The sequence below is a fragment of the Micromonospora sp. WMMD975 genome (assembly GCF_029581215.1).
Lineage (GTDB): Bacteria > Actinomycetota > Actinomycetes > Mycobacteriales > Micromonosporaceae > Micromonospora.
Map to the genome: position 1 here is coordinate 5,331,379 of NZ_CP120739.1, position 113,352 is coordinate 5,444,730.

104 protein-coding genes, 3 tRNA genes, 3 rRNA genes and 1 other RNA gene (2 of these 111 cut by a window edge) are annotated in these 113,352 nt (G+C 71.8%); 56 read left to right on the top strand and 55 right to left on the bottom strand.

The genetic code is table 11. The features are described 5' to 3' along the window. The 3 genes in view from mycP to O7613_RS23675 are tightly spaced (at most 52 nt apart) and all read left to right on the top strand, a layout consistent with a single transcriptional unit that may run on beyond the window. Positions 1-579 carry the 3' end of a type VII secretion-associated serine protease mycosin gene (gene mycP, locus O7613_RS23665; protein WP_282294602.1) on the top strand. It extends 714 nt beyond the left edge of the window, so only the last 579 of its 1,293 coding nucleotides appear in the window; its start codon lies off the left edge, out of view; its stop codon occupies positions 577-579. A 52-nt stretch (positions 580-631) separates the two neighbouring features. Continuing rightward, positions 632-1,423, top strand: coding sequence for a phosphatase PAP2 family protein (locus O7613_RS23670; protein ID WP_282290053.1), 792 nt, complete (start codon positions 632-634; stop codon positions 1,421-1,423). 30 nt (positions 1,424-1,453) lie between these two features. Further along, the gene (locus O7613_RS23675; protein ID WP_282290055.1) at positions 1,454-2,179 is read left to right on the top strand and encodes a phosphatase PAP2 family protein; all 726 of its coding nucleotides are present in this window, start codon (positions 1,454-1,456) and stop codon (positions 2,177-2,179) included. A 34-nt stretch (positions 2,180-2,213) separates the two neighbouring features. Here O7613_RS23675 and O7613_RS23680 read toward each other — a convergent pair whose 3' ends face one another. From O7613_RS23680 to O7613_RS23705, 6 genes are all read right to left on the bottom strand, one after another. Continuing rightward, entirely contained in the window at positions 2,214-3,392 is a 1,179-nt protein-coding gene (locus tag O7613_RS23680) for a MarP family serine protease (protein WP_281586269.1), read from the bottom strand. 76 nt (positions 3,393-3,468) lie between these two features. Further along, complete coding sequence (locus O7613_RS23685; protein WP_281586268.1) at positions 3,469-4,161, bottom strand: CoA pyrophosphatase; 693 nt, start codon at positions 4,159-4,161, stop codon at positions 3,469-3,471. After that, positions 4,158-4,766 (bottom strand): TlpA disulfide reductase family protein, encoded by a 609-nt coding sequence (locus tag O7613_RS23690; RefSeq protein ID WP_282290058.1) that lies wholly within the window; start codon positions 4,764-4,766, stop codon positions 4,158-4,160. The genes O7613_RS23685 and O7613_RS23690 overlap by 4 nt, the downstream gene beginning before the upstream one ends. Then, positions 4,763-5,542 (bottom strand): endonuclease III, encoded by a 780-nt coding sequence (gene nth, locus O7613_RS23695; RefSeq protein ID WP_282290060.1) that lies wholly within the window; start codon positions 5,540-5,542, stop codon positions 4,763-4,765. The genes O7613_RS23690 and nth overlap by 4 nt, the downstream gene beginning before the upstream one ends. A gap of 59 nt (positions 5,543-5,601) precedes the next feature. Beyond that, a complete protein-coding gene (locus O7613_RS23700; protein WP_282294603.1) occupies positions 5,602-6,699 on the bottom strand; it encodes a CapA family protein in 1,098 nt (365 codons plus the stop codon). A gap of 202 nt (positions 6,700-6,901) precedes the next feature. Continuing rightward, the gene (locus O7613_RS23705) at positions 6,902-7,585 is read right to left on the bottom strand and encodes an adenosylcobinamide amidohydrolase (protein ID WP_281590024.1); all 684 of its coding nucleotides are present in this window, start codon (positions 7,583-7,585) and stop codon (positions 6,902-6,904) included. Between the two features lie 172 nt (positions 7,586-7,757). Here O7613_RS23705 and O7613_RS23710 point away from each other — a divergent pair, with 172 nt between their 5' ends. From O7613_RS23710 to O7613_RS23735, 6 genes are all read left to right on the top strand, one after another. Then, positions 7,758-8,435 (top strand): Crp/Fnr family transcriptional regulator, encoded by a 678-nt coding sequence (locus tag O7613_RS23710; protein WP_007073398.1) that lies wholly within the window; start codon positions 7,758-7,760, stop codon positions 8,433-8,435. 155 nt (positions 8,436-8,590) lie between these two features. Next, positions 8,591-9,052: a hypothetical protein gene (locus O7613_RS23715; RefSeq protein ID WP_282290062.1), complete on the top strand. Its 462-nt coding sequence runs from the start codon at positions 8,591-8,593 to the stop codon at positions 9,050-9,052. 2 nt (positions 9,053-9,054) lie between these two features. Next, entirely contained in the window at positions 9,055-9,549 is a 495-nt protein-coding gene (locus O7613_RS23720) for a hypothetical protein (RefSeq protein ID WP_282290064.1), read from the top strand. After that, entirely contained in the window at positions 9,546-10,403 is an 858-nt protein-coding gene (locus O7613_RS23725; protein ID WP_282290066.1) for a class I SAM-dependent methyltransferase, read from the top strand. Before O7613_RS23720 ends, O7613_RS23725 begins: the two co-directional genes overlap by 4 nt. A 2-nt stretch (positions 10,404-10,405) precedes the next feature. After that, positions 10,406-11,473 (top strand): radical SAM protein, encoded by a 1,068-nt coding sequence (locus O7613_RS23730; protein ID WP_282290068.1) that lies wholly within the window; start codon positions 10,406-10,408, stop codon positions 11,471-11,473. 4 nt (positions 11,474-11,477) lie between these two features. After that, complete coding sequence (locus O7613_RS23735; protein WP_282290070.1) at positions 11,478-12,248, top strand: class I SAM-dependent methyltransferase; 771 nt, start codon at positions 11,478-11,480, stop codon at positions 12,246-12,248. 10 nt (positions 12,249-12,258) lie between these two features. Here the strand turns inward: O7613_RS23735 and O7613_RS23740 are convergent, their stop codons facing one another. Then, complete coding sequence (locus tag O7613_RS23740; protein ID WP_282290072.1) at positions 12,259-14,298, bottom strand: aminotransferase class I/II-fold pyridoxal phosphate-dependent enzyme; 2,040 nt, start codon at positions 14,296-14,298, stop codon at positions 12,259-12,261. A 122-nt stretch (positions 14,299-14,420) separates the two neighbouring features. On the opposite strand from O7613_RS23740, the gene O7613_RS23745 reads away from it, so the two are divergent. The 8 genes from O7613_RS23745 to O7613_RS23780 all read left to right on the top strand — a co-directional run bounded on the left by O7613_RS23745 (position 14,421) and on the right by O7613_RS23780 (position 24,295). Next, positions 14,421-15,047, top strand: coding sequence for a TetR/AcrR family transcriptional regulator (locus tag O7613_RS23745; RefSeq protein WP_281586247.1), 627 nt, complete (start codon positions 14,421-14,423; stop codon positions 15,045-15,047). Between the two features lie 37 nt (positions 15,048-15,084). After that, the gene (locus O7613_RS23750) at positions 15,085-15,879 is read left to right on the top strand and encodes a TIGR03084 family metal-binding protein (protein ID WP_281586246.1); all 795 of its coding nucleotides are present in this window, start codon (positions 15,085-15,087) and stop codon (positions 15,877-15,879) included. After that, the gene (locus tag O7613_RS23755; protein ID WP_282290074.1) at positions 15,876-17,552 is read left to right on the top strand and encodes an acyclic terpene utilization AtuA family protein; all 1,677 of its coding nucleotides are present in this window, start codon (positions 15,876-15,878) and stop codon (positions 17,550-17,552) included. The genes O7613_RS23750 and O7613_RS23755 overlap by 4 nt, the downstream gene beginning before the upstream one ends. Then, a complete protein-coding gene (locus tag O7613_RS23760; protein ID WP_282290075.1) occupies positions 17,549-18,718 on the top strand; it encodes an acyl-CoA dehydrogenase family protein in 1,170 nt (389 codons plus the stop codon). Before O7613_RS23755 ends, O7613_RS23760 begins: the two co-directional genes overlap by 4 nt. After that, positions 18,715-20,316: a carboxyl transferase domain-containing protein gene (locus O7613_RS23765; protein WP_282290076.1), complete on the top strand. Its 1,602-nt coding sequence runs from the start codon at positions 18,715-18,717 to the stop codon at positions 20,314-20,316. The genes O7613_RS23760 and O7613_RS23765 overlap by 4 nt, the downstream gene beginning before the upstream one ends. 68 nt (positions 20,317-20,384) lie before the next feature. Continuing rightward, positions 20,385-22,397 (top strand): biotin carboxylase N-terminal domain-containing protein, encoded by a 2,013-nt coding sequence (locus O7613_RS23770; RefSeq protein WP_282290077.1) that lies wholly within the window; start codon positions 20,385-20,387, stop codon positions 22,395-22,397. Further along, on the top strand, positions 22,394-23,557 hold the full coding sequence (locus tag O7613_RS23775) for an acyl-CoA dehydrogenase (protein WP_282290078.1): 1,164 nt from the start codon (positions 22,394-22,396) through the stop codon (positions 23,555-23,557). Before O7613_RS23770 ends, O7613_RS23775 begins: the two co-directional genes overlap by 4 nt. A gap of 51 nt (positions 23,558-23,608) precedes the next feature. Continuing rightward, on the top strand, positions 23,609-24,295 hold the full coding sequence (locus tag O7613_RS23780) for a hypothetical protein (protein WP_282290080.1): 687 nt from the start codon (positions 23,609-23,611) through the stop codon (positions 24,293-24,295). A 501-nt stretch (positions 24,296-24,796) separates the two neighbouring features. Here O7613_RS23780 and O7613_RS23785 read toward each other — a convergent pair. Continuing rightward, complete coding sequence (locus tag O7613_RS23785; RefSeq protein WP_282290082.1) at positions 24,797-24,982, bottom strand: DUF397 domain-containing protein; 186 nt, start codon at positions 24,980-24,982, stop codon at positions 24,797-24,799. Then, the gene (locus tag O7613_RS23790) at positions 24,979-25,833 is read right to left on the bottom strand and encodes a helix-turn-helix transcriptional regulator (RefSeq protein ID WP_282290083.1); all 855 of its coding nucleotides are present in this window, start codon (positions 25,831-25,833) and stop codon (positions 24,979-24,981) included. Before O7613_RS23790 ends, O7613_RS23785 begins: the two co-directional genes overlap by 4 nt. A 228-nt stretch (positions 25,834-26,061) precedes the next feature. Between O7613_RS23790 and O7613_RS23795 the strand changes: the two genes are divergently transcribed. Beyond that, a complete protein-coding gene (locus O7613_RS23795; protein ID WP_282290084.1) occupies positions 26,062-26,232 on the top strand; it encodes a hypothetical protein in 171 nt (56 codons plus the stop codon). Positions 26,233-26,234: 2 nt separating this feature from the next. After that, entirely contained in the window at positions 26,235-26,543 is a 309-nt protein-coding gene (locus tag O7613_RS23800; protein ID WP_282290085.1) for a hypothetical protein, read from the top strand. Between the two features lie 59 nt (positions 26,544-26,602). Here the strand turns inward: O7613_RS23800 and O7613_RS23805 are convergent, their stop codons facing one another. Both O7613_RS23805 and O7613_RS23810 read right to left on the bottom strand, forming a co-directional pair. Further along, positions 26,603-27,835 carry a GH25 family lysozyme gene (locus O7613_RS23805; protein ID WP_282290086.1) on the bottom strand — a complete coding sequence of 411 codons (1,233 nt, stop codon included), beginning with the start codon at positions 27,833-27,835 and terminating at the stop codon, positions 26,603-26,605. A gap of 105 nt (positions 27,836-27,940) precedes the next feature. Continuing rightward, complete coding sequence (locus O7613_RS23810; RefSeq protein ID WP_282290087.1) at positions 27,941-29,683, bottom strand: alpha/beta fold hydrolase; 1,743 nt, start codon at positions 29,681-29,683, stop codon at positions 27,941-27,943. Positions 29,684-29,918: 235 nt separating this feature from the next. Between O7613_RS23810 and O7613_RS23815 the strand changes: the two genes are divergently transcribed. Then, positions 29,919-30,323 carry a hypothetical protein gene (locus O7613_RS23815; protein WP_281586221.1) on the top strand — a complete coding sequence of 135 codons (405 nt, stop codon included), beginning with the start codon at positions 29,919-29,921 and terminating at the stop codon, positions 30,321-30,323. Here O7613_RS23815 and O7613_RS23820 read toward each other — a convergent pair. The 7 genes from O7613_RS23820 to O7613_RS23850 all read right to left on the bottom strand — a co-directional run bounded on the left by O7613_RS23820 (position 30,310) and on the right by O7613_RS23850 (position 37,963). Then, positions 30,310-31,773: a serine/threonine-protein kinase gene (locus O7613_RS23820; protein ID WP_282290092.1), complete on the bottom strand. Its 1,464-nt coding sequence runs from the start codon at positions 31,771-31,773 to the stop codon at positions 30,310-30,312. The two genes, O7613_RS23815 and O7613_RS23820, sit on opposite strands and share 14 nt — an antisense overlap. A 30-nt stretch (positions 31,774-31,803) precedes the next feature. Continuing rightward, positions 31,804-32,262 carry a hypothetical protein gene (locus tag O7613_RS23825; RefSeq protein ID WP_281586217.1) on the bottom strand — a complete coding sequence of 153 codons (459 nt, stop codon included), beginning with the start codon at positions 32,260-32,262 and terminating at the stop codon, positions 31,804-31,806. A 100-nt stretch (positions 32,263-32,362) separates the two neighbouring features. Next, complete coding sequence (locus O7613_RS23830) at positions 32,363-35,941, bottom strand: adenylate/guanylate cyclase domain-containing protein (protein WP_282290093.1); 3,579 nt, start codon at positions 35,939-35,941, stop codon at positions 32,363-32,365. Next, positions 35,938-36,723 carry an MBL fold metallo-hydrolase gene (locus O7613_RS23835; protein WP_282290094.1) on the bottom strand — a complete coding sequence of 262 codons (786 nt, stop codon included), beginning with the start codon at positions 36,721-36,723 and terminating at the stop codon, positions 35,938-35,940. The genes O7613_RS23830 and O7613_RS23835 overlap by 4 nt, the downstream gene beginning before the upstream one ends. Before the next feature lie 110 nt (positions 36,724-36,833). Beyond that, positions 36,834-37,295 carry a RidA family protein gene (locus tag O7613_RS23840; protein WP_281586211.1) on the bottom strand — a complete coding sequence of 154 codons (462 nt, stop codon included), beginning with the start codon at positions 37,293-37,295 and terminating at the stop codon, positions 36,834-36,836. A 3-nt stretch (positions 37,296-37,298) separates the two neighbouring features. Then, the gene (locus O7613_RS23845; RefSeq protein WP_013289021.1) at positions 37,299-37,454 is read right to left on the bottom strand and encodes a DUF4177 domain-containing protein; all 156 of its coding nucleotides are present in this window, start codon (positions 37,452-37,454) and stop codon (positions 37,299-37,301) included. A 62-nt stretch (positions 37,455-37,516) separates the two neighbouring features. Next, positions 37,517-37,963 carry a hypothetical protein gene (locus O7613_RS23850; protein WP_281590022.1) on the bottom strand — a complete coding sequence of 149 codons (447 nt, stop codon included), beginning with the start codon at positions 37,961-37,963 and terminating at the stop codon, positions 37,517-37,519. Positions 37,964-38,296: 333 nt separating this feature from the next. Here O7613_RS23850 and O7613_RS23855 point away from each other — a divergent pair, with 333 nt between their 5' ends. From O7613_RS23855 to O7613_RS23865, 3 genes are read left to right on the top strand one after another with little or no spacing between them, the layout of a single operon-like run. Further along, complete coding sequence (locus O7613_RS23855; protein WP_281586210.1) at positions 38,297-38,896, top strand: hypothetical protein; 600 nt, start codon at positions 38,297-38,299, stop codon at positions 38,894-38,896. A 26-nt stretch (positions 38,897-38,922) separates the two neighbouring features. After that, the gene (locus O7613_RS23860; RefSeq protein WP_281586208.1) at positions 38,923-39,897 is read left to right on the top strand and encodes an ArsA-related P-loop ATPase; all 975 of its coding nucleotides are present in this window, start codon (positions 38,923-38,925) and stop codon (positions 39,895-39,897) included. Between the two features lie 54 nt (positions 39,898-39,951). Next, complete coding sequence (locus O7613_RS23865; RefSeq protein WP_281586206.1) at positions 39,952-41,103, top strand: ArsA-related P-loop ATPase; 1,152 nt, start codon at positions 39,952-39,954, stop codon at positions 41,101-41,103. Positions 41,104-41,128: 25 nt separating this feature from the next. Here O7613_RS23865 and O7613_RS23870 read toward each other — a convergent pair whose 3' ends face one another. Beyond that, complete coding sequence (locus O7613_RS23870) at positions 41,129-41,449, bottom strand: WhiB family transcriptional regulator (RefSeq protein WP_281586205.1); 321 nt, start codon at positions 41,447-41,449, stop codon at positions 41,129-41,131. 401 nt (positions 41,450-41,850) lie between these two features. Here O7613_RS23870 and O7613_RS23875 point away from each other — a divergent pair, with 401 nt between their 5' ends. Beyond that, positions 41,851-44,277 (top strand): transglycosylase domain-containing protein, encoded by a 2,427-nt coding sequence (locus tag O7613_RS23875; protein ID WP_282290098.1) that lies wholly within the window; start codon positions 41,851-41,853, stop codon positions 44,275-44,277. Between the two features lie 68 nt (positions 44,278-44,345). Here the strand turns inward: O7613_RS23875 and O7613_RS23880 are convergent, their stop codons facing one another. Next, positions 44,346-44,801: a GatB/YqeY domain-containing protein gene (locus tag O7613_RS23880; RefSeq protein ID WP_281586201.1), complete on the bottom strand. Its 456-nt coding sequence runs from the start codon at positions 44,799-44,801 to the stop codon at positions 44,346-44,348. A 25-nt stretch (positions 44,802-44,826) separates the two neighbouring features. On the opposite strand from O7613_RS23880, the gene O7613_RS23885 reads away from it, so the two are divergent. The 4 genes from O7613_RS23885 to O7613_RS23900 all read left to right on the top strand — a co-directional run bounded on the left by O7613_RS23885 (position 44,827) and on the right by O7613_RS23900 (position 48,101). Beyond that, the gene (locus tag O7613_RS23885; RefSeq protein ID WP_281586199.1) at positions 44,827-45,720 is read left to right on the top strand and encodes a metallophosphoesterase; all 894 of its coding nucleotides are present in this window, start codon (positions 44,827-44,829) and stop codon (positions 45,718-45,720) included. Positions 45,721-45,795: 75 nt separating this feature from the next. Continuing rightward, positions 45,796-45,872 (top strand) — tRNA-Pro (locus O7613_RS23890). A gap of 181 nt (positions 45,873-46,053) precedes the next feature. Then, positions 46,054-46,722: a DUF3800 domain-containing protein gene (locus O7613_RS23895; RefSeq protein WP_281586197.1), complete on the top strand. Its 669-nt coding sequence runs from the start codon at positions 46,054-46,056 to the stop codon at positions 46,720-46,722. A gap of 275 nt (positions 46,723-46,997) precedes the next feature. Then, the gene (locus tag O7613_RS23900; RefSeq protein WP_281590020.1) at positions 46,998-48,101 is read left to right on the top strand and encodes an ionic transporter y4hA; all 1,104 of its coding nucleotides are present in this window, start codon (positions 46,998-47,000) and stop codon (positions 48,099-48,101) included. 27 nt (positions 48,102-48,128) lie between these two features. Here O7613_RS23900 and O7613_RS23905 read toward each other — a convergent pair whose 3' ends face one another. The 3 genes from O7613_RS23905 to O7613_RS23915 all read right to left on the bottom strand — a co-directional run bounded on the left by O7613_RS23905 (position 48,129) and on the right by O7613_RS23915 (position 51,657). Beyond that, positions 48,129-48,602, bottom strand: coding sequence for a hypothetical protein (locus tag O7613_RS23905; RefSeq protein WP_282290101.1), 474 nt, complete (start codon positions 48,600-48,602; stop codon positions 48,129-48,131). A gap of 178 nt (positions 48,603-48,780) precedes the next feature. Then, positions 48,781-50,523, bottom strand: a complete 1,743-nt coding sequence (locus O7613_RS23910; protein ID WP_281586193.1) for a bifunctional metallophosphatase/5'-nucleotidase — start codon at positions 50,521-50,523, stop codon at positions 48,781-48,783. A gap of 312 nt (positions 50,524-50,835) precedes the next feature. Beyond that, a complete protein-coding gene (locus tag O7613_RS23915; RefSeq protein WP_282290102.1) occupies positions 50,836-51,657 on the bottom strand; it encodes a histone deacetylase in 822 nt (273 codons plus the stop codon). Positions 51,658-51,797: 140 nt separating this feature from the next. On the opposite strand from O7613_RS23915, the gene O7613_RS23920 reads away from it, so the two are divergent. After that, entirely contained in the window at positions 51,798-53,255 is a 1,458-nt protein-coding gene (locus tag O7613_RS23920; protein WP_282290103.1) for a sensor domain-containing diguanylate cyclase, read from the top strand. A 12-nt stretch (positions 53,256-53,267) separates the two neighbouring features. Here O7613_RS23920 and O7613_RS23925 read toward each other — a convergent pair whose 3' ends face one another. Both O7613_RS23925 and O7613_RS23930 read right to left on the bottom strand, forming a co-directional pair. Beyond that, entirely contained in the window at positions 53,268-54,326 is a 1,059-nt protein-coding gene (locus tag O7613_RS23925) for an aspartate-semialdehyde dehydrogenase (protein ID WP_281586186.1), read from the bottom strand. Positions 54,327-54,331: 5 nt separating this feature from the next. After that, positions 54,332-55,597, bottom strand: coding sequence for an aspartate kinase (locus tag O7613_RS23930; RefSeq protein WP_281586184.1), 1,266 nt, complete (start codon positions 55,595-55,597; stop codon positions 54,332-54,334). Between the two features lie 239 nt (positions 55,598-55,836). Between O7613_RS23930 and O7613_RS23935 the strand changes: the two genes are divergently transcribed. The 3 genes from O7613_RS23935 to leuA all read left to right on the top strand — a co-directional run bounded on the left by O7613_RS23935 (position 55,837) and on the right by leuA (position 59,241). Beyond that, entirely contained in the window at positions 55,837-56,604 is a 768-nt protein-coding gene (locus tag O7613_RS23935) for a hypothetical protein (protein WP_282290105.1), read from the top strand. Positions 56,605-56,688: 84 nt separating this feature from the next. Then, on the top strand, positions 56,689-57,219 hold the full coding sequence (locus tag O7613_RS23940; RefSeq protein ID WP_282290107.1) for a nitroreductase family protein: 531 nt from the start codon (positions 56,689-56,691) through the stop codon (positions 57,217-57,219). A gap of 279 nt (positions 57,220-57,498) precedes the next feature. Then, positions 57,499-59,241: a 2-isopropylmalate synthase gene (leuA, locus tag O7613_RS23945; protein WP_282290109.1), complete on the top strand. Its 1,743-nt coding sequence runs from the start codon at positions 57,499-57,501 to the stop codon at positions 59,239-59,241. A gap of 136 nt (positions 59,242-59,377) precedes the next feature. Here leuA and O7613_RS23950 read toward each other — a convergent pair whose 3' ends face one another. Continuing rightward, the gene (locus O7613_RS23950) at positions 59,378-60,793 is read right to left on the bottom strand and encodes an MFS transporter (protein ID WP_281590019.1); all 1,416 of its coding nucleotides are present in this window, start codon (positions 60,791-60,793) and stop codon (positions 59,378-59,380) included. 111 nt (positions 60,794-60,904) lie between these two features. Here O7613_RS23950 and O7613_RS23955 point away from each other — a divergent pair, with 111 nt between their 5' ends. Further along, a complete protein-coding gene (locus tag O7613_RS23955; protein ID WP_281590017.1) occupies positions 60,905-61,564 on the top strand; it encodes an HNH endonuclease family protein in 660 nt (219 codons plus the stop codon). After that, on the top strand, positions 61,546-62,016 hold the full coding sequence (locus tag O7613_RS23960; RefSeq protein WP_282290110.1) for a hypothetical protein: 471 nt from the start codon (positions 61,546-61,548) through the stop codon (positions 62,014-62,016). The genes O7613_RS23955 and O7613_RS23960 overlap by 19 nt, the downstream gene beginning before the upstream one ends. Positions 62,017-62,065: 49 nt before the next feature. Here the strand turns inward: O7613_RS23960 and O7613_RS23965 are convergent, their stop codons facing one another. The 9 genes from O7613_RS23965 to ffs form a co-directional block, all read right to left on the bottom strand. After that, complete coding sequence (locus O7613_RS23965) at positions 62,066-63,163, bottom strand: oligopeptide/dipeptide ABC transporter ATP-binding protein (RefSeq protein ID WP_282290111.1); 1,098 nt, start codon at positions 63,161-63,163, stop codon at positions 62,066-62,068. Next, positions 63,160-64,146, bottom strand: coding sequence for an ABC transporter ATP-binding protein (locus tag O7613_RS23970; protein ID WP_282290112.1), 987 nt, complete (start codon positions 64,144-64,146; stop codon positions 63,160-63,162). The genes O7613_RS23965 and O7613_RS23970 overlap by 4 nt, the downstream gene beginning before the upstream one ends. A 43-nt stretch (positions 64,147-64,189) precedes the next feature. Continuing rightward, positions 64,190-65,131, bottom strand: a complete 942-nt coding sequence (locus O7613_RS23975) for an ABC transporter permease (RefSeq protein WP_348775422.1) — start codon at positions 65,129-65,131, stop codon at positions 64,190-64,192. A 95-nt stretch (positions 65,132-65,226) separates the two neighbouring features. Beyond that, entirely contained in the window at positions 65,227-66,234 is a 1,008-nt protein-coding gene (locus tag O7613_RS23980; protein ID WP_282290114.1) for an ABC transporter permease, read from the bottom strand. 103 nt (positions 66,235-66,337) lie between these two features. Beyond that, positions 66,338-68,008 carry an ABC transporter substrate-binding protein gene (locus O7613_RS23985; RefSeq protein ID WP_281586167.1) on the bottom strand — a complete coding sequence of 557 codons (1,671 nt, stop codon included), beginning with the start codon at positions 68,006-68,008 and terminating at the stop codon, positions 66,338-66,340. Positions 68,009-68,192: 184 nt separating this feature from the next. Beyond that, a complete protein-coding gene (gene recR / locus O7613_RS23990; RefSeq protein ID WP_013289050.1) occupies positions 68,193-68,786 on the bottom strand; it encodes a recombination mediator RecR in 594 nt (197 codons plus the stop codon). A gap of 8 nt (positions 68,787-68,794) precedes the next feature. Beyond that, positions 68,795-69,103, bottom strand: coding sequence for a YbaB/EbfC family nucleoid-associated protein (locus tag O7613_RS23995; RefSeq protein ID WP_281590015.1), 309 nt, complete (start codon positions 69,101-69,103; stop codon positions 68,795-68,797). Positions 69,104-69,228: 125 nt separating this feature from the next. After that, positions 69,229-72,009, bottom strand: coding sequence for a DNA polymerase III subunit gamma and tau (locus tag O7613_RS24000; protein ID WP_282290115.1), 2,781 nt, complete (start codon positions 72,007-72,009; stop codon positions 69,229-69,231). Positions 72,010-72,181: 172 nt separating this feature from the next. Continuing rightward, an RNA gene (gene ffs / locus O7613_RS24005) (signal recognition particle sRNA small type) lies at positions 72,182-72,271 on the bottom strand. Positions 72,272-72,352: 81 nt separating this feature from the next. On the opposite strand from ffs, the gene O7613_RS24010 reads away from it, so the two are divergent. The 6 genes from O7613_RS24010 to O7613_RS24035 all read left to right on the top strand — a co-directional run bounded on the left by O7613_RS24010 (position 72,353) and on the right by O7613_RS24035 (position 77,632). Continuing rightward, positions 72,353-72,437, top strand: a tRNA-Ser gene (locus tag O7613_RS24010). Positions 72,438-72,664: 227 nt separating this feature from the next. After that, positions 72,665-73,513, top strand: coding sequence for a hypothetical protein (locus O7613_RS24015; protein WP_282290116.1), 849 nt, complete (start codon positions 72,665-72,667; stop codon positions 73,511-73,513). A gap of 347 nt (positions 73,514-73,860) precedes the next feature. Beyond that, positions 73,861-75,645, top strand: a complete 1,785-nt coding sequence (locus tag O7613_RS24020) for a glycosyl hydrolase (protein ID WP_282290117.1) — start codon at positions 73,861-73,863, stop codon at positions 75,643-75,645. A gap of 368 nt (positions 75,646-76,013) precedes the next feature. Beyond that, on the top strand, positions 76,014-76,709 hold the full coding sequence (locus tag O7613_RS24025) for a hypothetical protein (RefSeq protein ID WP_282290118.1): 696 nt from the start codon (positions 76,014-76,016) through the stop codon (positions 76,707-76,709). Positions 76,710-76,771: 62 nt separating this feature from the next. Next, a complete protein-coding gene (locus tag O7613_RS24030; RefSeq protein ID WP_282290119.1) occupies positions 76,772-77,095 on the top strand; it encodes a hypothetical protein in 324 nt (107 codons plus the stop codon). A 21-nt stretch (positions 77,096-77,116) separates the two neighbouring features. After that, a complete protein-coding gene (locus tag O7613_RS24035; RefSeq protein ID WP_282290120.1) occupies positions 77,117-77,632 on the top strand; it encodes an NUDIX hydrolase in 516 nt (171 codons plus the stop codon). A 2-nt stretch (positions 77,633-77,634) separates the two neighbouring features. On the opposite strand, the gene O7613_RS24040 is transcribed toward O7613_RS24035, so the two are convergent. From O7613_RS24040 to O7613_RS24055, 4 genes are read right to left on the bottom strand one after another with little or no spacing between them, the layout of a single operon-like run. Then, positions 77,635-78,279, bottom strand: coding sequence for a response regulator transcription factor (locus tag O7613_RS24040; RefSeq protein ID WP_282290122.1), 645 nt, complete (start codon positions 78,277-78,279; stop codon positions 77,635-77,637). A gap of 11 nt (positions 78,280-78,290) precedes the next feature. Beyond that, positions 78,291-79,616, bottom strand: a complete 1,326-nt coding sequence (locus O7613_RS24045) for a sensor histidine kinase (RefSeq protein WP_282290124.1) — start codon at positions 79,614-79,616, stop codon at positions 78,291-78,293. A gap of 17 nt (positions 79,617-79,633) precedes the next feature. Continuing rightward, positions 79,634-80,404 carry an ABC transporter permease subunit gene (locus tag O7613_RS24050; protein WP_282290125.1) on the bottom strand — a complete coding sequence of 257 codons (771 nt, stop codon included), beginning with the start codon at positions 80,402-80,404 and terminating at the stop codon, positions 79,634-79,636. Next, positions 80,401-81,126, bottom strand: a complete 726-nt coding sequence (locus O7613_RS24055) for an ATP-binding cassette domain-containing protein (protein ID WP_282290126.1) — start codon at positions 81,124-81,126, stop codon at positions 80,401-80,403. Before O7613_RS24055 ends, O7613_RS24050 begins: the two co-directional genes overlap by 4 nt. Before the next feature lie 129 nt (positions 81,127-81,255). On the opposite strand from O7613_RS24055, the gene O7613_RS24060 reads away from it, so the two are divergent. After that, complete coding sequence (locus O7613_RS24060) at positions 81,256-81,870, top strand: hypothetical protein (protein ID WP_282290127.1); 615 nt, start codon at positions 81,256-81,258, stop codon at positions 81,868-81,870. Then, positions 81,867-82,397, top strand: coding sequence for a hypothetical protein (locus tag O7613_RS24065; protein ID WP_282290128.1), 531 nt, complete (start codon positions 81,867-81,869; stop codon positions 82,395-82,397). The genes O7613_RS24060 and O7613_RS24065 overlap by 4 nt, the downstream gene beginning before the upstream one ends. A 37-nt stretch (positions 82,398-82,434) precedes the next feature. On the opposite strand, the gene O7613_RS24070 is transcribed toward O7613_RS24065, so the two are convergent. Next, a tRNA-Ser gene (locus O7613_RS24070) sits at positions 82,435-82,524 on the bottom strand. A 75-nt stretch (positions 82,525-82,599) separates the two neighbouring features. Here O7613_RS24070 and deoD point away from each other — a divergent pair. Then, entirely contained in the window at positions 82,600-83,307 is a 708-nt protein-coding gene (gene deoD / locus O7613_RS24075; RefSeq protein ID WP_281586150.1) for a purine-nucleoside phosphorylase, read from the top strand. Positions 83,308-83,411: 104 nt separating this feature from the next. On the opposite strand, the gene O7613_RS24080 is transcribed toward deoD, so the two are convergent. The 3 genes from O7613_RS24080 to O7613_RS24090 form a co-directional block, all read right to left on the bottom strand. Next, complete coding sequence (locus O7613_RS24080; protein ID WP_348775423.1) at positions 83,412-83,942, bottom strand: nucleoside deaminase; 531 nt, start codon at positions 83,940-83,942, stop codon at positions 83,412-83,414. 67 nt (positions 83,943-84,009) lie between these two features. Next, positions 84,010-84,537: a tRNA adenosine deaminase-associated protein gene (locus tag O7613_RS24085; RefSeq protein WP_282285347.1), complete on the bottom strand. Its 528-nt coding sequence runs from the start codon at positions 84,535-84,537 to the stop codon at positions 84,010-84,012. 364 nt (positions 84,538-84,901) lie between these two features. Further along, positions 84,902-85,252: a hypothetical protein gene (locus tag O7613_RS24090; protein WP_282294605.1), complete on the bottom strand. Its 351-nt coding sequence runs from the start codon at positions 85,250-85,252 to the stop codon at positions 84,902-84,904. Between the two features lie 153 nt (positions 85,253-85,405). Between O7613_RS24090 and O7613_RS24095 the strand changes: the two genes are divergently transcribed. Both O7613_RS24095 and O7613_RS24100 read left to right on the top strand, forming a co-directional pair. Continuing rightward, the gene (locus O7613_RS24095; RefSeq protein WP_282290130.1) at positions 85,406-86,149 is read left to right on the top strand and encodes a M23 family metallopeptidase; all 744 of its coding nucleotides are present in this window, start codon (positions 85,406-85,408) and stop codon (positions 86,147-86,149) included. A gap of 57 nt (positions 86,150-86,206) precedes the next feature. Then, positions 86,207-87,277 carry a PHP domain-containing protein gene (locus tag O7613_RS24100; RefSeq protein ID WP_281586144.1) on the top strand — a complete coding sequence of 357 codons (1,071 nt, stop codon included), beginning with the start codon at positions 86,207-86,209 and terminating at the stop codon, positions 87,275-87,277. Between the two features lie 4 nt (positions 87,278-87,281). On the opposite strand, the gene O7613_RS24105 is transcribed toward O7613_RS24100, so the two are convergent. Beyond that, complete coding sequence (locus O7613_RS24105; RefSeq protein ID WP_282290131.1) at positions 87,282-88,289, bottom strand: DMT family transporter; 1,008 nt, start codon at positions 88,287-88,289, stop codon at positions 87,282-87,284. Between the two features lie 117 nt (positions 88,290-88,406). Here O7613_RS24105 and O7613_RS24110 point away from each other — a divergent pair, with 117 nt between their 5' ends. Both O7613_RS24110 and O7613_RS24115 read left to right on the top strand, forming a co-directional pair. After that, positions 88,407-89,003 (top strand): Uma2 family endonuclease, encoded by a 597-nt coding sequence (locus tag O7613_RS24110; RefSeq protein WP_282290132.1) that lies wholly within the window; start codon positions 88,407-88,409, stop codon positions 89,001-89,003. 51 nt (positions 89,004-89,054) lie between these two features. Further along, a complete protein-coding gene (locus tag O7613_RS24115) occupies positions 89,055-90,725 on the top strand; it encodes a DUF885 domain-containing protein (RefSeq protein ID WP_282290133.1) in 1,671 nt (556 codons plus the stop codon). 63 nt (positions 90,726-90,788) lie between these two features. On the opposite strand, the gene O7613_RS24120 is transcribed toward O7613_RS24115, so the two are convergent. The 3 genes from O7613_RS24120 to nudC form a co-directional block, all read right to left on the bottom strand. After that, positions 90,789-92,315 carry a DUF6114 domain-containing protein gene (locus O7613_RS24120; protein WP_282290135.1) on the bottom strand — a complete coding sequence of 509 codons (1,527 nt, stop codon included), beginning with the start codon at positions 92,313-92,315 and terminating at the stop codon, positions 90,789-90,791. 80 nt (positions 92,316-92,395) lie between these two features. Beyond that, the gene (locus O7613_RS24125) at positions 92,396-92,995 is read right to left on the bottom strand and encodes a DUF6230 family protein (protein WP_281586136.1); all 600 of its coding nucleotides are present in this window, start codon (positions 92,993-92,995) and stop codon (positions 92,396-92,398) included. A 390-nt stretch (positions 92,996-93,385) separates the two neighbouring features. Further along, positions 93,386-94,291, bottom strand: a complete 906-nt coding sequence (nudC, locus tag O7613_RS24130; RefSeq protein WP_282290136.1) for an NAD(+) diphosphatase — start codon at positions 94,289-94,291, stop codon at positions 93,386-93,388. A 186-nt stretch (positions 94,292-94,477) separates the two neighbouring features. Here nudC and O7613_RS24135 point away from each other — a divergent pair, with 186 nt between their 5' ends. Continuing rightward, on the top strand, positions 94,478-96,292 hold the full coding sequence (locus O7613_RS24135; RefSeq protein ID WP_281586132.1) for a VanW family protein: 1,815 nt from the start codon (positions 94,478-94,480) through the stop codon (positions 96,290-96,292). Between the two features lie 69 nt (positions 96,293-96,361). Here O7613_RS24135 and O7613_RS24140 read toward each other — a convergent pair whose 3' ends face one another. The 5 genes from O7613_RS24140 to O7613_RS24160 all read right to left on the bottom strand — a co-directional run bounded on the left by O7613_RS24140 (position 96,362) and on the right by O7613_RS24160 (position 103,281). Next, entirely contained in the window at positions 96,362-96,988 is a 627-nt protein-coding gene (locus O7613_RS24140; protein WP_281586130.1) for an NADPH-dependent F420 reductase, read from the bottom strand. A 201-nt stretch (positions 96,989-97,189) separates the two neighbouring features. Further along, a 5S ribosomal RNA gene (gene rrf / locus O7613_RS24145) occupies positions 97,190-97,306 on the bottom strand. A 75-nt stretch (positions 97,307-97,381) separates the two neighbouring features. After that, positions 97,382-100,491, bottom strand: a 23S ribosomal RNA gene (locus O7613_RS24150). 380 nt (positions 100,492-100,871) lie between these two features. Beyond that, positions 100,872-102,386: ribosomal RNA gene (locus tag O7613_RS24155) — 16S ribosomal RNA — on the bottom strand. Together the 16S, 23S and 5S rRNA genes form the textbook arrangement of a ribosomal RNA operon. A gap of 637 nt (positions 102,387-103,023) precedes the next feature. After that, the gene (locus O7613_RS24160; protein WP_281586129.1) at positions 103,024-103,281 is read right to left on the bottom strand and encodes a hypothetical protein; all 258 of its coding nucleotides are present in this window, start codon (positions 103,279-103,281) and stop codon (positions 103,024-103,026) included. Positions 103,282-103,386: 105 nt separating this feature from the next. Between O7613_RS24160 and O7613_RS24165 the strand changes: the two genes are divergently transcribed. From O7613_RS24165 to argS, 3 genes are all read left to right on the top strand, one after another. Next, complete coding sequence (locus O7613_RS24165) at positions 103,387-103,830, top strand: PRC-barrel domain-containing protein (protein ID WP_282290139.1); 444 nt, start codon at positions 103,387-103,389, stop codon at positions 103,828-103,830. 281 nt (positions 103,831-104,111) lie between these two features. Next, complete coding sequence (gene trpS / locus O7613_RS24170) at positions 104,112-105,170, top strand: tryptophan--tRNA ligase (protein WP_281586125.1); 1,059 nt, start codon at positions 104,112-104,114, stop codon at positions 105,168-105,170. Between the two features lie 279 nt (positions 105,171-105,449). Continuing rightward, positions 105,450-107,168, top strand: coding sequence for an arginine--tRNA ligase (gene argS / locus O7613_RS24175; RefSeq protein ID WP_282290141.1), 1,719 nt, complete (start codon positions 105,450-105,452; stop codon positions 107,166-107,168). Positions 107,169-107,187: 19 nt separating this feature from the next. Here the strand turns inward: argS and O7613_RS24180 are convergent, their stop codons facing one another. Further along, positions 107,188-107,553, bottom strand: coding sequence for a VOC family protein (locus tag O7613_RS24180; protein ID WP_281586121.1), 366 nt, complete (start codon positions 107,551-107,553; stop codon positions 107,188-107,190). 116 nt (positions 107,554-107,669) lie between these two features. Here O7613_RS24180 and O7613_RS24185 point away from each other — a divergent pair, with 116 nt between their 5' ends. Continuing rightward, positions 107,670-108,191 (top strand): alpha/beta hydrolase, encoded by a 522-nt coding sequence (locus O7613_RS24185; protein ID WP_281586120.1) that lies wholly within the window; start codon positions 107,670-107,672, stop codon positions 108,189-108,191. Here O7613_RS24185 and O7613_RS24190 read toward each other — a convergent pair. After that, positions 108,178-108,459: a hypothetical protein gene (locus tag O7613_RS24190; protein WP_281586118.1), complete on the bottom strand. Its 282-nt coding sequence runs from the start codon at positions 108,457-108,459 to the stop codon at positions 108,178-108,180. The genes O7613_RS24185 and O7613_RS24190 overlap by 14 nt on opposite strands. Positions 108,460-108,744: 285 nt before the next feature. Here O7613_RS24190 and O7613_RS24195 point away from each other — a divergent pair, with 285 nt between their 5' ends. From O7613_RS24195 to O7613_RS24210, 4 genes are read left to right on the top strand one after another with little or no spacing between them, the layout of a single operon-like run. Then, positions 108,745-109,164: a TOBE domain-containing protein gene (locus tag O7613_RS24195; protein ID WP_281586116.1), complete on the top strand. Its 420-nt coding sequence runs from the start codon at positions 108,745-108,747 to the stop codon at positions 109,162-109,164. Beyond that, positions 109,161-109,961: a molybdate ABC transporter substrate-binding protein gene (modA, locus tag O7613_RS24200; protein WP_282290145.1), complete on the top strand. Its 801-nt coding sequence runs from the start codon at positions 109,161-109,163 to the stop codon at positions 109,959-109,961. Before O7613_RS24195 ends, modA begins: the two co-directional genes overlap by 4 nt. 5 nt (positions 109,962-109,966) lie before the next feature. Then, positions 109,967-110,818: an ABC transporter permease gene (locus tag O7613_RS24205; protein WP_282290147.1), complete on the top strand. Its 852-nt coding sequence runs from the start codon at positions 109,967-109,969 to the stop codon at positions 110,816-110,818. Then, positions 110,815-111,873, top strand: a complete 1,059-nt coding sequence (locus O7613_RS24210) for an ABC transporter ATP-binding protein (RefSeq protein WP_282290149.1) — start codon at positions 110,815-110,817, stop codon at positions 111,871-111,873. The genes O7613_RS24205 and O7613_RS24210 overlap by 4 nt, the downstream gene beginning before the upstream one ends. A gap of 174 nt (positions 111,874-112,047) precedes the next feature. Here the strand turns inward: O7613_RS24210 and O7613_RS24215 are convergent, their stop codons facing one another. Further along, positions 112,048-113,352, bottom strand: the 3' portion of a protein-coding gene (locus O7613_RS24215; RefSeq protein ID WP_281586110.1) for a non-reducing end alpha-L-arabinofuranosidase family hydrolase. It continues 228 nt past the right edge of the window; only the last 1,305 of its 1,533 coding nucleotides appear in the window; its start codon lies beyond the right edge, outside the window; it ends in the stop codon at positions 112,048-112,050.

Sequence of the window (113,352 nt, forward strand, 5' to 3'; positions counted from 1 at the left end):
CGCAACAGCGAGCACCTCTGGTCCGGCGCGATCACCGGCCGCGAGACCATCCTCAGCGCACCGGCCACCGCTCTCTACGGCGCCCGCTCGCGGGGTGGCTACTGGCGGGTGCAGGGGACGAGCTTCGCCGCGCCGCTTGTCGCCGCCACGGCCGCCCTGGTCCGCGCGCGGTATCCACGGATGTCGGCCGGCGACGTGGTCAACCGGCTGATCGGCACCGCCCGGGATCTCGGCCCGACCGGCCGGGACGACCGGTTCGGCTACGGCATGGTCGACCCGGTGGCGGCGCTCACCGCCGATGTGGCGGCGGTGGGGCACAACCCGCTCGACGACAACGCTTCGCCGGGTGTGGTGGGCTTCGGGCCCGCGCCGGGTTCGGACCCGGACACCCGGGCCGCGGCGGCGGGGCAGGGCGGCGACCCGTTCGGCCGCTCGCAGCCGGCGGGGTGGGCGGCCCGCCCGGCGGGGCAGGCCGACCGTTCCACGCCGGAGCGGCTGTGGTCCGGGCTGGCCCTGTTCGTCGCGCTTGTCACCGGCACCGCGTTGATGGTGCGCCGGTTCCGGCGGGCCCGTCGCTGACCGGCGACCACCACCGGTCTGACCACGCCCCGAGCGGGGTAGTGACCATCCCATGAACAGCTCCGGCTCGACGTTCACCCGCGACCGGTCCTGGCGGAGCCGCCGCCTCGACCCCGACCGGTCGCTGGGTCTCCGGCTCACCCTGGCCGCCGTCGCGGTGATCCTGGTGCTGGTGCCGTTCGCCCTGCTGGCGTTGCTGGTGCTCGGCGCCTGGCCGCCGCTGCTCCGGCTGGACGCGGCGGTCACCGACGCGTTCCACGGCTACGCGGTGGGCCATCCGGCCTGGGTGCGGGCGATGACCGTGTGGACGCACGTCTTCGGGCCCGGCCCGCTGCGGGTGGCCGCCGCGGTGGTGGTGATCTGGCTGCTGCGACGCGGGGTACGCCGGCTGGCGGTCTGGGTGGTGGCCACGATGGTGGCCGGTGGCCTGCTCGGTGCGCTGCTCAAACTGCTCGTCGGCCGGGACCGGCCGGATCTGTTGGAGCCGGTGGCCCGGGCCGCCGGCTACTCCTTCCCGTCCGGGCACGCGCTGACCGCGGCGCTGGCCGCCGGGGTGCTGCTGCTGGTCTTCCTGCCGTTCGCCCGCGGCGGGGCCGGACGGGTCGCGTTGTGGACCGCGGCGGCGCTGCTCACGGTCGTGACCGGGCTGAGCCGGATCGCGTTGGGCGTGCACTGGACCAGCGACGTGGTGGGCGGGTGGGTGCTCGGGGCGGCCGTGGTGGCCGCCACCGCGGCCGGTTTCACCACCTGGCGGTCCGGCGCCGGGCACCGACCGGCCCGGCCGCTCCGCGAGGGGGTGGAACCCGAGGTGGCCGACCCGGGGCCGGCGGACAGCCGGGCGTAGCGAGAGGTCCGTCGGGGTAAAGGGCGGCTCATGTCCGATGTCGCGGTCCAGATCGCCCGGCGCGTCCTGCTGCCGGTGGCCCTGCTCTTCGCCGCCATGGTGGGCCTGGGCCTGCTGGTCACCCGGGTGCTCACGCACACCTGGCCGTTCACCGTGGAGGACGCGGTCAACCGGGAGTTCGCGGGCGACCGGACTCCGGGGTGGAACGACGTCTCGCTCGTCTTCAGCACGTTGGCCAGCACCCAGATGATCGTCGTGGTGACCGTGCTGGCCGCGTTGGTGCTGCGGTTGGTGCTGCACCGCTGGCGGGAGCCGATCTTCCTGTGCGCGGCGGTGATCGCGCAGGCGCTGATCTTCTTCTTCACCACCATGGTCATCGACCGGAACCGGCCGACCGTGGCGCACATGGACTCCTCCCCGCCGACGTCCAGCTTCCCCTCCGGGCACACCTCGGCGGCGACCGCGCTCTACGTCGGCCTCGCGCTGCTGCTGGCGCTGCGGGCGCGCAGCACGCCGGCCAAGGTCACCTGGTGGACGCTGTTGGTGCTGGTCCCGGTCGGCGTGGCGCTCACCCGGATGTACCGGGGCATGCACCATCCGAGTGACGTGGTGGCCTCGTTCGTCAACGGCGGCACCTGCGTGGCGATCATGGCGCGGACGGTGCTCGACCGCACGCTCACCTGGGGGCGGGCGAAGGTGTCGCCGATCCGTCCGGGCGGCGACGTGACGCCGGCGGGCGCCCCGGCGGGCGGCTGACCGCCGCGCCGGCCGGCGTCAGATGCAGTCGGCCTCAGGTGCAGTCGCCGGTGGCCACTCCCCGGGTACGCTCCGCGCCCGCCAGCGCCACCGACCGTGCCTCGGCCGCGGTCACCGCGAAGCCGGTGTTCGGGTCGTCCGCGGCCGCCGCGAAGATCACCCCGAGCACCAGCCCGTTCGAGGAGACGAGCGGGCCGCCGGAGTTGCCGCTGCGCACCAGCGCCCGGATCGTGTAGATCTCCCGCGTCACGTCGCCGGAGGAGTAGATGTCCGGCCCGGTGATCCGGTCGACGTCGCGGACCCGGGCCGGCCGGGCGTCGTACGGGCCGTCGAGGGGGAAGCCGAGCACGATCGCGTCCGCCCCGCTGCCGGCGGCCCCGGCGGCGAAACGCAGCGACGGTCCGGGCAGCCCGGGCACGTAGAGCACGGCCAGGTCCCGCGCCGGGTCGTAGACCACCACCTCGCCGTCGTAGCGCTCCCCGCGCAGCTCCACCGCCACCGATCGGGTGCCGGCCACCACGTGCGCGTTCGTCATCACCCGGTCGTCGGCGTAGACGAAGCCGGAGCCCTCGATCCGGCGGGAGCAGCTCGGCGCGGAGCCGAGCACCTTCACCACGGACCGCTTGCTGTTCGCGACCACCTGCGAGCCGGCGAGCGCCGGGTCTGGCGGGGAGACCTGCCGGGCGTTGGTGCTGCCCAGGCCGTTGAACACGTCGGGGAAGCCGTTGGTGTCGACGGTGTCCCGCAACGCCGTGGAGAGCTCCTGGGCGCGGTCGGGCAGCACCCGGTCCACCACGGTGAGCAGCGCGCTGTCCTTGACCGAGGCGGCCAGCCAGGGCACCGACGAGGAGCCCAGCGGCACCGCGACCAGCCAGGCCACGAGCATGACTGCGATGACCGAGATGAACGCGCCGCCGACGTCGTCGACCTTCTTCCCGGTCGGTCCGGTGATGGCGGCGCGCAGGTTGGAGCCGAGCCAACCGGCGAGCGCCTGCCCCAGCACGGCGAGCCCGAAGATCGCCACCAGGGAGATCAGCACCCGGGTGCCGCTGGCCGCGAACTGCCTGGCGATCAGCGGGCCGACCTGGAGACCTATCAACGCGCCCAGGAAGAACCCGGAGAACGACAGGGCACCGATGACGAAGCCCTGACGGTATCCGCTGATCGCGAACACGAGCATGAGCAGCAGCAGTACGAGATCCACGGCGGACACGCCCCCAGGGTACGGGCACCGGGCTCGCAGCCGGCTCAGCGCTCGCTGAACGTGACCTGAGGATGCGTGCGAGTGATCAGCGCACCCGGCTCTCGTCGGCCGCGTCGGTGCCGGCCGAGGGGGCCGGCGTGGCGCCGACCGGCGGCAGCTCCACCACCCGGGAGCGCGGCCAGGGCCGGGCCCAGCCGCCCATCTCCAGCAGCCGGTCGATCACTCCGGCGGTGAAGCCCCAGACCAGCATGCCGCGCGCCGAGAAGGCCGGGCCGGTCCAGCCGCTGGGATGGCGTACCCGCATCCGGTTGTCCGGGTCGACAAGCTCGGCCACGGGCAGCCGGGCGACGTGCGCCACCTCGGCCGGCTCGCGCGGGTGCACCGGGTGCGGGTCGTGCCACCAGGCGAGCACCGGGGTGACCACGAAGTCACTCACCGGGATCCAGAGGCGGGGCAGCTCGGCCAGCACGGTGACGCTTGCCGGGTCGAGGTCGACCTCCTCGTTCGCCTCGCGCAGCGCGGTGGCCCGGGCGTCGGCGTCCTCCGGGTCGGCCGCCCCGCCGGGGAAGGCCGGCTGGCCGGCGTGGTTGCGCAGGGTCGCGGCGCGCTGGAGGACGAGCACGTCCGGCCCGGCGCCGGGTTCCTCGCCGAGCAGCACCAGCACGGCGCTCTCCCGGCCGCCGGTCTCCGGCGTGGTGAGCCGGGTGAAGTCCTCCGCCCGCGCGGTGCCGAGCCGGCCCAGCAGCGGGTCGAACCATCCGGGCGGCCGTCGGGTCATACGGTCACCCCGAGGTGGGTACGGACGAGCGTGGCGAGGCGGGCGTCGTCGAGCGCGCCGGTCCCCTCGATGTGCCGGATCCGGCCGTCGGCGCCGACGAGCACGGTCAGCGGGAACGCGCTGCGTTCGAGCGCGCGTTCGAACGCGTCGCCCTGGTCGACGAGCATCGGGAAGCCGACGCCGAAGTCCTCACCGATGGACTGCGCGCCGCCGCGGCTGTCCCGGCTGTTCACGCCGATGACCTGGAACCGGCCGTCGGCCCGCTCGCTGAGCCGCTGGAACGCGGGCAGTTCCTTGCGGCACGGCGGGCACCAGGACGCCCAGACGTTGAGCACGGCCGGGCCCTTCACCTCGCGCAGCCGCACCGGCGCCCCGCCGGTGAAGCAGTTGAGCGTCAGGTCGGGCAGCGGATCACCGGCCTTGCCGGGCGGCGACGGCGTGGCCGAGGCCGGCGCCACGGTCAGCGGGGCGCAGTCGGCGAACGGCGACGGGCGTTCCGCCTGGGTGGCCGGTGCCGGCCCGGCCGGCTCGTCGGCCGTGGCGGTGCAGCCCGCTACCGCCAGCAGCAGCGGGGCGAGCAGAGGAGCGAGCCGGCGGTGCGTCACGGCACGTCCGCCACGGTCGCCTGCGGCGGCACCAGGTCGGGGTCGAGCCCGACGGCCGCCGCGAGGTCTCGCGCGCGGGGGCCCTTCAACAGCTTGGCCGCGGCGGCCGGCTCGGTCGGCCCGGTGCCGTACGCGGGGCAGAGCTTCGCCAGCGTGCACGCGCCGCAGGCCGGCTTGCGGGCATGGCAGACCCGGCGGCCGTGGAAGATGATCCGGTGCGACAGCATGGTCCAGTCGCGCCTGGGGAAGATCGCGCCGATCGCGTGCTCGATCTTGACCGGGTCGGTCTCAATGGTCAGCTCCCACCGCTGCACCAGCCGTTGAAAGTGGGTGTCGACGGTGATGCCGGGGACGTCGAAGGCGTTGCCGAGGATGACATTCGCGGTCTTGCGCCCGATGCCCGGCAGGGTGACCAGGTCGGTCAGCTTGCCGGGCACCTCGCCGTCGTACCGCTCGCAGAGCGCGCGGCCCAGGTTGATCAGTGAGCTGGTCTTGTTGCGGTAGAACCCGGTGGGCCGGATCAGCTCCTCCAGCTCCGCGCGGTCCGCCCCGGCGTAGTCGGCGGCGGTGCGGTAGCGGGCGAACAACTTCGGCGTGACCTCGTTGACCTTCTTGTCGGTGCACTGGGCGGACAGGATCGTGGCGACCGCCAGCTCCAGCGCGTTGGCGTGGTCGAGTTCACAGTGCGCGTCGGGGTGGGTCTCGGTCAGCACCCGGCCGATGCGGCGGGCGCGACGCGTACGGCCGAGGTCGGTCTCGGGGGAGCGCGTGGTCACGCCGGCCAGCCTACGTCGCGGGGCCGACGAGCCGGCGCGCCGACGCGGTCCGCGTGCGCTCAGCCACCCGCCGGGGCGCTGATCTTGCCGGCCGCGTCGAGCTTCGCGCCGGTCCTGCCGAAGTCCGTCCCGGTCAGCTCGCGCACCAGCCCGAGACCACGGTCCTGCCGGTCGACGGACGGACGGCCCACGCCGTTCATCACGGTCGAGGTGAACGTGCCGCCGACGAACCGCCCCTCGGCGGTGAGCGACACCTTGAGCACGCCGCCCCAGCCGAGCCGGCCGGCGCTGTTCAACGACTTCCCGCCGCCGGCGAAGTTGCCCAGGCTGTAGGCGATCAGCTTGCCCTGGTAGAACTCCATGCCGCGCAGCACGTGCGGGCCGTGCCCGATCACCAGGTCCGCGCCGGCGTCGATGACGGCACGGGAGAAGCGCACCGGGTCGCCCCGGTTCTCCCCGACGTACGTCTCGGTGCCCGGCTTCACCCTGGTCTTGTCGGCGCCCTCGGCGCCCATGTGCACCTGCACCACCACGAGCTGGGCCTGCTCCTTGGCCATCTCGATGACCTGCTTGGCGGCGTCGAGGTCGACCAGGCTGTTCGACCAGGGGTACGACGAGAAGCCGACCACTGCCACCTTGATGCCCTTGACCTCGACGACGGTGATCTCGCCGGGCGCCCCGGTGTGCTTGAGCCCGTGCGCCTCAAGCGCCGACTGGGTGTTCTCGTAGCCCTGCTGCCCGTAGTCGTTGCCGTGGTTGTTGGCCTGGTTGAGCAGCTGGAACCCGGCCGTGCGCAGGTGCGCCGCGTAGCCGGGCGGTGCCCGGAACTGGTAGCAGTTCTTCGGGTTCGGGCCGCACTTGCCGGCACCGGTGTCCTCGGTGAGCGGCTCCTCCAGGTTGCCCATCACCAGGTCACCCTTGAGCGCGGACTTCACGTCGTCGAAGAAGCCCTTGCCGCCGTTGGGGGGAAGCCGGTCCGGCGCGTTCCCCATGATCACGTCGCCGGTCGCGGTGAGTGAGATCGACGGCTCCTTCGACTCGCCGGCCGCCGGCTGGTCGCCCGTGGCGGGCCCGGCCGAGCCGGTCGACCCCCCGCCCTGCCCGTTCTGCCAGAGCGGGTCGTCGCCGCCGGAGTCCGAGCAGCCGGCGGCGAGCAGGACCGCGAAGAGGGCGCCGAGCGCGGCGAGCCGCGCGCCGAGGACGGACCGGCGCGCGGCGGGGTCGACGCGGCGCGGGCCCGGACCGGCGGGGCGACGGGCACGGGACACAGAAGGGGTGGGAGCGTACATCGTCGGCGACGCTACCGTGCCGGGAACGCCGCGACGAGGGCCGAATGGCCGGAGTAGTCGCCCGCGCACGTCAGCCTGCCCGCCGGTCGGACCACGGCACCACCGTGCCGGCGCCGCCGTCGCGCACCGCGGCGTGCACGGCGCGGGCCAGCGGTGCGCCCCACGCCGAGCGCGGGCCGCCGTACGGGGCCGGCTCGCCGTCGGCCGGGCAGAGCACGGTCACCGCGTCGGTGGCGGTCCCGGTGGCCGGCAGCCCCAGCTCCCAGATCGCCTGCGCCTTCGCCTCGGTGGCCGTGGCCACCGCGTTGACCAGGGCCGCGTCCCCGAGCCGGGCCGGCACGTACACGACGATGTTGACCGTGCCGACGCGCCGGGCCGTCGCGGCGGCCGGGTCCGTCACGGCGGCGGGGGCGGGCGCGGCGGCCCACACCGGGGCGCCCAGGCCGACCGTCGCCCAGACCCGGACACCACCGTCCGCCCGGCGCACCACCTCGCTCACGTCCACGCCGGTCAGCAGCCCGACCCCGGGTCCGTCCAGGTCGAGATCGCGGGCCAGCCCGGCCAGGTGGGCGGCGGGGTCGTCCCGGTCGTACGACATCGGCACGGTCGCGTTCACCACCCACCCCCGGACGCCGATCCCCCCGCCCAGCGGGGCGGAGCCGACCGCGAGCAACGGCGTGGCGGCCCGCCAGACCAACAGCGGAATGTCCCACCCGGCCTCCGACCGGCTGGTAAGGATCGGCTCACCCAGCACGCCGGTCACCCTACGATCACAGGTGGGCAGGGGTGGCGCCGGCCCGACCAGGGAGCGAGATCCAGGGGTGCACCTCCGATTCCTGCTCACGTGCGCCTAGACTGGCGGCGCGCGAGGGATCAGCGGACGGCGGACCCGGCCGACGGACGGCACGCGCAGGCGGAGGTGCGCGATGGACGAGGTACTGGCCCGCAGCGGGATCTTCCAGGGCGTTGACCCGGAGGCTGCCGAGGCGCTCGCCAAGGAGATGGAGACGATCGAGGTCCGCAAGGGCGAGGTCGTCTTCAACGAGGGCGAGCCCGGAGACAGTCTCTACATCCTCCTGTCCGGCAAGATCAAGGTCGGTCGCCGCGCGGCGGACGGCCGGCAGAACCTGATCGCCGTGATGGGCCCGTCGGACATGGTCGGCGAGCTGTCGCTGTTCGACCCCGGCCCGCGGACGGCGACCGCCACCGCGGTCACCGACACCCGGCTGGTCCGGCTGCGCAAGCAGGCCCTGCGGCCGTGGCTCAACAACCGCCCGGAGATCGCCGAGCAGCTGCTCCGGGTGCTGGCCCGCAGGCTGCGCCGGACCAACGACTCACTCGCCGACCTGATCTTCACCGACGTGCCGGGCCGGGTCGCCAAGAACCTGCTCCAGATGGCCGGCCGGTTCGGCACCCGCGACGGCGGCGTGCTGCGGGTGACCCACGACCTCACCCAGGAGGAGATCGCCCAGCTCGTCGGCGCCTCCCGGGAGACCGTCAACAAGGCGCTCGCCGACTTCGCCTCACGCGGCTGGCTGCGACTGGACGGCAAGAGCATCATCATCCTCGACCCGGAGCGCCTGGCCCGCCGCGCGCGGGTCTGACCCTCCCGGCCCCGATTCGCTCCGGCCCGGTCCGCCCCGCGCGGCCCGGGCCGGTCCCGACCTCCTCGCCTCCTTCGGTCCCCGGGACGGCTGCCGACGACCGTCCACCCTGGACCGGGCCGCCCCGATCCGCGACTCTGCGATAGCGTGGCGTGATGGGCCGGCGTTACCGGATACTCCTCGTCTCCAGCAGCGGCGGCGTCCTGCTGGACCTGCTCGCACTGCGCCCCTGGTGGGAGCGGCACGACCCGGCCTGGGTGGCGGTCCGCGCCCCCGACACCGAGGTCGCGCTGGCCGGGCAGCGGGTGCACTGGCAGCCCGAGCTGTCGACGCGCACCCGGCTCCGGGTGGTGCCGGCGACCTGGCGGGCCCTGCGTCTGCTGCGCCGGGAGCGACCCGACGTGGTGGTGTCGGCCGGCACCGGAGTGGCGGTGGGAGTCTTCCTCGCCGCCCGCCTGCTCCGGGTGCCGTCGCTGTGGCTGGAGACGTTCAACATGACCGGGCCCGCCGGGGCCGCCGCCCGGCTCTGTTCCCGGCTCGCCGCCGCGGTGCTGGTCCAGCGGCCCGCCCTGCTGGCCTCCCGGCCCCGCGCGGTGCTCATCGGTGAGCTCTACTGAGCATGGCCCGCGTCCTGGTCACCGTCGGCATGGGTCCGTGGCCGTTCGACCGCCTGGTCGCCGCCGTCGCGCCGCTCTGCGCCGCGCACGACGTGTTCGTTCAGACCGGCACCTCGACCGTGACACCGCCGTGCCCGCACGAGGCGTTCCTGCCCCTGGACGACCTGCGGGAGCGGCTGGCCGCCGCCGACGTGGTGATCACCCACGCGGGCAACACCGTCCGCCTGGTCCAGCGCCTCGGCCGGGTGCCGGTCGCGGTGGCCCGGGAGGCCGCACGGGGCGAGATGGGCAACGACCACCAGGTCTCCTACCTGCGCGCGGAGGAGCGCACGGGTCGGGTGGTCGCGGTGTGGGACGTGACCGACCTGCCGGCCGTGGTGGCCGGGCACCCGGAGCGGCAGCGGCTGTTGCTCGCCGAACGGCCGCTGCCCGACGCGGTCGACGACGAACGGCTTGTCGCCACGCTCGACGCGCTCTGCGCCCGGCTGGTCCGATGAGCCGGGCCGACGAGCGCCGAACCGGGCCGACGAGCCGGGCCGACGAGGCGACCCGGCAGCCGTTCGCCACCCATCCGCTGCGCCGGTACGCGTTCGCCTGGGCGGCGCTCGCCGGTCGCACCGGCCGGCACCTCGACCTGGGCTGCGGTCCCGGTGACTTCCTCGGCACGCTGCACGAGCACGGCACGGTGAGCTGCGAGGGCGCCGACCCGCACCCGGGCTACCTCGCCGGGCTGGCCGCCCGCCACCCGGGCCTGCCACTGCACCGGCTCCGGGTCGGCGGGCCGTTGCCGTTCCCCGACTGTCGCTTCGACTCGGTGAGCATGCTCGACGTGCTGGAGCACGTGCCGGACGAGGCCGCGCTGCTCGCCGAGACGCACCGGGTGCTCGCCCCCGGCGGGCTGCTGGTGCTGACCGTGCCGCGCCGGCACGTCTTCAGCTTCCTCGACCCGGACAATGCGAAGTTCGACTTCCCCCGGCTGCACCGCCGGATCTACTCGTGGCGGTTCGGGGCGCAGGTGTGGCACAGCCGGTTCGCCGACCTCTCCGACGACCTGCGCGGCGACATGTCGGTCGGCCGGGACCGGCACACCAACTACCGCACCGGGGAGCTGCTCGACCTGCTGCGCGCGGCGGGCTTCGCGCCGACCACGGTCACCGGGGCGAACCTGTTCTGGCGGTGGTTGCAGATCCCGGCGCTGCTCACCGGCGGGTCGCTGCGCCGGCTGTTGGAGCGCGGCATCCACCTCGACGGCCGGCTGTTCCGCTCGGCCAACCTCTTCGTCGTCGCCCGGAAACGCCCGGAGACGCCCGTGCGCGAGACCGACACCGACACCGACCGGAGGTGCCCGTGAGCATGGCCGACACCGCACGGCTGGCCTGGTTCTTCGGCCGGCTCGCGGTCAAGGAACGGGTCGCCCCCCGGCTGCACGTACGGCCGCTCGTCGCCGAGCTGTTCCTCACCGACAACTGCAACCTGCGCTGCACGAGCTGCGGCTGCTGGACCACGAACACCAAGGGCGAGTTGTCGACCGAGGAGTGGCGGGACGTCCTGCGGCAACTCGTCGCGCTACGCATCCACAAGGTCAACTTCACCGGCGGCGAGCCGTTGATCCGGCCGGACGCGCTGGCCCTGATGGCGTACGCCCGCGAGGTGGGCGTACGCCACCTGCACCTGAACACCAACGGCATCCGGCTCACCCCGCCCGTCCTCGCCGAGGTGCTCGCCGCGGGCGTACGCAGCTTCAACGTCTCCGTCGACGGGCCGACGGCGTTGGTGCACGACCGGATCCGGGGCCGGCTCGGCGCGTTCGAGACGACCACCCGCCACCTGCGCAACCTGATCGCGGAGCGCGACCGGCTCGGCCTGAAGGTGCGGATGAACTTCACCGTGATGCGGGACAATGTGGACAGCCTGCCCGGCATCGCGGCGCTGGCCCAGGAGCTGGGCGTGACGCTCTATCTCAACCTGGTCACCGACCGGACGTTCCTGTTCCGCACCGACGCGGTCACCGGGCAGACCGACGTGGCCGGCGACCGGCTCGACGCGGCGCTGGCCGAGCTGGAGGCGATGGCCCGGGCCGACCGGCGGTGGCTGCCGCGCTACTCGGAGCTGCGCTACCTGCGCGGGCACTTCGACGACCTGGTGCAACGTGACCTGCCGTGCGCCGAGTCGCAGCTCAAGCTGATGGTGCACTCCCGGGGTGAGATCGGCGGCTGCTGGGCGCACGACCCGACCGCCTCGGTCCGGCAGCGGCCGATCGCCGAGATCGTCGACGCCCCGGAATACCGCGCCGAGCACGCGCGGCTGTTCCGCAAGGAGTGCGTCGGCTGCGGCAGCAACTACAGCCTCAACCTGCGCTGGCGACCCGGCACCTATCTGGCCGACCGGCAGTGGCGGCGCGGGCGGCGCAGCCTTGTCTGAGCCGATGCGCCCGAGCCAGCCGCTGTACGACGCGCTGGCCCCCGGCTACGAGGAGCACTTCGCGGTGCCGCACCGGCGCGCCTACGACGACCTGGCGTGGGAGCGGGTGCGGGCGCTGCTGCCGCCGGACGCGCCGGTGGTGGACGTCGGCTGCGGGGTGGGCCGCTGGGCTCGGCGGCTGCTCGACCTGGGCCACCCGGTGACAGGTGTGGAGCAGGCGCCGGGGATGATCGCCGAGCTGCGCCGGCGGCCGCCCGGTCCCGGTTTCACCCTGGTCGAGGGCTCGATGACGGACGTGACGCTGCCCGCCACGGCCGGTGCGGTGCTGGCCATGGGTTCCCTCCAGTACACCGCCGATCCCGAGCGGGCGGTCCGGCACCTGGCCGGTTGGCTGCGCCCGGGCGGGGTGCTTGCCGTGCTCGTCGACTCGCTCGTCGGCCTGGTGCTGGAGCTGATCGGCGCGGGCCGGGACGACGAGGTGGTGGACCGGTTGGCCCGGCGTCGGGGCGTGTGGCGGGCCGGCGGGCACGCCGCCGACCTGCACCTGCTGGACCGCGCCCGGCTGGAGGCCGCGTTCGCCGCCGCCGGCCTGGTCGAGGTCCGCAGCGCCGGGTTGCTGGTGAGCGCCGGGCCGCTGGGTCGCGCGGGGCTGGCCGCGCGACTCGCCGCCGACCCGGAGGCGCTGCTGGCGCTGGAGCGCCGGCTCGGCGACGACCCGGTCCTCGCCGACGCCGGCAAGCAACTGCTGGTGACCGGCCGCCGCGCCCCGGTCTGAGGCGCGGGCGTCAGTCCAGGCAGCGGCGCAGCGCGGCGACGACCCGTTCGGCCTGCTCCACGGTGAGTTCCGAGGACATGGGCAGGGCCAGCGCCTCGGCGTCCAGCCGGTCGGTCACCGGCAGTGGTTCGCCGCCGCCGAGCGGGCCCCGGTGGATGGCCGCGAAGTAGGGCTTGGTCTGCACGCCGAGGGCGGCCAGCTCCGCCGCCACCAGGTCCCGCTCGGCGACCCGGGCCACCCAGTGCACCCAGCAGTGCCGGTCCCCGGGGCGGACCTGCTGGAACTCCACCGGCAGGGCGCGCGCGGCGTCCGCGTACACCTCGGCCACCTCGACCCGTCGGCGGACCAGCGTGTCCAGTTCCGCAAGCTGGTCGACCGCGACGACGGCGTGCAACTCGTTCATCAGCTCCGAGCGGGTCCAGCCGGCGGGCGCGGCGAGCACCGCCTCGGCGGCGTCGGCGGGCAGCACCAGGGCGCCGCCGGCCCCACCGGCCGAGACCACCTTGGCGAAACTCATCGAGTACGAGTGGGCGAGCGCCTGCTGCGCCACCGGGCGTCCCTGGTGCAGGCTGCCGAGGGCGGCGGCGGAGTCGGCAAGCAGCGCCACCCCGGCCGCGTCGCAGACCGCACGCAGGGCCGGGTAGTCGCACGGGTTGCCGAAGGTGTCGACGCCGAGCACCACCCGTACGCCGCCGCGCCCGATCGCGGTGGCGACGGCCGCCGGATCGAGCGTCCAGGTCGCGGCGTCCACGTCGGCGAAGCGCAGCGCGTACCCGAGTTGGACCAGGATCTCCGCGGTCGCGGGAAAGGTGTACGACGGCAGCACCGCCACGTCGCCGGGGCGGGCCGGGCCGACGGTGGCGGCCACCATGATCCGCAACGCGGCGGTGCCGGACGCGGTGACAAGGACCCGGTGGTCGTCGTCGAGTTCCAGTTCCTTGCCCAGTCGTTCGGTCAGCTCGCGCGTCCACCGGTTGCCGTGCTTGACCTCGCCGCTGGCGAGCGCCTCCTGCTGGCGGGCGGCCACCAGCTCGGGGTTGGCCGGCGGGGGCGGCACGACCACCGGCAGCGGCGGCCGGAACAGCGGGGTCCGGTCGGCGTCCACCTCGGCGACCAGCGCCGCCAGGTGCGGGCGGAGCGGACCGATCCGGTGGCCGGCGGCGGCCAGCCTGTCGGTGACCACCAGCCCGGAGCTGTCCGGCGTGGAGCGGGGTACGGTCCGCAGCGGCGACGACGAGCCGCACAGGTCCCGGATCCAGGTGGCGAGGTCGGTGAGGGGCACCGGCTCCCCGCCGACGTTCCAGACGCCGGGGCCGATCCCGTCGAGCAGCATCCGGGCGAGCGCGCCGGCGGGCAGGAAGCTGCGGACGGCGTCCGCGGTGACCGGCAGCGGCAACCCCTGGCGGGCCCGGCGGACCAGCCGGGTGGCGACCCGGTGCTGTCCCGCGCCGACCACGTTCGCGAGCCGGAGCACGGTCAGCCGATCGGGGTCGACCGCGCCGGCGACGAGCCGTTCCTGGGCGAGCTTCGCCATCGCGTACGTCCAGCGGCCGGTGGGATCGGCGTCGGCCATGGCGCGGGCCAGCGGGGCGGACCGCCAGGGTGGGCAGGGTGTCCGGGCCAGCTCGCGAGCCCGCGCGCACCAGTCGTCGATCTCCTCGACGGTCCACGGCAGCTCGGGCGCGGTGTCCTCGGTCAGTGGCCCGGCCACCGCGCCGTACACCTCGACGGACGAGGTCAGCACCACCCGCCGGCCGGCGAGGCGGGGCAGCAGCCGGGCGGTGCTGACGGCGTTGTCGAGCGGCAGCGTCCAGGGCCGGCGGGGACGCGGCTCGCTGGCGCCGAGCAGCACCACGACGATGCCGGGCGGCAGCTCGGGCGGGTCGTCGGTGAGCAGGTCCACCGGGATCCAGTCGAGGCCGGCGGCGGTGTGCGCCTCGGCCGGCGGATGGCGGTCCACGGTGGTGACCCGCGCCCCGGCGGCCAGCAATGCCTCGGCGGTGGCGGTGCCGAGGAATCCGGAGCCGCCGACCAGCACGAATTGATCCATGTCTCGTGCCCTCCCCGTGAACGGAGCACAGTATCGCCGAATCCGGCCGCCGGAGGTGTCGGATGTCGGCCCGAGAAAAAGTCAGTCTTGACTGTTTGTTTCCGGGACGGGAGGCTGTCCCCGTGCCCGCCGCACCGACCCGCGTCCCGCAGCAGGAACGCAGCCGCGCCACCCAGGCCCGGCTGCTGGAGGCGACCGTCGAATGCCTGGTGGAGCACGGCTGGTCCGGCACCACCACCACCGTGGTGGCCGCCCGCGCCGGTGTCTCCCGGGGCGCGCAGCTCCACCACTACCCCACCAGGGCCGCGCTCGTCACCGCCGCCGTCGGCCACCTCGCCGAGCGCCGGGCGGTCGAGCTGCGCACCGAGGCGGACGCGCTGCCGCCCGGCCCGCAACGACTGGACCGGGTGATCGACCTTCTCGGCGCGGCCTTCACCGGGCCGCTCTTCGTCGCCGCCCTCGAACTCTGGGTCGCCGCCCGCACCGACGCCGAGCTGCGCGGCGCGCTCGTCCCGCTGGAGGCCACGGTGGGCCGGGAGATGCACAGACTCACCGTCGAGCTGCTCGACGTCGACGAACGCCGCCCCGGCGTCCGCGAGGCGGTGCAGGCCACCCTCGACCTGCTTCGCGGGCTGGGCGTGGCAAACCTGCTCAACGACGACTCGACCCGCCGCGCGGCGCTGCTGCACACCTGGAAACGCCAGCTCGCCACGCTCCTCACCCCCGACACCGACGACGGGCCGCACTGATTCGACGCCCCTGACCGGCCCACCCTGCGGAGGCCCCATGGTCGACCTGACCGCACTGCTCGCGGATCTCGCCGCCGAGTCCGACCAGCTCGACGCTCTCGTCAGCGGGTTACCCCCGGAGGGCTGGACCCGATCCACCCCCGCAGCGGGCTGGACCGTCGCGCACCAGATCGCGCACCTGGCCTGGACCGACCACGTGGCCCACCTGGCCGCCACCGACGAGTCGGCGTTCTTCGCCTCGGTCACCGCCGCGCCGGACCTGTCCCGCCTGGTCGAGGACGGCGCCGAGGCGTTCCTCGCTCCGCCTGACGCGCTGCTGACCCGCTGGCGGGACGGCCGGTCCGCGCTCGCGGCGGCCCTGGCCGCCGCCCCGGCCGGCGAGAAGCTGCCCTGGTACGGGACCCGGATGTCGCCCACCTCGATGGCCACCGCCCGGCTCATGGAGACCTGGGCGCACGGCGAGGACGTCGCCGACGCGCTCGGCGTCACCCGCACCCCGACCGCCCGGCTGCGGCACATCGCGTACCTCGGCTTCCGTACCCTCGGGCACGGCTTCGCCGCGCACGGCCGCGCGGTGCCGGCGGACCCGGTCCGGGTCGAGCTGGCCGCGCCCGCCGGCGACGAGGTCTGGGCGTTCGGGCCGGCGGACGCCGCCGACCGGGTGACCGGGCCGGCGCTCGACTTCTGCCTGCTGGTGACGCAGCGGCGGCACCGCGCCGACCTGGCCCTGGTCGCGACCGGTCCGGTCGCCGACGAGTGGCTGGACGTGGCCCAGGCGTTCGCCGGGCCGCCCGGCGACAAGCGGCAGCCGGCGAGCGGGGCGCACCTATGAGCGCGCTGCGGGTCGGCAACGCCTCCGGCTTCTACGGCGACCGGTTCGCCGCCTGGCGGGAGATGCTCGACGGCGGTGAGTTGGACGTGCTGACCGGCGACTACCTGGCCGAGTTGACCATGCTGATCCTCGGCCGGGACCGGATGCGTGACCCGTCGCTCGGCTACGCGAAGACGTTCCTGCGGCAACTGGAGGGCGTGCTCGGCACCGCGCTGGAGCGCGGGGTCACCCTTGTCACGAACGCCGGCGGCCTCAACCCGGGCGGCCTGGCCGACGCGGTCCGGTCGCTCGCCGCGCGGCTCGGCCTCGACGTGCGGGTCGGGTACGTGGAGGGCGACGCGCTCCCCCGACCGGACGCGCTCACCGCGAACGCGTACCTGGGCGCGTTCGGGATCGCGGCCTGCCTCGACGCGGGCGCGGACGTGGTGGTCACCGGGCGGGTCACCGACGCCTCCCTGACGATGGGGCCGGCGATCGCCCGCTTCGGCTGGACCCGCGACGACCTCGACGCGCTGGCCGGGGCGACAGTCGCCGGGCACCTGATCGAGTGTGGGGCGCAGGTCACCGGCGGCAACTTCAGCTTCTTCACCGAGCTGCCGGACGGCGGGCACCGGCCCGGCTTCCCGATCGCCGAGCTGCACCCGGACGGGTCGTCGGTGCTCACCAAACACCCGGGCACCGGTGGCGCGGTCACCGTCGAGACGGTCACCGCCCAACTGCTGTACGAGGTGGGCGGGCCGGACTATCTCGGGCCGGACGTGGTGACCCGGCTGGACACGGTGCGCCTGGAGCAGGAGGGGCCGGACCGGGTCCGGGTCTCCGGGGTGCGCGGCACGCCGCCGCCGGACACGCTGAAGGTGGGCGTCAACAACCTGGGCGGCTTCCGCAACTCGATGACGTTCGTGCTGTGCGGGCTGGACATCCCGGCCAAGGCGGCCCTGGTCCGGGGCCAGATGGAGGAGGCGGTCGGCGTCGACGGGCTGGAGTTCACGCTGGCCCGCACCGACCACCCGGACGCCGCCGACACCGAGGCGGCGAGCGCGCTGCTGCACGTACACCTGCGGGACGGCGACCGGGCGCGGGCCGGGCGGGCGTTCTCGACCGCCGCGGTGGAGTTGGCGCTCGCCTCCTACCCGGGCTGCACGTTGACCACGCTGCCCGGCGACGCGACGCCGTACGGCGTGTTCACCGCCGACACCGTCGCGCAGGACGCGATGGAGCACGTGGCGGTGCTCCCGTCCGGCGAGCGCGTCCCGATCCCGCCGCCGCCCACGACGAAACGATTGGCGGGGCCCCCGCCTCTACCGAATGCGTTAAGCGGGGCCCCCGCCTTACACCTCAGCCGGCGCGGAGCGTTGGGGGAGGTGGTGGGAGCGCGCTCGGGCGACAAGGGTGGGGACGCCAACCTCGGCGTGTGGGCCCGGACGGACGCCACCTGGGACTGGCTGCGCGGCTGGCTCACCGTCGAGCGGCTGGCGGACCTGCTGCCGGAGACGGCGACGCTTGCCGTGGAGCGGTACGAGCTGCCGAACCTGCGCGCGGTCAACTTCGTGATCCGGGGACTGCTGGGGCCGGGCGTGGCCGCGTCCACCCGGTTCGACCCGCAGGCCAAGGCGCTGGGCGAGCTGCTCCGCGCCCGGGTGGTCGACCTGCCGGCGGAGGTGCCGGCATGACCCTCGTGGACACCCCCGAACGACGCCAGCTCCGCGAGCTGACCCGCGCCTTCGTCACCCGGGAGGTGCTGCCCCACCTGGCCGGCTGGGAGCGGGCCGGCGAGGTGCCCCGGTCGTTGCACGAGACCGCCGCGAAGATCGGGCTGCTCGGCGTCGGCTTCCCCGAGTCGGTCGGCGGCAGCGGGGGCGACCTGCTCGACTCGATCGTCGTCACCGAGGAGATCATCCGCTCGGGCGGCTCGTCCGGGCTGGTCGCGGCGCTGTTCACGCACGGCATCGCGCTGCCGCACATCGTCGCCGCCTGCGGCGACACGGCCGGCTCGGGCGCCGGCGGTCCGCAGCACCTCATCGACACCTACGTACGGCCGACGCTGGCCGGCACCATGATCGGCTCGCTGGCGATCACCGAACCGGACGGCGGCTCGGACGTGGCGGCGATCCGCACCTGCGCGGTACGCGACGGCGACCACTACGTGGTGAACGGGTCGAAGACCTACATCACCAGCGGCGTCCGGGCGGACTTCGTGACCACCGCGGTCTGCACCGACTTCCCCGGGTCGGGCTCGCTGAGCCTGCTGGTGATCGACAAGGGCACGCCCGGGTTCACCGTGGGCCGTCGGCTGGAGAAGCTGGGCTGGCACTGCTCGGACACCGCCGAGCTGTCCTTCGTCGACGTCCGGGTGCCGGTGACGAACCGGGTCGGGCCAGAGGACACCGCCTTCCTCGCCATCATGCAGCAGTTCGCCACCGAGCGGCTCTCGCTCGCCACGCAGGCGTACGCGACCGCGCAGCGCTGCGTCGACCTGGCGGTGCGGTGGTGCCGGGACCGCTCCACGTTCGGCCGCCCGCTCGCCGGCCGGCAGCTCGTCCGACACCGGCTGGCCGAGATGCACACCCGCGCCGAGGCGGCCCGGGCGTACGTGCACGAGGTCGCGGAGCGCGTCGCCGCGGGGCAGCCGGTGGTGACCGAGGTGGCGATGGCGAAGAACGTGGCGGTGGCCGCCTGCGACCACGTGGTCGACGCCGCGCTGCAACTGCACGGCGGGTTCGGCTACCTGCGCGACGCCGAGGTGGAACGGCACTACCGGGACGCCCGGATCCTCGGCATCGGCGGCGGCACCACCGAGATCATGAACGAGATCATCGCGAAGGGCATGGGCCTGTGACCGTTCTCCAGAGCACGATCGACCCGTCGGCGCCGGCGTTCGCGGCCAACCGGGAGGCGCTGCGGGAACGCCTCGCCGAACTGGAGGCGGCGCTCGACCAGGCGCGGGCCGGCGGCGGCGAGAAGTACGTGACCCGGCACCACAAGCGCGGCAAGCTGCTCCCCCGGGAACGAATCGAGTTGCTGCTCGACCCGGACAGCCCGTTCCTGGAGCTGTCGCCGGTGGCCGCGTACGGCACCGACTTCCCGGTGGGCGCCAGCACCGTGACCGGCATCGGCGTGGTCGAGGGCGTGGAGTGCCTGATCGTGGCGAACGACCCGACGGTACGCGGCGGCGCGGTCAACCCGTGGTCGCTGGCGAAGACCCGGCGGGCGGGTGAGATCGCGCTCGCGAACCGGCTGCCGATGGTGAACCTGGTCGAGTCGGCCGGCGCGGACCTGCCCAGCCAGGCGGAGATCTTCATTCCCGGCGGGCGGGTGTTCCGCGACCTGACCCGGCTCTCCAAGGCGAAGATCCCCACGGTGAGCGTGGTCTTCGGCAACGCCACTGCCGGCGGCGCGTACGTGCCCGGCATGTCGGACTTCACCATCATGATCCGGGACCGGTCGCAGGTCTACCTGGCCGGACCACCGCTGGTGAAGATGGCCACCGGCGAGGTCACCGACGACGAGTCACTCGGCGGCGCGGCGATGCACGCCAGCACGTCCGGCCTGGCCGACTTCCTCGCCGAGGACGAACGGGACGGGATCCGGCTGGCCCGCCAGTGCGTACGCCGGCTCAACTGGCGCAAGCACGGCCCGCCGCCGCGCACCTTGTCCCCGCTGCCACCCCGGTACGACCCGGAGGAGCTGCTCGGCCTCGCCAGCGCCGACCTGAAGGTGCCGTTCGACCCGCGCGAGGTGCTGGCCCGGGTGCTCGACGACAGCGCGTTCGACGAGTTCAAGCCCGGCTACGGCACCGCGCTGGTGACCGGTTGGGGCGAGCTGCACGGCTGGCCGGTCGGCGTGCTGGCGAACGCCCGGGGCGTGTTGTTCAGCGAGGAGGCGCAGAAGGCGACCCAGTTCATCCAGCTCGCCAACGCGGCCGACACTCCGCTCGTCTTCCTCCAGAACACCACCGGCTACATGGTCGGCACCGAGTACGAGCAGCGCGGCATCATCAAGCACGGCGCGCTGATGATCAACGCGGTGTCGAACTCGACGGTACCGCACCTGACCGTCAACCTGGGCGCCTCCTACGGCGCCGGCAACTACGGCATGTGCGGTCGGGCGTACGAGCCGAGGTTCCTGTTCACCTGGCCGAACGCGAAGTCGGCGGTGATGGGGCCGGCGCAGTTGGCCGGCGTGCTGTCGATCGTCGCCCGGCAGGCAGCCGCCGCCCGGGGCCGCGACTACGACGAGGACTCCGACGCGGCCATGCGGATGATGGTCGAGCAGCAGATCGAGTCGCAGTCCGGGGCGTTGTTCCTCTCCGGCCGGCTCTACGACGACGGGGTGATCGACCCCCGCGACACCCGTACCGTCCTCGGGCTCTGCCTGTCGGCGATCCACAACGGACCGGTGAGGGGCGCCGACGGCTTCGGCGTCTTCCGGATGTGACCTGTGAGCGCGAGGAACGCAGCGAAGCGGAGTCCCGCAGTCGCGAACGAAAGGCAGGCTCAGCGCGAATGATCACGAAGCTTCTCGTGGCGAACCGGGGGGAGATCGCCCGCCGGGTCTTCGCCACCTGCCGGGCGCTCGGCGTGGCGACCGTGGCCGTGCACTCCGACGCGGACGCCGACGCGCCGTTCGTCGCCGAGGCCGACCAGGCGGTCCGGCTCCCGGGGAACACGCCGGCCGAGACGTACCTGCGGATTGACCTGATCCTGGACGCGGCCCGGCGGGCCGGCGCGGACGCGGTCCACCCCGGCTACGGCTTCCTCGCCGAGAACGCCGAGTTCGCCGCCGCGGTGACCGACGCCGGCCTGACGTGGGTGGGTCCGCCGGCCAAGGCGATCGCCGCGATGGGCGACAAGATGGCCGCCAAGGCGCTGCTCGCCGACGCGGGCGTGCCGATGCTGCCCACCTGGACCGACCCCGACCAGGTCACCGACTTCCCGGTGCTGGTCAAGGCCACCGCGGGCGGTGGCGGCCGGGGCATGCGGATCGTCCGCGACGCCGCCGGGCTGGCCGAGGCCGTCGCGGGCGCGCGCCGCGAGGCGGCGTCGGCGTTCGGCGACGGCACGGTCTTCATCGAGCGGTACGTCGAACGCGGCCGGCACGTCGAGGTGCAGATATTCGGCGACACCCACGGCACGGTGATGGCGCTCGGGGTACGCGACTGCTCGATCCAGCGCCGGCACCAGAAGATCGTCGAGGAGGCGCCGGGGGTGCTGCCCGACGGGGTGCGCGCGCGCCTGCACGAGGCGGCGGTGGCGGCCGGGCGGGCGGTCGACTACGTGGGCGCGGGGACTGTGGAGTTCCTGCTCGCGCCGGACGGGCAGGTGCACTTCCTGGAGATGAACACCCGCCTCCAGGTGGAACACCCGGTCACCGAGCTGACCACCGGGCTGGACCTGGTCCGGCTGCAACTGCTCGTGGCCGAGGGCGAGCCGCTGCCGGTCCCGGCCACGCCGCCCGCCGAGGGGCACGCGATCGAGGTGCGGCTCTGCGCCGAGGAACCGGCCGAGGGCTTCCGCCCGGCGACCGGCACGCTGCACCGGTTCGCGATCCCCGGGGTGGCCGCCGAGTTCGGGCCGGCGCGCGGGCTGCGCCTGGACTCGGGCGTGGTGGACGGCTCGACGGTGAGCGTGCACTACGACTCGATGCTCGCGAAGCTTGTCGCCTGGGCGCCCACCCGTGCCGAGGCGGCCCGCGCCCTGGCCGGCGCGCTGGCCCGGGCCGAGTTGCACGGCGTGGCCACCAACCGGGATCTGCTGGTGCGCGTGCTGCGCAGCCCGGAGTTCACCGCCGCCGACGTGGACACCGGCTTCCTGGACCGGCACCCCGAGGTCTTCGCCCCGCTGCTGCCGCCGGACCAGCTTCCGGTGGCCGCGCTGGCGGCGGCGCTGGCGGGCGCGGCAGCGCGCCGGGCCGCCGCACCGGTGCTGGCGGGCCTGCCGTCCGGCTGGCGCAACGTCCCCGCCCTCCCCCAGCTCACCCGCTTCACCACCATCGAGATCAGCTACCGCCTCACCCGCACCGGCGCCCTCGCCGAGTGGGAAAGGCGGGGGCCCCTTTTAACGGATTCGGTAGAGGAAGGGGCCCCTATTAACACCGGAGCCGGCGAGCCGCAGGCGCGGGTGGGGCTGGTGAGCGCCGCGCCGGACCGGGTGGTGCTCGACGTCGACGGGGTGCGGCGCGCGTTCCGCGTACACCGGGTGGGTTCGTCGGTCTTCGTGGACGGCCCGGACGGGGCGACGAGCCTCACCGAGCTGCCGCGGCTGCCCCCGCCCACCGCGGCGCTGGCGGCCGGGTCACTGCTCGCGCCGCTGCCCGGCGCGGTGACCCGGGTGCACGTCGAGGTCGGCCAGCGGGTCGCCGCCGGTGACCTGCTGCTGACGCTGGAAGCGATGAAGCTCGAACATCAGGTGCTCGCCCCGGCCGCCGGCATCGTGGCGGAGCTGCCGGTGCCGCCCGGCGGCCAGGTGGAGACGGGCACCGTGCTGGCCGTGGTCGACCCCGAGGAGGACCCGCAGTGAACTTCGACCTCACCGACGAGCAGGACCAGCTCCGCGACGCCGTCCGGGCGCTGGGCCGCAGGTACGGCCACTCCTACTTCGTGTCGAAAGCCAAGGCCGGGGAACACACCACCGAGCTGTGGCACGAGGCCGGCCGGCTCGGCTACCTCGGCGTCAACATCCCCACCGAGTACGGCGGTGGCGGCGGCGGCATCACCGAGCTGGCGCTTGTCTGCGAGGAACTGGCCGCGGCGGGCTGCCCGCTGCTGCTGCTCGTGGTCTCCCCCGCCATCGCCGCCACGGTGATCCACAAGCATGGTACGGAGGAGCAGCGCAAACGGCACCTGCCCGGCCTCGCCGACGGCTCCCAGAAGATCGTCTTCGCGATCACCGAACCGGACGCCGGCTCGAACTTCCACCGGCTCGGCACGGTGGCCCGCCGCGACGGCGACGACTGGCTGCTCACCGGCCGCAAGGTCTACATCTCCGGCGTGGACGAGGCCGATCACGTGCTGGTGGTGGCCCGGACCGAAGACTCCGCCACCGGAAAGCTCAAGCCGGCGTTGTTCATCGTGCCGACCGACGCTCCGGGGCTGGAGAAGTCGAAGCTGGACATGGAGATCCTGTCCCCGGAGAACCAGTTCCTGCTCTACCTGGACGACGTCCGGCTGCCCGCCGACGCGCTCGTCGGCGAGTCGCTCGACGCCGGCCTGCCGGCGCTGTTCGCCGGCCTCAACCCGGAACGCATCACGGTGGCCGCGATGGGCGCCGGCACCGGCCGCTACGCCATCGAGAAGGCGTCCGACTACACCGCCACCCGCAAGGTCTGGGGCGGCCGGTCGATCGGCTCCCACCAGGGCGTCGCGCACCCGCTCGCGCACGCGGCCGTGCAGGTCGAGCTGGCCCGCCTGATGATCCACAAGGCGGCCACGCTCTACGACGCCGGCCGCGACCTGGAGGCCGGCGTCGCCGGCAACATGGCCAAGTACGCGGCCGGCGAGGCCGCCGCGCTCGCCGTGGACACCGCCGTCCAGGCGCTCGGCGGGGCCGGCATGACCACGGAGTACGGGGTGGCGACGCTGCTCGGCGCGGTGCGGGCCGGCCGGATCGCCCCGGTGAGCCGCGAGATGATCCTCAACTTCGTCGCCCAGCACGTCCTCGGCCAGGACAAGTCCTACTGACCGGCGATTATCCGGTCGACGCCCGTCGCGAGAGGTGGGGAGACTGTCGGGGTGTGGGCGGATCCGGTGGAGCGGGCGGGTGAGCGGCTGTACGCCGTGTTCGCCGGGCACCCGATGCCGTCCGATATGGCAGCGTGCGAGCACTGCGTGGACCCGGCGGACGTCGACCGGTTCCGGCGTACGCCGCTGCGCGCGCTGACGCCGGACCAACTCGGCAGCTACCTGTCCAACCCGGGCACCTGGGGTGACGGGAGCGAGCTGCCGCACCTGGCGCCCCGGCTGCTGACCGCCTACGCCGCCGGCGAGATGGTCGACCACTCCTGGCCGGACACGCTGGCCCGCCGGATCGCCCGACACTGGGCGGGCTGGACGCCGGCCGAGCGGGACGCGGTCGGGGACTTCTTCCGCGCCTGGTGGCGGTGGACGCTGACGTCTTGGCCGTCCACGTACCCGGCGGTGGACCTGCTGAACGCGGTGGCCGAGCTGAGGTTGGACCTCGGCCCGTACCTGGCGGACTTCGCGGAGCTGACGGGCGAGGCGCCCCTCCGCCACCTCGCGGACACCGTGCGATGGTCGGCGCCGGAGGAGCCGGCGAGGGGCGAGATGGAGCGTTGGTGGGCCTCGGACACCCCGACGGACCTGCTGTGGGCAGCCGCGGTGGCCCACGCGGGAACCCGCCTCGGCGACGAGTTGGTCGAGGCAGCCGACTTGGCCGACCTGCTCCGCAAGACGCGCTGACCCGGCGCGGGCTCGACGCAGCGCAGGCTCGGCGCGGGCTCGACGCAGCGCGGGCTCGGCGCGGGCTCGACGCAGCGCGGGCTCGGCGCGGGCTCGACGCAGCGCGGGCTCGGCGCGGGCTCGACGCAGCGCGGGCTCGGCGCGGGCTCGACGCAGCGCGGGCTCGGCGCGGGCTCGACGCAGCGCGGGCTCGGCGCGGGCTCGACGCAGCGCGGGCTCGGCGCGGGCTCGGCGCAGCGCGGGCTCGGCGCGGGCTCGGCGCGGGCTCGGCGCAGCGCGGGCTCGGCGCAGCGCGGGCTCGGCGCGGGCTCGGCGCAGCGCGGGCTCGGCGCGGGCTCGGCGCAGCGCGGGCTCGGCGCGGGCTCGGCGCGGGCTCGGCGCGGGCTCGGCGCGGGCTCGGCGCGGGCTCGGCGCGGGCTCGGCGCGGGCTCGGCGCAGATCTTGGAAGCAAACGGCCCTCAGAGGGGCACTCCGCTTCCAAGATCTGCGCGTGAGGACGCTTCAGGCGTCGAAGGTGCCCGATTTGAGGCCCTGGACGAAGCCGGTCCACCTGCGGGACGTGAAGGACAGCGTCGGGCCCTGGCGGTCCTTGCTGTCGCGGACCATGACGACCTGGGGCGGGGTGGCAACCTCGACGCAGTTTCCCTCGTTGCTGCGCGTGCTCTTCTTCCAGATGAGGCTGGTCATGCGTGGTCCTCCGCGATCGATGCGATGAGTTTGCGGGATTGCGCTTCGGTAAGCGCCAGCTTCTCCATGGCGGCCCACGCCTCCCCGTAGGTGGCTACCTCGCCTGGCTTGTCGAGATAGAGCGCGCCGGTCAGGCTGTCGGAGTAGACAAGTGACGGCTCTGTTCCGCCCTCGAAGTCGAGGATGGTGAATGTACCGCTGGTCATGTGGCCTCGGTGCAGGCCGGCAACCAAGGGGATCAGCCGGAGCGCGATATTGGGCTGCCTGCCGACAGTGACCAGACGTTGGAGCTGTTCCCGATCCACGTCTCGCCGTAGGACCGCCTCGTCGAGCAGCACGTCGAACTGGGGCGCACGCGGCGCGACTCGGGTCAGCAGCGCCTGACGACCGAGGCGCAGAGCCACGCGGCGTTCGATCTCTCCCTGACCCATGTCCGGTCGGGCTGTTTCCAGGACCCGGGTGGCGTATGACTCGGTCTGCAACAGGCCGGGGACGAGTTGCGCCTCGTAGGTGCGGAGGCGAGCGGCGGCGGCTTCCAGCCCGACGTACAGCTCGAACCACTCGGGGATGGCGTCACCGTAGGAGTGCCACCAGCCGCGCCCTTTCGTCTCCTTGGCGAGGCCCATCAGCGCCTCGGTCAGCTCCGGTGACGCTCGGTAAATTTTGCACATCGCCTCCACGTCGAGCGAGCGCATCGACGTCGCGCCGGTCTCGATGCGCCAGATCTTCGGCGTGGACCACTCAAGCGCGTCGGCTGCCGCCTTGACCGTCATGCGCGCTTCCTCGCGGAGCTTCCGCAGGTACCGGCCGAGTTGTCGCCTGGGGACGGTCGATCCGGCATCCGTCGTCATTGATCATTCCTCCTCCGCGACTACATACCGGGCGAAAGCTCCGCTCGATATGTAACACCTGTCGGCCACGCTGAGCAATCGAATACGTCGATGTGAAATGCGCTCAGCCGTTTCATCCAAGATGTAATATTGCACATCTCACCCGGTGAGCGAACGATGACCCTGGGTGTGGTGGTCGGATGACCGTGCGTGGCCCGGCCACCGCGCCCCTCACCTGAGGAGGGGCGGATGACCAGGCACGTCAGCTACGCGGAATACGTGCTCGCGCTGGCCGAGGAGCTGACGCGCAAGCACCGTCCGGTGTGGTCGCTACGCCGGGCCAGGCGGATGTGCTCGTGCGGTTCGCCGCTGCCCTGCCGGGTCAAGCAGCGCGTCCTGGTCAACCGGGGACACTGGTGACCGTGCGCGGTCCGGCGCCGCCGACCTCGGCCGGCGTGCGGGCCGGTGACCTGCTCCACGTGACGCGCGCCGCCAGCCCGCAGTTCGTCCGGCCGATCGTCTTTCGGCTGATTCGCGAACTCGACTGGACCACCTACGACGGATGGGTCTGGTTGGACGGCTACCAGGTCGACGAGCGCGGCGACGCGACCGCCCGCCGCTCCATCTTCGTCCGCAGAGCCGCACTCCGCCCCGCGACGAGTCGCTCCCTCCAGATCTTGGTACCGATCCGCCCCGCCGGGGGCGCAGTCGTACCAAGATCGCGGGCGTAGCCGGAAACCGCGCCGCTCCGCCACCCGGGACGCGGGCGGCGGAGCGGCGGTGTCGAGGCTCAGGCGATGGGGAGCTTGTCGAACTTCTCCCACGCGCCGATGGTGGTGCGGTTGGCGATCAGCGGCTTGTTGCCCGCGCTGTCCGCCGACACGTACCCGCCGTTGACCGTCGCCCGCAGGCTGATCGTGCCGTCCGCGTTGTCGCGGATGGTGAACGTCTCCCACGCGCCGACGGTGGCGCGGTTGGCGATCAGCGGCTTGTTGCCCGCGCTGTCCGCCGACACGTACTTACCGTTCACCCGGGCGCGCAGCGCGACCAGGCCACCTCCGGCGTCGACGAGGTCGAACTGCTCCCACGCGCCCACACTGTCGCGGTTGGCGATCAGCGGCTTGTTGCCGGCGCTGTCCGCCGACACGATCTTGTTGTTGGCCCGGGCGCGGAACGCCACCGGAGCGGCGGCCACCGGCGCTCCGGTGAGCTGGGTGAGCGTCGGGTAGTCCCCGTTGAACACGTTCTGGCTGTAGTTGCCCGGCTTGCTGGCGTCACCGGGGGCGTACTGCCAGATGGTCTCCGTCGTCCAGCCGGCCGGCAGCGCCGGCCGGGTGGCGGTGTAGCCGGCGATGTCCAGCGGGTGGTTGCCGAAGGAGGCGTCGTTGCCGGTGCACGGGTTCCAGTAGTTGGCGTTCGTGTAGATCATCACCGGCCGACCGAAGCGGGCCTGGAGCTGGTCGGTGAAGGCGCGGAGCCAGGCCGACGTCTCGGCGGGGGTCAGGCCGTAGCAGGTGGGCGCGCCGTCCCAGTACGGCCACTCCACGTCGACCATCGGCACGAGCGTCTGGGCGTCCTTGGCGAACCGCGCGTTGTCGGCGAAGAAGTTGGCCTCGACAATCGGGTTGCGACCGTCCGGCCGGGTGAAGTGGTAGGCGCCGACGAGCAGCCCGGCGGCCTTCGCGGCAGCGTAGTCCTCGGCGAAGTAGGGGTTGAGGTAGGTCTCCCCCTCGGTCGCCTTGACGTAGGCGAACTTGTAGCCCTGGGCCGCCAGCGCCGGCCAGTCGATCGGGCCGAGGTTGTGGTCGTGACTGGCGACGTCCACACCCTGGATGGTGTATCCGGCCGGGACGGCGGCTTTCGCCGAGACGGAGCTGACCCGCGCGCCCGGCTTGACGCCGGCGTGTGCCCGGCCGTCTCCGTCGGGGGTGGCGCCGGCCGCACCGGCGGGCGCGGTGGCGCCCAGCGCCGCGCCGAGCACCAGCCCGGCGGCGGCCAACGTCGAGATCCATCGTCGTGACATGGGGCCTGACTCTAATCCGCGCAGTGGTCGCGCGTTGCCCCGTGATCGACGTCGTGGGCCCGGGGTACGACGGGTGCCCGATCACCCGTCGTACCCCGGGGGTCCTCAGCGGACGGTGAGCGTGCCCGCCGCGGGCCGTGGACCGGCCACCGGCGGCAGCCGCTTCGGCTCGCCGCGGCCGGGCAGTCCAGCGCGGGCCAGCTCGCTCTTGGACGCGTACACCCGCTTCGCCGTCGAAATGTCCGCGAACGGCTGGGTGTCACCGACGCAGACCGTGCCCTCGTCCGGCAACGCACCGCTGAGCAGGTACGCGTCGATCCGGCTGGTCACGCACGCCGAGGTGCCGTACGCGGTGTGCCCCCAACTGTCGCTGCTGAGCAGCCGGCTGTTCGGCAGCAGCGCGGCCGAGCCGACCGCGCCCTGGTAGTTGGTCGCCGGGTCCCAGTAGTCGCCGACCACGAGCAGCGGGGCGGCGGTGGTGCGGTTGAACGGGCCGGTCCAGGCGTCCTCGTCGCGTACCGTCCAGGTGTCGCGGGCGCACGGCGAGGTGGTCCAGGCCCAGGCCCGCCCGAAGTACGGCGCGCGCTGGTCCTCCCGGGCCGCCAGCGCCGGCCAGGCGTCCGCGCTCTTCGGGTGGTACGCGTCGGTGCAGGCCACGGTCAGGAACGTCTCCTGCGCGTTGTCGTACGGGAAGTCGTACCCCGGCGCGGCGCGGGCGGCGAGCGCCCGGCGGGCGGTCGCGCCGGCGGCCCTCGACGCGCCCGGGGCGGTCGCGGCCAGCAGCTCGGCCGTCAGCTCGACGATGTCTTCCCAGCCGTACGGGTAGTAGAGCGCGTTGAGCGTGGCGCCGATGAAGTCGGCGTAGCTGATGGTGTACGAGCCGACCACCAGCGGCTTGACGCGCAGCCGCTTCGCCACCGTGTCGAACGCGGCGGCGGGGTGGTTGCCAAGCGCGCATCCTCCGGAGCGGGCCACCTGGGAGCACCGGAGCAGGATCTCGTTCAACGCCCGGTAGGCGCCGTCGGCGCTGCGCAGCCGGGTCTCCTGCATCTGGTTGCGGGCCTGCCCCCGGCCGACCCAGGCGTTCGGGTCGAGCACGCCGTCGACGGCGATCGTCCGGAACCGGTCCGGGAACATGTTGGCGTAGTACTGGCCCAGCGCGGTGCCGTAGCTGAAGCCCAGGTAGCTGAGCTTCCGGTCGCCGACCGCCCGGCGCAGCACCTCCATGTCGCGGGCCACCTCGGCGGTGGAGGCCGCGCCGGTCAGCGGTCTGCCGGTGGTCGAGCATCCGCGGCCGACCCGTTTCGAGGCGGCGACGTACGCCTTCTCCTCGGCCTTCGTCCAGGGGAAGGGGACGTTCAACCCGGCGTACGCTCGGGTCTGGTCCTTCACCGATCGAAAGCACCTGATGTTCTCACTGGCCGCCGCGCCGCGCGGGTCGACGCCGACGACGTCGAAGCGGTCGAGCAGGTCGTCGCCGAGGTAGTAGGGCGCGGCGAGCGCGAAGTCGGTGCCGGACACGCCCGGGCCGCCCGGGTTGACGAAGAGGCTGCCGATCCGGTGCTGCTGGTCGCGGGCCCGGACCCGGAGCAACGCGACCTCGGTGGTGGCGCCCTTCGGGTGGTCGTAGTCAAGCGGCAGCCGGACGCTGGCGCACTGGGCGTAGTCGTAGCAGGCGTACCAGTCGAGCCGGGGCGTCGGGACGCGGTCCACCCGGCGCGCCTCGGCCGCGCTGGTGCGGTCGTACGGCGGCGGCTGCGGGGTGGCCGCGGCGGGCGCGACGGCCGATCCGGCGAGGACGATTCCGGCGATCCCGGTGGCGGCGAGGGACCGGACTGCACGTGGCATCTGGTTGCCTTCCGATGGGGGACAGTTCCGTCGAGGCGCTCCCGACTGGTCACTCTGGGGAGCGACAAATACCCACTGTGTGCCCGACGCGTCGGCCGACGCGGCAAAAGGCCACGTCATGTAACGACTTTGTCTCGATCGACACCTTTCGGGATCCGATATGGAGCAGCCCGGTGACGGGAAGACGTCTCGGGCCAGCGGTTGACAGGTCGACCCGCTGGGCCATGCTTGTCGGGTGAGTTCGTACCGGAAGTCCGATGCGCGGGTGAAGGCCGTCATCGCGTCCCTGGCGACGGTGGCGGCGCTGGCGACGCTCGTGGTGTGGCGACCACCGGGCATCCTGTCGGTCGTCCTGGCCCTGACCTGCGTCGTGCTCGGCATGATCGCCGGGGTGACGATCACCACGGTCCGGCAGTCCGGCGGCGCGGGCGAGCCCCCGCCGGCCGAGACGTGGCCGCGCCCCGACCCCGGACACGGGTACGGAGTGGACGCCGACACGCTTGAGGCGATCGACCCGCGCGCGGTGCGGAACCTGCGGACCCCGGCCGCCCATCCGGTCGACGCGGACACGCTGGAGACGCTCGACCCGAGGTCGGTGCGGCAGCAGCAGCGCGCCGGGAACGGGCTCAGCGACCGGTGAGGGTGGGGCCGGCGAGCGCGTTCACGCCCTGCCCGGCCAGGCAGCGATAGGTCCGGTCGGGTTCGGTGTCGGGGGGAGGCAGCACTTCCAGGTGCCACCCACTCGCGCGCTCGACGCCGCTGACCAGCCGGAACGTGCCGACGTTGCACACCTTGCGGACGGCCGGGTCGGCGGCGACCGCCCGGTACGCCGCCCCGGCGAGCCCGACGGGCAGGTCACCGGCGGCGTAGGTCTCCCAGGTGTGCTGGCCGTCGCACGGCACCCGGCTCGCCTCGGCCCGGTCGCGGCGCAACCGCACCGGGCCGTAGCACTCCAATTCGGGCGCGCAGCGTGCGCCGGCCGGAAGTCGAACGGCGGCGGACGCGCATCCGGGCGACGGAGCCGCCTCGGCCACGCCTGTGGTCGCCGGTGTCGGCGACACCGCCCGCGGTGGGCCGCCGGCCAGCCAGGCGCCCGCGCCGGCCGAGGCGGCGAGCGCGAGCACCCCGGCCCCGCCGAGGAACCAGCGCTTCGGCCAGCGCCGGCTCCGCGTCGGCATGGTCGGGTGGTCGTCCTCGACGGGCGGTCGCGGGCTCGGCCCGCCGGGACGGCCGTACGGGCCGCCGCCGTGCACGCCGCCGCCCGGGTCGAGCGGAAGCGCGGCGAGCATGCCGCGAAGCTCGACGGCGGAGGGGCGCTCACCCGGATCGTTCGACATGCCCAGGCGGAGCACGTCGATCAGTTCGTCGGGCACCCCGGGCAGGCCGGGGATCGGTTGCTGGAACATCTCCAGCACGGTGACCAGGCTCGGGTTGCGCTCGGACTGCCAGCGCGGCGGGCGTCCGTGCATCACCGCGTAGAGCGTGGCGCAGAGCGCGTAGACGTCGACGGCCGGGCTGGGCGGGCTGTGGCTGAACATCTCCGGCGGCGCGTAAGCCGGGGTGAGCACCTCGAGCGTGACCGAGGCGTCGCGCACCTCGGCGAGCACCGCCAGGCCGAAGTCGGCGAGCACCGCCGAGTTGAACTCGGAGTGCAGGATGTTCGCCGGTTTGACGTCGCGGTGCAGGACGCCTGCCGCGTGCGAGTGGGCCAGCGCGTCGGCGATCTTCACGCCGAGGTCGCGGGTCTCCAGCGGGCCCATCGGCGAGGTGCGCATCCGCTCCGCGTACGAGCCGTCGCACAGTTCCATGATCAGGTAGGGGTGCTGGTCGACGGTGACCCCGACGTCGAAGAGGTCGACCACGTGCGGGTGCGACGACATCCGGCCGGCCGCGCGGGCCTCCCGCAGGAAGCGGGCCTGGTCGCGCTCGCTGTCGAGCGTCCGGTTCTCGACCTTGACGGCGACCTCACGCCCGACCGAGATCTGGGTGGCCCGGTAGACGGTGGCGTAACCACCGCGGGCAAACACCTCCAGATCGGTCAGGCCGGGCACGATGGGCAGCCGCAGGGCGCCGGGCGGGGTCTCGGTCACGGCTCGAAAATACCCAACGGTCCCGGTCGGTCAGCGCGCCGCGTCGGAGGCCGGCGCCGGGACGGACCCGGCCGACCCGGTCGGTCGCACCGATCGACGGGCGTCCCACCACAGGCCGGCGGCGGTGGCGAGCGCGCCCAGCCCCTCCCACGCGGCCACCCCGAAGAACCGGCCCGGCGCCACGTCGGCGAGCACCGCGATGGTGAACACGGTGAACGTGACAAGTCGGAACCAGACCGTGAAGCGGTAGAACGGCCGCCACTCGGTGGCGACCGCGAGCAGGTAGTAGACGCCCATGTTGAACGAGGCCATCGAGGACGCGGTGAGGAACGTCCCGGTGTAGTCGCCCGGGCCACGTTCGGCCGGCACCTCGAAGCCGAGCAGGCGTAGCTGCGTCTCCGGCCAGATCAGACCCAGCGCGCCGAGGAGCAGCGCGAGGAGCCCGAACACCGCGATCGTCCAGCCGGCGCCGGAGCGCGGCAGCCTCATCGTTCCTCCCCCAGCGGCGATCGCGCACGCGCACCGCCGCCCCAAACTAACCGGCCGCACCGACAAGCACATCCCCGGAACCGGCAGAACCACGATGCGGTCAGGCGGCAGCGAGGCGGGCCCGCAACGCGTCGGCCGCGGCCCGCTCACTGCGCTGCTCGGTGGCGTACGCCAGGCGCACCGCCTCCTCGGCGCTGGCCCTCGCCTCCACCGCACGCCCGTCGGCCGCCAGCGCCTCGGCCAGCACCATCCGCGCCACCACCTGACTGCGGACGTCCTCGGCCGGGGCGGCGATGGCCCGCCGCGCCCAGTCCAGCGCCTGTTCCCGCTGGCCGTGGGCGAGCAGCGCGCTCGCGTACCGGGCCATCGTCTGCCGCCGGGAGAACAGCAACGACGGCGCGTTCGCCGCCCCGGTGGCCACCGGGGCGAGCAGCCCCACCGCGGTACCCGGGTCACCGGCCGCGACCCGGGCCATGGCGAGCAGCACCCGCGGCGCGACCTGGGCCGGCGCCTGCGGATTGTGCGGCTCCACGCTGGTCAGCACCGACCGGGCCTCCCGTTCGGCGGTCTCGCAGTCACCCATGTCCAGCGCGACGAAACCGCGCAGCGTGCCGGCCATCCCGGTGAGCAGCGGGTGGGTCGTCCGGTCGGCGTACCCGAGCGCGTCGCCGAACAGGTCGGCGGCGTGCTCCGGCTCGCCCAGCCCGCGCGCCACCACGCCGCGCACCACGAGCGCGAAGCCCTGCCCCCAGTCGTCCCCCACCGCCGCGAACTCCCGGTACGCGCGCCGCGCCGCCCGGTCCGCCTCGGCCAGGTCGCCCAGCTCAGCCGTGGCATACGCCTCGACCGCCCGCAGCGTGCCCACCGCCCACGCCTCGCCGACCCGCTCCCCGAACGGCAGGAAGACGTTCGCCAGGCGGTACGCCTCCCGCAGCCGGCCGGCGAGCAGCCGGGCGAATGCGGTGGTGCCACGCAGCCAGGCTCGCCCGTACGGGTCCTTCAGCTCGGCGAAGAGCCGGGCGGCCCGGCCGAGCACCGCGTCGGTGCCGGCGAAGTCACCCCGGGTGGTGGTCACCCAGGCCAGGTTCTGCAACGACCAGGCCTGGCCGCGCGGGTCCTTCGCGGCGAGGCTGACCTGGTAGGAGGCGGCCAGCCGGCTGCTCGCCTGTCCCAGCCGGCCGGCGACGAAGTCGGCCATGCCGAGCCGGCGCATCGCCGAGGCCCGCAGGGTCGGCAGGCCGGCGTCGGTGGCCACCTGCAACGCCTCGGTGTAGCTGCGGTCGGCCCGCTCGACGTCGCCCAGGGTCTGCTGCGCCTGACCGGCAAGCAGCAGCGCGGCGGCCCGGGTGGCCGCTTCCCCGGCGTTCGCGGCGATCTTCTCGGCCGAGGCGAGCGCGTCGGCCGGGCGGCCGATCTGGAGCAGTGCCCGGGCGTGCACCACCCGCTCCGCCGGAGGCAGTCCGCCCCGGGCCAGCTCGGCGGCGCGCTCCGCGTACTCGACGGCGAGCGCCGGCTCCCCGACGCGCAGCGACCGGCGGGCGGCCCGGCCCAGCGCGGCCACGCCCAGGCCGGCGACCGCCCGGGCCGGCGCGTCCGGGCGGAGCTTGACCGCGTCGGCGAGCGCGTTCGCCCGCTCGACGTGCGCGGCGACGAAGTCGTCCCGGGCCGCCTCGGTGAACCCGCCCGCGGGGACGCCGGCCGGGTCCGTGCTCTCCGGCGCGGCCCAGCGGGCCAGTGCGGCGTGCCGCTCGGCCAGCTCGGCCTTGCTCACCCCGGCGTACGCGGCCTCACGCATCAGCGGCGTGGCGAACGCGAAGCCGGTGCGCGTCCGGTGCAGCATCCGGCGTTGCAGCAACTCCTCGACGGCCCGGTCCCACTCGACCTCGGCCACCGCGGCGGGACGCCCGTCCCGCCCGGCCCGTTGTTCCCGCAGCGCCTCGAGCGCGCCGGCGACGGCGGTGTCGCCGACCACCGCGGCGTCGCGCAGCACCGAGCGGGCGTCCGGCGGCAGCGCGTCGATGCGGGCGGCGAGGACGGCGGCCAGGTCCCGGGAGAGCAGCCGGCTGCCGAGCGAGCCGGGTGCCAGCCGCCAGGCCACGTCCGTGCCGCGCCCCGCGCCCGCGGTCAGCGCACCGCGCTCCATCAGCAGGGTGACCAGTTCGGCCAGGTAGAACGGGTTGCCCTGGGCGGTGGCGAGGAGCCGGTCCGCGTCGGCCTGCGGCAGCCGGCCGCCGCCCAGATAGCTGGTGAGCAGCCGGGCCGCGTCCGCGCCGCGCAACGGCGGCAGCGCGTGCACCTCGGCGTCCGCGAGCCGGGTCAGCACGCCTGCGGTCCGCACCAGCTCGGGGCGGCCGAGCAGCAGCGCCAGCACCGGCCCGGCCAGCCGGTTGAGGGCAAGCGCGAGCGCCTTGACCGTCTCGGCGGTGGCGTCGTGCAGGTCGTCCACCACGATCATCATGGGCGCCTCGCCGGCGAGCGCGTTGAGCAGGTCGGCGACCGCGTTCGGCACCGCCTCGGCGTCCGTCGGCGGCGCGGCGGCGTTCCACTCGACGCTGTCCGCGGCGGGCGGGAGCTCGGCGTACCCGAGCAGGGCCAGAAGCTGGTCCACGGCGATCTGCGGCGGGTCGCCGGGGAGCCGGGCGAGACGCTGGCCGAGCCGGCGCAGCCGTTCCTCGACGGCCGCCCGGGTGACCGCGGTCGCCGGGTCGCCGGGCAGGCCGACCGCGGCGCGGACCAGGTCGGCCAGGGGCGCCAGCCGGCGTCGCTCGCCGAACGCGGCGCAGCGGACCGAGAGCACCCGGGCGCCGGTGTGCGCCGCGTACCGGCCGGCGCCGACGTCGTAGCCGGCGGCGAGGCGCTCCACCTCGGCGGCGAACCGGGACTTGCCGATGCCCGCCTCGGCGGTCATCAGCAGCACCCGAGGCTCCCCCCGGTCGATCACCTCGGCGAGCCGGCCGGCGACCCGGCCGATCTCGGTCTCCCGGCCCACGTAGGGCGCCTCGTCGCCGAGACCGGACCGGGTGCCCGGGGCGTCCAGCAGGCCCAGCAGCTCGTACGCCTCGACCGGCTCGCGTTTGCCCTTGAGCCGCAGCGGGCGCAGCGCCCGCCAGGAGGCGACGTGCCGGGTCGCGGCGGAGGTGCGCGCGCCGGCGTAGATCGCGCCGACCGCGGCGGCGTCGGCGAGGCGCGCGGCGGTGTTCACCGTGTCGCCGATGACCGTGTATTCGATCGCGGCCTGGATGCCGGCGATGACGTTCCCGGTGTTGAGCCCGACCCGCAGGCCCAGCGGCGCGCCGCCGCCCCGCTCGTCGTCGAGCACCCGGCGAACGGCCCGCTGCATGGACAGCGCCGCCCGCACCGCCCGTTCGGCGTCGTCCTCGTGCGCGACGGGCGCGCCGAAGACCGCCATGATCCCGTCGCCGGTCAGCTTGTCGACGTGCCCACCGAACGTCTTGACCGCACCGGCGAGGGCGGCCAGCACCCGGTCGGTGACCGCCCCGACCCGCTCCGGGTCGAGGTCCTCCGACCAGGAGGTGAACTCGGAGAGGTCGCCGAAGAGGACGGTGACCACCCGGCGCTCGGCGGCCGGCAGCGTGGCGGCGGCCGGCAGCGCCGCGCCGCAGTTGTGACAGAACTTCGCGCCGGGCACGGCGACGGTCCCGCACACCGGGCAGGTCACGGCTGCTCCACCCCGAGGTGTTCGAGCTGGGCGCGGACCGACCACTCGGCGGCCCACCACAGCGACCGGTCCACGTCGGCGTAGACCACGGCGACCACCTCGGCGGCGGTGGTCGCGCCGGCGGCCACGGCGGCGCGCACCTGGTCGAGCCGGGCCCGCCGGTGGGCCAGGTAGGACTCGGCCACCGCACCGCAGTCGGCGAGCGCCGGGCCGTGCCCCGGCAGCGCCGGAATCCCCCGGTACGCCGAGAGCAGTTCCAGGCTCGACAGGTAGTCGCCGAGGTGCCCGTCCGGGTGGGCGACCACGGTGGTGCCCCGGCCGAGGATGGTGTCGCCGGTCAGCACCGCCGGCTGGTCGTCGTGCTCGACCAGGAGGCAGATCGAGTCGGCGGTGTGCCCGGGGGCGGGTAGCAGCCGGATGCCGAGACCCGAGTCGGGCAGGGTGGCGGCCGTCAGTGGCGCACCACCGATGGTGTGCGCCGGGTCGGCGGCGAGCACCGGCACGCCACCGAGCAGCTCGCTCAACCGGGGCGCGCCCTCGGTGTGGTCCGGGTGCCCGTGTGTGATCAGCACGAGCCCGACCGGGCCGTGCGCCGCGATCGCGGCCAGGTGCCCCTCGTCGGCCGGGCCGGGATCGACCACCACGGCCGGCGCGTCGAGGGTGGGCCGCAGCACCCAGGTGTTCGTCCCGTCGAGGGTCATCGGCCCGGGGTTGGGTGCGCGGAGCAACGTCACCCATGCCGGCAACCCGTCCGCCAGCGCCCCCGTCACACGCCCACCCATGGCAGCGATCGTACGACCCCGCCGGCCACACTCCGCGATCTTGCAGGTCCGGCCCCCGGGTTTGTCCTCGTCTGAGGCTTTGCGCCCGGGGGCGGACCCGCAGGATCGCGTTACCCGACCTCGACGATCAGCTCCACCTCGACGGGGGCGTCGAGCGGCAGCTCGGCCACGCCGACGGCGCTGCGGGCGTGCCGCCCGGCCTCACCGAAGACCGCGCCGAGCAGGTCCGACGCGCCATTGATCACCCCGGGCTGGCCGGTGAAACCGGACGCGCTGGCCACGAAGCCGGTCAGCTTCACGACCTTGACCACGTTCTCCAACCCGACAAGCGCGTCGACCGCGGCGAGCCCGTTCAGCGCGCACCGCTGCGCCAGGTCCTTGGCCTGCTCGGCGGAGACGCCGTTGCCGACCTTGCCGGTGGCGAGCAACCTGCCGTCGGCCATCGGGAGCTGACCGGAGACGTAGACGTGCCGGCCGGACTGGACGGCCGGCACGTAGCTGGCCACCGGCGGCACCACCTCGGGCAGTTCGAGGCCGAGTTCGGCGAGCTTGGCGTGGGGTCCGTTGCTCATCGGCTAACCCTTCGGGCGCTTCAGGTACGCGACGAGCTGCTCCGGGTTCGGGCCGGGCACCACGGAGACCAGCTCCCAGCCGTCCTCACCCCAGTTGTCGAGGATCTGCTTGGTCGCGTGGACCAGCAGCGGGACCGTGGCGTATTCCCACTTCTGCATCGGCGGAAGGCTCCCTTGCCTGACGTGGACTTCGGTCAGGCACAGCCTACGGTCCGGCGGCCTCAGCCCGTCGCGGGACGCTGCTCCGGCGCGGGCGGCTCGCCGCAGGGCCCCTCGTGCTCGTAACGCTGCGGGCAGCGGCTGCGGTCGACCAGCAGCAGGTCGCAGAAGACGCGGTGCCTGTTGTTCTGGTCGTCCGCCGTGGAGACGGTGGTCTCGCCGGCGTCCAACTCGGCGAGAAAGCCCAACGAGGTGGCCACGATGCTGGCGAGCGCGGTGGCCGACGCCAGGTCGGGCACCCGCACCGGCAGGTGGATGACGTAGCCGGGCTCCTCCTCGTCCCGGCCTCGGACGGTGGGCCGGACCAGTGTCCGGACCGTCTCCGCCGCGGGACGGTACGAGCGCTCGTTGAACGGTGTGCCCGCGCCGGGACCGTCGGCGCCGCCGGGCCGCGCGGCCCGGTCGCCGGGGGGAAACTGTGCTCGGGGAACGTTCTCCGCGTCGCGCATGCGCTGCCTCCGGGCGTCATACCTGCTCACCAACACCACCGTGCGGCTCGGCCTCCCCCGGTCCGGTCACCGCTCCGCGACGAACGTAGGGCGCGCCCACCCGCTTCGACAACGGGACGCGCACGCCTGATCACATAAAGTCACATATGCGACACAAGGCTGGTCCGAAACGCGACGGCGATTTCCCATCCGGCAACCACACACGCGGGGCTGGCAAGCGGGCCGCCGACCGCTACCCTTCCGGACTGGGCGGTCGCGGTCGCTCGCCCATCACCTCGACCCGTGCCCGTCGCCTGGGGCGGCGACGGGCGCGCCGCAACCCGGGGGAGTCCGATGACCCAACCGCCCGCCGGTGGTGCCACCGGCATGCCCGGCGACCCGATCCCGCAGCCGGTGTCCGCCGGCGCCACCCCGCCGGCCGGTCCCGGCCAGCCGGCGCACGCAGCCACACCACCGGGCCACCCGCCGTACCCACCCGGGGCCCGTCCGCCCAGGCGCCGGTCCCTGCTGGTCGTCTCGATCGTGCTGGTCGCGGCGGTTCTGCTCTGCGGCGGCGGCGGCACGGCCGCGTTCCTCGCCCTCCGCAACGGCGAGGACGGCCGGGGCGCGGAGGAGCCGCAGGTCGCGGTGGACGGCTTCCTCAAGGCCGTCTACCAGGAACAGGACGCCGAGAAGGCGGCCACGTTCGTCTGCTCCGCGGCCCGCGACGACGACCGGATCGCCGCCAAGGTCGCCGAGGTGCAGAAGTACGCCGGGCAATACCAGAACCCCCGGTTCCGCTGGACCAATCCGACCGTCGACAACCAGACCGGGGACCGCGCCACGGTCTCCACCCGGGTCACCATGACCACCGCCGACGAGAAGGTCGCCGACCAGGAGTTGCGCTTCACCGTGGTGCGGAGGACGGGTTGGTGGGTCTGCGAGGTCGCCTGATCCCGCCGGCTGGTTAGGCTCGACGGGTGGCAGCGAGTGAGCAGCCGGCCGAGTCCGCCGGCAGATGGCCCGGCCGCCTGCACGTGGTGACCGGCAAGGGTGGCACGGGCAAGACAAGCGTGGCCGCCGCGCTGGCCCTCGGGCTGGCCACCGGGGGCCGGCGCACCCTGCTGGTCGAGGTCGAGGGGCGACAGGGCATCGCCCAGCTCTTCGACACCGACCCGCTGCCCTACGAGGAGCGGCACCTCACCGACGCCCCCGGCGGCGGTGAGGTGCGGGCCCTGGCGGTCGACGCCGAGGAGGCCCTCCTCGAATACCTGGACATGTTCTACAAGCTCGGCGCGGCCGGCCGGGCGTTGCGCAAGCTCGGTGCGATCGACTTCGCCACCACGATCGCCCCGGGCCTGCGGGACGTGCTGCTCACCGGCAAGGTCAAGGAGGCCACCACCCGCACCAGCGGGTCACGCCGGGCGTACGACGCGGTGGTGCTGGACGCGCCGCCGACCGGGCGGATCGGCCGTTTCCTCAACGTCACGGCGGAGACCGCCCGGCTCGCCAAGGTCGGCCCGATCAAGACCCAGAGCGAGGGCGTCTCCGCGTTGCTCCGTTCGCCGATGACCTCGGTGCACGTGGTGACGCTGCTGGAGGAGATGCCGGTCCAGGAGACGCTCGACGCGGTGGCCGACCTGACCCAGTTGGGCTTTCCGGTCGGCCGGGTGATCGTGAACGCGGTCCGCCCGCCGGTCCCGGCCGGTCGCACGGTCACCGCGGCGGAGCTGAGGCGGGGGTTGGCCGCCGCCGGCCTGCCCACCGACGCGCGGACCGTGGCGGGCCTCGCCGAGGAGGCCCGCGACCAGCGGGTACGCCGCGACCTGGAGGACTCGCTGCGGGGCGACCTGGTGGAGTTGGAGCTGCCTCTGACCGAGCTGCCGCTGCTGCCCGACGGGGTCGACCGGGCGGGGCTGGAGACGCTGGCCGAGGCGCTCGTCCGGGCGGATTGACTCACACCTGCGGCCGGCACGGAGCAGAGAGCCCCTCGGGACCGATACGCTCGATTGGTGCCTTCCGAAGACGCGGCGCCTCCGCTGGACGTCGACCAGATCCTCGCCGACCCGGGCGTGCGGATCGTGGTCTGCTGCGGGGCGGGCGGTGTGGGCAAGACGACCACCGCCGCGGCGCTCGCGCTGCGGGCGGCCGAGCGGCACGGCCGGCGCACCGTGGTGCTCACCATCGACCCGGCCCGCCGGCTCGCGCAGTCGCTCGGCCTGACCGAGCTGGACAACACGCCGCGCCAGGTCAAGGGCATCGACGTCGAGGACAGCGGCGGTGAGCTGCACGCCATGATGCTCGACATGAAGCGCACGTTCGACGACGTGGTGCTCCAGCACACCGACCCGGCGAAGGCGGCGGAGATCTTCGCCAACCCCTTCTACCAGGCGATGAGTTCCACCTTCGCCGGCACGCAGGAATACATGGCGATGGAGAAGCTGGGCCAGTTGCACGCCCGCGGTGAGTGGGACCTGATCGTGGTGGACACCCCGCCGTCCCGCTCCGCGCTCGACTTCCTCGACGCGCCGGCCCGGCTGTCCCGGTTCCTCGACGGCCGGATGCTCCGGCTGCTGCTGGCTCCGGCGCGCAGTGGCGGGCGGAGCATGTTCAGCCTGGTCACGGCGAGCTTCGGGATGTTCTCGAAGGTGGTGCAGAAGGTGCTCGGCGCCCAACTGCTCACCGACCTGTCCGGCTTCGTCGCCGCGCTCGACTCGATGTTCGGCGGGTTCCGGCAGCGGGCCGAGCAGACGTACCGGATCCTTCAGGCTGGCGAGACCGCATTCCTGCTGGTCGCGGCGCCGGAGCCGGACGCGGTCCGGGAGGCCGCCTACTTCGCCGGCCGGCTGCGCGACGAGCGGATGCCGCTGGCCGGGCTCGTGCTCAACCGGGTGCACCGGCCCGCGGCGGCGGGGCTGTCCGCGGAGCGGAGCCTGGCCGCCGCGGATCGGCTGGCGGCCTCCGGCGGCCACGAGGCCGCCGCCGAGGTGCTGCGCGCGCACGCCGCATTGGCCCAGCAGGCGGTACGCGAGCAGCGGGTGGCGGCCCGGTTCACCGAGGCGTTCCCGGCGGTGCCGGCGGTGTCGGTGACGGCGCAGCCCGCCGACGTGCACGACGTCGACGGGCTGCGGACGATCGGCGAGGCGATCAGCCGGCAGTGAACGGGGCCGGCGGGCCGCCCGACGGTCAGGTGGCGGTGGTGACGAGGATCTTGTCCTTGCCGGACTTGTCCTTGGCGTTCTTCTTCATGGCCGCCTCGAACATCTTGCGCCAGCTGGTCACCTGCGGGTGCCGGCGCAACAGCGCACGGCGTTCGCGTTCGGTCATGCCACCCCACACCCCGAACTCGATCCGGTTGTCGAGCGCGTCGGCCAGGCACTCGTACCGAACTGGGCAGCTCCGGCAGATCCTCTTCGCCACGTTCTGTTCGGCGCCCTGTACGAACAACGCGTCCGGGTCCCCGTTCTGACACGCCGCCAGCGACGGCCAGTCAGTGATCATGCCCATCTGTACACGTCCCCCCTTGCAGTACCTACCGACTTCGTGCGAGCAGCCCCCGAACTTCCCCCCGGTCGTCCGGCCGACCTCCCCAGGGCGGCACGGACGACGTGTGACTGCGATCGCCGTCACCATCATGCTGTGTAGTCGCCTGATTACGCAACGTTGTCGGCTAAATCCATCATTCCGGACACTCCCGGCTTCCCGGGCCTTCGCCGCCGACTACCCGTCCCCGGTACGGAGAAACGCCGCCCCGCCCCCGAGATCGGCGACGACTTCCGGCGGATCTCACGCAACCCCGGACCAGGGCTCGTGCGTTTAGCACAACGAGGCCGGCGCGGGATGGAAATGGGGAAAGTTCCCCGTGCGCCGGCCGATCCCTGCTCGCGTACCCTGTCGAGGTGACCTGGATGCGGAAACGTGACCACAATGTCTTTACCAACGCCGCATCGCTGCTGATCTGTGGCCTGCTGGCCGGCGTGGTGGTCGCCGCGGCGGCCTTCCCTGCGGTGGCGATGTCCGGCCTTGCCGCAAAGGCGGGCGCCGAGACGTTCGGCGCGCTGCCCAAGGAGCTGACGGTGGCCCGCGCTCCGCAGATCACCTATCTGCTTGCCTCCGATCGCAAGACGCCGCTGGCGACCATGTACGACGAGAACCGCAAGGACGTCAAGCTCAAGGACGTCTCGCCGATCATGCAGAAGGCCCTCATCGCGGCGGAGGACCACGAGTTCTACAAGCACAACGGCGTCGACCTCAACGGCGTGGCCCGGGCGTTCGTCAACAACCAGTCCTCCGGCTCCTCCCAGCAGGGCGCCTCGACGCTCACCATGCAGTACGTCCGGCTGGCCATCTCCTACTCGGCCACCCACCCGGCCGACGTGGTCGCCGCAACCGAGGACACCAGCGCCCGCAAGCTGCGTGAGATGAGCCTCGCGCTCCAGGTCGACAAGGAGCTGTCCAAGGACGAGATCCTGGAGCGCTACCTGAACATCGCCGCGTTCGGCAACGGCGCGTACGGCATCTACGCCGCCAGCCAGGTCTACTTCGGCAAGCCGCCGAGCAAGCTCGACATCCAGGAGTCGGCGATGCTCGCCGGCATGGTGAAGGCGCCGACCGCGTTCGACCCGACCACCAAGGCCGGCTACCCGGAGGCGGTCGGCCGGCGCGACTACGTCATCCAGAACATGGTGCAGATCGGCGCGATCACCCAGGCGGAGGCGGACGCCGCCAAGAAGATCAAGCTGGTGGTGAAGGACAAGCGCACCCCGAACGGCTGCGTGCAGACCAGCACCAACTCCTGGGGCTTCTTCTGCGACTTCTTCTACCGCTGGTGGCTCGGGCAGGAGACGTTCGGCAGCACCACGTACGACCGTGAGCGGCGGCTGAAGAGCGGCGGCTACACCATCGTCACGAGCATGGACGTGCAGGCGCAGAAGGCCGCCGACAAGGCCGTCCGCAACCACCTGAGCGAGAGCAGCAAGGCGGCCCGGATGGTGGCCGTGATCGAGCCCGGCACCGGCCGGGTCCGGGCCGTGGCGACGAACCGCAAGTTCAAGATCGACGACCCGAAGCACCCGCAGAACAAGCTCGCCAGTGAGCCGAAGAAGGCCAAGAAGAAGATCCGGGGCAACTACCCGAACACGGTGAACCCGTTGATCACCGGCGGCCCCGGCATCTCCGGCTACCAGGCCGGCTCCACCTTCAAGATCTTCACGCTGGTGGCCGCGCTGGAGAAGGGCTACCCGCTCAGCTACCCGATCGACGCCCAGCCGGTCTTCAAGTCGGACTACCCGGTCAAGTTCAACTCACCGGCCGCCTGCCCGGGCACCAGCAAGTACTGCCCGAAGAACGCCAACCCCGCGATGGCCGGCATGCACAACATGTGGAGCGGCTTCAGCTTCTCGGTCAACACCTTCTTCATCGACCTCCAGCAGCGCGTCGGCGCCGAGAACGTGGTCAAGGCGGCGCAGAAGCTCGGCATCACGTTCCGCTCGTCGGACGACGCCGCGCTCGCGGCCAACCCGCACCAGTGGGGCGCGTTCAGCCTCGGCGTCTCGCAGACCACCCCGCTGGAACTCGCCAACGCCTACGCCACGCTCGCCGCCGACGGCAAATACTGCGAGCCGATCCCGGTGCAGGAGATCCGCGGGCCGGACGGCGACAAGCTCGACATCGCCAACCCGCACTGCGAGCAGCGGGTCAGCACCGAGGTGGCCCGCGCGGCGGTCGACGCCGCCCGCTGCCCGGTCGGTGACCACTCCTCCACCTCCAAGTGCGGCCCCTCCGCCACCGCCGGCAACGTCCGCGGCATCGTCAAGGCGCCGGTGGCCGGCAAGTCCGGCACCACCGACGGCGACAAGACCTCCGCCCTGGTCGCCATGACCAAGCAGTACGCGGTGGCCGGCATCATGGCCGACCCGGACTGGGCGCAGACCAACCAGAAAATGGGCCATGACGTGAAGGACGGCATCAACCCGGCCGTCTACGAGACGCTGCGCGACGCCATGAAGGGCAAGGAGCGGAAGAACTTCACCCCGCCGAGCGGCAAGATCGTCATGGGTGACCAGCGCTCGATCCCGGGCGTGAAGTGCGAGTCGGTCGACACCGCCAAGTCACGGATCAAGGGCGCCGGCTTCGAGCCGGTGGTCTCCAGCAACCGGGTGCCGTCGGAGTGCCCGGCGGGCAGCGCGGCCGGCACCAGCCCGGACGGGCGCACCATCAAGGGCGGCGTGGTCCTGATCGAGGTCAGCTCCGGCCAGGGCGCGCCGAAACCGGGCAACTCCGGCGGGCCGGACACGCCACCGAACCAAAACAACGGGCGGCCTGGACGCCGCTGACCGGGAAGCGACGACGACGGGCGGGCACCCCAGCGGGTGCCCGCCCGTTCCGTCCGTTCAGACGAACCTCAGAGGCCGAGCTGCCGGCGTACCTCGGCGGCCACCCGGCCCCCCTCGGCCCGGCCCGCCACCGCGGCCTGGGCCGCCTTCATGGCCGGGCCCATCTGCGCCTTGCCGGTGAAGCCGCCCGCGGCGAGCGCCCCCGAGACCAGCTCGGCCAGCTCGTCGTCGGGAAGCTGCTTCGGCAGGTAGCGCTCCAGCACCGCGCCCTCCGCGGTCTCCTTGCCGGCCTGCTCGGCGCGCCCGGCGTCGGCGAAGGCGGTGGCCGCCTCGCGCCGCTTCTTCGCCTCCTTGGTCAGCACCGCGAGCACCTCGTCGTCGCTGAGCTCGCGCTTCTCCCGGCCGGCGACCTCGGCGTTGCCGACGGCCGCGAGGGCCATCCGCAGCGTGGAGGTGGTCAGCTCGTCGCGGGCCTTGAGGGCGGCGCGCATGTCGGTAGTGAGACGGTCCTTCAGCGTGCTCATGGACGGTCAAACTACCCTGAACACCATGCGAAAGCGCACACTATTCCGGCTCGCGGCCGGAACCGCCGCCGTCGGCGCGGCCACCCTGGCGTACGCGTCGCTCGTCGAGCGCAACCTGTTCACCCTCCGCCGGTACGACGTGCCGGTGCTCCCGACCGACGCCGAGCCGCTGCGGGTGCTCCACCTGTCGGACCTGCACATGATGCCCAACCAGCGGCGCAAGCAGGACTGGGTGGCCTCGCTGGCGGCCCTCGACCCCGACCTGGTGGTGGTCACCGGCGACAACATGGCCGACCCGGAGGCGGTGCCCGGCGTGCTGCGTGCCCTCCAGCCACTGCTCGACCTACCAGGCGCGTTCGTGTTCGGCTCCAACGACTACACCGGCCCGGTCGTGAAGAACCCGTTCGCCTACTTCCTGCCCGACCGCGGGTACACCGAGGGTGTCCCGCTGCCGTACGAGGAACTGCGCGGCATCCTCACCGGCGCGGGTTGGGCGGACCTGAACAACGCCCGCACCACGCTGAAGGCCGGCGGGCGGGAGATCGAGCTGGTCGGTGTGGACGACCCGCACATCGAGCGCGACGACTACGACGCGGTGGCCGGGCAGGTGAGCGACCCCGGCGCGCTGTCGATCGCCCTGACCCACTCGCCGGAGCCGGCCGTACTGGACCGGATGACCGCCGACGGCTTCGGGCTGCTGCTCGCCGGGCACACCCACGGCGGGCAGGTCTGCGTGCCCGGGTACGGCGCGCTGGTGACCAACTGCGGACTGCCCCGGTCGATGGCGCGCGGCCTGCACCGCTGGCCCGGCTCGGATTCCTGGCTGCACGTCTCCGCCGGGCTGGGCACCCACCCGACGGCCCCGATCCGCTTCGCCTGCCCACCGGAGGCGAGCATCCTGACCCTGATCCCCCGCTGACCCCGCTCCACGGCAGGGCGGGGGGTACTGAATTTGATCCCGGGAGCGGGTGGGCTACTATTTGTCGGCACGCCTCGGGGTGTGGCGCAGCTTGGTAGCGCGCTTCGTTCGGGACGAAGAGGTCGTCGGTTCGAATCCGGCCACCCCGACCAGAGGTAGAACGGGTCGAGGCCCCTCCACGGAGGGGCCTCGACCCGTTTGCGGGTCCCACCGATGCTCCCGATGCAGCGAGAAGGCAGCAGCACTCGGGCGCCTCGGCGTGGATGAACGCACCGTGACGAGCCAGATACTACGATGACGGCTCCCCCCCTCGTCTCACCCTCGGAGTGGCATGTGGCCCGCCGTTTCCTCTTCTCGGATGAGAGTGGCGACCTGTCCTTCACGAAGGGGCCGAACATCTCGAAGTACTTCGCGGTCGGAACCCTGGTCATCGACGAGGCAGAGCTACGGAAGCTTCGGGCGACGCTGGCGGCCCTCCGCGACGAGTTGGCATTCCGGAACCATGGCCTCGACTCCTACTTCCATGCCACGAAGGACTCTCACGACGTCCGGGCGGCCGTCTTTGCCGCACTGTCATCGATCGACTTCCAGTTCGACGTGACGCTGCTTGAAAAGTCGAAGGCACAGCCACACCTCCATCGAACCGACGCGGTCTTTTACCAGTACGCGTGGTACTACCATCTCAAGTGGCTCGCACCGAGACTCTTCGCCCAGGACGACGAGGCGCTGATCGTGGCGGCCGAACTCGGCACCAAGAAGACGCGCAAGGCCTTCCGTGGGGCGATCGAGGATGTGCTCACCCAATGTGTGAGCTACCGGGTCAAACGCAGCCTGGCCTTCTGGCCGTGCTCAAGCGACTTTGCCCTGCAAGCTGCGGACTACTGCACCTGGGCAGTGACCCGCAGGCGAGAGCGAGGCGACGAGACCTACCTTGAGATGATCCGCCCGAAGGTCCGCTACGAATACGATCTCTGGGCGTCGGGCAGGACGCACTACTACTAGCCCGACAGCACGAACCCCCGCCCAACTAGGCTCTCGCCAGAGCCCAGGGGCTCTTTCGTCGAACGGGGTCGCGCAGGTTCATCCTAACTCGCAGCCTCACTTGGCAGAAGGGCAACGCGCTCCGCACCCAAGCACTCTCGCACAGTAACGACTGAACGCCCTGTTCGGGCCCTCCACGTAGGGCCTTGACTCGAAGGCGATTGAGGGCCGCCGGTCGGTGCGCCCGGCTGTGGGCGGTCGTTCGCTCCGCCTGGCATGGTTGACGCATGCCAGCCATGATCCGATCCCGCCTGACCGATTGGACCACCGTCGCACCCGTGGTCGCGGTGCTCCTGCTCGTGTTCACCTGGGGTCGGGAACTGCCCGGCGTACTGATCTTCGTGGTCGCCGGCCTGCTCGCGGTCGCCGTCCTGGCGGCCGTCCACCACGCGGAGGTGGTGGCGCACAAGGTGGGTGAGCCGTACGGCTCGCTGGTGCTGGCGGTCGCGGTCACCGTGATCGAGGTCGGTCTGATCGTCACCCTGATGATCAGCGGCGGGGACAAGACGCAGGCGCTGGCCCGGGACACCGTCTTCGCCGCCGTGATGATCACCTGCAACGGCATCCTCGGCCTGTCCCTGCTGCTCGGCGCGCTACGCCGGCAGGTGGCGGTGTTCAACCCGGAGGGCACCGGCGGCGCGTTGGCCACCGTGGCCACCCTCGCCACGCTCAGCATGGTGGTGCCGACGTTCACCACCAGCCGGCCCGGTCCGGAGTTCTCCCCGGCCCAGCTCGCCTTCGCGGCGGTCGCGTCGCTCGCGCTCTACCTGCTGTTCGTGATGGTGCAGACCGGCCGGCACCGGGACTACTTCCTCCCGGTCACCCAGGAGGGCAGCATCCTGCCCGAGGATCGGGACGGCGACGGGCACGCCGAGCCGCCGTCCACGCGTACCGCCCTGGTCAGCCTGGGTTTGCTGGTCGTGGCGCTGGTCGCGGTGGTCGGCGACGCGAAGACCGTCTCCCCGGCGATCGAGACCGCCGTCCAGGCGGCGAACCTGCCGCAGGCGTTCGTCGGCGTGGTCATCGCCCTGCTGGTGCTGGCACCGGAGACGCTTGCCGCCGCCCGGGCGGCCCGGCGGGACCGGGTGCAGATCAGCCTCAACCTCGCTCTCGGCTCGGCGATGGCGAGCATCGGCCTGACCATTCCGGCGATCGCCATCGCCTCGATCTGGCTGGACGGCCCGCTGCTGCTGGGCCTGGGCGGCACCCAGATGACGCTGCTGGCGCTGACCGCGGTGACCGCCGTGCTCACCGTGGTGCCCGGACGGGCCACCGTGCTCCAGGGCGGCGTGCACCTGGTGCTGCTGGCCGCGTTCGTCTTCCTCGCCGCCAGCCCGTGATCGGACGCCGCCGGCCCGGACGCATGCTCAGTCGTGCAGCTCGGTGCGGGCTACCTCGGTGAACGCCGCGGTCAGGTAGTCGGCGAGCGGGCACCCGGTGACCGCCAGCAGGTCGGCGACGAGAAGCGGGGCGTGCCGGGCGACGGCCCCCGGGTCGGGTGGGTTCTCGTCGTCGCCCGGGTCGTAGACGCCGAGCGCGCCGGCCAGCAGCACCAGCAGGACGTGCGGGTCGACCTCGGGCCACCACGCCGCGCTCGACCGGACGCAGCGCTCCAGCACCTGGCGAACGTCGTCGCCGTCCAGCCCGTCCGGATGCCCCTCCTCCAGCAGCAGCCGGACCACGCCGCCGAGCACCAGCCCGGCCCGGTCGGCGGCGGCGAGTCGTTCCACGGCCGGCTGGTACGCCTCGGCGTCGCGCGCCCGGGCCGCGTCAACCGCATCACTGGCGGTCACAGCGATCTCGCGGGCGGGAGCGGGCAGATGACGCCAGGTCACACTCACCACCCCAGCATCCCAAACCAGCCACACCCACCCCTCCCCACCCCGCTCGTCGATCAAGGAGTTTGCGTCACCGTGAGGCACGTGCTCCGACGCGAACCCCTTGATCAACGCACCGAAGGTGGGTGGCGGACGGCAGCGGGCCCCGGAGCACAGCTCCGGGGCCCGTCGGTGGTGCGGGTCAGGCGGCGGGGACCTCCGCGGTGGTCTGGATCCGGTCCAGCGCCGGCGCGGACACCGGCGACTTCTCGGTCAGGTACGCGGTGAGGGCGTCCAGGTCGATCTGGCCGGTGACCGCGTTGGTGCCGCCGGTCAGGACGCTGAAGCCGTCGCCACCACCGGAGAGGAAGTTGTTCACCGTGATCCGGTACGTGGCGGTGTCGGTCACCGGGGTGCCGTTGATGGTGAGGCTGCCCCGGACCACGCGGGTGCCGGCGCACGGCGTGCCGGCCGGCGCGGTGGTGCCGTCGACGTCGACGACGTAGTGCACGCTGGACGACGCGTAGAGCACCCGGGCCACGGTGAACTGCTGCTCCAGCATGCAGTAGAGCTGCGCCCCGGTCAGGTCCAGCGTCACCAGGTTGTTGGCGAACGGCTGGACGGTGAACGCCTCGGCGTAGGTGACCGGGCCGGCGTCGATGTCGGCGCGTACGCCGCCGGGGTTCATGAACGCGGCGACGGCGTTCTGCTCGTTGTCGGTGGCGGCGAGTTGTGAGTCGGCGATGAGGTTGCCCAGCGGCGACTCACCGGTCTGGTAGGTCGGCTGGCCGTTGGCGTCGACCCCGGTCTGGTACAGGTTCTCCTGGGTCTTGGTGATCGCCTCGCTGGTCTCGCCGACCACCCGGTCGGCCACCGGGCCGAGCGCGGTCTTGTACCTGTTGATCAGCTCGGTCGAGGCCGGGTCCTTGGCCACGTCGCGGGTGACCACGACGTTGTTCGCCGACGCGCTGATGACGTCCCGGGTACGCGGGTCGATCTTCAGGTTGATGTCGGTGACGAGGCGGCCGAACGAGCTGGCGCTGGTGACCAGCTTGCCGTTGATGTTGCAGTTGTACGCGGCGTGGGTGTGCCCGCTGACGATCACGTCGATGGCCGGGTCCATCCGGTTGGCGATGTCGACGATCGGCCCGCTGAACCCGGTGCAGTCGTTGATGCCGCCGCCGTTCTGCACGCCGCCCTCGTGCAGCAGCACCACGATGCTCTTGACGCCGAGCAGTCGCAGGATCTTGGCGTACTTGTTGGCGGTGTCGGCCTCGTCGGTGAAGCGCAGTCCGGCGACGCCCTGCTGGCTGACGATGTTCGGGGTGCCCTCCAGGGTCATCCCGATGAAGCCGATCGGCACACCCTTGACGATCTTGATGCCGAACGGCTGCATCAGCGGCAGGCCGGTGGAGGTCTTGAACGCGTTCGCCGAGAGGTACTTGAACTTGGCGCCCTTGAACGGGGTGCCGTCGGCGCAGCCGTCCACCGGGTGGCAACCGCCGCGCTGCATCCGCAGCAGTTCGGTGGCGCCCTCGTCGAACTCGTGGTTGCCGACGCTTGCGAACTCGAGCCCGGCGAGGTTCATCTCCTCGATGGTGGGCTCGTCGTGGAAGGCGGCGGAGAGCAGCGGCGAGGCGCCGATCAGGTCGCCCGCGGCGACCGTGACCGTGCCCTTGCCCTGCTTCTTGGCCGCCGCGCGCATGGCCTTGAGGTGGCTGGCCAGGTATTCCACGCCACCGGCGGTCTGCCCGTCGATGGTGCCGCTGGACCCGGTCGGTGGCTCCAGGTTGCCGTGCAGGTCGTTGATGGCGAGCAGTTGGACGTCGACCGGCTTCGAGTGGGCCTCGGCCTGGTCGGGGTGAACGGCGACCGCGGTGAACGCGGTCGCGGTGAGTGCGGCCAGGCCGACGGCGGCCCGGCGGCGCATCCCGGGGACGGACATGGAACTCCTCGTGAGATACCGGCGCGTGGTGGCCGGACGATGGTTCGCCCGGCGGCCCTGATCCGTGCCGTGACAGGGGTCGATCGCGGACGGCGGCGATCGGGGGAACGCCGCCCCGCCCGGGGTAGCTTCTCATCCACCGGGCCGCAGGTCGACCTGGTGGCATGCGGAATCCTGGATGGGCCGGACGACAGGTGCCGGTCTGCCCGACGAGTCCGACATGACGGTCGGGTGAATTGCCGTGGGACGAGGGCGCGCGGCCCGGAACCGGAGGACGCCGGCTCCCAGGGACCAGGGAGCCGGCGTCGACGCTCATGTCACGCGGAAAACCTTGCCCTGGCAACCTTCCTCCCCGGAATAACTCCCGCCGGGCCATCCATCGCGAACCGAACGGCCGATCACACCCGACGGTCCGGCACCCACGGCGGTCTGTCCGAACTCGACCGTGCCGCCGGAGGGTCGGTCGGAGATCTGGGAGGCGACAAGCGTGCGGAGCGCCGCCCGGGTCCACCGCCCGGCGACGCCCGGCCGACCCGTCAGGTAGTCGACGATCCCCGCGACGTCCCAGCCGTGCGCCTCCCGCAACCCGCGCGCCAGCATGCCGAGATAGACCGGGGCCGGTCGAGTCCAGGGCACCTCCACCGCCCGGTGGCCGGTGGTGAAGGTGAGCATCGGCAGGCCGTCGCGTTCGCCGACCCGCAGCAACGTCTCGTACCGTCCCGGACCGAGCGTGGCCCGGCCGGTTTCGACGGCCGCGAGGATCCGCGCCAGGTCCGCGCCGGGCGGCCGGTACATCTCCTGGGCGGCGATGTCGGCGAACTGCTCGACCGTCACGAGGTAGCCGCGGACCGCCGCGCCGCCCGGCAGCTCCGGGTCGTAGAATGCCATGCCGCCGGTCCAGGCCCGGGACTCGCCGGCGAAGTAGACCCCGCCGGGGATCACCGCCGGCACCGTCCGCCGGGGCGGCCGGCAGTCCCGACAACCCGGGTACGTGCGCAGCCCGCCCGGCGGCTGCCCGCCACGCAGATACCAGTCGAGCCGTGCCGCGTGCAGGTTCGACCCGTACGCGACATACCAGAGCAGCGGCACGTTCAGGCGCGCCCGGCCGGGTGGCTGACGCGGACCGCTGAGCATCAGTGCCTCCTCGGACCCGGGATCTCCACCGTACCCACAGGCCGTCCACAGGCTGTGGATAGCACATGTGTACGAAGGTCGACGACACCCGGAGATGAGTACATTTGATCGCGACCATCCCCCCTCCCAGCAGGAACGACGTGGATCACGAGCGAGTCCTCCGCGACGTCACGGCGCGCCTCCCCACGGCGTCGACCGTGCCCGAGGCGTGCCAGTGGACCGTGGCCGCGCTCGCCCGGCACACCCCGGCGACCGCCACCGTCCTGCTCCGCGTCCACGACCGTCTCCGATGCGTCGCCGCCACCGGCGCCTGGCAGGTCTTCTCGCACGTGCCGGCCACGACCGACGGCACGGCGCCGGCGCGGCACCGGCCCGAACCGTCGGTGGTGCGGCGGGTCTACACCTCCGGCGAGACCGCCGCCGTTCCCGACGTCGCCGCCGATCCCGACTACCTCCCGGTCCGCCCGGACGTCACCGCTGAACTCTGCGTGCCGGTACGCGACCCGGCCGGCGCCCCGATCGGCGTGCTCGACCTCCAGTGGAGCGGACCGGTCACGCTCGCGCCGTGGCAGGCGACCGCCGAACGGCTGGCAGACCGGCTCGGCGCCCGGATCGCGGCGCTCGGCGGGCCACCCGCCGAGAGCCGCAGCGAGAAGCTGCTCCGGCACGCCGCCGCGTTCACCGCCGCCCCGACCGACTGGGACCTGATGGCCGCCGCGATCGCCGCGGCGCGGGACGTGTCCGCGCTCTCCGCCGCCGTGCTGGTGCTCACCGGCCGCCACGGACCCCGGCTGGGCGCGGCCACCGACACCCCGGGCGAGCTGGAGACCCGGATCCGGGCCGAGTTGGCCGAGGCGGGCCCGGCCGCGTTGGAGAAGATGATCGAGCGCGCGCACCGGTACGGCTCGGCGTACACGCTCGGCGAGGCGGGGCACCCGCCGACCGAGGAATACCTGCCGCTGACCCGGGCCGGCGCGTACACACTCGTGGCGGTGCCGGTCGGCGCGCCGTCCGCCGGTGGGGTGCTGCTGGTCGCCGACGAACGGTCGCTACGGCCGGACCCGACCACGGTCAACCTGATCGAGCTGCTGGCCGGGCAGGCGTGGACCTGCCTCGACCGGCTGCGTACCCTGGCGCGACTACGCGAGCAGGCCAGCTCCGACCCGCTCACCGGGCTCCGGCACACCGGGCCGTTCGGGCGGCGGATCGCCAGCGCCACGCCGGGGCGTACCGCCCTGCTGGCGATCGACGTGGACGGGTTCAAGGACGTCAACGACACGTACGGCCACCAGGCCGGCGACCGCCTGCTGGTGGGGCTGGCCCGGGCGCTTGAGGGCGCGCTGCGGCAGGGCGACGAGCTGTACCGGACCGGCGGCGACGAGTTCGTCGCGGTGATCGAGGTGAGCCATCCGCAGGAGGCGGTCGGGATCGCCGAGCGGCTCACCGACGCGGCCCGACGCACCGGCCGGACGATAAGCGTCGGCGTCGCGCTGCCCCGCCAGGGCGAATCCCCCGAGCGCACCCTCCACCGAGCCGACCAGGCCCTGTACGCGGTGAAGCGCCACGGCCGGGACGGCGTCCACCTCTCCGCCGCCTAAGGGGTGGTCGGGCTAGCGGGTCAGGTCCTTGGCCAGGAGTTCGGCTATCTGGGCGGTGTTCAGGGCGGCGCCCTTGCGGAGGTTGTCACCTGTGACGAAGAGGTCCAGGGCGCGGGGGTCGTCCACCGCGCGGCGGATCCGGCCGACCCAGGACGGGTCGGTGCCGACCGCGTCGATCGGCATCGGAAACTCACCGGCGGCGGGGTCGTCGACCAGGATCACCCCCGGTGCGTTACGCAGCGCCTGGCGGGCGCCCTCGGCGTCCACCTCGGTGGCGAAGACCGCGTGCACGGCGACCGAGTGGCCGGTCACCACCGGCACCCGTACGCAGGTGGCGGAGACCTTCAGGTCGGGCAGGCCGAGGATCTTGCGCGACTCGTTGCGCAGCTTCAGCTCCTCGGTGGACCAGCCGCCGTCGCCGAGCGAGCCCGTCCAGGGCACCACGTTGAGCGCCAGCGGGGCCGGGAACGGGCCCAGCTCGTCGCCGACCGCCTGGCGCACGTCGCCGGCCCGGGAGCCGAGCCCGCGGTCCCCGGCGACCTTGCCGAGTTGCAGGTGCAGCGCGTCCGCCCCGGCCTGTCCCGCCCCGGAGGCCGCCTGGTAGGAGGCGAGGACCAGCTCGCGCAGGCCGTACTCCCGGTGCAGCGGAGCAATTGCCACGATCATCGCCAGGGTGGTGCAGTTGGCGTTGGCGACGATGCCCCGGGGCCGGTCGCGTACCTGCTCGGGGTTGATCTCGGGAACCACGAGCGGCACGTCCCGCTCCATCCGGAACGCGCCCGAGTTGTCCACCACCACCGCGCCACGGGCCACCGCGACCGGCGCCCACTCGGCCGAGACGTCGTCGGGCACGTCGAACATCGCCACGTCGACACCGTCGAACGCCTCGGCGGTGAGGGCCCGCACGGTCAGTTCCTCACCCCGGCACGGCACCCGCCGGCCGGCCGAGCGCTCGGAGGCGAGCAGCCGGATCTCGCCCCACACGTTGCGCCGGGACGAGAGGATCTGACACATCACCGTGCCGACGGCACCTGTCGCCCCGACCACGGCGAGGGTGGGCAGCGACGCCATCGGCGTTACCGCCCGGTGCCGGCGTAGACGACGGCTTCGGTGTCACCACCCAGCTCGAAGGCGTCGTGGATGGCCTTGACCGCCTTGTCCAGGTCGGTGTCCCGGCAGACCACGGAGACCCGGATCTCCGAGGTGGAGATCATTTCGATGTTCACGCCGGCGGTGCCGAGGGCGGCGAAGAAGCCGGCGGCGACGCCCGGGTGCGAACGCATGCCGGCGCCGATCAGCGAGACCTTGCCGACGTGGTCGTCGTAGAGCAGGCCCTTGAACTTGACCGGCTCCTGGATCTTGCTGAGCGCGGCCATCGCGGTCGGACCGTCCGCCTTGGGCAGCGTGAACGAGATGTCGGTGCGGCCGGTGCCCTCGGTGGACACGTTCTGCACAATCATGTCGATGTTGATCTCGGCACCGGCCACGGTGTCGAAGATCCGCGCGGCGGCGCCCGGCTCGTCGGGCACCCCGACGATGGTGATCTTCGCTTCGCTGCGGTCGTGGGCGACGCCGGTGATCAGTGCCTGTTCCACAGGAAGGTCCTCCATCGATCCGGTGACCATCGTGCCGGTGTTGGTCGAGTATGACGAACGGACGTGGATCGGCAACCCCGCGCGTCGGGCGTACTCCACGCTGCGCAGGTGCAGCACCTTCGCGCCGCAGGCGGCCAGCTCCAGCGTCTCCTCGTAGGTGATCCGCTCGATGTGCCGGGCGTTCGGCACGATCCGCGGGTCGGCGGTGAAGATGCCGTCCACGTCGGTGTAGATCTCGCAGACGTCCGCGTGGAGCGCGGCGGCGAGCGCCACCGCGGTGGTGTCCGAACCGCCCCGGCCGAGGGTGGTGACGTCCTTGGTGTCCTGCGAGACACCCTGGAAACCGGCGACGATGACCACCGCGCCCTCGTCCAGCGCGCCCTTGAGCCGCCCCGGAGTCACGTCGATGATCCGGGCCCGGCCGTGCACCGAGGTGGTGATCACGCCGGCCTGCGAGCCGGTGAACGAGCGGGCTTCGTACCCCAGGTTGTGGATGGCCATGGCGAGCAGCGCCATGGAGATCCGCTCCCCGGCGGTGAGCAGCATGTCCAGCTCGCGGCCCGGCGGCAGCGGGCTGACCTGGTTGGCCAGGTCGAGCAATTCGTCGGTGGTGTCGCCCATGGCGGAGACCACCACGACGACGTCGTCACCTGCCTTGCGGGCCGCCACGATGCGCTCGGCCACCCGCTTGATCCGCTCGGCGTTGGCGACGGAGGACCCGCCGTACTTCTGCACCACGAGTGCCACGACGGTGCGCTCCCCTCCAGTGACGGCCCTGAGCGTGCCGACGCCGCCGGGTCTCTCGGTCCGGCGGCGCGTGTCAGACCTCCTCAGGGTATCGGGCGGGTCACGCCGCCGGGTCGGGTGATCCCACCATCCGGCCCCGGGGTGGGGCGGCTCACCAGCCTCGGGGGCCACAGGAGCCGCAAACGGTACAGCCGCACGGCGGGCTGACCCGAGCGGTCGCGGCGTCGCAGAATGACCTGGTGCACGCTCACCGACGCGCGGCCCGCCGGCTGGCCGGCCTGCTCGCGCTCACCCTGCCGGCGCTGCTGGCCGCCTGCGTCGCCGACCCGCGGGAGGCGACCCCGACCGGTGCCCCCGATCCGGTGTCGGTGCAGGTCGACGCCGCCCGCGACGAGCTGGCCGGGCTGGCCGCCGCCGCCCAGGACCGGCACCTCACCGCCACGTACGCCTTCGCGCCACCCGGCGGCGCCGCCCGACCGGTCGCGGTGACAAGCGCTAACGACGGGAGCTGGCGGGTCGACGTGCCCGGTTGGGGGCGCAACGGCACGGTGGACGTCTCCCTCGCCGGCACCTCGGACGGCCTGTTCCAGTGCGCGCTGCCCTCGGCCGGGTGGACGCGGCCGGCCGGGTGCGTGCGCCTCGGCGACGCCGACGACGCGATGCCACGCCGGCTGGACCCGCGGGTGCAGCACCCGTTCACCGACTGGCTGGAGGTGCTCACCGACCGGCGCGCGCCGCTCGTCGTCTCGCCCGCCACGCCGCCGTCCGGCGTCGACGACGGCCGGTGCTACACGGTCGACTCCACCTCGGCCTCGCTCAACGCGCCGCTTGACGTGGGCGTCTACTGCTTCCGGGAGGACGGCACCCCGGTGGCGGTGCGTGCCACCTTCGGCGCGCTCACGCTGACCGGTGAGCCGGGCCCGGCTCCGGCGACGATCGACCTGGCGGGCGCGGTGACCGAGGGTGAGCCGGTGGGTCGGGACGGGTCCACACCGGAACCGTCGTAGCGTTTTGTCCGTTACGGGTGTCCTTCACCACATTATCCGCACCCGGCTTTCGCTCATGAAACGGTCATTGCGGACGATATGGCCATGACCGATCTGACCCCGCTGCTCGCCTTCCGCTGGAGTCCCCGCGCGTTCGACCCCGACGCGGAGCTGACCGCCGACGAGGTGGCCACCCTGCTGGAGGCGGCCCGCTGGGCGCCCTCGGCCGGCAACGCCCAACCGTGGCGGTTCGCGCTCGGACGCCGGCAGAGCGAAACCTGGAAGCGGATCCTGGTCGGCCTGCCCGAAGCCGACCAGGGCTGGGCACGGCACGCCGCCGCCCTGCTGCTCGCCGCGCACGCCGGCGGCGAACCGGAACGCACCGCGTACGACCTGGGTCAGGCGGTCGCCCACCTCACCGTGCAGGCCACCGCGCTCGGCCTGCACGTACGCCAGCTCACCCGCCTCGACCGCGCCCGCCTCGTCACCGAACTGGACCTGCCCGACGACGTCCGGCCGTTGGCGGTGGCCGCGGTCGGCCGGCTCGGCGACCCGGCCACGCTCCCGCCGGACCTGTACGCCCGGGAGACCGCGCTCCGCCGCCGCCGGCCCCTGCCCGCCCTGCTCCTGCACTGACCTGCTGCTCCGCGGACGCGGTCGGTGACGTTGGTCCCACAGTCCGGACCGGCCTTCCCACCGCCCGTCCCACCACGTAGGGTGACCCTGACATGTGGCGGGCCTATCTTCTCCTTGGCTGCCGCGACGGGGCCTGACCGGCCGGCACCTCGTCGCGGAGTTGAACCGCGCCGTCCAGCAATCCGAACTTCTCCTCGGCACCGCCGCGCACCGTCGCCCGGCACCCCGCCGACACCTTCCGATCTGCTGACGCCACATGTTCCCAGGGAGCAATCCGAGATGGCTCAACCTGTCACCGACACCGATCCGTTCGCCCGGCAGCGCCCCAGCCGGATGCCGATCCACCGTTACCTCCCGTACGACAAGCAGTTCCAGGTCGAGCTGCCGGATCGTGCCTGGCCGACCCGCCGCGTCGAGGCCGCGCCCCGCTGGTGCGCCGTCGACCTCCGCGACGGCAACCAGGCGCTGATCGACCCGATGTCCCCCGAGCGCAAGCGCCGGATGTTCCACCTGCTCGTACAGATGGGCTACAAGGAGATCGAGGTCGGCTTCCCGTCGGCCAGCCAGACCGACTACGACTTCGTCCGCCAACTGATCGAGCAGGACCTGATCCCGGAGGACGTCACCATCCAGGTGCTGACCCAGTGCCGGGAGCACCTGATCGAGCGGACCTTCGAGTCGCTGCGCGGCGCCCGCCGGGCCATCGTGCACTTCTACAACTCGACCTCCACGCTCCAGCGCCGGGTCGTCTTCGGCCTGGACCGCGACGGCATCACCGACATCGCCACCCAGGGCGCCCGGCTCTGCCAGAAGTACGCCGAGATCCACACCCCGGACACCGACATCCACTACGAGTACTCGCCGGAGTCCTACACCGGCACCGAGCTGGACTACGCGCTGGAGGTCTGCGCGGCGGTGATCGAGGTGGTCGACCCCACCCCGGACCGGAAACTGATCGTCAACCTGCCGGCCACGGTCGAGATGGCGACGCCGAACGTCTACGCCGACTCGATCGAGTGGATGCACCGGCACCTGCCCCGGCGGGACAGCCTGGCGCTGAGCCTGCACCCGCACAACGACCGGGGCACCGGCGTCGCCGCCGCCGAGCTGGGCCTGCTCGCCGGCGCCGACCGGATCGAGGGCTGCCTGTTCGGCAACGGCGAGCGCACCGGCAACGTCGACCTGGTGACGCTGGGCCTGAACCTGTTCTCCCAGGGCATCGACCCGATGATCGACTTCTCGAACATCGACGAGATCCGGCGCGCGGTCGAATACTGCAACCAACTGCCCGTGCACGAGCGCCACCCCTACGCCGGCGACCTGGTCTACACCGCCTTCTCCGGCTCCCACCAGGACGCCATCAACAAGGGCTTCGCCGCGCTGCACACCGACGCGGCGGCGGCCGGTGTGCCGGTCGACGAGTTCACCTGGGCCGTGCCCTACCTGCCGATCGACCCGAAGGACGTGGGCCGCACCTACGAGGCCGTCATCCGGGTCAACTCGCAGTCCGGCAAGGGCGGCGTCGCGTACATCATGAAGTCCGAGCACCAGCTCGACCTGCCGCGCCGGCTCCAGATCGAGTTCTCCGGCGTGGTGCAGAGCGTCACCGACCACGACGGCGGCGAGGTCGACCCGGGCACCATGTGGGAGATCTTCGCCCGCAACTACCTGGTCGACCACCAGGTCGACCCGGCGGTCACGCTGGCCGGCTACACCATCGGCACCGTCGACGGCAAGGTCGAGATCGACGCCCGGGTCGGCTTCGGCGGCGAGGTCCGGCCGCTCACCTCGGTCGGCAACGGCCCGATCGACGCGTACGTCAACGCGCTCCAGTCGCTGGGCGTGACGGTACGGGTGCTCGACTACCACGAGCACGCGCTCTCCTCCGGCGGGGACGCGCAGGCAGCCGCGTACGTGGAGTGCGAGGTGGACGGCCGGACGGTGTGGGGCGTCGGGGTGGACGCCAACATCGTCACCGCCTCGATCAAGGCGGTAACGAGCGCCGCAAACCGCACCCGCTGAGGTGTAAGGCGGGGCCCCTTCTTAACGCTTTTTGCATAGGAAGGGGCCCCGCTTAACACTTCGCACCCTGTGCGCGGGGCCGCGGTGTTAATAAGGGCCCCCTCCTCTACCGAATGCGTTAAGAAGGGCCCCCTCCTTACTTCCGGGGGCGGTGGATGAGCACGACGGCCAGCAGCGCGCCGGCGAGCAGCAGCCCCGCGCACCACGCCATCGCGCCCCGGTAGGCGTGCGCCAACGCGCCCTTCTGCTCGTACCCGGTGCCGGAGAGCCCGACCAGCAGCGGCAACGCCGCCACCGCGAGCAGGCCGCCGGCCCGGGAGGCGGCGTTGTTGAAGCCGCTCGCCACCCCGGCGAACCGGTCCGACACGGCGCCGAGCACCGACGTGGTCAGGGGCGCGACCACGAGGGTCAGCCCGGCGCCGAACAGCACCACGCCGGGCAGCACGTCCGTCCAGTAGGAAGCGCCCGGGCCGACGCGACGCAGCAGCAGCAGGCCCGCCGCGGCGACGACCGGGCCGACGGTGAGCGGCAGCCGGGGCCCGATCCGGGCGGAGAGCGCGCCGGCCCGCGGCGAACCGACGAGCAGCAGCACCGTCATCGGCACCGTGGCCAGGCCGGTGAGCAGCGCCGACCAGCCGACCACGTTCTGCAGGTAGACGGCGAGGAAGAAGGTGAACCCGCCGAGCGCCGCGTACACCACCACGGTGAACACGTTGAGCACGGAGAAGAGCCGGCTGCCGAACAGCGCGGTGGGCAGCATCGCGGTGTCGCCGCGTCGCCGTTCGACGAACACGAAGACCGCCACGGCGGCCACCCCGACCACCGCCGCGGCGAGCACCGTCGGGGAGGCGCCGCGCGCCGGGGCGTCGATCAGCGCGTACGTGACGCCGCCGAGCGCCAGCGCGCCGAGCAACGCACCGGTCACGTCGAACCCGTGCCCTCCTCCGGTACGCGAGACCGTCTCGTCGCGGCTCTCCGGCACCCAGCGCATCGCGGCGAGCACCACGCCCACGGCCAGCGGCAGGTTGACGAAGAAGATCCACCGCCAGGAGAACGTGTCGATCAGCCAGCCGCCGACGAGCGGCCCGAGCGCGGTGGACACGCCGGAGAGGCCGGACCAGGTGCCGATCGCCCGGCCCCGGTCGTCCGGGTGGAAGCTGGCCTGGAGCACGGAGAGTGAGCCGGGGGTGAGCAACGCGCCGCCCGCGCCCTGGAGGAACCGGGCGGCGATGAGCCAGCCGGTATCTTGGGCCAGTCCGCAGAGCACCGACGCGACCGCGAACCAGACCACCCCGAGCAGGAAGATCCGGCGCCTGCCGAACCGGTCGCCGAGCGCGCCGCCGAGCAGCACGAACGCGGCCAGCATGAGCAGGTAGCCGTTCACGGTCCACTGTAGGCCGGACACGGTGGCGCCCAGTTCCGCGCCGAGTCGCGGCAGTGCGACGTTGACCACGGTGCTGTCCAGGAAGACCATGCCGGAGGCGAGGATCGCGGCGAGCAGCGTGCCGCGTCCTGCGGCGGAGCCGGTACGCAGCGCGGGAGCGGGAGAGATCACGGTTGTCCACTCTGCCCGTGTTGCCGCGTCGACGCCACGAATCACAGAAACCGCCGCCGGGTACTGTGCGGACTCGCCCGGAGCACGCAAGCTGGAGAGGTGTCGTCTGTGCGTACGAGATCAGGAGTTCGAGCCGGGCTGACCGCCGCGCTCAGCGCGGTGCTCGCCCTCGGCGCGGCCGGCTGTGACCCCGCGGTCACCGAGCCGGACGCGCCGCCGAGTGCCTCGGGGAACGTGAACCAGCAGCTCGGCGAGCTGACGGTGGCCACTGCCGCGTCGATGAAGGGTTACAGCCGCTCCCGGTTCCCGCACTGGCGGGACACCGGCAAGAACTGTGACGTGCGGGACAGCGTCCTCCAGAAGGACGGTGAGGGCATCAAGCTCTCCGGCTGCAACGTGGTCGGTGGGCGCTGGGAGAGCGTGTACGACGGGGTGGTGCTAACCGACCCGTCGGACGTGGACATCGACCACACCGTGCCGCTTGCGAACGCCTGGCGTTCCGGCGCGGACGAGTGGGACGACTCGAAGCGGGGCGATTACGCCAACGATCTGACCCGCCCGCAGCTCATCGCGGTTTCCGCGCGCTCCAACCGGTCAAAGGGTGACCAGGACCCGTCCCAGTGGAAGCCGACGAACCGGTCGTACTGGTGCCAGTACGCGGCGGACTGGGTGACGGTCAAGCACTACTGGCGGCTGACGGTGACGAGTGCCGAGAAAGCCGCCCTCACCGACATGCTGGAGGGCTGCACATGGGCGAGCAAGCCGTGACCGGGGCGAGTGGCACACCGACGCCGGACCCGACGCCGGACGTCACCGCGGGTGACGCCGCAGCGGCCGGCGGGGACGCCGCAGCGGCCGGTCCGGCCTCGGCGGGGATGACGGCGGACGGCCGGCAGCCGGCGCCCGCCGACGTCTCCGGCGCGGGAATGTCCGCCGATGCGGCGCCGGGCGCGGCGGGCGCGGCGGCGGGCGCGGCGTCCCGCGCCACCGACATCACCGCCGGTCCGGGCGGGGTGATGACCGACGAGGTCGGCGTGGTGACCGGCGAGTTGACGTTGCGGACCGAGCACGCCGACGGCCGGGTGACGCTGCGGGTGCAGTACAAGGACGCCGACGAGTGGTACGCGGTCACCGGCGGCACCGCGCCGCTGGCCGATCCGGCCGCGTTGGACGCGGTGCACACGGTCGCGGTGGGCCTGCTGAACCGTCCCGAGGGTTGATCCGAGGCGCCGCGTCGGCCCCGGTGCGGGGCCGACGCGCGTCCTCGTGTCACGTGTTCGGGATGAGTTCCCCCGGGTCGCCCGGTGCCGCGCCGTCGTCCGGCCGGACCAGCTCCGGCTTCACCTCGTGCGGCCGGATCCGGCCGGCCGCGATGTCCTCGGCGTAGTGGCAGGCGACCCGGTGTCCGTCGAGCACCTCGCGCAGCGCGGGCCGTTCGTCGGCGCAGCGGGTGGGCTGGGCCCACGGGCAGCGGGTGTGGAACCGGCAGCCGGCCGGCGGGTTCGCCGGTGACGGCAGGTCGCCGGCGAGCAGGATCCGCTCCCGACGGTCCTCGACCTGCGGGTCGGGCACCGGCACCGCCGACATGAGCGCCCTGGTGTACGGGTGCATCGGCTCCCGGTAGAGGTCGTCGCTCGACGCTTCCTCCACCAGACCGCCGAGGTACATCACCCCGACCGTGTCGGCGATGTGCCGGACCACCGCCAGGTCGTGCGCGATGATCAGGTACGTGAGGCCTCGCTCCTCCTGCAACTCGTCGAGCAGGTTGAGCACCTGGGCCTGGATGGACACGTCGAGCGCGGACACCGGTTCGTCGGCGACGATCAGGTCCGGCTCCAGCACCAGCGCCCGGGCGATGCCGATGCGTTGGCGCTGGCCGCCGGAGAACTCGTGCGGATATTTGCTGAGCGCCGAGGCGGGCAGGCCGACCGCGGCGAGCGCCTCCCGTAGCCGCTTGCCGACGGCCGCCTTGTCCTTCGCCAGGTCGTGCGCCTTGAGGCCCTCGACCAGCAGCGACTCCACCGACTGCCGGGGGTCGAGGCTGGACAGCGGGTCCTGGAAGATCATCTGGATGCGGCGGCGGATCCGGCGCATCGGCTCGTCCTTGAGCGCACGGAGGTCGGTGCCGTCGAAGACGATCTCGCCGTCGGTCGGCTCGACCAGCCGCAGCAGGCCCCGGCCCAGGGTGGACTTGCCGCAGCCCGACTCGCCCACCAGCCCGTACGTCTCGCCCTTGTTGATGGTGAGCGAGACGCCGTCGACGGCGTAGACGTGCCCGATGGTCCGGTCGAAGAGCACGCCGCTCTTGATCGGGAAGTGGACCTTGACGTCGCGCAGTTCGACGAGTGGTCCGGTCGACTCGGTCACGGGACCGCCACCTCCTCGGATACGGGATTGTTGCAGCGCAGGTCGCCGCCGTTCGCGGTGGGCTCCAGCGGGGGCGTCCCGTCGAGGCAGGCGTCCACCACGTTGTCGCACCGGGGCGCGAACGCGCAGCCCTCCGCCCACGGGATGTTGTCGGCCACCGAGCCACGGATGGCGTGCAACTTCTCGCCCCGGGGCGAGTCGAGCCTCGGCACGGAGCTGAGCAGCCCGTGCGTGTACGGGTGCCGCGGCCGGGCGAACAGCTCGTGCCGGGCGGCCCGCTCCACGATCTTGCCGCCGTAGAGCACGTTCACCGTGTCGCAGAGGCCGGCCACCACGCCCAGGTCGTGCGTGATCATGATCAGCGCGGTGCCGGTCTCGTCCACGAGTTGCTTGAGCAACGTGAGGATCTGCGCCTGGATGGTCACGTCCAGCGCGGTGGTCGGCTCGTCGGCGATCAGCAGCCGCGGCTTGCAGGCGAGCGCGATGGCGATCAGGGCGCGCTGGCGCATGCCGCCGGAGATCTGGTGCGGGTATTCCTTGAGCCGCCGCGTCGGGTCCGGGATGCCGACCGCGTCGAGCAGCTCCCGGGCCTCCTTCAGCGCCACCTTGCGGTCCATGCCGCGGTGCCGTTCGAGCACCTCGGCCACCTGGGTGCCGATCGGGATGACCGGGTTCAGCGAGGAGAGCGGATCCTGGAAGATCATGCCGATGTCCCGGCCGCGCCGGTCCCGCAGGTCCTCCGGACGGAGCGTCAGCAGGTCGGCCCCGTCGAAGTTCACCTCGCCGGTGACCTTGTTGCCGCGCTTGGGCAGCAGGCCCATGATCGCCAGGCTGGTGACGCTCTTGCCGCAGCCGGACTCGCCGACCAGGCCGACCGTCTGCCCGGGCTCCACGCTGAAGCTGACCTCGTCGACGGCGGTGAACGGTCGCTCACCGCGACGCTGGAACACGACGCTCAGGTCGCGTACGTCGAGCAGGCTCATCGGGTCACTTCCTCACCGTGCTGGTCATTGGTCCACACCGCCGTCACCGCCGGCTCTTCGGGTCGATGGCCTCGCGCATGCCCTCGCCCAGCAGGGTGAAGCCGAGCGCGACCACGATGATCGCGACGGCCGGGAAGTAGGCCAGCTCCGGCCGGACCTCGAAGTAGCGCTGACCGTCCACACCGAGCATCAGGCCCCACTCCGCGCGGTTGATGTTCGGGTCGCCGAGGCCGAGGAAGGAGAGCGACGCGGCTTCCAGGATCGCGGTGGAGAGCGTCAGCGTCGCCTGCACGATCACCGCGGTCATCGCGTTGGGGAGCATGTGCCGCAGCACGATCGCCCCGCGCTTGACGCCGAGCGCGCGGGCCGCGAGCACGTGGTCGCTCTCCCGTTGGGCGAGCATCGAACCGCGTAGCAGCCGGGCGAAGATCGGCACGTTGACGATGGCGACCGCGAGGATGACCGTCCACTGGCTGGACCGGCTGGCCATGGCCACCAGGCTGATCGCCAGCAGCAGCGCCGGCAGGGCCAGCATCACGTCGGTGAAGCGCATCAGGATGTTGTCGACCCACCCGCCGAACGCGCCGGCGAGCGCGCCCACCAGCACGCCCAGGGCCAGCCCGATCAGCGTGGCGAGCACGCCGACGAACAGGGTCTGCCGGCTGCCGTGGATCATCCGGGACAGGAAGTCCCGGCCGAGCGGGTCGGAGCCGAGCGGGAACTCGCTGCTGGCGCCGGGGATGTTGTCGACGGTCAGGTTCTTCGTCAGCTCGTCGAACCGCTGCGCGGGGTCGTGCGGGGCGAGCAGCGGCGCGAAGATCGCGACCAGGACGAAGAGCGCCACGATGGACGCGCCGACCATCGCGGTCGGGTTGCGGCGCAGCCGGCGGAACGCGTCCCGGACCAGGCTGACGCCGCCCTTGTCGGCGGTGGCCTGGGCCAACTGCTCCAGCCGGGCGCGTTTACGCTCGCCGAGCCGGTCCAGGCCGCGGGGCCGGGTGCCCTCGGGCTTCTCCGTGACGGCCGACGGGTCCACGCTTTCGCGCTGGGCGCCGACGGTGGGCTGGATGATCGGGTCGCTCATCGCACACGCACCCTCGGGTCGATGAAGGCGTAGGAGAGGTCGACCAGGAGGTTGACCAACACGAAGACCAGCGCGGCCAGCAGGATCAGCGCCTGGAGCACCGGGTAGTCCCGGCCGCCGCTGATCGAGTCGTAGATCAGCGTGCCGAGGCCACCCCAGTTGTAGACCCGCTCGGTGAGCACGGCGCCGGAGAGCAGCGCGCCGGTCTGCAGGCCGATGGTGGTGACCACCGGCAGCAGGCCGTTGCGCAGGATGTGCCGGCCCCGGATGGTCTTGTGTCGCAGGCCCTTCGCCTCGGCGGTGCGGACGTAGTCCTCGTTGAGCACGTCGAGCACGCTGGCCCGGGTGATCCGGACGATGACCGCGAGCGGGATGGTGGCAAGCGTGAGCGCCGGCAGGATCAGGTGCCACAGCGCGTCGCCGGTGGCGTCGAACTCCCGGGTGAGCAGCCCGTCCAGCACGAAGAAGCCGGTGACGTCGGTGTTGTCCACCCCGGTGCTGATCCGGCCGGACGGCGGGAACAGGTGCATGTTCTGGGTGAAGACGTCCTTGAGCAGATAGCCCAGGAAGAAGATCGGGATGGAGATGCCGAGCAGGGTGCCGCCGATGCTCAGGTTGTCGAGCAGCCGGCCGCGGTGCCGCGCGGCGAGGTAGCCGAGCGGCACACCGAGCCCGATCGCGATGATCATGGCGGCGGCGGCCAGCTCGACGGTGGCCGGGAAGGCACGGCCGATCACCTCGGTGACCGGGTCACCGCTCCGGATCGAGTTGCCGAAGTCGCCGGTCAGCAGCCGCTGCATGAATTTCGCGTACTGCACCAGGACGGGCTGGTCGTAGCCGAGGGCCTTGATCAGCAGGGCCCGCCGCTCCGGGGTGGCCCGCTCACCGAGCAGCGCCTCGACCGGGCCGCCGGGAAGGTTCCGCAGCCAGATGAAGACCAGCGCGGACAGCCCTATCAGGGTCACCACCAGCTGCAGCAGGCGGCGAACTATGACTCGCAACATCTCTCACACACCAGATTCTCGTTGAACAGCGGGTCGGCCCGGGCCGGGAGAGAGAGCCCGGCCCGGGCCGATTCCGCGTGTCGCGTCAGCGGTGGGTAACGCCTCAGCCGACGCTGACGGTGTTGAAGCGCTCGTCGGTCAGCGGGCTGGCGACGAGACCCTTGACGTCCTTGGTGACCACGATGGCGGGCGGAGCGTGCCAGACCGGCACGGCCGGCAGCCACTTGCCGGCGATGTCGCGGTTGACCTGCTCCCAGGCCGTCTTCTTGCCGGCCTCGTCGACCGTGCCGTCGGCCTTGCCGATGGCGTCGAACATCTCGGTCATCCCCTGGTCGCCGAACTCGACCTTCTCCCGGCCGAAGAACGTGCCGACGAAGTTGCCCGGGTCGTTGTAGTCACCGGTCCAGCCGAGCAGGTGCAGGTCGTGCTTGCCGAACTGCTGCACGTCGTCCTTGTAGCCACCGTTCCACGGGCGGGCCACACCGTTGACCTTGATGCCGACGGCCTGCAGGTCGTTGGCGAGCACGGTGAAGATCTCCTGCGGGTTCGGCATGTACGGCCGGGAGACGTCGGTCGGGTAGTAGAAGTTGAGCGACAGGTTCTCCGCGCCCGCCTCCTTCAGCAACTGCTTGGCCTTGTCCGGGTTGTACTCGTACTTCTGCACGTCCTGCGCGTAACCGAGCACCGTGTCCGGCATGAACTCGTCGGCGACCTTGGTGCCACCCGGGCCCTTGGTCTGGACCAGCTGCTCACGGTTGAGGGCGTAGGCGATGGCCTGCCGGACCTTGAGGTCCTTCAGCTTCGGGTTCTTCTGGTTGAAGCCGAGGTAGAGGATGTTGAACGCCGGGCGGTCGAGGACCTGGAACCCCTCACCCGACAGTGCCTTCCGGTCGGCCGGGGCCGGGAAGTCGATGCCCTGGACGGTGCCCGCCCGCAGCTCCTGCTTGCGGGTGTTCTCGTCCTTGATGACCTTGATGACGAGCTTGTCGACCTTGGCCTTCTCGCCCCAGTAGTCGGCGTTACGCTCCAGGGTGATCTCACCCTTGGCCTTGTCCCAGCCCACGTACTTGAACGGGCCGGTGCCGACCGGGTGCTCGTTGGCGAACGCGCTGTACTCGAACGAGTCGCCGTTCTGCTTGACCGCGTCGGCGTCGTACTTCTTCAGCGCGTCCGGGCTGGCGATCGACAGGGCGGTCAGCGCGAAGGCACCCGGGAAGGCGCCCTTGTACTTGTTCATGGTGACGACGGCGGTGCCGTCGTCCTTCGCCTCGCACTTGTTGTAGACCGGGTCACCGACGCCCTCGGCCTCGTTCTTGGCGTAGCCCTCGAAGACGTCCGAGTAGTAGATCATCTGCGATTGGGCGGCGGCGCCCTTCATGTTGAACCAGCGGTCGAAGTTGAAGCAGACCGCAGCCGCGTTGAAGTCGGTGCCGTCGTGGAACTTCACGCCCTTGCGGAGCTTGAAGGTCCAGACCTTGCCGTCCGGGTCGTGCTCCCAACTCTCCGCCAGGGCACCCTGCAGCTCGGCGGTGCCGGGCTTGTTCTGCACGAGGGTGTCGTACATCTGGCGGATCGGCCGGAACGACTCACCGTCGTCGTTGAAGATCGGGTCGAAGTTCTTCGGGTCCCCGGCGCCGGCGAAGACGAAGGTGCCGCCGGTCTTGGCGTCCCCACCGTCGTCTTCGCGATCGCTCTTGGCGCAGCCGGACGCACCGACCGCCAGGGCGGCCACGGCCGCGAGGGCCACGGCCGTTTTCAGCCTGCTCGCCTGCATCTCTCACCTCTGTCATGCACATGTGTCCACGCCGAGCTGTGACTCAGTCCGTGAGCGGGAGGGTATGGCATGTCACATAGGAGTGGAAAGAGCGGCGGGCAATCGCTATCAAGCCGACACCTTCCGAGGCCGCCTCACATCATGGCCTGGTGGCGGGTACACCCCCCACCACCAGGCCATGAACTCAGACCGCCCGACGCCCTTCGAAGGCGCGGCCGAGCGTGATCTCGTCGGCGTACTCCAGGTCGCCGCCGACCGGCAGGCCGCTGGCCAGCCGGGTCACCGCGATCCCCATCGGCTTGACCATCAGCGCCAGGTAGGTGGCGGTCGCCTCGCCCTCGGTGTTCGGGTCGGTGGCGAGGATCAGCTCGCGGACCTCACCACCGCCCAGCCGGGTCATCAGCTCCCGGATCCGCAGGTTGTCCGGGCCGATGCCCTCCAGCGGATTGATCGCGCCGCCGAGCACGTGGTAACGCCCGCGGAACTCGCCGGTCCGCTCGATCGCCACCACGTCCTTGGGCTCCTCGACCACACAGAGCACCTCATCGGTACGCCGTGGGTCGCGGCAGATCCGGCACTGCTCGGACTCGGCCACGTTGTAACAGGTCGTGCAGAACCGCACCAGATCCTTGACCTTGCGCAGCGCGCCGGCCAGCCGGTTGACGTCGGCCGGATCGGCCGACAGGACGTGGAACGCGATCCGCTGGGCGCTCTTCGGGCCGACGCCCGGCAGCCGGCCCAGCTCGTCGATCAGATCCTGGATGGCACCTTCGTACATCTGCCGGCTCAGAAACCGGGCAGGCCGAGGCCGCCCATCCCGCCCGCGACCGGGCCCATCTTCTTCTCGGTCAGCTCCCGGGCCGCCTCGGCGGCGTTGTGCACGGCCGCGACGACCAGGTCCTCCAGGGTCTCCACGTCCTCCGGGTCGACCGCCTTCGGGTCGATCTTGATCGCCTTCAGCTCACCGGTGCCGGCGACGGTGGCGGTGACCAGGCCACCGCCCGCGGTGCCGGTCAGCTCCGCCTCGGCCAGCTCGGCCTGGGCGGCGGCGATCTGCTGCTGCATCTTCTGCGCCTGCTTCAGCATCTGCTGCATGTTCGGCTGTCCACCTGGGCGCACGGACCGCTCCTTCTCGCACTCGTCTGCTCGGCCGCCGCTCAGCCTATCCGCTGGGCGGTCACACCCCCGCGTAGCAGCCCACCCGTCCGCAGGACGGCGGACTACCGGGCGTCCACCTCGTCGATCTGCTCGGCGCCGAACGCCTCGCGGAGCAGCCGTACCGCCTGCTCCTGGCTGGACTCACGCGCGGTCCGCTCGTCGATGACCTCGTCCAGCGGCTCGTCACCCGGGTCGAACCCCTCGAAGCTCGCCGGCGCGGCGCCGCCGGGGCGTCCCTCGCCGCCGCGCACCGGGCCGTCGAAGTCCGGATCGTACGGCGGTTCGCCGGCCCAGTCGCTGTCGGCCGTTTTCCGGGCCGCCTGCCCGGTACGCGGACCCCGTCCCGCCGCGGCCGCACGAGCCGCCGCGATCGCGCTGCTCACCGGCGGACCGGCCGGCGCGGCCTGCGACTGTGCCGTGGCCGGCTTCGAGGTGGCCGGGACCGCACGGGCCGTCGGCGTGGCGGCAGATGCGGTCGCGGTTGCGCCGCCCAGCGTCGTGCCGCCGCCCGACGAGGTGCCGGCCGACGTGCCGCCGCCCGACGGGGTGCCGCCCGACGGGGTGACGGCCGGCATGCCGCCCGGCCGGGCCGGCTCCGGCCACCCGCCGTCGTCCGCGCTCGCCGCCGCGCCGCCCGGCCGGGCCGGCTCGGGCCAGTCCTCGGCCTCGTCGTCGGCGGGTGCACCGCCGGCCTGCGACGCACCGCCGGGCTGCGCACCGCCGGGCTGCGACGCACCGCCAGCCTGCGACGCACCGCCGGGCTGCGACGCACCGCCAGCCTGCGACGCACCGCCGGGCTGCGACGCACCGCCGGCTTGGGGCGCACCGCCGGCGGCGGGCCGAGCCGGCGCGGCGGCCGAGGGGCCGGGGCGTGCGGGCGACGCGGGCGGTCCGCTGGCGTGACTCGTGCCGTCCGGGCCACCGGCGCCACGGGACGGGCCGGCGCCGCCCTGCTCCGGGCGGGCCGGCGGCTCCGGCTGAGGTGCCGCCGGACGGGCCGGAGCGGCGACACGGGACGGGCCGCCGAGTGCCGCGCCACCCCGCTCGCCGGCCACCTCGCAGCGGATCTGCCAGCGACCGCCCAACTCCTCGTAGAGCGCGTCGGTGAGCACGGCGGCATGATCCGCCATCATCTTCGCCAGCACCGTCGACTTCACGGTCAGCACCAGCGTGTCACCGTCCAGGTCACGGACCACGGCATCGCGCATCAGCGCGGCGATCCGCTTGTTGCTCCGGTTGACCTTGCCGACCACCTCCGACCAGACCCGGCGCACCGCCACGGCGTCAAGCGCACCGGGGTTCGCCGCACCCGGACGGGGCGGCTCGGGCGTGGCCGGATCGGGCATCACCGCCGACTGCGGCATCGGCCGGCGGGCCGCGGCGGCCGGCTCCGGAATCGCCGACCCGGGGGAAGGAGACACCGACGCGGCGGAATCGGCGTCCACGCCCGGACCAGCCGGACCGGTGGGGCCGCTGGCTGCTACCGGGCCGCCGGGGGCTCGGGAGCCGGCCGCCGCGGCAGCGGCACGAGCGGCGGCGGGCCCGGTCGGGGCATCGGCAGCCGCCGGCGTGCCGGCGGTCGACGGGTGGACCGCGGCGGCAGCCGCGCCCGGGGCGGGAGCGGGTGGGCGTACCTCCTGGGTGGGTGTGGCCGGTGCGGACGGCGGCGGCTCGGCGCCACCCAGGGTGAGCCGGCGCTCCATCCGCTCCAGGCGTTGAAGCAGGCCGCCGGACGAGTCGTCCGCGCCGGGCAGGAGCATCCGGGCGCAGATCAGCTCCAGCAGCAGCCGGGGCGCGGTGGTGCCGCGCATCTCCACCAGGCCGTTGTGCACGATGTCCGCGCACCGCGACAGCGTGGCCGGGCCGAGCCGCTGGGCCTGGGCCGCCATCCGCTCGATCTGGTCGGCCGGGCCGTCGACGAGGCCCTTGGCGGCGGCGTCCGGCACCTGCTGGAGCACGATCAGGTCGCGGAGGCGTTCCAGCAGGTCGGAGGCGAAGCGGCGCGAGTCGTGCCCGGCCTCGGCAACCCGGTCGACGGTGGCGTAAGCGGCGGCGCCGTCACCGGCGGCGAGCGCGTCGCACATCTCGTCGATCAGCGCGGCGTCGGTGACGCCGAGCAGCGCGGCGGCCCGGACGTAGTCGACGCCCTCCGGGCCGGCGCCGGCGATGAGCTGGTCGAGCACGGAGAGGCTGTCGCGCATGCTGCCCCCGCCGGCGCGCACCACCAGCGGGAAGACCGCCGGCTCGACCTTGACGCCTTCTGCCTCGCAGAGCTGCTCGAGGTAGGGGCGGACCACCTTCGGCGGGAACAGCCGGAACGGGTAGTGGTGGGTCCGCGACTTGATCGTGCCGAGGACCTTCTCCGGTTCGGTGGTGGCGAAGATGAACTTGACGTACTCCGGGGGCTCCTCGACCAGCTTGAGCAGGGCGTTGAAGCCGGCCGACGAGACCATGTGCGCCTCGTCGATGATGTAGATCTTGAAGCGGCTGCGGGCCGGGGCGAAGAACGCCTTCTCCCGCAGCTCACGGGCGTCGTCGACGCCACCGTGGCTGGCCGCGTCGATTTCGATGACGTCGATCGAGCCGCCGCCGTCGGGAGCCAGCCCGCGACACGAGTCACACTGCCCGCACGGCTCGGGGGTGGGGCCCTGCTCGCAGTTGAGGGAGCGGGCCAGGATCCGGGCGCTTGAGGTCTTGCCGCAGCCGCGGGGGCCGGAGAAGAGGTACGCGTGGTTGAGCCGGCCGCTGCGCAGCGCCTGCGACAGCGGCTCGGTGACCTGCTCCTGGCCGATCATCTCGGCGAACGTCCGGGGCCGGTACTTGCGGTAAAGGGCCAGTGCCACCCGTCCCGCCTCCTCTCGACCGAGCCATTCTGCGCCGGTCGGCCGCCGGTGACCACCCACCACCCCGAGCCCCGACGGCCGCGCGCCTTGATCCACTTCAGCACGCCGAAGTGGCGGCATCGAAGCGGCCGGGACACCCCCACCTCGCCGAGCTGGCGGGCCGGGGAGACAAAAAGGCCTCCCGTGCACCCGGCAGAGCTCGCTTATCCTTGCTGCCTTCCGGCCCTGGGGAGGTTCACGAGATACCGCCGCACGGGAGGTGACGCCAAGCCTACCCGAAGCCGTGTGGATCTTCCGGGAGGGTGGGGTGGCCCACCGTCGCGGGACCTGTATCCTGGCTCGCGGAGGATTCGCCTAGAGGCCTAGGGCGCACGCTTGGAAAGCGTGTTGGGTTTACACCCTCACGAGTTCGAATCTCGTATCCTCCGCTCACCTGAGCAGCACCAACGCAAGGGCTGGCCCGTCAGGGCCGGCCCTTCGTCGTACCTCGGATGCCCACTCCCACCCGGCCGGCTCCGCCCGCGCCACGCCCCCGACGACGGCGGGCGCAGCCTTGGACGAAACTCTCGCCTCCCAGCAGGCGCAGTCGACGCCAGGCGCCTCGACGCCGTCGTTTGTGGTTGCCCGGCACAAGACGGATCGATCTAATGTTTGCATGCAGGAGCCGCAAGCAATACCTCCGCAAAAGAGCCCTGGGAGCGCCTCAGTCGATCCCTTGGAGGAACGGCTGCGCAGATGGCTTAAAGATCAGGGCTATCCGCTGGAACTCCGGACAGCGAGAGCATTTCGCGAGAAGGGCCGAGTGCGCCAGTCTGACTATTACTGGGACGCGGAGGCCGATTGCTACCGAGAAATCGACGTCCTCGTTCAGATGCGCGCTGAACCCCGACGACTCAGCGGCTGGCTGGACATGCTCTTGTGCATTGAGGTGAAAAGCGCCCCCGATAAGCCTTGGGTACTTTTCAGCGGCAGCGAAGATTCGCCTCTTCACCCAATCGCCTCGGTCGTCCAACGAATAGCTTCAGCGCCGACCAGCAAGTGGTTGCGGCCAGCCGCGCGCTCGCCGGAAGTACGCGACTTGCCCCTGCTGGCGGTCGAATCTTACGCCGGACACAACCTGATCCGCGCCTCGCTCGGGCCGAATCAACGCGAAGACATCGCGTACAAGGCCATCCTTTCCGCCATCAAGGCAGCGCACTGGGAGGCAAGCCGGCGGGATCAGAATCCAAACGGCGTCGAAATATCCACCATCGCTTTCCCGGTGGTCGTGATCGACGCGCCTCTCTTCAAGTGCAGCCTCGATGAGACGTCCGACGAGTTGAAGCTCTGGCGAGTGGATTCCGGCACTCTTATCTGGAGAAATTCCCTAGCCCCGACGAACGCACCCCACACGATGGTTCACATCGTAACCGAGCCCGCGCTGCCCGAGTTCAGCGAGAGAGCTGGCCAGACCCTTGAGGGACTTGAAAGAGCATATACGCGGTTCCATACCAGAAATCGATGATCCCGCCGGGCCGGCGCCCCGGTGGCACCGGGCCCGTTGCCGTCCGCTCAGCCGCCGGCCGGCTTCGGCAGGTACTCGCCGAGCAGTCCCGGCCCGATGATCTCCTCGGTCACCGCGCGCTGCCCCACGTAGCAGGTCCACCGCATCCCGGCGGCGTCCACGCTTCTCTTGACCGTTTAACAAGGGTCTCCTTTCGACGAGAGTTCGACTGCGTCTTGACATGGTTAACCGGTTAAGTAGAACATCGTGGATATCTTCGCCGGGTCGACCGCCGGGAGGGCAACCGGCGGTCGCCCCGTCCGGGCGGCGAGGGCTCCCCGCAACCACCACCCGTTCGGGAGTACTTCATGAATCAACGCACCCGTACGCGGGCGTGCCTGGCCGGCGCGGCGGCAGCCGTCACCGCGCTGGCCACCACGCTCGTCACCACCCCACCCGCCCAAGCCGCCGCCGGCACCTGCTCGGTCCGCTACCAGGTCACCAACGACTGGGGCGGTGGCGCCACCACGAACGTCTCGATCACCAACACCGGCGGCACCGCCGTGAACGGCTGGACGCTGGGCTGGGCCTTCCCCGGCAACCAGGTGATCGGCGACATCTGGAACGCGACGAAGACGCAGTCCGGCGCGAACGCCACCGCCACCAACGTCGGCTACAACGCGGGCCTTCCGGCCGGCGGCACGGTGAGCTTCGGCTTCAACGTCACCTACAACGGCGCGAACCCGGCCCCGACCGCGTTCACGCTCAACGGCGCGGCCTGCGGTGATACCACCCCGCCGAGCCCGACCCCGACCACCACCACCAGCCCGAGTCCGACCGGCAACCCGAGCCCCACCGACAGCCCGAGCCCGGACCCGACCACCACCCCGACCGGCAACCTCGCCCTCAACCGGCCGATCACCGCCTCGTCGACGGAGAGCCCGAACGCCGCCGGCCAGGCGGTGGACGGCAACGGCGGCACGCGCTGGTCCAGCCTCTACGCCGACCCGCAGTGGATCCAGGTCGACCTGGGCGCCACGTACCCGATCAACACGGTGCGCCTGCGCTGGGAGGCCGCGTACGGCAAGGCGTACCAGATCCAGACCTCGACCGATGGCACCACCTGGACCCCGGTCTTCAGCACCACGACGGGCGACGGCGGCACCGACGACGTCACGCCCACCGGGGCCAGCGGCCGGTACGTGCGGATGGCCGGCACCGCGCGCGGCACCGCCTGGGGTTACTCGCTCTACGAGCTGGAGGTGTACGCGGTGAAGCCGCCCGCCCCGCCCGGCCCGGACTGCGGCCAGGCACCGGCCGACCCGCAGGCGAACTCGAAGGCCCGCAACCTGATCTGCTACCTGCGCACGCACACCTACGTCAGCGGCCAGACCGACCTGCCGGACGCGGACAAGGTGCAGCAGTTGACCGGCCGCTACCCGGCGATCGTGGCGTTCGACTTCATGGAGTACACCCGGGGCAGCGTGCAGACCCAGCAGGTCATCGACTGGGCGAAGGCGCGCAAGGGCATCGTGGCGTTCCAGTGGCACTGGTACTGCCCGCGCGGCGGCAACTACTCCGCGCCGTGCGACTTCCAACCCGACCTGAGCAACCCGTCGTCCAAGCTCCACCAGGACATCGACCTGGTGGTACGCGAGCTGAAGAAGATGGGCGACGCCGGCGTGCCGGTGCTGTTCCGCCCGCTGCACGAGGCGAACAACAACTACATGTGGTGGGCGAAGAAGGGCCAGGACGCCTACAAGCAGCTCTGGCGGCTGATCTACCAGCGGGCCCAGTTCGCCGGCGCGCACAACATCGTCTGGGTGTTCAACGGCATGGCCAGCGGCCAGGGCACGTCGCTGGCGTCCTGGTACCCCGGTGACGGCTACGTCGACCTGGTCACCTCCGACTACTTCCAGAGCGCCAGTGACTTCGCCACCACGAAGGCGGTCAGCGGCGGCAAGACCACGGGCGTGGCGGAGACGTTCAGCCCGCTCAACCCCAACTCCGACCCGGCCTGGCCGTACTTCGTGGTCTGGGCGTCGCGCGACTGGAACGGCAGCGGCAAGGACGTGGCCGGGTTGTGGCGCACCGCGATGGCCAACCCGAGGACCGTCTCCATCGACCAGCTCCCCGACATGTCCGCATGGTGACGACCTGATCGCCAGGGGGCCGGCCCCGCCGGGGTCGGCCCCCTTCTTCGGGTACGCACAGCAACGCCGCTGTATGCACGCCCTGTATACCGGACAGTCACCGAGGCGGTTTGAATGAGCCGATGACGTCGAGGCGAGCCGGCTGCACACGCTGCGGAAGCACACTGGCTGCGGACAACGGATCCGGGCGCTGCGCCGCGTGCCAACGCGCCGAACGGGACCGGATCGCCGCCCCGCCCAGGGTTCCCGCCATCTTCTGGGATCACGAGCCGCTTCGACGAGCATTGGCGGAAAGGCATCTCGGCCAGGCGGTCCGCGCCTACCGCCACCATCCGTACCACGGGCGGCAGCCACTTCCCCAGGCCACGGTGGCAGGCTGGCTCGGGATCACCCAGGCACAGCTCAGCCGCGTCGAGAACGGGCCGCCGATAGTGCACCTCGACCGGCTCGCGCACTGGGCTCGGGTGTTACGGATTCCCGCCCACACCCTGTGGTTCCAGCTCCCGTCCGGGCGGGACGACGTCCGGGCACCCGTCGACGGAGAGGCCGGTCTCCACCTGATCCGCGCCCTCCGGTCTGCGGACCGGCAGATCGGCGGGAAGAACCTCTACGGCGCTGCGCTGACACACATCGCCGCTTTCTCCGGTTCGGCGAGGCAGTCGCCAGCCATCCCCCGCCAGATGCTGAGGGCAGCGGCCTCGCTGCACGAGATGGCCGGCTGGATGGCGCACGACTCCGGGGACTCGGCCACAAGCCGACGACACTTCCGCGACGCGTTGGCGCTCGCCATCGACAGCAGGGATCAACTCCTTGTCGGTCAGGTCCATGGCAGCCTCGGTCACCTCGCGTGCCACGACGGGAATGCGGACGCGGCGATCTCGCATGCGTCGGACGGGATCGATGCAGTCGCGAAGGAGGAGCCGCTGGGCGGGTCCGCGCCCGGCTGTTCGCCCTCCGGGCGCGCGGCTTCGCATCGTCGGGCCGCGCCGTGGACTGTCACGCTTCTCTTCGCCTCGCGGAGGGCGCTCTCGCCAAGGCGGCGGCCTCTGCCAACGCCTGGTTGAGCCCGTTCGACCGCACCTCACTCGACATTGAGATGGCCCGGTGTCTGCTTCGCCTCGGCGACGTGACGGCTGCCCTCCGTACCCTCGACAGGACCGTGGTCGACGAACCTACCGCCCGGGTACGAAGTCAGGCGCTCGCTCGCACTCTCCTGGTCACCGCGTTGGTGGGGCAGGCTCGGATCGAAGAGGCCTGCCTGCTCACCCACCGGATCGTCGATCTCACCCATGGGCTGGGATCCGCCGTCGTCCTCGCCCAGCTCCGGCATCTCGCGCTACTGCTGCGGTCGCACGCCGCCCACTGCCCGGATGTGGAGCAGCTTCTGGAGCGTCTTCGTGGCACGTTCCAGGAACGGAGTTGGGTGACGCTGCCGCTGCCGACCGGGTGAGGAGCGCCGACAATGGCCGTCATGGCCGACGAGCGTCCCCTGTACGAGCGAGATCCGGCAGCCTGGCAGGCGCACCTCGCCGAGGGCAACGCGCGCCAGCCCCGGAAACGGGTCGGCGTCGACGTGCTCCTGCGCAACGGAGACGGTGACATCCTGCTGGTCGACCCCCGCTACAAGCCGGACTGGGATCTGCCCGGCGGCATGGCCGAGGCCAACGAGCCGCCGCACGCAACCGCGGCCCGGGAACTTCGCGAGGAACTCGGGCTGGAGCTGCGCGTCGGTCCGATGTTGGTAGTGGACTGGGTGGCCCCGCACGGCCCGTGGGACGACAGCCTCATGTTCGTCTTCGACGGCGGCGTACTGCCCTGCCCGGAGCCCCCGCGCCCGGCGGACGACGAACTGATCGAGGCCCGATTCGTGTCGCTCGACGACGCGCGGGCGCTGCTGCGCCCGTACCTCTGGCAGCGGTTGCGTCACGCGGTGGCCGCGCTCACCGACGGACGCCCGAGGTATCTCGTCGGCGGCGCCGGCGCCTGACGTCAGCCGCTGACATGGCGGAGGACGGCCAGTACGCGGCGGTTGTCGCCCTCCGAGGCCGGCAGGCCAAGTTTGGCGAAGATGTTCGCCACGTGCTTCTCCACGACTCCGGGCGTGATGACCAGGGCCGCCGCGATCCCGGCGTTGGATCGTCCCTCGGCCATCAGCGACAGCACCTCCCGCTCCCGCGGGGTCAGCGACGCCATCCCGGTGGTGTCCCGCCCGGCCCGCATCAGGTGGCCGACCACCTCCGGGTCCAGGGCGGTGCCGCCGGACGCCACCCGGGTCAGCGCGTCCACGAAGTCGGCGACGTCGGCGACCCGGTCCTTGAGCAGGTAGCCGACGCCGGTGGGCCGGTCGGCGAGCAGGCGGGTCGCGTAGCGGGTCTCCACGTACTGGGAGAAGACAAGCACGCCGACCCCGGGCTGGTCGCGCCGGATGTCGATGGCGGCGCGCAGCCCCTCGTCGGTGTGCGTCGGTGGCATCCGGATGTCGACGACTGCCACGTCCGGAACGAAGTCGGCGACCGCGGTCCGCAGCGCGTCCGCGTCGGCCACCGCCGCGCACACCTCGAAACCGCGGTCGGTGAGCAGCCGGACCAGCCCTTCGCGCATCATCGCGGCATCCTCCGCGATCACCACCCGCATGTCGTCTCCGTTCACACGTGCGTGGGCAGTTCGATCTCGACCCGGGTCGGACCGCCGGCCGGGCTGTGCACGCGCATCCGGCCGTCCACCACGGCGATGCGGCGGGCCAGGCCGGTCAGGCCGGGGCCGTCCGGGGACGCCCCGCCGACGCCGTCGTCGGTGACGGTGAGCGTCAGGCGCTCGGCGGATCCGCCGACGTCGAGCCCGACCCGGGTCGCCCGGCTGTGCTTGGCCGCGTTCGCGAGCAGCTCGGCGGCGCAGAAGTAGGCGATGGTCTCGATCGCGGGCGCCGGGCGGGCGGGCAGCTCGACGGTCACCGCGACCGGGACGGCGCTGCTCGTGCCGAGCGTCGCCAGCGCGTCACCGAGACCGTTGTCGAGGACCGGCGGATGGATGCCGCGCACCAGGTCGCGCAGGTCGGCGAGGGCGTCCTTCGCGCCCCGGTGGGCGAGCGCGACCAGTTCCCGGGCCTGCGCAAGGTCCGGTGGCGGGCCGTCCGCGCCGAGCTTCTCGGTCGCCATGCCGAGGTTCATCGCCAGCGTGGCCAACCGGATCTGCGCGCCGTCGTGCAGGTCCCGTTCCAGCCGGCGCATCATGGTGGCCGCGTCGTCGATCGCGCGGGCGCGGCTGACCTGGAGTTCGCGTACCCGCTCGGCGAGCCGGCGCGGGCCGAGCAGCCGGCGCATCGCGGCCACGTCCGCTGACGTACCGGCCCGCATCAGCCACGGCGCGACGAGCAGCATGGCGAGGCCGGCCGCGGCGATGAGGAACGTGCCGGCGAGCGTCCGGGTGCCGATCGCGCCGAACGGCGTCAGCGCCCACACCGGGCCGAGGCGGGTGCCGGGTGGGTGGTTGCGGAACAGCGGCCACCACAGCGGGTAGCTCAGGTTGACCGGGCCGAGCACGTAGCAGAAGACGCCGTACCCCTGCGGGATGGCCAGTGGCACCTTGAGCAGGCCGTACCCGACGGCGCGCCAGCCGGGCCCGTCGGCGACCAAGGCGCCGAGCCACTTCGAGGGCCGCGGTGGTGGGGCGTCCACCCGCACGTCGAGCAACCGGTCCGCGAGCCGGCGGTGCATCGCGCCCGTCGCGCGCCCGATCGGGGCGGCCAGCACGACCAGGAGCGCGACGGTGAGTGGGAAGAGCACCAGGAAGATCGGCGCGACGACCGGCGCGGGCTGCCGGGACATGCCGCCGGTCGCCCGGAGGATGAGCGCGCCCAGGGCCGGCACGAGCGCCGGCACGGCCAGGATCACGACCGCGCTGAGCACGCCGACCAGGCAGAACACCGCCCGGCGCAGGGTCGGCCCGGTGAACGGGGCGCGCAGCGCGGTCATCGGCCCATTGTCGCCGCTCACGCGTCGCGCCGGCGGAGCAGTACGCCGCCGCAGAGGAGCGCCACCGCCGCGTACCCGCACATCAGCAGCACGCTCACCCAGCCGGCGAACAGCCCGGGTGTCGGCGCGGTCACCGCGACCGAGTTGAGCAGCATCAGCAGCGGGACGAAGCGGCCGACCCCGATGCCGTCCTCGCCGAACAGGCCGACCGCGATCGTCGGGACGAACATCAGCGCGAACAGCGTGCCGATCGCGGCGCCCGAGTGCCGTACCACAGTCCCGATGCCCACGCCGATCAGCGCGGTGGCGGCCAGGTATCCGCCGGTGAGCAGGACCGCGCGCAGGATCCGCGGGTCGCCGAGGGAGGCGGCCGGGATGGCGGTACCGCGGATCGCGAGCTGCCCGCCGAGATAGCCGGCGAAGCTGGCGAGCAGACCGACGGTGAGCGCCGCGCCACCGCACACCACGGCCTTCGCGGCCAGGACGGTCCTGCGCCGGGGTACGGCGGCGAGCGTCGAACGGATCATCCCGGTGCCGTACTCGCCGGTCACCAGGAGGACGCCGAGCGCGCCGAGAAGGAGTTGGGCCAGGATGGCGCCGCTCAGGCTGTTGTTCAGGATCTGCGCGGTGGTGGCCACCGGTGTGTGCGACCGGTAGCCGAGTCCCACCCCGACGCCGGCCGCGGCCATCGCGGCCACCGACGCCCCGGCCAGCCACCACGTGGACCGGACGCTACCCAGCTTGATCCGTTCCATCCGGGCCGCGTGCCGGAATCCGTAGCCGCTCATGACACGTCCGTTCCGCGATAGTCGGTGGTTTGCGAGGTGAGCCGAAAGAACGCGTCCTCCAGGTTGTCGTGGCCGGCGGCGAGTTCGGCGACTGTCGTCTCGGCCAGCAGCCGGCCCCGACCGATCACCACCAGCCGGTCCGCGGTCAGCGCCATCTCGGCGATCAGGTGGCTGGACACGAACACGGTCCGGCCTTCGGCGGCGAGCCCGCGCAGCAGGTCCCGGATCCAGCGGATGCCCTCCGGGTCCAGCCCGTTGACCGGCTCGTCGAGCAGGACGACGGCCGGGTCGCCGAGCAGGGCCACGGCGACGCCGAGCCGTTGGCGCATGCCGAGCGAGTAGGTGCCGGCGCGCCCGCTCGCCGCGTCGGTCAGCCCGACGACGCGCAGCACCCGTTCGACCCGGGAGGCGGGGATGTCGTTGCTGGCGGCCAGTGCGCTCAGGTGTGCGCGCCCGCTGCGGCCGGGGTGGAACGCCCCGGTGTCGAGCAGCGCGCCGACCGTCTTCAACGGCCAGGCCAGGTCCGGGTACCGGACGCCGTCGACAAGCGCCTCGCCGTGGTCCGGGGCGTCCAGGCCGAGGATCATGCGCATCGTCGTCGACTTGCCGGATCCGTTCGGGCCGAGGAAGCCGGTCACCGCGCCCGGCTGGACCCGGACGCTAAGCCCGTCGACGGCGACCCGGCTCCCGTAGCGTTTGGTCAGCTCACGTAGTTCGATCACACAGTCGACGCTAGGCAGCGCCGCCGGTGGTCGACAGCCGGAAACCATCCGGCTACGACCGGGGGTTTTCCACCATCCCCGTCGTACACATGTTCTATCCACAGCCTGTGGACGCACCTGGGGGATCGGATGAGTTACCAGCTCAGCGCCGTGGTCGCGGACGTCGAGCTGCTCCGCGAGCAGACCGCCGACCTGGACCACGCGGTGCTGGCCGCGCTCCGGCAGGACTTCGCGCTGCTGCCGGTCACCCCGCAGCTCGTGGCGGAGCTGACCGGCGCGCCGCCGGACTTCGCCACCGACGAGCCGTGCGCCGTGCGTCCGTTCCGGCTCGTCCTCTCCCCGCCGCTGGCGGAGCTGCTGGCCCGCTGGTCGAGGCCCGGCCCGGTGGCATACCTGGAGGCGGAGTTCGCCGGCGGGCTGGGCCACCAGGCGGCCGTGGTGTGGCTGGGCGGCGAGGTGAGCTGGGGGCCGCGCCACGACGGCGCGCTGGACCGGCCGCGCGCCGAGTGGCCGATCAACGCGGCGCTGGCCCGGCTGGGCGTCGAGCCGGGCGCGTGGATCGACCCGTTCGCCGAGCTGGGCCTGCATCTGGAACGGGACACGGACGGTTGGCTGGCGCACGGCCGGCGCGGGCTGTCCGCCGACTACTGGGACGAGCTGGCCGAAGAATGGGAATCGCGCCAATCCGGCCGGCACCAGCAACCTCTTCGCCCCGGTCCCGTTGGGGACTGGGGGATTACATGAAATCACGACAATTCGGTTTTATAGCCGCACTGCTGGTCGCCGCTTCCGCCACCGGGAGCGGCGTCCGTCCACAGGGACCGGACGTGGCGGCCCGGCCGGTCGGCGCCGCCGAGGTGGTCAGCCTGAACGGCCTGCGCAACGCGGAGTTCGGCGCCACCGAGGACGACCTGACCCGGCGTGGCCTGCTGCGCACCGACGAGGACGCCTGCGGGCCCACACTTGCCGGACACGGCTCGGTCAGCCCGATCTTCGTCGACGACCGGCTCGTCCTGCTCTGGCTCGACGACCCGATAACCACGCCGGAGGGGATCAGCGCCGGCACACCGGTCGCCGAGGTGCGCGCCGCGTACCCCGGCGCCGCCGCGCTGCCGGCCCCGCCCGGCAGCCACCGCTTCGCCGGGCTGCTGGCCCGCGACGGCGACCGCGGATACCTGTTCCTGCACGACGGCGTCACCGTCCGAAAGATCATCGTCGGGTACGCGGACTGGGCCCGCCGCCTCTTCGACGAGGGCTACGGCCCCTGCTGACGACGAAGCGCCCGGGGATTCCGGGCGCTTCGGCGATTGGCGGTGGCGGCGGGATTTGAACCCGCGGAGGGCGTAAACCCTCACACGCTTTCGAGGCGTGCTCCTTAGGCCACTCGGACACGCCACCGCCGACGAGGGTACAGGACCACCGGTACGGACGCCGAGCCGGTATCCCGTCGGCCGGCCTGGCAGGATCTTTGCCATGAGTACGCACATCGGCGCTGAGCCGGGAGAGATCGCCGAGCGGGTCCTGATGCCGGGCGACCCGCTGCGGGCGAAGTGGATCGCGGAGACCTACCTCGAGGAGGCCCGCTGCTACACGACGGTGCGCGGCATGCTGGGCTTCACCGGCCGGTGGAACGGCGTCGACGTCTCCGTCCAGGGCTCCGGCATGGGCATGCCGTCCGCCTCCATCTACGCCCACGAGCTGATCAACGACTACGGCGTGCGGACGCTGATCCGGGTGGGCTCCTGCGGCGCCCTGACCGAGGACCTGCAGTTGCGGGACGTGGTGGCCGCGATCGGCTCGTCCACCGACTCGAACATGAACCGGATGCGCTTCGACGGGCTGATCGACTACGCCCCGGTGGCCGACTTCGGGCTGCTGCGTACCTCGGTCGACGTGGCCGAGCGGCGCGGCATCAGCATGCGGGTCGGCCCGATCCTGGCCGCGGACGCCTTCTACACCGACCGGCCGGACCTCTACGACACGCTCGCCGACTACGGCGTGCTGGCGGTGGAGATGGAGTCGGCGGCGCTCTACACCATCGCGGCGCGGTTCAAGGCCCGCGCGCTGACCATCCTGACCGTCAGCGACCACATCAAGACCGGTGAGAAGACCACGTCGCAGGAGCGTGAGCAGACGTTCGGCCAGATGGTCGAGATCGCCCTCGACACCGCCATCGCCTGACCGTCCCGTTTCCGCCCGCCCCCGCCACCGCCCGGTGCCGGGGGGCGGCGGCTTGTTAAGCGGGGGCCCCGCCTCTACCGGATGCGTTAAGCGGGGCCCCCGCCTTACCTGAAAAAGGCGCGCAGCAACGCGGCGCTCTCCGGTGCGAGGACGCCGCCGTACACCTCGGGGCGGTGCGGGAGGCGGCGGTCGCGCAGCACGTCCCAGAGCGAGCCGACCGCGCCCGTCTTCGGCTCCCACGCCCCGAACACCACTGTCGGTACGCGGGCCAGCGCGATCGCTCCGGCGCACATGGTGCACGGCTCCAGCGTGACCACGAGCGTGCAGCCGTCCAGCCGCCACCGGCCCAGCCGCCGGGCGGCCCGGCGCAGCGCCAGCACCTCGGCATGTGCGGTGGGGTCACCGGTCAGTTCCCGCTCGTTGCGTCCGATCGCCAGTTCGGCGCCGTCAGGTCCGTAGAGCACCGCCCCGACCGGCACGTCGTCGACGCCCTCGGCGGGCGGCCCGCCGTCCGGGCCGGTCGCCGCGACCTGAAGGGCCCGGCGCATCCACAGCTCGTGCCGTTGCCGGCGGCCCACCGTGCCCGGGTCGGTCAGCCCCTCGTCGGCGCCGGGGCCGGGACGCGATGTCCCCACGGTCTCCAGCGCCGGGTCGGTGGCGTCGGCCGGCTCGGTGGCGCCGGGCGTCACATGCTCGCCGGGCTCAGACCTCACGCAGCTCCTCGACCTCGTCCGCGCAGCCGAGCACCTGGCAGATCTCGGCGGTCACGTCGGCCGGCATGTTGCCGTCGTGCGCGCAGAGCGCGAGCAGCTTCTGCGCCGAGATGCCCAGGTCGGCGAGGAGGTCGGCGTCGCCCACCGGGTCGGCCTCCGGGTCCACGGCCGGCTGCTCCTCGGTCTCGTCGTCGCCGCCGGACGGGCGCGGCTCGTCGACCTCCTCCAGGCCGGTGACCGAGGTCTTCAGGTCGCCGACGAGCAACGCGCCCAGCCGGGACTCCTCCGCGTACGCCGAGTCGGAGCCGAACACGCGCAGGTCCTCGCCCTCGTCCAGGCGCAGGACCACCAGGTAGGTGTCGTCCGCCTCGACGAACAGCAGCGAGATGTCCGCGTCCGGCTCGACGTCGCGCAGGCGGTCGGCCGCCTCCTCGATGTCGGTGACTCCCCGCAGGCTCACCTCGCCGGCGCTCCAGCCGCCGTCGACGCGCGCCACGGCAGCAGCGAAGTACGACACGGTCCCCCCAAACTGGCTTCGGCGGCACGCCGACAACTCACGCGATGCACGTTAACCGGTCGGGTCGGCGGGCGACCGGTCAACGCCCCGTAAGGGGCCGGCCGTTCCTGGAGAAAGCCGGTCAGCCGGTGACGCGGCGACGCGTGGCGATCAGTTGGCGAAGACGCGCGCTGTGCGCCCGCTGCGGCCGTTCGCGCTGCTGAACCGCTCGGGCACCGGCCAACTCGGCGAGGATCTGAAGGCGTCGGCGGCTCCGATCGGGGTCGAGCCGCGGCGGTGTGGTCCAGGCCATACGGCGAGCGTGAACCGTCACCGCCCGTACGTCAAGATGGTCTTCGCTACGCAGCGAAACCGGCACCGAAGGTCACCAGAGCGGCCAGTCGCCGGTCTGCGCCCACCGCACGGCGACGATCGCCGCGGCGATGCTCCAGCCGCCGGCGATGACGATCGCCACGCCGGTGGCGACCCCGCGGTCGCCGTGTCGGACCAGCACCGCGGCCACCGCCCAGGCCAGCCCGCCGGCCAGCAGCGTCCACCAGGCGTATCCGGCCACGTCGCGGCCGACCAGCCCGAACAGCAGCAGCCAGGCGAACGTGGCCACCGCGCCGATCGCGACGCCCGCGCCGGTGACCGGGTACGGCTCGCGGTAGCTGGGCCGCGTCGACCCGCCGGACGGGAAGAGCCCCGACGGGGTACGCGGCGGCGGGTGGAACACCGCCGGGCCGGTCTGCTCGGATCCGCCGTGCCACCCGTTCGCCACCGCTGCTCCCTCCCCTGGACCACGCCCGCGACATCACGCACAGTGACACCCCGTCGTGGGTGGGTCTCGGCGTTCGTTCCTACGGTAGTGGTCTGCCAGGATGATCGGATGCGCTCGCCATCGATCGGACGCCGCGCGCGTCCGGCGTACCCGGTCCTGCTGCTCGTCGCGGCGCTCGCCGCCGGGTGCGACCGGCCCGAAGCGCCCGCCGACGCGTGGCAGGATCCCAGCCCGATGGTGACCGCGGCGCAGCCTGCGGCGCCGACGGCGAGCCCGGCCACGTCCGTCGCCCCGACCCCGACCCCGACCCGCGCGGCGACGCGGCGGGTCTTCCCGGTCCGGGCCGGCAACGTCGACTACCACCCGACGCACGGTGGCTATCCGGGCACCGACATCTTCGCCGACTGCGGTGAGCCGGTGGTGGCGGTCACCGACGGCGTGGTCCTTGAGGTGAGCCGGGTGGACCGGTTCGACAAGCGTGGTCCGCTGGGGCCGAACAACGGTGGGCTCTCGGTGTCGCTGCTCGGCGACGACGGGGTGCGCTACTACGGCTCCCACCTGAGCGCGATCACCGCCAACGTGGACGCCGGGGTACGCGTCCGCGCCGGGCAGCAACTCGGCAAGGTGGGCCGCACGGGCAACGCGAACAACGTGTGCCACCTGCACTTCGGGCTGTCGCCGAAGTGCACCGGCCACGACGACTGGTGGATCCGTCGGGGCGTGGTCTGGCCGGCGCCCTACCTGAACTCCTGGCGCAAGGGCAGCAACCGCTCCCCGGTCGCCGAGGTCACCGCCTGGCAGCGCAAGCACGGCTGTCCGAAGTCGCCGGGTCGCTCCGGCTCGGGCGGGTGACCCGACGCGCGGTCCGCCGGCGCACGGCGGGCGGCCGGAGCGCGTAGGTTCCAGGGCATGAGTGCCCGGGATCCCATCGCCGACCTGCGCCGGATCGCGTTCCTGCTGGAGCGGGCGAACGAGGCCACCTATCGGGTACGGGCGTTCCGGTCGGCGGCGAACGCGCTCGGCGCGCTGCCGAGCGGCGAGGTGGCCGAGCGGGCCCGCACCGGGAAGCTGACCGAGCTGGCCGGCGTCGGTGACGTCACCGCCCGTTGCGTGGCCGAGTCGTTGGCCGGCGAGGAGCCGGTCTACCTGCGCCGGCTGCTGGCCACCGAGGGCACCGACCTGGACGAGGAGGCGGCGAAGCTGCGGGACGCGCTGCGCGGCGACTGCCACAGCCACTCGGACTGGTCCGACGGCGGCTCACCGATCGAGGAGATGGCGCTGGCCGCGGTCGAGCTGGGCCACGAATATCTGGTACTCACCGACCACTCGCCCCGGCTCAAGGTGGCCCGGGGGCTCACCGCGGACCGCTTGCGCCGGCAGCTCGACCACGTGGCGGCGGTCAACGAGGCGTTGCCGAAGGGCTTCCGCATCCTCACCGGCATCGAGGTCGACATCCTCGCCGACGGTTCGCTCGACCAGACCGACGAGCTGCTGGCCCGGCTGGACGTGGTGGTCGGCTCGGTGCACAGCGGCCTGAACGACGACCGGGCGAAGATGACCCGCCGGATGCTCACCGCGGTCGCCAACCCGCACCTGGACATCCTGGGGCACTGCACCGGCCGGATGGTGTCGTCCCGGCCGGCCGGCGTGACCGGCCCGGGTGACAAGGGACACCGGGCGCGTACCCGCAAGGAGAGCGACTTCGATCCGGATGCCGTCTTCGCCGCGTGCGCGGAGCACGACGTGGCCGTCGAGATCAACTCGCGGCCGGAGCGGCAGGACCCGCCGAAGCGGCTGATCCGCCGCGCCCTGGAGGCCGGCTGCCGGTTCGCCATCGACACCGACGCGCACGCCCCCGGGCAGCTCGACTGGCAGCGCTTCGGCTGCGAGCGCGCGGCGCGCTGCGGCGTACCGGCGGACCGGGTGGTCAACACCTGGACCGCCGACCGCCTGGTGAGGTGGACGACGAGCCGGGGCTGAGCGGTCAGCCCCGGACGGCCGCCTGGATCACCGGATCGCCGGCAGGCGCCGACTCGGACTCCGGGACGGCGGCCGCCACCGGCTGCGCGCCGGGGCGACGCCGGCCGAACAGGCCCTGCGCGACCGCCACGCCGACAAGCACGACGAACGCCCCCACCGGCTGGTGCCAGTTCGTCCGTTCGCCGAGGACCACGGCGCCGACGAGCACCGCGAAGACCGGGATCAGGTACGTCACGGTGGACGCCGTGCTGGCGCCGGCCAGCCGGATGTTCCGCATGTTGATCACGAAGGCCAGCCCGGTGCCGAGCGCGCCCAGCGCGAGCACGCTCCCCACCACCCGCCACGACAGGCCGGTCGGCACCGGCGGGGCACCGGCCACGAACGGTGCGACAAGCGCGAGCTGCGCGCTCGCCACGAGCAGTTGGGCGGCCGACAGCGACAGGCCGGAGTGCGTGCTGCCGGCGATGAACCTCTTCTGGTAGGGGATCGCCAGGCCGTAGCAGGCCGCCGCGCCGAAGCACATGAGCTGGCCGGTGAAGTGGGCGCCGCCGACGCCCTCCCAGACGCCGAGCACCACGAGCACGCCGACGAAGCCCAGCGCCAGCCCGACCGCCCGCCGCGCGGTCAGCCGTTCGGTGCGGAACACGAGCACCGCCATCGGCAGCACGATAAGCGGCGTGGTGGCGTTCCAGATGCCGGCGAGCATGGACTCGACCCGCTGCTCGCCGAAGCCGAACAGGGTGAACGGCAGCGCGACGCCGAACGCGGCCACCACCAGCAGGTGGGCCCAGATCCGGGGCTCGCGGGGCAGCCGGTCGCGCAGCACGGCCAGCACCACCAGCAGCGTGGCCGCGCCGGTGGCCACCCGGTAGAGGGTGAGGTGCACGGGATGCAGCTCGCTCACCCCGACCTTGATGAAGAGGAAGCTGGAACCCCAGATCGCGGCAAGTGCGACGAACCCGGGCAGCCAACTGCGCAGTGGCGCCCGGTCAGGAGCGGTCTCGACGGTCACCCCTGACACTCTGCCCCTCGGGTACGACGAAGTCGCGCGAAAATCGGACGTGGTGTCGACCGCCACAGCAACCGACCTACAGTGGGAGCGTTGACCGGTCGAGGAGGTGACACGTCGATGGCCATGCCCATGCGTTTCGATCCGCTCGTCGATTTCGACGGCATGTGGACCACCGGGCTCGCCGACCGTTACCTCCCGTTGCGCGAGTTGCCGAGCACGCGCTACGAGTGCATCGACGGAAGGCTGGTCATGACCCCCGCCGAGACCGCCACCAACAGCTATGCCGAGGGTGAGTTGATGCACCTGCTCAAGCCGGCAGCGAAGGAGGCCGGCTACTACGTCTTCGGTCAGGTGAACCTGACCTTCACCCCCGATCGCTGGATCCAGCCCGACCTGACCATCCTGCACACGTTGCCCGGGACCGACCAGGAGGACCGCTGGATCCCGGCCCGGCTGTGCACCATGGCGGTGGAGTTCGTGTCGCCGGGCAGTCGACGCCAGGACTTCGTGGACAAGCCGCGTCGCTGCGCCGAGGCCGGGGTGCCGTACTTCATGCAGATGCAGATCGCCCGCCAGATCCGGCACGTCGGCGTCGAATTCCTGACGCTCGACGACGGCGGCTACGTCGGCACGGCCCAGGCCGTCAGCGGCCAACGACTCAAGCTGGACCTGCCGTTCCCGATCGACTTCGATCCGGCGGACCTGCTGCCCTGACACGGCGAACACGCTCGACACCGGGGCGGTCCGGTCACGTAGGGTCGCCCCGTGGGACGAATCGATGACCTCGCCAACCGATACGTGGCCCAGTGGGCTCCGCTGAGCCCGACCGGCGCCACCTACGTCGGCATCGCCGGCTACGACGACCAGCTCGACGACCTCTCCCCCGACGGGTACGCGGCCCGCGCCGAACTGACCCGGCGCACGCTCGGCGAACTCGACGTCATCGAGCCGGAGACCGAGGCGGAGCGGATCGCCCAGGAGGCGATGCAGGAACGCCTCGGGCTGGAACTCGCCCGGTACGACGCCGGCGAGCTCACCAGCGAGGTCAACGTCATCGCCAGCGGGCTGCACGAGCTCCGGATGGTCTTCGACCTGATGCCGACCGACGGCGAGGAGGCGAAGGCCAACGTGGCCGCCCGGCTCAACCGCTTCGCGTCGGCGCTCGACGGCTACAAGCGCACGCTCCGCGAGGCCGCGGCGGTCGGCCGGGTCAGCTCACAGGTGCAGTTGGTCGAGGTCGCCAAGCAGTGCGACGCCTGGGTCGACCCGGACGGCGACAACTTCTTCCACGGCCTGGTCGAACGCCTCGACTCCGACGGCCCGCTCGGCGCCGAGCTGCGCAAGGGCGCCGCCGCCGCGACCGCGGCCACCGCCGAGTTCGGGCACTTCCTCCGCACCGAGCTGGCCCCGGAGGGGCGGCAGAAGCAGGCCGCCGGCCGGGAGCGCTACGAACTGGCCTCGCAGTACTTCCTCGGCGCGAAGGTCGACCTGGACGAGACGTACGCCTGGGGTTTCGCGGAGTTGGCCCGCCTGGAGGCCGACATGCGGACGGTGGCCGGGCGGATCGTCGGCCCCGGTGCCACGATCGACGACGCGGTCCGCGCGCTCGACGCCGACCCGGCGCGGACCATCCGGGGCAAGGAGGCGTTCCGCGACTGGATGCAGGCGCTCGCCGACGGCGCGATCAGCGAGCTCGCCGGCACCCACTTCGACATCCCGGAGCAGATCCGCCGGATCGAGTGTCGGCTCGCGCCGACGAGCGACGGCGCCATCTACTACACCGGGCCGAGCGAGGACTTCTCCCGGCCGGGGCGGATGTGGTGGGCGGTGCCGCAGGGCATCACCGAATTCTCCACCTGGCGCGAGGTGACCACCGTCTATCACGAGGGCGTGCCGGGTCACCATCTCCAGGTCGCCCAGACCGCCGTCCGGGCCGACCTGCTCAACCGCTGGCAGCGGCTGCTCTGCTGGGTGTCCGGGCACGGTGAGGGCTGGGCGCTCTACGCCGAGCGGCTGATGGACGAGCTGGGCTACCTGGACGATCCCGGCGACCGGCTCGGCATGCTCGACGGGCAGGCGCTGCGGGCCGCCCGGGTGATCGTCGACATCGGCATGCACCTGGAGTTGGCGATCCCGAAGGACAACCCGTTCGGTTTCCACCCGGGCGAGCGCTGGACGCCGGAGCTGGGCTGGGAGTTCATGCGGGCGCACTGCCGGGTGCCGGACGAGAACCTGCGCTTCGAGTTGAACCGCTACCTGGGGTGGCCGGGGCAGGCGCCCTCGTACAAGGTGGGCGAGCGGATCTGGTTGCAGGCCCGGGAGGAGGCGAAGGCCCGCAAGGGCGCCGACTTCGACCTGAAGGAGTTCCACCGTCAGGCGCTCGACCTGGGCGCGCTGGGGCTCGACCCGCTGCGCCGGGCGCTGGCCCGCATCTGAGTTTCCCCGAACGCGACGGCCGGGGTCGGAGGTTCTTCCGACCCCGGCCGTTTCGTCGTCCGGTCAGGCCAGGTCGACCCGGAGCTTCGGCGTGGCGCTGAGCTTCTTCGAGTGCTCGTAGGCCAGCGTGATCACCGGGTCGTCGAAGCTGAGCGGAATCGGCGAGGTGACCGGAATGCCGTCCGGGAACGGCAGGTCCGGCGTCAGCGTGATCTTGATGCCGAGCACGCGCCCGACGAACCGGGTGGCGTAGAACGCGACGTCACCCTCGACGGTGAGCTCGTCGGTGACGTACCGCTGCTTCTTGCCCGCCGGGCCGCTCGCAAGCAGCGTGAAGTCATCGGTCACCGCCTTGTCCATGGTGAACTTCAGGCACTTGAGCTTGCCGCGGTAGGTGGGCAGCTCGACGATGCCCTCGAAGCGCAGCCCGGTCATCGTGACCTTGGAGCCGGTGAGCAGCGAGGGCGGGTCGGCGACGAGGGGTTGGTCGGGGTCGGCGGCCAGCTTGGGCAGCGGCTTGCCCTCCTCGACCGGCTTCGGCTTGGTCGGGGCCGGGTCGGCGTCGTCGCAGTCGGCGTCCGGCTTCGCCGGGGTCGACGGCTTCGCGCTGCCGCCGGGCTTCGGCGTGGCGCTTCCGCTCGCGGCGGCGGTCGAGGGTGACGGTGCCGGCTCGGCCTTGTCCTTCCCACCGGTGAACAGGCCGGTGATGCCGTCGACGATGTCGGTCAGCAGGTTGCCGTCCGAGTCCTCTTCCTCCGGCTCGGCCGGGGCGGTGGCGCTCGGGCTGGCCGACGGCGACGCCGAGGCGGTCTTCGAGGCGGTCGGCTTCGGCTTCGGCTTCGGCGCCGGCGCCGATGTGGTCGGGCAGGCAGCCGGCGCGGCGACCGCCGGCCGCTGGTCGCGGACCGCGAGCAGCCCGGCCGCGGAGACGGCGAGGACGAGCAGGATCGCGTACGTCCTGGGCGGGTGACCCGGGCGGCGTGGGGTGTCGGCGTCCGGCGTCTCGACGGCCGGTTCCGTGGGCGCGGCCTCGCGCAGCGGGTTGCGCGGCGCGGGCAGCGTGTCGGTGAGGACTCCGGTGGTGTCGTCCTCCCGCTGCCGGGGCAGCAGCTCGTCGACCAGGGCCGGCTGCGGCTCGTCGGCCGGCTCCTCCGCCGGCTCGTCGACCGGATCCACGGGCGTCGCCGGGGGGTCCGCCTTCTTGCTCGGCACCCAGGCGAAGCCGAGCGCGCTGCCGACCATGCCGAGCAGCAGGCCGATGAAGAAGCCGCCGAGGTTGACCCCGATCAGCGAGTAGAGCGCGGTGATCGCCGCGACCACCGCGTAGAACATCCGCTGGGCCGGGCTGAACCAGAGCAGCATGCCGCAGGCCACGAGGATGGTCGGGATGAGCCAGGACAGGAAGCCGGTGGGCCCCATCTGGAACGAGAGGCCGTTCAAACTCATCTGGGTGGTGCCGAAGATCTCCAGACCGGCCAGGGCGGTGAAGAGTCCACCCCAGAACGGCCGCTCCCGGCGCCACCGGCGGAAGCCACGCCACGCCTGGCCGAGCCGACCGGGCCGGGCCTGCCGCGTTTCGGCGGTTGTCACGTACTCCTCCTGGCGGTGCTGACGGGGTGAGACATGGTCGAGGCCCGCGGAGGGCGCCCTCCGCGGGCCTCGCCCTCAGATCAGAAGCATTCCTTGGCGTCCTTGCCCACGTTGACCTTCAGCTTCAGCCCGTTGAGGGTGAAGACACCGGCGCTCGTCGAGCGCGCCACCTGCTTGAGCCCCTTGATGGTCACCACGTCGGCGCTCTGCCCGAACGCGCCCGGCTGGCCCTGCTTCGCGTTGAGCTCGTTGGCGTCGCGGCCGATCTGGATGTTCTCGAACGTGGCATCGCCCTCGAGCGAGTCCATGTCGATCAGCAGGTTGGTCGCGGTGGCCGGCTTGCCGCCGCCACCGGCGTTGATGGTCAGCACGATCGGGATGCCCGGCAGGCTGGCGTCGACCGACTGGCAGAGGTCGTAGAGCTTGGCGTCGGCGATCTCGGAGACGGCCACCGGGTGCTTGGTGCCGTTCTTCTCCTCGACCATGCCGCCGTACTGCTTGAAGCCGTTGCCGACAAGCGTCGAGGCGCCGACCTTGAAGGTCTGCCCCGACACCGCGAACGACGCCGCGATGGCGCCGTTGGCCATGCCCAGCACGATGCCGCCGGCCACGACGGTCGCCGGCACCATCATCGCGGCGAAGCGCCGCCAGCGGGTGCCACCACTCACCTGGTCACTCACAAAGTCCTCCTCGACGGGGGTGCGTCACCGGACGCGGGTCGCGACGCGGGACGGGAAAGCTGCGGGGCGGCGCGGAAGCCGTTGTGCCGAACGGGGCGCGCGGTCGCGGATTGGATGCTCTCGCGAAGCGACAGAGCTCACAAGACCCTTGCTACTGGCGGGTAACACAACTGTGGTATCAAGATCGATTGTGGTTACCAACGGTTAACATCCCGGCGACTCGGCGGCCTGGGCAAAACGACACGATTACGACGGGACGCCGGGCCGGTTTCACCAGCGGTAGCCGTCGCACCCAAACATCACAGTTTGGTAACGGCAAGCTGCAAAGGGGCTGGGTGTGAGGAGACCGTCACCCGTCCGGTCAGGCTCGGCCGCCGGCCGGAGGACGGATCAGGCCCGCGCGTCCAACCACGACCCCAGCAGGTGGCGGTCGATCGAGTCGATCCGGCCGAGGGGACGCCCCGCGGCCACCCGGGCCCGCAGCTCCGCCCGGGTGAACCACCGCGCCTCCACCACTTCCTCGCCGTCGACCCGAACCCGCGTCGACACCGCCGTCGCCCGGAAGCCGACCATCAGCCCAGCGGGAAACGGCCACGCCTGCGAGCCCTGGTAGACCACCTCGCCCACGGCCACCCCGGCCTCCTCGCCGACCTCCCGCCGGACCGCGTCCTCCAGGCTCTCGCCGATCTCCACGAACCCGGCGAGCGTCGACCAGGAATCCTCCGCCGCGCCCCGATGCCGGGCCAGCAGGCAACGCGCCGGCTCACCCGGCGCCTCGACGAGCATGATGACCGCCGGCTCGATCCGCGGGAACAGCAACCGGCCGCAGCCCGCGCCGCCGCAGGAGCGGAGGTGCCCGCCCGAGCCGACCACCGTCGCCGCGCCGCAACCACCGCAGAACCGCTGGCCGCGATGCCAGTGCAACAACCCCTTCGCGTACGCCAGGACGGCCGCCTCGGCCGCGCCCAGCTCACCCACGAGCGCCCGGACGTCCACCGCCTCGACCGCGCCGGCCAGCTCGCACGCCTCGCCCTCGCCCCGGCCGGAGAGGTCGACGGCGAACAGCGCCCGCCCCTCGTCCAACCCGAGGAAGACCGTCTCGTCCGCACCGGCGAGCAGCCCGGCCGCGTCCACCACCGCCGGCCGCACCGGTGCCCGCACCGCGTCGACGAGGCACCGATCGCGCCACAGCGGCAGCAGCACGCTCGCCGGATCGGTCAACCGCGCCGCGAGCCACCCCGGGTCACCGCGCAACGCCGCCGCCCGGTCCAGCCATCCGCCGCCGTACGCCAACACCCGCCCACCGTGTCACGATCAGCGCCGGAACGGGGACCCGAAACGGGTGATCGGTACGACACCGCCGCCCGCCCGACACGACCGCCGGCCGGAGACTCCCGACCGGCCCGAGCGTTGGTTACCGTAGGTGTCTCCCGCGGGGGAAGCGGTCCCCGCGCATGTACTTCCGATCGAGGTTGAGTGACGATGCACGGCGAAAAGATGCCGGCTGCCGACGACCGGCCCACCGTCAAGGTAGCGGCGGTGAGCTGGCCCGGAGTCGAGCTGGAGCCGGTCGCCACACCGCCCACCGGCGACGGCGGCGGGCCCACCCGCTCCCGACGCGCCCGGCTGCTGCTGGCCGGCGGGCTCACCGCCGCCCTGCTCGCGGGCGGCATCGGCGTCGGCGCCTACGCGTACGCCGGTGACGTCCCCCGCGGCACCACAGTGCTCGGCACCGAGCTGGGCGGCCGGAGCCGAGCGGAGGCCGCCCGGGCGCTCCGCGCCGAGCTGGAGCGCCGGGCCGACGCGCTGAACGCTCCGCTGGCGGTCACGGTCGGGGAGAAGAAGGCCGAGTTGAACCCGGCCGACGTCGGGCTCGCCATCGACGTGGACGCCACCGTGGCGGCGGCAGCCGCCGCCGACGCGCACGCGGTGAGCCGGCTGGTCGGCTCGCGCGCGGTCGACCCGGTGGTGACTGTCGACACCGACCGGCTCGACGCCGCCCTGCGCGAGGTGATGGGTGACCAGGGTCAGGAGATGACCGTGCCGACCATCATCTGGACCGGCACCACGCCCAAACCGGTCTATCCGAAGCCGGCGCTGACCGTGGACCCGGCCGGCGCGACGCCGGCGGTCACCTCCGCGTGGCTCGCCGCCCGACCGGTCACCGTGCCGCTCGTGGAGAAGTGGCCGGCGACCAGCCGCGAGGAGGTGGACCGGCTCGTCACCGAGCTGGCCCGGCCGGCCGTCGCCGCGCCCGTCACGCTCACCACAGGTGGTGGCTCGGTCACCATCCCACCCGCCGCCATCGCCCGATCGTTGCGTTTCTCGACCGACGACGCCGGCACGATCACCCCGCGCGTCGACGTCAAGCGGCTGCGCACCGCGCTCGGCGACAAACTGACGAAGCTTGAGAAGGAGCCGCGCGACGCCGGGCTTACCATCAGCGGCGGCAAGCCGAAGGTGGTGCCCAGCCGCGCCGGCCGCCAGGTCGACGCCGCCGCGCTCGGCCCGGCGCTGCTGGCGGTGCTGCCCAAGGCGGACGACCGCACGGTGACCGCCGAGCTCAAGCCGGCCGCCCCCGAGCTGACCGAGGCCAAGCTGGCCGAGCTGGGCATCAAGGAGCGGGTCTCCACCTTCACCACCCGGTTCACCGGTGGTCTCTCCTCCCCCCGCAGCCAGAACATCGTCCAGGCGGCCAAGGACGTGGACGGCACGATCGTGCGGCCGGGGGAGACCTTCTCGCTCAACGCGCACACCGGGGAGCGCGGCTACGACCAGGGCTACCAGGACGCGCCCACGATCGTGGGCGGCAAGCTGGTGCCCGGCGTGGGCGGCGGCGTCTCGCAGTTCACCACGACGCTGTTCAACGCCACCTACTACGCCGGCATGGAGGACGTCGAGCACAAGCCGCACTCGTTCTACTTCAGCCGCTACCCGGCCGTGATCGAGTCGACCATCTACTGGCCGCAGCTCGACTTCAAGTTTCGCAACAACACCCCGCACGGCGTGCTCATCGACACCTCGTACACGGCCGATTCGATCACCGTGTCGATCTGGAGCACCAAGATCTATGACAGCGTCAAGACCGAGTACGGCCCCCGCCGTAACATCACCCAGCCGAAGACCGTCTACCTGAAGCCGGGCCCGAGCTGCATCTCCGCGGCCGGCGGCATCGGATTCGCCCAGGACGCGTTCCGGGTGATCAAAAAGGACGGCAAGGTGATCAAGCGGGAGAAGTTCAGCTGGCGCTACGACGCCGAGCCGCGCTTCATCTGCGCCAAGGATCCGAACGCCTGACCCCGGACACGAGGAAGGCCCCGCCTGGCGGGGCCTTCCCTCATTGCTCGGTGCTTTTGCTCGGCGCGCTCAGGGCCGCGCCGCGGCCAGCCCCTCCCGCACGCCGTCCGCATCGCGGTCGGTGCCGTAGACAGGCGTGTCGGGCTGCTGACGCCAGCTCTCGTCGAGCGTGCCGGCGTCGACCGCGTCGAACCCCAGCTCGTCCACCAGCCCCATGACCACCCGCTTGGCGTCCGCGTCGTCACCGGCCACCGGCAGGGCGATCCGGCCCGGGGAGCCGGCCGGCTTGCCCTCGTCCATCAGGTGCGCTGCCTGGATGTTGTTGAACGCCTTCACCACCCGGGCACCCTTGAGGTGGTCGGCCGTCCAGCGACTGGAGCTGAGGCTACGGTCCAGCAGTTCGGCGACATCGCCGTCCCGCTGCGGGTAGTAGTTGTTCGCGTCGACGACCAGTTTGCCCTCGAAGACTGCCGGGGGTAGCTGCGGCACCGCCTTCAGCGGGATCGCGACGACCACCAGTTCCGCGCCCTGGACCGTCTCCTCCAGGCCGGCAGCCCGGGCGCCGGTCTCCGTGGCGAGGTCGGTCAGGCTCTGCGGACCGCGGGAGTTGGTTACCACGACGTCGTGGCCGAGTGAACTCAGACGACGGGTGAGGGTGCCCCCGATGTGCCCCGACCCGATGATTCCGATCTCCATGACCACTCCTGTACCCCGGCAGGTCCGTCCCGATCGCAAACCTGCCGTACGCCATGTCACGTTTCCGAAACCGCCAGGCCGGCGGGGAACCCGCCGGGCGGTCCCGGCTCGACGGTACGAGATGCGGCACCCTGCCCGTGGTGATTCCCGCCGAACGCAGTTCAGGGCCACCCCGTGGGGGTGGCCCTGAACTGAAGGTTTGTCCGGCGGTGTCCTACTCTCCCACACCCTCCCGAGTGCAGTACCATCGGCGCTGGAGGGCTTAGCTTCCGGGTTCGGAATGTTACCGGGCGTTTCCCCTCCGCCATGACCGCCGTAACTCTATGAACATGTCAACCAACCCCTGGCGGGTGGTGTTTGTTCAGAGTTGCACAGTGGACGCGTAGCAGCTTGGTAGTCAAGTCCTCGGCCTATTAGTACCGGTCAACTGAACCCGTTACCGGGCTTACATTTCCGGCCTATCAACCCAGTCGTCTAGCTGGGGGCCTTACCCCACAAAGTGGGTGGGATACCTCATCTTGAAGCGAGCTTCCCGCTTAGATGCTTTCAGCGGTTATCCCTTCCGAACGTAGCTAACCAGCCGTGCCCCTGGCGGGACAACTGGCACACCAGAGGTTCGTCCGTCCCGGTCCTCTCGTACTAGGGACAGCCCTTCTCAAGTATCCTACGCGCACGGCGGATAGGGACCGAACTGTCTCACGACGTTCTAAACCCAGCTCGCGTACCGCTTTAATGGGCGAACAGCCCAACCCTTGGGACCTGCTACAGCCCCAGGATGCGACGAGCCGACATCGAGGTGCCAAACCATCCCGTCGATATGGACTCTTGGGGAAGATCAGCCTGTTATCCCCGGGGTACCTTTTATCCGTTGAGCGACACCGCTTCCACATGCCAGTGCCGGATCACTAGTCCCGACTTTCGTCCCTGCTCGACCTGTCAGTCTCACAGTCAAGCTCCCTTGTGCACTTGCACTCAACACCTGATTGCCAACCAGGCTGAGGGAACCTTTGGGCGCCTCCGTTACCCTTTAGGAGGCAACCGCCCCAGTTAAACTACCCACCAGACACTGTCCCTGAACCGGATAACGGTCCGAAGTTAGATACCCAAATCAACCAGAGTGGTATTTCAAGATTGCCTCCACCTATACTGGCGTATAGACTTCACCGGCTCCCACCTATCCTACACAAGCTAATTCAGATACCAATGTCAAGCTATAGTAAAGGTCCCGGGGTCTTTCCGTCCTGCCGCGCGTAACGAGCATCTTTACTCGTAATGCAATTTCGCCGGGCCTGTGGTTGAGACAGTGGGGAAGTCGTTACGCCATTCGTGCAGGTCGGAACTTACCCGACAAGGAATTTCGCTACCTTAGGATGGTTATAGTTACCACCGCCGTTTACTGGCGCTTAAGTTCTCCGCTTCGCCCCGAAGAGCTAACAGGTCCCCTTAACGTTCCAGCACCGGGCAGGCGTCAGTCCATATACATCGAATTACTTCTTCGCATGGACCTGTGTTTTTAGTAAACAGTCGCTTCCCCCTGCTCTCTGCGGCCATACAACGCTCCACCCGCGCGGGGCTTCACGTCTCCGGCCCCCCTTCTCCCTAAGTTACGGGGGCAATTTGCCGAGTTCCTTAACCACAGTTCGCCCGATCGCCTCGGTATTCTCTACCTGACCACCTGTGTCGGTTTGGGGTACGGGCCGCTCAGAACTCGCTAGAGGCTTTTCTCGGCAGCATAGGATCACTGACTTCACCTGAATCGGCTCGGCATCACGTCTCAGCCTACATGCGCCGCGGATTTACCTACGACACGGCCTACACGCTTACCCCGGCACAACCACCGGCCGGGATCAGCTACCTTCCTGCGTCACCCCATCGCTTGACTACTACCCGCCAGGTTCCCACGCTCCCCACAATCCGTCCGAAGACATCACGCAGTTCGGGTGGTTAGCACAACGAGGTTCATCAGGGACGCTCTTTCGCGGGTACGGGAATATCAACCCGTTGTCCATCGACTACGCCTCTCGGCCTCGCCTTAGGTCCCGACTCACCCAGGGCGGATTAGCCTGGCCCTGGAACCCTTGGTCATCCGGCGGAAGGGTTTCTCACCCTTCTTTCGCTACTCATGCCTGCATTCTCACTCGTGCCGTGTCCACAACTAGGTCACCCCGTCGCTTCACCCCCGGCACGACGCTCCCCTACCCATCCACACACCTGCACCTGATATCAAGACCAGACGAGGTTGAAATGTGAATGCCACAGCTTCGGCGGTGTGCTTGAGCCCCGCTACATTGTCGGCGCGGAACCACTTGACCAGTGAGCTATTACGCACTCTTTAAAGGGTGGCTGCTTCTAAGCCAACCTCCTGGTTGTCTATGCGACCCCACATCCTTTTCCACTTAGCACACGCTTAGGGGCCTTAGCTGGTGATCTGGGCTGTTTCCCTCTCGACTACGAAGCTTATCCCCCGCAGTCTCACTGCCGCGCTCTCACTTACCGGCATTCGGAGTTTGGCTGATTTCGGTAAGCTTGTGGGCCCCCTAGACCATCCAGTGCTCTACCTCCGGCAAGAAACACGCGACGCTGCACCTAAATGCATTTCGGGGAGAACCAGCTATCACGGAGTTTGATTGGCCTTTCACCCCTAACCACAGGTCATCCCCCAACTTTTCAACGTTGGTGGGTTCGGCCCTCCACGCGGTCTTACCCGCGCTTCAGCCTGCCCATGGCTAGATCACTCCGCTTCGGGTCTAGAGCATGCGACTAAAAAACGCCCTATTCAGACTCGCTTTCGCTACGGCTCCCCCACACGGGTTAACCTCGCCACATGCCACTAACTCGCAGGCTCATTCTTCAAAAGGCACGCCGTCACCCCGTAAGGCTCCGACGGATTGTAGGCGAACGGTTTCAGGTACTATTTCACTCCCCTCCCGGGGTACTTTTCACCATTCCCTCACGGTACTCGTCCGCTATCGGTCACCAGGAAGTATTTAGGCTTACCAGGTGGTCCTGGCAGATTCACGGCAGATTTCAGGAGTCCGCCGCTACTCGGGAACACCCACAGAAGACCAGCAGCTTTCACCTACCGGACTATCACCGTCTACGGTCAGCCATTCCAGACTGTTCGACTAACCACTGGCTTTGTAACTCCTCCAACAGATGTCAGTCTGTTGAGCAGGGTCCCACAACCCCGACCACGCAACCCCTGACAGGTATCACACGCAGCCGGTTTAGCCTCAATCCGCTTTCGCTCGCCACTACTCACGGAATCACTATTTGTTTTCTCTTCCTACGGGTACTGAGATGTTTCACTTCCCCGCGTTCCCCCCACACACCCTATGTGTTCAGGTGCGGGTGACATCACATGACTGATGCCGGGTTCCCCCATTCGGACACCCTGGGATCACAGCTTGGTTGACAGCTCCCCCAGGCCTATCGCGGCCTCCCACGTCCTTCATCGGCTCCTGGTGCCAAGGCATCCACCGTTCGCCCTTGACAACTTGACCACAAAGATGCTCGCGTCCACTGTGCAATTCTCAACAAACAACCAACCCACAACCCGACACGTCCCACACCAACAACCCGGCAACCGCCGGCGGTATGCGAGACCAGGCCATGCCTGGCGCCAACCCGAGACAACGCCTCGGACTTCGGCTCCGAAAAAACAACCACTGCGGATTGTTCCTTCAGGACCCAACAGGGTGCTTTGCGCTACTCCTCAGCCGCACCAGAATCTTCGCTCCCACCAACCCGAAAGCCGGCTGTACGAGAAGAATCGGCCGTTGCCGAGGAAAAACTGGCCAGTGTCTCCGCCATCCGAGCACCCCGCCACCACATTCGGGCAGCGCGGGCTCCATACCAGCCTTCGCTGGATGGTGCTCCTTAGAAAGGAGGTGATCCAGCCGCACCTTCCGGTACGGCTACCTTGTTACGACTTCGTCCCAATCGCCAGCCCCACCTTCGACGGCTCCCTCCACAAGGGTTGGGCCACCGGCTTCGGGTGTTGCCGACTTTCGTGACGTGACGGGCGGTGTGTACAAGGCCCGGGAACGTATTCACCGCAGCGTTGCTGATCTGCGATTACTAGCGACTCCGACTTCACGGGGTCGAGTTGCAGACCCCGATCCGAACTGAGACCGGCTTTTTGGGATTCGCTCCACCTCACGGTATCGCAGCCCATTGTACCGGCCATTGTAGCATGCGTGAAGCCCTGGACATAAGGGGCATGATGACTTGACGTCATCCCCACCTTCCTCCGAGTTGACCCCGGCAGTCTTCGATGAGTCCCCGCCATAACGCGCTGGCAACATCGAACGAGGGTTGCGCTCGTTGCGGGACTTAACCCAACATCTCACGACACGAGCTGACGACAGCCATGCACCACCTGTGACCGCCCCCGAAGGACCTTACATCTCTGCAAGTTTTGCGGCCATGTCAAACCCAGGTAAGGTTCTTCGCGTTGCATCGAATTAATCCGCATGCTCCGCCGCTTGTGCGGGCCCCCGTCAATTCCTTTGAGTTTTAGCCTTGCGGCCGTACTCCCCAGGCGGGGCGCTTAATGCGTTAGCTGCGGCACAGGGAACCGGAGAGGCCCCCCACACCTAGCGCCCAACGTTTACAGCGTGGACTACCAGGGTATCTAATCCTGTTCGCTCCCCACGCTTTCGCTCCTCAGCGTCAGTATCGGCCCAGAGACCCGCCTTCGCCACCGGTGTTCCTCCTGATATCTGCGCATTTCACCGCTACACCAGGAATTCCAGTCTCCCCTACCGAACTCTAGCCTGCCCGTATCGACCGCAGGCCTGGGGTTGAGCCCCAGGTTTTCACGGTCGACGCGACAAGCCGCCTACGAGCTCTTTACGCCCAATAAATCCGGACAACGCTCGCGCCCTACGTCTTACCGCGGCTGCTGGCACGTAGTTGGCCGGCGCTTCTTCTGCAGGTACCGTCACTTCCGCTTCGTCCCTGCTGAAAGAGGTTTACAACCCGAAGGCCGTCATCCCTCACGCGGCGTCGCTGCATCAGGCTTCCGCCCATTGTGCAATATTCCCCACTGCTGCCTCCCGTAGGAGTCTGGGCCGTGTCTCAGTCCCAGTGTGGCCGGTCGCCCTCTCAGGCCGGCTACCCGTCGTCGCCTTGGTAGGCCATCACCCCACCAACAAGCTGATAGGCCGCGAGCCCATCCCAGGCCGAAAAACTTTCCACCACACACCATGCGACATGTGGTCATATCCGGTATTAGCCCCGGTTTCCCGGGGTTATCCCAAAGCCTAGGGCAGGTTGCTCACGTGTTACTCACCCGTTCGCCGCTCGAGTACCCCGAAGGGCCTTTCCGCTCGACTTGCATGTGTTAAGCACGCCGCCAGCGTTCGTCCTGAGCCAGGATCAAACTCTCCAACAAAAACCTTCGTTGGACACAATGTCCTGACAACAAAATGTTGCCAAAGGAATCCCAACCAGACAGACCACAAAGGCCCGACCAGTCCGGGGTATAAAACAATTGGCACTGGCTTATCAAGCACCCTGTTGAGTTCTCAAAGAACAACCACACACCACTCGAAAACCCTCCAACCGGAGGACCCACGACCGGGGCATTTCGTCCACCGCACCCGCCGCTCTCGCGCCGGGCACTTTTACTACGTTACCTCACCGTCTCTGCCGTGTCAAACCGTGTGTGCCGGTCTGTCATGCTTCGTACGGGTTGGCGCCGACGAACTCACGCAGCGGTGAACCACTGCGCTTGGCCGTCGGATTTGGCAGGCCGGCCGCTGCGGTCTCCCGCAAGCTCGCCCGGTGCCCTGCCGGTCGTCAACCTTACCCGGTCGGTTCCGCTCCGCCAAATCCGCCCTGCGGCGTTCCGGCGGGCCTCGCCCGGACCGTGTCCTGACGGGGTGTGAACCCCCTCGGACGCGGTGCCCGCCTCGGTTCGGCACTCACGGGCTTTCGTCCCGTTTGCCCCGTTCCGCGCTGGCAGAGAGAAAGTTACGCGTCGGCGGGTTTGATCGTCAAATCGAGAGGTGGCGGCCCACGTCACACCATCAGCTGGACCGCGAGGCGCGGCGGACGGCCAGCCAGCCGCGCACACCGAGCACGCCCGCCGTCGTACCGATGGCAAGTGAGGCGACGATCAGCAACGCGTGCACCCAGAGGAAGCTGGTCGGGCCACCCTCGCCCACGACACCGGCCGACCATGCTCGCGGGTCGTTCCAGATGGCGGCGGCGAACCTCGGCCAGATCACCCAGGTCCACACGCCGACGCCGACCAGGAACAGCGACCAGCCACGCGACAGGACCATGGTCGGCCAGTATGCCAGCGGCACGGTGGGGGCCGCCCGGGTTTCCCGCCCCCGTCCGCCGGGCACTGTGAACGGCCCATCGGACGACATCCTGGAGGCGTCACCATGCAGCCGTTCAATCCGTGGGCCTGGCGGGACCCGGCCGCGCTCGCCGGCGGTTACGACCAGACCGGCCCGGACGAGGTGCCGCGGCAGCGCCCCTCGGACGCCGACGACCGGGTGGACGCGCCCGGCCCAGGCACCCCGGTCGACCTGGTCGGCTACCGGGTGGAGGCGACCGACGGCCGGATCGGCTCGATCGACGAGGCCAGCGAGGAGGCCGACGCCCGGTACCTGGTGGTCGACACCGGTCCCTGGATCTTCGGGAAGAAGGTGCTGTTGCCCGCCGGAACGGTGGCCCGGGTCGACCACCTGGACCGCGTCGTGCACGTGGACCGGATCCGCGACCAGGTGAAGGAGTCGCAGGCGTTCGACCCGGACGACTTCACGCGCGCCGACTACCGGGAGCGGGTCGGCGGCTACTACTCCGAAAGCTATCGGCAGGGCTGAGCCGGAGGGGCAGCCGGACGGCCACCCGGGCGGCTACCGTGTCAGGCATGGTCCGGTCGAGCACTTGCACCCCGGAGACCCCTGCCGGTCTCCCGGGTCGTGCTGACGACGGCCGGGAACAGATTCTGGACGTCCTTCGAGCCGGCGGGCTGCGGTTCCGCGCCGGCGGGCGATGGCGGCGCTCGTTCTGACGAGCCCGTTCCACCGATCCGGGTCGGCACCCGGGTCGTTCGCGCGTGTCCGCGCGTCCCGTCATCGACCGGCACGAAAGGCGTACCTCCATGTCCTCAGCACGCATGCTCACCGGCGACCGCCCGACCGGGCGACTGCACCTCGGCCACTACGTGGGCAGCATCGCCAACCGGGTGCGGCTGCACCAGCGCTACGAGAGCTTCTTCATCATCGCCGACCTGCACATGCTCACCACCAGGAACACCCGCGCCGACATCGAGCAGGTCGCCGGCAACGCCCGCGAGATGGTCACCGACGTCCTGGCCGCGGGCGTCGAGCCGGAACGCGCCACGTTCTATCTCCAGTCGGCGATCCCCGAGGTCGGTGACCTGAACACGCTGTTGCAGAACCTGGTCACGGTGCCCCGCCTGGAACGGGTGCCGTCGCTGAAGGAGATGACCCGGGACGCCGGCAAGGACGAGATGCCGTACGGCCTGCTCGGATATCCCGTCCTCCAGGCGGCCGACATCCTCTGCGTGAAGGGGCAGGTCGTGCCGGTGGGGAAGGACAACGCGGCGCACGTCGAGGTGACCCGGGAGATCGCCCGCCGGTTCAACCACCTCTACGGCGACGTCTTCCCGGTGCCCGACCTGATCATGTCGGAGACGCCGACGCTCGCCGGCACGGACGGCGCCGGGAAGATGAGCAAGAGCAGGGGCAACGCGATCGCGCTCTCCGACGACGCGGCGACCGTGCGGCGCAAGGTGATGGGGATGTACACCGACCCGAACCGGGTCCGCGCCGACGTGCCGGGGACGGTCGAGGGAAACCCGGTCTTCGCCTACCACGACGTGTTCAACCCGGACCGGGCGCAGGTCGAGGAGTTCAAGACGCGCTACCGGGCCGGGCGGGTAGGCGACGTCGAGGTCAAGGAGGCGCTCGCCACGGCGCTCAACCGCTTCCTCGAACCGGTCCGCGAGCGCCGGGCCCGGTTCGAGGCGCAGCCCGGCCTGGTTGACGAGCTGATCGTCGCCGGCACCGAACGGACCCGGGCGCAGGTGCACGCCACGCTCGTCGAGGTCCGCCGGGCGATGGGCCTGACCAGCGCGTACACCCAGGTGCGGCGGCGGGCCGAGCGTTATCGCAAGGCCGCCGCCACACCGGCCTGACGATCGGGGTACGCCGACGGCCGGTCCGGGTACGCGCTTGCGCCGAACCCGGGCCGGCCGGTTACGCTGCCGGCATGAGCAGTTCGCAGGCGTACCCGACGGCGTCCCCCGACGTCCGGCTCGGCGCGCTGCGACGCCGGCGGTCCCGCGACCGCCTGCGCTGAGCTTTCCTCTCCTGCGACCGGCGGATCGAGCCGCCGGTCGTCGTCGATCGTCCTCGCTCCGCCGCCCTTCCCATCCGGTGATCCGCGCGGCGGATCGAGCGAGATCGGCGTACCCATGGATCTTGAGAAGTTGCTTGCCGACCGGCTGGCGCCGGCGTTCGCGGCGGTGGCCGGCGGACCGGTGGACCCGGTCGTGCGGCGCTCGCAGCACGCGGACTTCCAGTCCGACGCGGCGCTCGGGCTGGCCCGGCGGCTCGGCCGGCCGCCGCGGGCGATCGCCGCGGAGGTACGGGACCGCGCGGAGCTGGCCGACCTCTGCGCGTCCGTCGAGGTGTCCGGGCCCGGTTTCCTGAACCTGACCGTCGCCGACGGGGCGCTCGGCGGCCTGGTCTCCGCGCTTGCCGCCGATCCGCGGCTCGGGGTGCCGGTCGCCGCCGGGCCGGAGACCGTGGTGGTCGACTACTCGGCGCCGAACGTGGCGAAGGAGATGCACGTCGGCCACCTGCGGTCGACGGTGATCGGGGACGCGGCGGCGCGGTTGCTGGAGTGGCTGGGGCACCGGGTGGTGCGCGCCAACCACCTCGGCGACTGGGGCACGCCGTTCGGGATGCTCATCGAGCACCTGGCCGACCTGGGTGAGGCGGAGGCGGCGCAGGAGCTGTCGATGGGCGACCTGGACGCGTTCTACACGGCGGCGCGGGCGAAGTTCGACGACGACCCCGGGTTCCGGGAGCGGTCCCGGCTGCGGGTGGTGGCGTTGCAGGGCGGCGACCCGGCGACGCTGCGGCGGTGGCGGCTGCTGGTGGCGCAGTCCGAGAGCTACTTCCTGACCGTGTACGACCTCCTCGACGTGACCCTCTCCCGGCCTGACTTCCGGGGCGAGAGCAGCTACCACGACCTGCTCGCGCCGACGGTGGATGAGCTGGACCGGCTCGGGTTGCTGCGGCACAGCGAGGGCGCGGACTGCGTCTTCCCGCCCGGTTCGGTGGGGCGGGACGGCGAGCCGCTGCCGCTGATCGTGCGCAAGTCCGACGGCGGGTACGGCTATCCGGCGACCGACCTGGCCGCGCTGCGGCACCGGACCCGCACGCTCGGCGCGACCCGCCTGCTCTACGTGGTCGGGTCGCCGCAGCGGCGGCACTTCGAGATGGTCTTCGCCACCGGCGCGCAGGCCGGCTGGTTGAACCCACCGGCCCGGGCCGAGCACGTCGGGTTCGGGTCGATCCTCGGGCCGGACGGGCGGATGCTGCGCAGCCGGGCCGGCGGGGCGGTGAAACTGGTCGGGTTGCTCACCGAGGCGGTGGAGCGGGCCACCGCGCTGGCCCGCGAGCGCAACCCGGAGCTGGGTGAGGCGGAGGCGGCCGAGGTGGGGCGCGCGGTCGGGATCGGCGCGATCAAGTACGCCGACCTGTCGAGCGATCGGCACCGGGACTACGTGCTGGACTGGGAGCGGATGTTGTCGCTCGACGGCAACACCGCGCCGTACCTCCAGTACGCGTACTCCCGGATCCGGTCGATCTTCCGGCGGGCCGGCGCGGCGGCGCGGCCGGGCGCGGACATCTCGCTCGCCGAGCCGGCCGAGCGGGCGCTCGCGTTCGAGCTGGTCGGCTTCGCGCCGGTGGTCGAGGAGGTGGCCGGCAGCCTGGAGTTCCATCACCTGGCCGGCTATCTGCACCGGGTCGCGGTCGCGTTCAACGCGTTCTACGAGCGGTGCCCGGTGCTGCGGGCCGAGGGGCCGGTGCGGGACAGCCGGCTGGCGTTGTGCGACGTGACCGCACGGGTGCTCCGGCAGGGCCTCGATCTGCTCGGCATCCGGACGCCGGAGCGGTTGTGAGCCCGCCGGTCGTGCCCGGTCAGCGGGGCAGCCAGGACTGCACCTCGATCAGGTTGCCCTCGGGGTCACGCAGGTAGGCGGAGCGGACGCCCCAGCCGGGACGGTCGGCGGGCTCGGCGACGAGCGTCCCGGCGGGCAGCGCGGACACCGTTGCGTCCACGTCGGACACCGGGACCACGACGAGCACGCCGCCGTCGCCCCGGCCGACCGGGAGCACGGCTTCGGCGGCCCGCCGGCCCAGCAGCGCGAGCACGGTCTGTCCGGCGGCGTCGAAGCCGGCGTACTCGAACTCCTCGACCACCTTCTCCGGCTCGCCGAGCAGCGCGGTGTAGAAGGCGAGGGTGGCCGGGAAGTCGTCGGTGACCACGCGGGGATGCACGCTCATGACCGGACCCTAGCGGGCCGGGCTCGGCCCGGTGGTCCCGCTGCGCGTGCAACGGGACCCCGTCGATCCGGTCGAGCGGCTAGCGTGGGGTCCGGCCGGGCGGGAGGGAGACGACCATGGCGAATCGGCGGGCGGTGCTCGCCCCGGGACGCGGCTACGACACCCGGGGTCCGCTCTTCGTCTACGTCGGGGAGGCGCTGCGCCGGCTCGGCTTCGACGTGCACGAGGTGAGCTGGCAGCGGCTGGACGAGCTACGCCTGGACGCGGCGCCCGGCTGGGTGGCCGAGCAACTGACGCCGGTCCTCGACGCCGGCGTCGATCTGCTGGTCGGCAAGTCGCTCGGCAGCTTCGCCGCTCCGCTCGCCGCCGACCGGGGCATCCCGGCGGTCTGGCTGACCCCGCTGCTGCACGAGGCGGCCGTACGCGACCCGCTGGGCCGCGCCACCGCGCCGTTCCTGCTGGCCGGCGGCACCGCCGACCGGTCCTGGAACGGCGAGGTGGCGCGCCGGCTCAGCCCGTACGTGGTGGAGGTGGCCGACGCCGACCATTCGATGATGGTGCCCGGCCCGCTGGCCCGCTCCGCCGACGCGCTCGGCCGGGTCTGCACCGGGGTGGAGGAGTTCGTCAGCGCTCGATGATGGTGTTGTTCTCGTCGATGCCGTGGGTCCGCCAGTAGACGTCCCACTCGTCGTCGACGTGCTGCGGGACCTTCCCCTCCGGGTAACGGACGTACGGCGGGGTCGGCTCCTGGCCGTCCGGGAAGCAGGCGCTGCCGCCCTGGCCGCCGACCGCGATCGCCGGATACTCGCCGTCGGCGCAGATGGCCTCCTCGTAGGAGCAGCCGGTGGTGAGCATCAGCCCGCTGAGGCCGACCGCGGCCAGGGCGATCATGATTCGGGTTCGCATGGGGAGAATTCTGGTCGCCCCGGCCGCACCTGCCATCCGTACGGGTACTCAGTCGCCGAGGGCGCGGAGGCGGTCGGCCCGGCGTCCGGCGGGTCGAACACCCGCGCGTCCTCCAGGTGCAGGTGCTGTCCTCAGACCAAGTCGAAGCCGGCCTCCTCGGCGCGTACGATCTGGCGGATCAGGTCGTCCGGGCGCATCTGCGGAACATAGATCCTGCCCTTCTTCGCAGAAGCGATGCCATGTCGCCCCTTTGACCAGCAGGTGCGCCCGGGTAGGGTGCGCGGTGTGACGGTGTTTCGGATCGGGGAGGCCGCGGAGTTGCTCGGCGTGAGCGCGGACACCGTGCGCCGCTGGGTCGACGCGGGCCGGCTGGCCGCCGCACGCGACGAGCAGGGCCACCGGGTGATCGACGGGGTCGAGCTGGCCGGGTTCGTCCGCGAGCAGGCGGGTGAGGCGAACGGCCGGTCGGAGGAGTCCTCGGCGCGCAACCGCCTGCGGGGGATCGTGACCGCGGTCGCCAAGGACACCGTGATGGCCCAGGTGGACATCCAGGCCGGGCCGTTCCGGATCGTCTCGCTGATGAGCCGGGAGGCGGTCGAGGAGTTGGGCCTGCGGGTCGGGTCGGTCGCGGTCGCGGTGATCAAGTCGACCACCGTGGTGGTGGAGCGGTCCGCCCCGGCCCACCGGGCACGGGTCGGCGCATGACTGCGACCCGGGTCCGGGGCGGCGTACGTCTCGTCCGCGCCGCGCTCGCCGGCGTGACGGCACTGGCGGGGCTGGCCGGCTGCGCGGGCGGCGGCACCGACGCGCCCGGCGGTTCGGCTTCCGGTTCCGGGCCGACCGGGACGGTGACCGTGTTCGCGGCGGCGTCGCTCACCGAGTCGTTCACCCGGATCGGCAGGGACTTCGAAGCCGCCAACCCGGGTGTGACGGTGACGTTCAACTTCGCCGGCAGTTCCGCGCTGGCCAACCAGATCAACCAGGGCGCTCCCGCCGACGTGTTCGCCTCCGCCTCGCCGACGAACATGCAGTCGGTCACCGGCGACGGGCCGCCGACCACGTTCGTGAGGAACCAACTGGTCATCGCGGTGCCCACGGGCAACCCGAAAGGCATCAGGGCGTTGGCCGACCTCACCGGGCCGGGGCTGAAGGTGGCGCTCTGCGCCGAGCAGGTGCCCTGCGGCGCGGCGGCCACCAAGGCCCTGACCGCCGCGCGGGTGAAGCTCACCCCGGTCACGCTGGAGCAGGACGTCAAGGGCGCGCTGTCGAAGGTGAAGCTCGGCGAGGTCGACGCGGCCCTGGTCTACCGCACCGACATCAGGGCGGCGACGGCCGACGTGGACGGGGTGGAGTTCCCCGAATCCGCCGGCGCGATCAACGACTACCCGATCGTCGTGCTGAAGAACGCCCCCAACAAGCCCGCCGCGCGGGCCTTCGTCGCCTACGTGCGGTCCGACCGGGGCATGGCCGTCCTGACCGCCGCCGGTTTCCAGGCCCCGTAGCGGCGATGACCTCGACCGGCGGAAACGGCACGGCGGTACGGCCCGAACCGGCCGGGTCGTCGCGCCGCGGTCGGGGGCAGCGGGTGCCGGTGGGTCTGCTGGTGCCGGCTGTGGTGGGCCTGCTGTTCCTGGTGCTGCCCCTGGCCGGGCTGGTGGTCCGCGCCCCGTGGGCCAGCCTGCCGCAGCGGCTCACCGAACCCGGTGCGCTGACCGCGCTGCGGCTGTCGTTGCAGACCGCCACCGCCGCCACCGTCGTGTGCCTGCTGCTGGGCATTCCGCTGGCGTGGCTGCTGGCCCGCACCCGTTTCCCGGGCCGCCGGCTGGTCCGCGCGCTGGTCACGGTGCCGCTGGTGCTGCCACCGGTGGTGGGCGGGGTGGCGCTGCTGCTGGTGTTCGGGCGCCGCGGCCTGGTCGGCGAGTGGCTGGACGCCACGTTCGGGTTCACGTTGCCGTTCACCACCACCGGGGTGGTCGTCGCCGAGGCGTTCGTCGCCATGCCGTTCCTGGTCATCGCCGTGGAGGGCGCGCTACGCGGGGCCGACGCCCGCTACGAGGAGGCCGCCGCCACCCTCGGCGCCGGGCGCTGGACCACCTTCACCCACGTCACACTGCCCCTGGTCGGGCCGGGCGTGGCCGCCGGAGCGGTGCTGTGCTGGGCGCGCGCGTTGGGTGAGTTCGGGGCCACGATCACCTTTGCCGGCAACTATCCCGGCATCACGCAGACCATGCCGCTGGCCGTCTACCAGACCATCGAGGGCGGGGATCTGGACGGCGCGGTCGTGCTCAGCCTGGTCCTGCTGGCCGTGTCGGTGGCCATCCTCGCCGGCCTGCGCGACAAGTGGATCACCAGCGCATGAGCCCGGTCGTGGACGCGCACCTGGTCGTCGACCGGGGCACCTTCCGCCTGGACCTGCCGCTGCGGATTGAGGCCGGCGAGGTGGTCGCGCTGCTCGGCCCCAACGGGGCCGGCAAGACCACCGCCCTGCGCGCCCTCGCCGGTCTGCAACCACTGGACGCGGGCCACCTCGCGCTCGCCGGCCGACCCGTGGACCGGCCCGACAAGCGCCTCTGGACACCCCCCGAGCACCGCCCGATCGGCGTGGTCTTCCAGGACTATCTCCTCTTCCCGCACCTGAGCGCGCGGGACAACGTCGCCTTCGGGCCGCGTCGCCACGGCGCCGACCGGCGTGCCGCCCGTCGTCTCGCCGACGACTGGCTGGACCGGGTCGGTCTGGGCGACCAGTCGCGCCGCAAGCCGAGACAGCTCTCCGGCGGGCAGGCCCAGCGGGTCGCGCTCGCCCGGGCCCTCGCCGTCGACCCGGTGCTGCTGCTGCTCGACGAACCGCTCGCCGCGCTCGACGCCCGCACCCGGCTCGACACCCGCGCCGCACTCCACCGGCATCTCGGCGACCATCCCGGCGCCACGCTGCTTGTCACCCACGATCCGCTCGACGCGCTGGTCCTGGCCGACCGGCTCGTCATCGTCGAGGACGGCCGGGTGGTGCAGGACGGCGACGCCGCCACCATCACCGCGCAGCCGCGGACCGACTACGTCGCCCGCCTGGTCGGACTCAACCTCTATCGCGGCACCGCCGACGGGCACACCGTCCGCGTCGACGACCGGCTCGCCCTCGCCGTCGCCGACGCTCTGCACGGGGACGCGTTCGTCGCGTTCCCGCCTTCGGCCGTCGCGCTGCATCCGCGCCGGCCGGACGGCAGCCCGCGCAACACCTGGCCGGCCGTCATCGCCGGCCTGCAACGCCATGGCGACAACCTGCGTGTGCAGCTCGACGGCCCGATCGCGGTCGCCGCCGACGTCACCCCGGCCGCCGCCAGCCACCTCGATCTGGTGCCCGGCCGCTCCGTGTGGGCCGCCGTCAAGGCGACCGAGACCCGCGCCTACCCCGCCTGACCCGACCTCCGGCCGCCCCCGGTGAGCCGCCCTCACGGCGAACGAGACCCGCGCCTCTCGCGCCTGGCCCGGCCTCCAGCCGGGCCGCCGAGACGGCCGGAACCGCGCCCCTCGCCTGAAGGGCCGGCCCCCCTTTCGGGAGACCGGCCCTCGGTTGCCAGGTGTTCGACTTGATCAGCGCTGGAGGGTGAGCAGGCCGGGGCGGTAGGGCAGGAGGCCGTAGTCGCCGCCGGAGTTGGGGGAGCGGCCCTGGTAGAGGAGTTGGAGGTTGCAGGGGTCGACGGTGAAGGTCTGGTCGGCGGTGGTGCGGATGAGTTCGCCGTGGCTGATGTCGTTGGTCCAGGTGGCGCCGCTGTTGGCCTTGCCGGCGAAGGGGTTGCTCTCGCTGGTGGCGTTGGGGGTCCAGGAGCCGCCCAGGCTGGTGGCGGTGAAGGAGCGGAAGTAGCGGCCCTGGGAGCCGATGGCTTCGACGATCATGAGGTAGCGGGTCTGTCCTTGGAGTTTGTAGACCTGGACGGCTTCGAACAGGTTGTTCGTGCTGTCGCTCATGATGGTGGTGTAGTTGGAGCCGAAGTTGCCGGGGAAGTTCCCGATCGGCATGCTGGCGCGGTAGATCTTGCCGTTGTCGCCGGCGAAGAACAGGTACATGTTCTGGCTGTCACCGATGATCGTCTGGTCGATCGGGCCGGTGCCGGAGCCGGAGATGCTGCCGGTGAACAGGGGCTGTGCCGAGGACCAGCCGTTGGGGTTGGTCGGGTCGGACGAGGTCTTGTAGGAGAACGCCGTGCCGCCCCACTGGTAGGTCAGGACCCAGATGTTGCGGGGGGCGAAGTAGAACAGGGTGGGTGCGACGGTGCCCTGGTTCATGCCGTTCTGGCTGGCCGAGGCCATGTCGGACCAGTTGGTGAACGGGCTGAAGTTCATCGAGCCCCACGACGAACCGAAGTCGTGCGTGGTGGCGTAGACCAGGTGCTTACCGTTGTAGGGCGCGACGGTGAAGTCCTTCAACGACGCCCAGCCCGACTTGGGCTGCGCGAGCGCGCCGGTCGAGGACCAGCGGTAGCTCGACGGCAGGTTGCACGTGCCACCCGGCGGGGGCGTGGTCGGCGGCGTGGTGGGGTTGCCCCCGCCGTCGACGCGGACGAGCTGCCACTGCTGGTTGCTGCCGTTCCAGTCGTCGTACTGGACGATGCTGCCGCCGTCGGCGGTCGAGGCGCCCTGCACCTCGACCACCTTGTTGCTGTTCCGGTTGATCAGCCGGACGTAGCCGCTGTCGGAGTCGGCCAGTCGGAACTGCTGGTTGGTCCCGTTGCCGTCGGACCACTGCACGATGTTGGCGCCGTTGGCGGTGGAGAAGTTGTAGACGTCGAGCACCTTGCCGGACAGCCGGGACCGCAGCCGGTAGTAGCCGCCGCCCGAGTCGACGAACTGCCACTGCTGCTGGTTGCCGTTGTTGCGCGCCCACTGCACGATCCGCGC

Excerpts from the sequence above, each read along its gene's own strand:
- argS (WP_282290141.1), top strand. The coding sequence starts at position 105,450 with ATGGATCTTGAGAAGTTGCTTGCCGACCGGCTGGCGCCGGCGTTCGCG.
- O7613_RS23845 (WP_013289021.1), bottom strand. The coding sequence starts at position 37,454 with ATGCAGAAGTGGGAATACGCCACGGTCCCGCTGCTGGTCCACGCGACC.
- O7613_RS23835 (WP_282290094.1), bottom strand. The coding sequence starts at position 36,723 with ATGGGTGGGCGTGTGACGGGGGCGCTGGCGGACGGGTTGCCGGCATGG.
- O7613_RS23730 (WP_282290068.1), top strand. The coding sequence starts at position 10,406 with ATGGCCGACACCGCACGGCTGGCCTGGTTCTTCGGCCGGCTCGCGGTC.
- O7613_RS23970 (WP_282290112.1), bottom strand. The coding sequence starts at position 64,146 with ATGAGCCTGCTCGACGTACGCGACCTGAGCGTCGTGTTCCAGCGTCGC.
- O7613_RS24035 (WP_282290120.1), top strand. The coding sequence starts at position 77,117 with ATGGCCGACGAGCGTCCCCTGTACGAGCGAGATCCGGCAGCCTGGCAG.
- O7613_RS23735 (WP_282290070.1), top strand. The coding sequence starts at position 11,478 with ATGCGCCCGAGCCAGCCGCTGTACGACGCGCTGGCCCCCGGCTACGAG.
- O7613_RS23790 (WP_282290083.1), bottom strand. The coding sequence starts at position 25,833 with ATGACGACGGATGCCGGATCGACCGTCCCCAGGCGACAACTCGGCCGG.
- O7613_RS23840 (WP_281586211.1), bottom strand. The coding sequence starts at position 37,295 with ATGAGCAACGGACCCCACGCCAAGCTCGCCGAACTCGGCCTCGAACTG.
- O7613_RS23855 (WP_281586210.1), top strand. The coding sequence starts at position 38,297 with ATGACCCAACCGCCCGCCGGTGGTGCCACCGGCATGCCCGGCGACCCG.
- O7613_RS23720 (WP_282290064.1), top strand. The coding sequence starts at position 9,055 with ATGGCCCGCGTCCTGGTCACCGTCGGCATGGGTCCGTGGCCGTTCGAC.
- O7613_RS23715 (WP_282290062.1), top strand. The coding sequence starts at position 8,591 with ATGGGCCGGCGTTACCGGATACTCCTCGTCTCCAGCAGCGGCGGCGTC.
- O7613_RS23925 (WP_281586186.1), bottom strand. The coding sequence starts at position 54,326 with ATGGCGTCGCTGCCCACCCTCGCCGTGGTCGGGGCGACAGGTGCCGTC.
- O7613_RS23960 (WP_282290110.1), top strand. The coding sequence starts at position 61,546 with ATGGGCGAGCAAGCCGTGACCGGGGCGAGTGGCACACCGACGCCGGAC.
- O7613_RS23885 (WP_281586199.1), top strand. The coding sequence starts at position 44,827 with ATGCGAAAGCGCACACTATTCCGGCTCGCGGCCGGAACCGCCGCCGTC.
- O7613_RS24160 (WP_281586129.1), bottom strand. The coding sequence starts at position 103,281 with ATGGTCCTGTCGCGTGGCTGGTCGCTGTTCCTGGTCGGCGTCGGCGTG.
- modA (WP_282290145.1), top strand. The coding sequence starts at position 109,161 with ATGACTGCGACCCGGGTCCGGGGCGGCGTACGTCTCGTCCGCGCCGCG.
- recR (WP_013289050.1), bottom strand. The coding sequence starts at position 68,786 with ATGTACGAAGGTGCCATCCAGGATCTGATCGACGAGCTGGGCCGGCTG.
- O7613_RS24065 (WP_282290128.1), top strand. The coding sequence starts at position 81,867 with ATGAAATCACGACAATTCGGTTTTATAGCCGCACTGCTGGTCGCCGCT.
- O7613_RS23750 (WP_281586246.1), top strand. The coding sequence starts at position 15,085 with ATGGTCGACCTGACCGCACTGCTCGCGGATCTCGCCGCCGAGTCCGAC.
- O7613_RS23810 (WP_282290087.1), bottom strand. The coding sequence starts at position 29,683 with ATGCCACGTGCAGTCCGGTCCCTCGCCGCCACCGGGATCGCCGGAATC.
- O7613_RS24110 (WP_282290132.1), top strand. The coding sequence starts at position 88,407 with ATGGCCATGCCCATGCGTTTCGATCCGCTCGTCGATTTCGACGGCATG.
- O7613_RS23915 (WP_282290102.1), bottom strand. The coding sequence starts at position 51,657 with ATGCTCAGCGGTCCGCGTCAGCCACCCGGCCGGGCGCGCCTGAACGTG.
- O7613_RS23825 (WP_281586217.1), bottom strand. The coding sequence starts at position 32,262 with ATGAGGCTGCCGCGCTCCGGCGCCGGCTGGACGATCGCGGTGTTCGGG.
- O7613_RS23900 (WP_281590020.1), top strand. The coding sequence starts at position 46,998 with ATGATCCGATCCCGCCTGACCGATTGGACCACCGTCGCACCCGTGGTC.
- O7613_RS23980 (WP_282290114.1), bottom strand. The coding sequence starts at position 66,234 with ATGTTGCGAGTCATAGTTCGCCGCCTGCTGCAGCTGGTGGTGACCCTG.
- O7613_RS23675 (WP_282290055.1), top strand. The coding sequence starts at position 1,454 with ATGTCCGATGTCGCGGTCCAGATCGCCCGGCGCGTCCTGCTGCCGGTG.
- leuA (WP_282290109.1), top strand. The coding sequence starts at position 57,499 with ATGGCTCAACCTGTCACCGACACCGATCCGTTCGCCCGGCAGCGCCCC.
- O7613_RS23985 (WP_281586167.1), bottom strand. The coding sequence starts at position 68,008 with ATGCAGGCGAGCAGGCTGAAAACGGCCGTGGCCCTCGCGGCCGTGGCC.
- O7613_RS23805 (WP_282290086.1), bottom strand. The coding sequence starts at position 27,835 with ATGTCACGACGATGGATCTCGACGTTGGCCGCCGCCGGGCTGGTGCTC.
- O7613_RS24185 (WP_281586120.1), top strand. The coding sequence starts at position 107,670 with ATGGCGAATCGGCGGGCGGTGCTCGCCCCGGGACGCGGCTACGACACC.
- O7613_RS24165 (WP_282290139.1), top strand. The coding sequence starts at position 103,387 with ATGCAGCCGTTCAATCCGTGGGCCTGGCGGGACCCGGCCGCGCTCGCC.
- O7613_RS23760 (WP_282290075.1), top strand. The coding sequence starts at position 17,549 with ATGACCCTCGTGGACACCCCCGAACGACGCCAGCTCCGCGAGCTGACC.
- O7613_RS23725 (WP_282290066.1), top strand. The coding sequence starts at position 9,546 with ATGAGCCGGGCCGACGAGCGCCGAACCGGGCCGACGAGCCGGGCCGAC.
- O7613_RS24140 (WP_281586130.1), bottom strand. The coding sequence starts at position 96,988 with ATGGAGATCGGAATCATCGGGTCGGGGCACATCGGGGGCACCCTCACC.
- O7613_RS24015 (WP_282290116.1), top strand. The coding sequence starts at position 72,665 with ATGCAGGAGCCGCAAGCAATACCTCCGCAAAAGAGCCCTGGGAGCGCC.
- O7613_RS23670 (WP_282290053.1), top strand. The coding sequence starts at position 632 with ATGAACAGCTCCGGCTCGACGTTCACCCGCGACCGGTCCTGGCGGAGC.
- O7613_RS24050 (WP_282290125.1), bottom strand. The coding sequence starts at position 80,404 with ATGAGCGGCTACGGATTCCGGCACGCGGCCCGGATGGAACGGATCAAG.
- O7613_RS24205 (WP_282290147.1), top strand. The coding sequence starts at position 109,967 with ATGACCTCGACCGGCGGAAACGGCACGGCGGTACGGCCCGAACCGGCC.
- O7613_RS24210 (WP_282290149.1), top strand. The coding sequence starts at position 110,815 with ATGAGCCCGGTCGTGGACGCGCACCTGGTCGTCGACCGGGGCACCTTC.
- trpS (WP_281586125.1), top strand. The coding sequence starts at position 104,112 with ATGTCCTCAGCACGCATGCTCACCGGCGACCGCCCGACCGGGCGACTG.
- O7613_RS23685 (WP_281586268.1), bottom strand. The coding sequence starts at position 4,161 with ATGACCCGACGGCCGCCCGGATGGTTCGACCCGCTGCTGGGCCGGCTC.
- O7613_RS24100 (WP_281586144.1), top strand. The coding sequence starts at position 86,207 with ATGAGTGCCCGGGATCCCATCGCCGACCTGCGCCGGATCGCGTTCCTG.
- O7613_RS23795 (WP_282290084.1), top strand. The coding sequence starts at position 26,062 with ATGACCAGGCACGTCAGCTACGCGGAATACGTGCTCGCGCTGGCCGAG.
- O7613_RS24190 (WP_281586118.1), bottom strand. The coding sequence starts at position 108,459 with ATGCGAACCCGAATCATGATCGCCCTGGCCGCGGTCGGCCTCAGCGGG.
- O7613_RS23740 (WP_282290072.1), bottom strand. The coding sequence starts at position 14,298 with ATGGATCAATTCGTGCTGGTCGGCGGCTCCGGATTCCTCGGCACCGCC.
- O7613_RS24135 (WP_281586132.1), top strand. The coding sequence starts at position 94,478 with ATGCACGGCGAAAAGATGCCGGCTGCCGACGACCGGCCCACCGTCAAG.
- O7613_RS23755 (WP_282290074.1), top strand. The coding sequence starts at position 15,876 with ATGAGCGCGCTGCGGGTCGGCAACGCCTCCGGCTTCTACGGCGACCGG.
- O7613_RS23850 (WP_281590022.1), bottom strand. The coding sequence starts at position 37,963 with ATGCGCGACGCGGAGAACGTTCCCCGAGCACAGTTTCCCCCCGGCGAC.
- O7613_RS23875 (WP_282290098.1), top strand. The coding sequence starts at position 41,851 with ATGCGGAAACGTGACCACAATGTCTTTACCAACGCCGCATCGCTGCTG.
- O7613_RS24045 (WP_282290124.1), bottom strand. The coding sequence starts at position 79,616 with ATGACCGCGCTGCGCGCCCCGTTCACCGGGCCGACCCTGCGCCGGGCG.
- O7613_RS23995 (WP_281590015.1), bottom strand. The coding sequence starts at position 69,103 with ATGCAGCAGATGCTGAAGCAGGCGCAGAAGATGCAGCAGCAGATCGCC.
- O7613_RS24095 (WP_282290130.1), top strand. The coding sequence starts at position 85,406 with ATGCGCTCGCCATCGATCGGACGCCGCGCGCGTCCGGCGTACCCGGTC.
- O7613_RS23770 (WP_282290077.1), top strand. The coding sequence starts at position 20,385 with ATGATCACGAAGCTTCTCGTGGCGAACCGGGGGGAGATCGCCCGCCGG.
- O7613_RS23910 (WP_281586193.1), bottom strand. The coding sequence starts at position 50,523 with ATGTCCGTCCCCGGGATGCGCCGCCGGGCCGCCGTCGGCCTGGCCGCA.
- O7613_RS24040 (WP_282290122.1), bottom strand. The coding sequence starts at position 78,279 with ATGCGGGTGGTGATCGCGGAGGATGCCGCGATGATGCGCGAAGGGCTG.
- O7613_RS23940 (WP_282290107.1), top strand. The coding sequence starts at position 56,689 with ATGACCGATCTGACCCCGCTGCTCGCCTTCCGCTGGAGTCCCCGCGCG.
- O7613_RS23870 (WP_281586205.1), bottom strand. The coding sequence starts at position 41,449 with ATGGGCATGATCACTGACTGGCCGTCGCTGGCGGCGTGTCAGAACGGG.
- O7613_RS24060 (WP_282290127.1), top strand. The coding sequence starts at position 81,256 with ATGAGTTACCAGCTCAGCGCCGTGGTCGCGGACGTCGAGCTGCTCCGC.
- O7613_RS24180 (WP_281586121.1), bottom strand. The coding sequence starts at position 107,553 with ATGAGCGTGCATCCCCGCGTGGTCACCGACGACTTCCCGGCCACCCTC.
- deoD (WP_281586150.1), top strand. The coding sequence starts at position 82,600 with ATGAGTACGCACATCGGCGCTGAGCCGGGAGAGATCGCCGAGCGGGTC.
- O7613_RS23880 (WP_281586201.1), bottom strand. The coding sequence starts at position 44,801 with ATGAGCACGCTGAAGGACCGTCTCACTACCGACATGCGCGCCGCCCTC.
- O7613_RS23785 (WP_282290082.1), bottom strand. The coding sequence starts at position 24,982 with ATGACCAGCCTCATCTGGAAGAAGAGCACGCGCAGCAACGAGGGAAAC.
- O7613_RS23710 (WP_007073398.1), top strand. The coding sequence starts at position 7,758 with ATGGACGAGGTACTGGCCCGCAGCGGGATCTTCCAGGGCGTTGACCCG.
- O7613_RS24020 (WP_282290117.1), top strand. The coding sequence starts at position 73,861 with ATGAATCAACGCACCCGTACGCGGGCGTGCCTGGCCGGCGCGGCGGCA.